This window comes from Cellvibrio sp. OA-2007, from assembly GCF_000953825.1.
In the GTDB taxonomy this organism is placed as follows: Bacteria; Pseudomonadota; Gammaproteobacteria; order Pseudomonadales; family Cellvibrionaceae; genus Cellvibrio.
The window spans coordinates 114,573-229,915 of the sequence record NZ_BBUL01000096.1 but is presented as its reverse complement, the minus strand read 5'-3'; the positions used below and the strand labels follow the sequence as shown (position 1 = coordinate 229,915).

The following is a 115,343-nucleotide window of genomic DNA, read 5'->3' as shown; positions in this document are numbered from 1 at the left end:
CAAGGAACACAAATACTGTGCCCATGCCAAATACTAATAGGTCGAGCGCTTGCTCGAACAAGGTAGGTTGCATAGTGATACTTCCTCTCATGTCGTGAAAAATGTGCCCTTATTCTGTTTAGAGGAGCAGTGACTTGGTCACCAGCAGGCACATTCTGTGGTTTGGGGTGGCCTTATTTTGACCAGATTTGTCGTCTGTTTCTGCAAAAATGAAGCCCAAATCGCAGGCACAGCCGGACACCATAGAAAAAATGAGCCAATCCGGCAAGTAAAATACGCATATTCAGCTTATTTTCAGGGAGTGTCGGGTGATCTAACTGGTCGTTTGGTGGATGGTTTTAATGATTCTGCAGGGATTGCCAGCCGCCACTACACCGGCTGGGATATCTTTAGTCACCACACTGCCTGCGCCGATCACTGTGCCTGCGCCGATGCTGACGCCCGCCAAAATGATCGCGCCGCCGCCAATCCAGCAATCATCGCCAATCGCAATCGCCGCGCAGCACTCTTTGCCGCTGGCTCGTTCAGCCGGATCGAGTGGATGGCTGGTGCTATAAATTTGCACATTCGGCCCTAACATCACCCGGTCGCCAATGTGCACCTCGGCGGCATCCAGAATCACACAATTGTGGTTTGCATAAAATTCTTCGCCCAAATAAATATTGCTGCCGTAATCGCAAAAGAAATTTGGCTCAATATAGGCGCGTGTTACTTGCGCAAAAAGTTGCTGATAAAACGGTTTGCGCGCTTTGGTTTGATCGGCGCGCAGGGCATTTAATTGCTGGCAGAGTTGTTTGGCGCGTTTGCGCGCGGCGACCAGCTCAGGCGCAAACGGATTGATTTCAGTAAACGGATGCATGGATTCACTCTCAGGCGGCGCGGGCTTTGCGGTAGAATGCCTCAATTATTTGCTTTCATCAAAGAGCCACCCTATGAGAACCAACGATATTTTTCGCAAACTGACGCAATCCTTGCAATTGGATACGGCACAAATTCAAACCTTGTTTGCCCGCGCAGATATCGACCTGAGCGATAAAGACGTCGCCAATTTGCTCAAGACAGATTATCAACCCGGTTTTGCCGCCATGCCGGACTATATCCTGATTGTTTTTCTGAATAATTTGATTGAGCAGCAACGCGGTAAAAAAGCCGATGCTGAAGTTGAGGTGATCGAAAAGCATGCCAAAATTTCTAATAACGATGTGCTGAAAAAATTGCGAGTTGCGTTTGTTCTGCATGAGCAGGATCTGCGCGATGCACTGAAATTGGTGACGATTGAACTGACCAAATCAGATTTGGCAGCGCTATTTCGCAAAGCTGGCCATGAACAGTACAAAGCCTGCGACGATGAACTAGTGCTGGATTTTATCGAGGGCATAGGTTTGTTATTGCAACAGAAAAAAGCCGGAGTCTGATTGCATGAGTGCGCAGGATCTTGATGCAAAAATCCTCGATGAAAAAATAGTGGCCGATGTCGCCCGCTGGTTAAACGAGGTGGTGATAGGGTTAAACCTCTGCCCGTTTTCCGGCAAACCAACCCGCGAAAATCGTGTGCGCTTTTTTGTTAGCCACGCCACTGACGACGAATTGCTACTACAAGACCTGCAACAAGAAATGGAATTGCTCGACGAAAAACCCGCAAACGAGATTGAAACCACTTTGGTAATTGTGCCCAATCACCTGCAGGATTTTTTTGACTACAACCAGTTTTTAAATTGGACTCAGCAGCTACTAAAGCGCAATCGCTGGGTTGGCGTTTATCAGCTCGCCACCTTTCACCCGCACTATTGTTTTGCCCACGCCGAACCGGATGATGCAGAAAATCTCACTAACCGCGCCCCTTATCCCATTCTGCACATTATTCGCGAAGCCAGTTTGGAAAAAGCGCTGGAGTATTTTGCGGATGTGGAAGAAATTCCAGAAGTGAATAAAACACGCGTGGAAGGTTTAACGGCAGAAGAAAAACAAAAATTGTTTCCCCATTTATTTAATACCAATTAGTTCAGCGGCGTGTAGTGTCAGAGCGTCATCCCCGCGTGCGGGGATCCATAGGTTTTAATGTTTAAATCTGGACTCCCGCAAACGGGAGTGACGACGATTTAATTGACCGCTATCCCCTATTTGTGCAACTAAATCTAGTGGGTTAAATAGGCTTGCTAAAACCATCAATCAATTCCATCACCGCTTTTGCTTCAGTTACGCTGCAAGGATTATCTCGCTCCCCGCGGAAATAATTATTTACCTGTTCAATCATCGGCTGCTGAATATGTTGCGGGTTGGGGATGATAATTTCTTGTTCGCCATCGGCATTGGTTAAGCGAATTACTTGCTGGCCAAAAAAGTTAATCGTTAATTTTCCGGCAGTGCCGATAATTTCGCACAGATCGCGGGTTTGCTCTGGCGCAACCGCGTAATGCCAGCGGCCTTGTAATACCACGCCCGTATCAAATTTTGCCCAGCCCAGTACACAGTCATCGGCGGTATTAAACTGACATTGGTTGTAACCGAAGCCGCTTGCTTGAACAACTGTACCAAACCAATAAATCATCAGGTCAAGTTGGTGCGGAGATAAGTCGTGAAATAGGCCGCCGCCGGATAGTGCCGGGTTTACTCGCCAATTGTCTTCGGTTTCGGTAATGATTGTGGATTTAGCCGGTTGCAGCATATCCAGCCGCACCATTAATGGCTCGCCGATGGCACCGTTGCGAATGAGTTCCGCTAGTTTCATAAAGCAGGGCACATAGCGGCGATAATGCGCAACGCTGACTTTTTTACCGCTGGCTTTTTCCGCAGCGATAATTGCATCGCATTCTGCGGCGTTAAGGGTGACGGGTTTTTCGATGTACACATTTTTCCCCGCATTTAACGCGGCGATTGCATACTCTTTATGTTGCGCGGGTGGGGTGGCGATATAAATGGCATTGATGTCTGGGTTGGCGAGCAGCGCTTCGGCATTGTCGTACCATAGATCTACATTGTGCCGTGCAGCAAAATCTTTCGCTTTTTCGCCATTGCGGCGCATTACTGCAATCAGTTGGGAGTTTTCTGCTTTATAAAAACCCGGCCCGCTTTTAAGTTCACACACATCGCCTACGCCGATAATGCCCCAACGTATGGTTTGTTCAGCTGTTGTCATTTTATTGCCCCTGCTCAACCAATGTGATTTTATCTTTTTCAATCAAAATTTTACGCTGCTTGTAGAGCAGGCTCAGCGCATTTTTGTAATTGCCTTTGCTCACATTAAATATTTTGTAAATTAATTCAGGTTCGCTTTTGTCGGTTACAAACGAGGTGCCGCCTTGGCGTTGCAAATCGGCGAGAATTTTTTCCGCCAAATCTTCTTTGCTGTCGCGCGCTTGTGCTTGCAAACTCAAATCGATTTTGCGGTCGGGGCGAATGCTTTTGATATAGCCTTTTACTTTTTCGCCGTAGAGCAAGGTGCGGAAGGCTTCGTCGCGGAAGATCAACCCTAAATGGGTGTGATTAATCACCGCTTTGTAACCCATATCGCTACGGCCACAAATGATTAAATCTACGGCTTGTTTTGCGCGCAAGCCATCTGCACGCTCTTCAAGGTGGCGGCTTAAGCGCGATGAGGCGGTAATGCGGCCCGTGTATTCATCTTGATAAATACACACCACGTAAGAGCGGCCTGCTTCCATGGGTTTGTGTTGCTCGCCAAAGGGCACCAGCAAATCTTTTGGCAAACCCCAATCGAGAAATGCGCCGACGTTGTTCACTTCTTTCACTTCGAGAAAGGCGCATTCACCAACCATAGCTTTGGGGGTGAGGGTGGTGGCGATAATACAATCGTCGGAATCCAGGTAGATAAATACATCCAGAATGCCGCCAATTTTCATATCAGCGGTCACGTAACGCTTGGGTAGTAATATGTTGCCAAACTTGCCGCCATCGAGAAAAATGCCGAAATCAGTGTGTTTGACGATGGTTAAGCGGTTTTGTCGGCCAATGTGTAACATAGGTAACTTGTTCTCGCGGTTATATGCAGATAAGACGGTTGCATCAATAGCGCACAGTTTATTAGCAAGGGTGGGTTAAGGCCAGTAAAACCCCTGCGCCCGCAGGTTTTTGTTTTTTGTATCAATGTAGAGCCGTTATTTATGCAGTTATTTTCGTTTGATTATGCCAACCGTGTGTTCAGTGTCGATGCAACTCCGGCAACTGGTGAGGAAATTGTCACTGTCGATGGTGTGGTGGTATCGCAACAGCGCAACTTTAGTATTACCAGTGAACATGGTTTTAGCGTAGAGAGTTTGGGTGAAGTAAAACTGATCTATGTGCTCAATCTGCGCGCGGCAGATGTGAATTATGAGTTGTGGGTTAATGGTGAGCGAGTGCTGGAGGCAGCATCACCAGTCGCGCTTGCCGGGCAAGAGTTTCATCGCGATGAAACAATGGCGACCGCTGACACTCTGGCTGCGCCTGCAGGCAAGCCAGCAAAAACCAATTCCTGGTTATCGCTTGGTTTGGTTGCGTTTAAATTATTGAAAGCGGTGCAGGTGGTTAAGGTTGCACTGCTTGCTGCTTCGGTGGCGGTTTACAGTGTGATGTTTACCTTGGAATTTGCGCTGGCATTAATTGGCGTATTGGTATTTCACGAGTATGGCCATTTGCGCGCGATGAAAACATTTGGTCTGCCCACCAAGGGCATGTATTTGATTCCCTTTGTCGGTGGTCTTGCGGTGGGCGATATGCCTAAAACCCGCTGGCAGGATGTGTATATCTCTATGATGGGGCCGGTGTACGGTTTGATCATGACCGTTGCGTTTTATATAGTGTATCTCATCACCGAAAGTCATTTTGCCGGTTTAGTGGCATCAACTAGCGCGCTATTAAATTTATTTAATTTAATTCCGGTGTATCCCTTAGATGGCGGGCGCGTAGTGAAATCGCTGGTATTTTCCGGGCGCAATTATTTGGCGCTGATTGCACTGCTGATTATCTCCGCTTTGTGTTTTGTGGTGGCCTGGAAATTAGGCTTGTATTTCATCACCTTTTTTATTGTGCTGGGCGTGGTGGATATTGTGGCCGGTTGGCGTGTGGGGTTGGCTGAAGATATTACGCCGCTTAAAACCTACGGCATTTGGTTTTCTGTGTTGTGGTATCTGGTGGTGGTTGCGCTGTTTTTGGGGATGATTTTATTAATCGCACAAGATGCTTTGCCCGGTTCGGAAATTGCGCTCAAGGTATTGGCTTCATAAATTATATAGCTGCATAAAAAAATCCCCGGCGCTATGTGCTGCTAAGTTCAGCTCAAAGTACTGGGGATTTTTTTGGGGCGCGGACCAGATTATTTATAAAAATGGATCGTCTTCATCCGCAGGAAAGTAACGCTCAGCGGTGATGACATCGGCCTTGATCCGGTGTGCGAGCAAGTCGTCTACATCCTGATTAACACGGTTAATCAAAGGCAGGGCTTCATTGCGATCGAGCGACTCCAATAGCGCATTGCCCCAGATAGAAACGTGACGTAAATAAATAGTGCGCGTATCCGATTTCTTTGCCCACTCACCCGATACCAAGCGCCCGATACGATTAATTTTGTGGCGAATTTCTGTTACTTGATTTGGATCTTGGACCTGCGATACCAACTCATTGGTCATTTTTATCCAGCCGCGACGATACAATTCCCAGCCGCTGTAAAAACGTACAATCCAGGTCAGGTATTCCTCCTGGGTCTGGATTTTTTTGTTGGTCTCATCGGCTTCGTACATTTTGACAAAGTACGCGCGGGAGGGCATATCGCTCGGCCAGGCATCTGCCTGACGAACTATTTTGTTACTGCTACAGGCAAACAAGCCGCTGACCAAGAGGAGAACGGCCATAAATCGGGTTAGGGGTGCGATTTTCTGCATAAACAAGAATGGACTCAGTACGGAGGTTGGTGGGTAAGTGTGGCGCAAGAATATTGCAATAGTATAAAAGCTTGTGCACTTAAAGCACAGGCTGGGATGCTGTCTGAGTAGTACCAAAAAGTTATAGCCTCAAACCAACTATTGGTTTGAGGCTATTAGAGGGAATTGCCGCAAGAGTATTTACCTTGTTTAGCGTTCGCGGCCACCACGCATTTCCGTACGGTCACCACTTTGGCGCTCGTAATTGCCACCACCCGTGCGCTCAATGCGCTGTGGTCGCTCGCTGCGTTCTACTCGTTCAGCACGTTCTACCCGTTCCGTCCGTTCTACTCGCGGTGTTTCGTAGCGCTCTTGGGGTTCAGCTTGCACGCGCTCTACCGATTGTGCGCGCTCCAAACGTTCGATGGTTGGGCGTTCAAGGCGACTTTGTTGCTGCGCCTGTTGGATGCGCGAATCTGCCCGTTGAATGCGCTCTGCCTGACGAACATCTGTGCCTTGTCGCTCGGTACGATTGCTTTGTTCCTGGTTTTGCATATTGCCCAGCTCGCGCCCATTGCGCGAGTTCATCCGCTCGCGCAATTGTTCAGCGCGCGGCTGCGGACTTTGCACTGCTCTATCATTACTGACATTGGCGCTATTAATGGTGATTTGCCCCGCTTGGCGGCGATCCAAGCGCTGTAAAGCTGGATCATCGCGCCCTTGGCGTTGATCGCGTGCACTATTGGGCGCGATACGGTTGTTGCCTCTTTCTCCAAGGTAGCCGCCGCGATTGCCATTGTTGTCACGAAGGTTGTTGTCTCGAAGGTTGGTGTTGTCACGCAGATTGGCGCGATACTGCTGGGTGTCGCGATAGCTTTCGCGTGGGCTGTGAAAGCGCTCGCGGGTGTCATTATCGTGATAGGCAACTCCGCGTCTGTGCACTGGATTGTGGTGCCAGTGTCTGGCATCGTCATGGCGCACTACGCTGCGGCTATCGTAAAAGCGGTGGCCGTGATGGTGATGGCGGTCAATCACAACGACCCGACGATCATGCCAGTGGCAGCCACTGAAATAAAATCGCGGGCCGATATAAACGCGCGGCCCCCAATAGAAGCCGGATACAAACACATAGCTGCTGGGGTAATGCCAATACACCGGTGGATAATCTGCCCACCACCAGTTGCCGTAGACCACGCGGGTATCGTAAGCGGGTACATACACAACGCGCTCGACCGAAGGCTCAATTACAATGATTTTTTCTTCGCGCACCACCCGCACATGCTCGACTTTATCGAGGTTGCCAGAGGCATAAGCGCGGTTGCGCAGTTTCTGAATACTATCCATCACCCGCTCTTCACTGGCGAGAAAGGCGTCACCCAGCTGCTGGGTCCAATCCAGGTCTTCACTCATGCGCTGCAAAATATCGGGGAAGGCCACCAGCGCTTTAACGCTCGGGTCCCAATCCTGATTGTCGACCGCATTGACCGCTTGATCGCCTTTTAAACGGCTGTTTTTGCGCGCCCAGCGATCGGCTTCAACTACTTCTAACGGGTAGGTGGAGGCGATTAGCACGTGGGATAAAACGGTGTCCGGGTAGAGTGCGATGGGTGCCAACAGTGAATCCAGCTGCGCCTCGCTAAAACTCGCTTGTGCGGCTGTGGTGCTGTCGCTGGTTTGGCTGACCGCTTGGGTTGTTGTACAGCCCACCAATAATGGCATTAGCAGACTGATCATTAACGCAAATTTTGTGGGGCGTTGCAGAAGCTGGCTAGTCATGATGGTTCTCACTTGAGTGCCGTAGTGTGCCCTTAAGAGGGCGGATAGGTAGCATTGGTTCATTTATAAGAGCTGCGCGCTTAACCCGAGCTGAACTGTAAAGAGTCTCTCGCTTGACTAATCAACTAGTGACCCGATAATGGCGCACTTTTGTAATGATGCAAGCAAGCAGAGAGCCGCGCATGATCGATGTGAATTTCCAGCTAAAAGGCAGTGCTGTTACCGTGGTGGTACTGGCGATTGTGCGCTATGAACCCAAGAGTTTGTTAGCGGAACTTAAAGAGAAAATTGTGCAGGCGCCGCAGTTCTTTACCAACTCACCGGTGTTGATCAATCTGGACCGCCTGGAAAACCCCGAAAACCTGAAAAAACCTGCTGATTTGCTGGCCATTTGCCGCGAACTGGACTTACAACCACTAGGTTTTAGCGGTGTACCTGAGGTATTGTTAGCAGCCGTTAATAAAACCGGTTTGGCGGTATTGCCAACACCCAGCGAACGCGCGCTTAAACTCCCCAAGCAAGAGGCCGCGCCGCAGGTTGAAACGGTGATCGAACGCGTCGTAGAAACGGTGGTAGAAACCGTTATTGAAGAGCGTTTGGTACAGCGCCAGAGCAAGGTGATTACCCGCCCGGTGCGCTCTGGCCAACAAATTTACGCCGAAGGTGCGGATTTGATTGTGCTGGCGCAAGTGAGTGAAGGGGCAGAAGTATTGGCTGATGGCCATATTCATATTTACGGCACACTGCGCGGCCGTGCACTCGCCGGTGTCAAAGGCGATGAAAGCGCGCGAATTTTTTGTCAGCAAATGGAAGCCGAGCTGATTTCAATTGCCGGTAATTTTGTGCTGCAAGATTCACTACCAAAAGAATTATTTAAAAAGCCGGTGCAAGCATCACTCAGTGGTGAAAAAGTTATCCTTGAGGCACTGGTTAGCAATTAACACTGTGGATTAAACATTTATCAAATAATGAATTTTTCCACGCCTTGATTTTTTAGACTTTGAATATTTTACAGGAGCCTACCTTGGCCAAGATTATCGTTGTTACATCAGGTAAGGGCGGAGTGGGAAAAACCACCTCCAGCGCAGCAATCAGTACCGGTTTGGCTATGCGCGGCCATAAAACTGTGGTGATCGATTTTGATGTGGGTCTGCGTAACCTCGATTTAATTATGGGTTGCGAGCGCCGCGTGGTATACGATTTTGTCAACGTGGTGAAAGGTGAATCCACTCTCAATCAAGCGCTGATTAAAGATAAACGTACCGAAGGTCTGTATGTATTGCCCGCCTCGCAAACCCGCGATAAAGATGCGCTGACCCGCGACGGTGTGGAAGCGGTCATCAACGAGTTAGCTAAAGATTTTGAATACATAGTCTGCGATTCGCCGGCGGGTATTGAGCAGGGCGCATTAATGGCTTTGTACTTTGCTGACATCGCCATTGTTGTAACCAACCCGGAAGTATCTTCCGTGCGCGACTCAGATCGCATTCTCGGCATATTGCAAAGCAAATCCCGTCGCGCTGAACAAAACCTCGAACCCATTAAAGAGCATCTGTTGTTGACGCGTTACAATCCTGTGCGGGTTGAAGCCGGCGAAATGCTGAGTGTGAACGATGTAGAAGAAATTTTGGCCATTCCACTGCTCGGTGTAATTCCTGAATCAGAAGCGGTATTAAAAGCCTCTAACCAAGGTACTCCGGTGATTCTGGATGAGACCACCGCTGCTGGCCAAGCCTATAACGATGCAGTTGATCGTTTGTTAGGTAAAGAAATCCCGCACCGCTTCCTGGAAGCGGAAAAGAAAAGTTTTCTGAAGCGTTTGCTGGGGGTATAAGCCGTGAGTATTTTTGACTACCTGCGCAAGAAGCGCGCGCCCTCGTCGGCATCGGTTGCCAAGGAGCGTCTGCAAATTATCGTTGCGCACGAGCGCACCAAACGCAATCTGAATCAGCCAGATTTTTTGCCGCAAATGCAGCAGGAAATCATTGCAGTGATTCGCAAATACATCAATATTGATTCGGATCAGGTGACCGTCAACCTCGACAACTCCGATAACTGTTCGGTGTTGGAGTTGAACATCACTCTGCCGGATTAACCCATGTTGCTGCCAGTTGTTAGCAGCTAAAAAGGGATGCGCTGACTGCAGTGCATCCCTTTTTTATTGTGCATAATTTTATTGTTCAAACGGTCTGTTGTTTTATGAATATTGATTATCATCGTTTGCCTGCCGATCAATTGGTGGTGTTTGATTTTGAAACCACTGGGCTATCCCCCGATCTGGGCGACCGCGCAATTGAGATTGGCGCAGTGTTGATTGAAAACGGCAGGATCACTGATCGTTTTCAGCAGTTGATGAATCCCGGTATGCGCATTCCTGTGTTTATCGAAAATCTCACTGGTATTACGAATGCGATGGTAAAAGACTCGCACAAGAATGCAGAAGTGATGGGCGACTTTTATGATTTTATCGCTGGCCGCAATCTGGTTGCGCACAATGCCAGTTTTGATGAGCGATTTTTACGTGCAGAGCTGCGGCGAATTAAAAAACAGTTTTCAGCGGGCATCGCGTGCAGTTTGTTGGCCGCACGCCGTATTTTTCAGCAGGCACCCAATCATCAATTGGCAACTTTGGCACAGTATAAAAATTTGCCGAGTGATGGGGTTTATCACCGCGCCTTGGCCGATGCCGAAGTGACCGCGCATTTGTGGTTGAGTTTATTAAACGAATTGCGCGAGCAGCATGCGGTGAATGAATTGTCGTTTGGTTTTATGCATACACTGACCAAAACCCCCAAGCACCAGCTGCGTCAGTTCTACGCTAAACACAACGCGACATCGGCGACTATGTAAGGCAGGTTTAACCTAAGCGGAAGGAGTTATTTGTTATGCCCAATCATTGGCTAAAAATAATAATCGTGTTGGTTGTCAGTGTTTTTTTGGTAAGTTGCGGCACATTGATTCAACCCAGAGTAAAAACCGGCATAGTGCAATTAGAAAAAGGTTCCTACAAACTCGATCAAACCCATGTTGCGGTGTTGTTTAAAATCAATCACATGGGTTTATCTACGTTTGTGGGGCGTTTTAATAAGGTCGATGCAACTCTCGAATTTGATCCCAAAAATATTGCCGCCGCAAAACTATCGGCAATTATCGATATTGCCAGTCTCGATGTTAATAATCCCGATCTGGAAGAAACCTTGCGTGGCAGCAGTTGGTTTGATGCAGAAAAATATCCGCAAGCTTTTTTCAAGACCACTAACGTCAACCTAATCGATCAAAATTCTGCTGTATTTTCTGGTGAGCTAAGCCTGCACGGAGTTACTGCGCCCATCGATTTAACCGTCACCTTTAACGGCGGTGCTAATAATATGCTCACCGGTTTTTATACCTTGGGTTTTTCCGCTACCAGTACATTTAATCGTTCCACCTTTGGTGTTGATTATTTAATTCCCGCAATTGGCGATACAGTTGCGCTTGAAGTGTATGCGGAGTTTCAGCAGCAATAGTGGTCAAAAATCAGCAGCAATAAAATATTTTTTTCAGGAGTTGTGATGAGCAATCAATTTCTTATCGGCGGCAATGGCACACAAGCAGTAGCATTAAATTTGCGCATGGCTAATCGCCACGGTTTGATTGCCGGTGCAACCGGTACCGGTAAAACCGTGAGTTTGCAGGTGCTCGCCGAAGGTTTTGCCAAAGCCGGTGTGCCAGTGTTTATGGCGGATATTAAAGGCGATTTGTCCGGTCTCGCCAAAGCGGGCAAACCTCACCCCAAGGTGGACGAGCGCGTACAGCTAATGAATATTAGCGATTACCAGCAACGTTTGTTTCCCTGTGTGTTTTGGGATTTGTACGCAAAAAAAGGCCATCCGGTGCGGGCTACGATTTCCGATTTTGGTCCACTACTGCTCGCGAATTTTTTTGATCTCAACGAGACCCAAACCGGTGTGCTCTATGCTGCGTTTAAAATTGCCGATGATCAAGGCATGTTAATGCTGGATCTCAAAGACCTGCAGGCCATGCTCAACTGGATGAAGGACGAACGCAAAAATCTGGAAGACGAATATGGCGGAATCAGTGAAGCCAGTATTGCCGCAATCCAGCGCCGCTTGATGATGCTGGAGCAGGAAGGCGCCGAACATTTTTTTGGTGAGCCTGCGCTGGATTTAAATCATCTGATGCAAATTACGCTAGAAGGCACAGGCGTTATCAATATTCTGGATGCCACCACGTTAATTAATCAGCCCAAACTCTACTCTATCTTTTTACTCTGGTTAATATCCGAATTATTTGAAAACTTGCCCGAGCAGGGTGATGCAGATAAACCTAAAATGGTGTTCTTTTTTGATGAGGCACATTTGTTATTCGACGGCGCGCCAAAATTACTAGTCGATAAAATCGAACAAGTCGTGCGTTTGATTCGCTCCAAAGGTGTAGGCATTTATTTTGTCTCGCAAAGCCCGGCAGATATTCCCGATACTGTGCTCGGCCAATTGGGCAATCGCATTCAGCACGCCCTGCGCGCCTATACCCCTAAAGATCAAAAAGCGGTAAAAATCGCCGCGCAAACTTTTCGCGCGAATCCGGCATTTTCAACCGAGGTAGTCATCACCGAATTGGGCATAGGTGAAGCCTTGGTATCCGTATTAGATGAAAAAGGTTCGCCTACACCCGTAGAGCGGGTAATGGTTGCGCCACCTGCATCGCGCATTGGCCCATTGAATGATGAAGAGCGCAGCGAGGTGATGGCGCGCTCACCTTATAAAGCGATTTACAACCAAATGATTGACCGTGAATCCGCCTATGAAATTTTAAAAGCCCGTGTTGCACAACAAGCGCAATCGGAACAGCAACAAAAAATTCAGGAACAGTTACGCGTTGAGCAGGAGCGGATTTTTAAACAACAGCAAAAAGCTCAAGAGCAGCAACAAAAAGAACAGGCGCGCGCGCAACAACCAGCAGGGCGCACCAGTGCCAAACGCGATTCTGCGGTGGATGCATTTGCTAAAAGCGCCGCCCGCGCCATTGGCAGCAACCTTGGGCGACAAATTGTGCGCGGTATTCTGGGCTCACTACTCGGTGGTCGGCGTTAGGGCACGTAATATAATTGTTTGATTATTCGTCTATAGTAGTGAGGTAGAAAAATCCAAGTCTGCAAGGAGAGAATCTCATTCGCCATATTATTAAGGTGGTGCTTAATCAGTGGATGATTCAGCGCTACCGTAAAATGTTGAGGATGCAGCATGAAGCAAATGATCTCCACTAGAGGTGTTTCCTCCCTCTTGCAGCAGATAGCGTACAATTTTTTCCCTGTGTTGCTGTGTGGTGCCGTCAGTCAGGCGGCAAGCGCTGATGATACGATCTATCTGGAGCAAGGCTGGGACCATCAAACCCGCCAACAATTATCCTTCACCTCATTTGGTTCCCGTTTTATTCCCTACGATTGGTTTCTCGCCTTGGAGCAGCCAGATTCGTCCATCGCCTTCCGCGATAATAATCATATGGCGGCATTGGGTTTTGTCACCACCGCGGCAGATGAATACAATCCCGATGGTTTACCGGTTGGTTTGGTGCGCGATGCGGATAAAAAAAATGGCGATTATCTCGGGTTAACCTGCGCTGCATGCCACACCGGGCAAGTACGCATTAATGGTAAACGTATTCGTATTGATGGCGGCCAAGCGCTAATTGATTACACACAGTTTGAACAAAAAGTACTGGCAGCACTAAAAGCCACGCTAGGGGATAGTGATAAGTTTTTACGTTTTTCTGCACCACTGATTGCCGCTGATAAAACGCTCACGGAAGATGCGGTGGCAACACAAATACAAACCCGTATTGAAGAGCTGGAAAAACATTATGCGGTGAATGCCAGTGAGGTTGCCTATGGGCATGGCCGGCTCGATGCGTTTGGTCAAATTTTTAATGCTATTGCAGTAGAGGCACTTAATCTTCCGCAAAATGTTCACGCACCGGATGCACCCACAAGTTATCCGGTACTCTGGGATGCCTCACATCTCGATGTTGTGCAGTGGAATGCATCGGCACCCAATAAAGAGCCCGGTCCACTGTTTCAAAATGCAATTACTGCATTGGCGGTGTACGGTACTGTTACTGTTCCTAAAAATAAACTCACTTATCAATCCTCTATCCGCATCAACAATTTAGGCGTGATTCAAAAAGATTTTTATCAATTGGTTGCGCCGCAATGGCCTGTAGCAATTGCAGGCGAATTAAATACAGAAAAAATGGCGGATGGCAAAAAGCTCTATGAACAGCACTGTGTGCAATGCCATAGCATTCCCGATCCAACAGATAAAACGCGCAAGCTGCAAGCGGTATTAGTTCCTTATCAGCAAGTTGGCACTGATCCACTCATGGTAGAAAATTTTATCAATCGCAAAGTAAAAAGCGGTGTGCTGGAAGGCGATAAAGCCATGGTATTGTTTGGCGATAAATTACCGGCGGAAACAACACCGTTAGATTTGGTCACCCATGTGGCGACCGGCGCATTGTTAAATCAACCCTGGCAAACGATTAAAGCGATTGTGACAGAATATCGCTCCAATGATGACCCGCCCACACAAACGGTATTTAACAGCTACAAGGCGCGGCCTATTAACGGTGTCTGGGCCTCTGCACCCTATTTGCATAATGGCTCGGTGCCCAGCATTTATGATCTGTTATTGCCTGCCAATGAACGCCCTGTGACATTTTATGTTGGCAATATTGACTTGGATTTAGTAAAAGTAGGGCATGTCTATAGCGAAGCACCCGACACCAGTTTTTTTGATGCTCGCCAGCGCGGCAATTCCAATGCTGGTCACGAATATGGCACAAATTTAAGCGATGAGCAGCGCTGGGCTTTGGTGGAATATGTAAAAAGTCTGTAGTCTGAGCACAGTCTGCAAAAAAATAATGTTAACCGGATGTAGAGCTGCTATGAAATATTTTTCTAAACCTATTATGCCTTGGCTGCTGCATATTCTTTTGTTAAGCATGTCAGCGCTACTAATCGCTTGTGGTGGCGGTGGCGGTGGCGGTGGCAGCGGGGGAAATAGTTCTTCTCCTGCGTCATCCACAATGGCGGTAGCATCCAGTACACCTGCATCGAGTGTTGCAACCAGCGCAATAATATCTTCTAGTCGCTCATCTGCTGTTTCAAGTGCGGCTATTGCTAAAACACCTGCACCAGATTTAACCCCGGATCCGGCCTTGCCCATCAAGGGCAGCCCCAACTACACCAGCGCAAAAGATGCGGCGCGTTTTTTAGCGCAAACTACTTTTGGTGCAACCGCTAAAAATATTGCGCGTGTAGTCAGCATGGGGAAATCAGCTTGGCTGGATGAGCAATTTGCTAAACCGCAAACCAAACATTTGGCCTTGTTGGATAAACGCTTTGAGCAAATCGGTTTTGTGGTTGAGCCAGCACAGGATGATAACGAAGAAGGTTATCTGCGTGATTTGCAACGCAGCGATATTTGGTGGGAGGTTGCACTTTGGGGTGACGATCAATTGCGCCAGCGTGTTGCCTATTCGCTCAGCCAGATTCTGGTCATCTCCAATGTGTCTGATGTGCTGTACAACGATACTCGCGGTATCGCCAATTATCAGGACATACTTGCGCAACATGCCTTTGGCAACTATCGCGATTTATTAAAAGCAGTCACGCTCAACCCGATGATGGGTGAATACCTGAGCATGGTGCGCAATGAAAAGGCTGATGCCAATCGCAATATCCGCCCAGATGAAAATTATGCGCGTGAAATTATGCAGTTATTTTCGATTGGTTTAGTGCAATTAAATTTGGATGGCAGCATTAAATTGGATGCGCAAAACAATCCGATTCCCACCTATGATCAAACTACCGTAAAAGAATTGGCCCGCGTATTCACCGGCTGGAATATGGCGACTATCAATAATTGGTGGGAGTGGACTGAGAGTGGCGCCAGCGAAATTCTGCCAATGAAATCGTTCGATAGCTATCATGATTTTGGCGCAAAAGTTTTATTTGGCGACCAACACATAACCGCAAATAAAACCCCCGAGCAAGATATAGATGCCGCGTTGGATATTTTATTTGCCCATCCCAATATTGCCCCTTTTATTAGCAAACAATTAATTCAGCGATTGGTCACCAGTAATCCATCGCCAGCGTATGTTACCCGTGTTGCCAAGGTGTTTAACAATAATGGCAATAACGTAAAAGGTGATATGAAAGCAGTGGTGCGTGCAATAGTAATGGACGATGAAGCGCAAAATGGCTATCAAACTGCACCCGCCACATTTGGTAAGTTGCGCGAACCTATTTTAAAAACAGCGCATTTATGGCGTGCTTTTAAAGGCACGGGCGTGCCCACCAAATTAGCTAACGGCGCTGTCACGCCTCCGCGTATCCGGTTTTTGAGTTCTAGCCGCTTAATGGGGCAGCGGCCTTTTGGTTCTAATTCGGTATTTAATTTTTATCGTCCAGATTATCAGCACCCTGGCGAATTAAAAAATGCCAATATGAATTCGCCAGAATTTCAGATTCTCACTGAAAGCATGATCATGTCTAAAGTCTCTACGTTAAGCAGCGCAATCTTCTGGCGTGACACACCTCACGATTGGCTGGAGCCAACAATTGAGGGTGTGTGGGATACGTTTTCTCCGCGCTTGCATCTAGACCGAGAGCGTGAGCTCAGCAAAAATCCGGCAGACTTGTTGGATCATTTAAATCTTCTGCTGATGGCCGGGCAAATGAGTCAGCCTATGTATGAGCTTATTTTGAATCATCTTAATGCGAATAAAGTGAATCCCAATTGGGATGAAACCGGACAAATGTGGGCGCGTGACATGCTGGTTTACGAAGCTATGTTTTTGGTCATGGCATCACCTGAATATGCGGTGCAGAGATAATCCTATGAAAAACACTATCCATAATCGCCGTCATTTTTTGAAACAAGCTGCCAGTATCGCGTTGGGCAGTAGCACCGCTTACGCCACCAGTGCGGGTTTGCAATTAGCCAATGCATTGGTACAACCTAACGATTCTTACAAAGCCTTGGTGTGCATTTTTTTATTTGGCGGTAACGATGCCTTTAATATGGTTGTTCCTACCGACAATGCGGTATATGCCAGTTATAAAGCATCGCGCCAAACCCTGGCGATAGAGCAAAATAGATTGTTGCCTTTATCGAACTTATCCGGTTCAGGCACTACGCTTGGCTTTCATCCCACTATGACTCATGCGCAGCAATTATTTAATTCAGGTGAGTTGGCCTTGCTGACTAATGCGGGTGCCCTAGTTGAACCAACAACAAAAACAAATTACCAAGGCAATAAATCCCTTTTGCCGCCGCAATTGTTTTCCCATAATGATCAGCAAACTTTTTTGCAGAGTTTGCAATCCACTGCGCGTCGCAACGGTTGGGCAGGGCGCGCGGCAGACGCAATGCAATCGATGAATGCCAATAAAAAATTGTCGATGAATATTTCATTGAGCGGATCAAATATTTGGCAGAGCGGCAATAGCGTCGCACCTTATTCAATAGATTCCGCGGGCATTAAAGAGTTAGAGAATTTCAATAAAAAATCCAGTGATGCACGGGAGCTGAGCCGCATTCAAATTTATCAAGCGTTGCTAGCCCAGCAACAAGAGAATATTTTTCAGCGCGAATACGCGCGCACCCAAACCCTTGCTTGGGAGCTAGCAGGCGAAGTAAAAACCGCACTGGATGCGCAAGCACCATTAAAAACGGCTTTCCCCACTGGCAATCCACTCGCTGCCAATTTAAAAATGGTGGCGCAGATGCTTTCGGCGCGCGGTAGCTTACAAGTCTCTCGTCAAACCTTTTTTATTGGCATGGGCGATTTTGATACCCACGGGGATCAGTTGCGCCGTCACGATGTATTACTCGCGCAATTAAGCGCAGCCTTGGATGCATTCTATAAAGCCACTGTTGAATTAGGCATTTCCGATCAAGTGACTACTTTTACCATGTCCGATTTTGGTCGCACGCTTACCAGCAATGGTGATGGCACGGACCACGGGTGGGGCAGTCATCAAATGATTATGGGCGGTGCAATTAAGGGTGGAAATATTTACGGCCAATTCCCTGATTTAATTGTTGGCGGTAAAGACGATATAGGCGAAGGCAGAATTATTCCCACCACCAGCATGGATCAATACGCCGCAACCCTCGCCAGTTGGTACGGTCTACCCGCCGGTAATTTTGCCGATGTGTTCCCGAATTTGGCGCGGTTTAACAGCGCAGATTTAGGTTTCTTCAAAAGCTGATTTTGGGTTGAAGCCATAATTAAATTAGGCCATGCTTGCGTCGCCTTGCGAATATACATTTGTGAGCGCGCTTAATTCCAGATTTGTCTGCGTGGTGGATTAGTATGGCTAATCATAACGAGACTAACAGCCCTAGAATTCTAATCTCTAATGTGAGTTTTCTATGAAAATAATCCACACGCTAATGCTTAGTGCATTGTGTTTTTCGAGCTGGGTGATTGCCGAGCCGGTGCAGACGATCAGTGCTGATAGTAAGCAATATTTATATGCTGGTCGCATTGATTTTAGCGATAAAAAAGCGCCAGAGCTTTCTTGGCCGGGTTCTAGCATCAAGGCGAATTTCACTGGCACGTCGCTGGCGATTACCTTGGATGATCAGCTCGGTAAAAACTTTTTCAATGTTTTTGTTGATGGTGAAACACAGCATCCCTATGTTCTAGAAGCTAAAAAGGGCGAGCAGAATTATGTGATTTCTACTGCGTTAAAACCCGGCAATCACGCTGTAGAAATTTACAAGCGTACCGAAGGTGAAGAGGGCGCAACTGCGTTTAAAGGATTGATGTTAGATAAAGGAGCAACCTTGTTGGCGCCGCCTGCGAGACCTAGTCGTGGCATTGAGATTTATGGCGACTCAATTACATCGGGTGCAGGCAATGAAGGGGCTGATAATGGTGTGGATCATCTGCTGAGCGAGAAAAATAATTACTGGGCTTATGGTGCGATTACCGCGCGCAATCTCAATGCTGAATTACACACTATTTCGCAAAGTGGTATTGGCATTATGATTAGCTGGTTCCCGTTTATTATGCCGCAGTTTTACGATCAATTAAGCGCGGTAGGTGACAACGACAGCAAATGGGATTTTAGCCAATGGACGCCGGACGTGGTGGTAATTAATTTATTGCAGAACGACAGCTGGTTGATCGACCGTGAAAAACGCTTACAACCAATACCAACGGATGCGCAGCGTGTGCAGGCCTATATCGATTTTGTACGCAGTATTCGCGCGAAATATCCCGATGTGCAAATTATCTGCGCGCTGGGTAGTATGGATGCAACTGCATCGCCAAAATGGCCGGGTTATATTACTGCGGCGGTTGAGCGGATGAAAAAAGAAAATAAAGATACCAAACTCGATACTATTTTCTTTGAATTTACCGGTTTTGGGGGGCACCCAAGGATTGCACAACACAAAGCAAACGCGGAAAAACTCACCACATTTATAAAGCAGAAAATGAATTGGTGAGGTAATGCAGAAAAGCAGGTTTGATGTTTTTGCGTAGTTGAAATTAAAAACCAAAGAGCTAGATGCCCTTTGGTTTTTTTACGATTATTAGGTTGAGCTAACGCCGAACAGATCGCGGTACACAACACCGAGTGCGATATACAGCCAAGGCAGAGTCCAAATCAAGCCGATACCTAGCGGAATGGCACTTATCATCATAATCAGAACGCTCAGAAGCCCCAGACCGAAAAAACGAAACCAGCAAGCACTTATACCCTTGCGTGAGGTTTCCAGTGCTTGCCAAATACTAAGATTTTTATCTACCAGCAAGGGTAGCGCCAGTGCGTAAGCAACAATCAGATATATACCTGGAATGACTAATAGTACTAAACCTATCACAACGAACAGCATCACTAACAAGTAGGTCAGGAATAATGGCAAGGTCTTTGGAAAATAACTAAAGATCATAAACGCATTCACTGGTAAACCCTGGGCGCGTTTAATGCTGATCATAAATAATCCCGCTGTGAGGGGGGCGGTAATAATTAATTGTACAAATTGCAGCAGTACAGCCATCACAACTGAGCTAGAGGGCGATATCGAGGCCATCACACCGGTCAATATGCCAGCGGCAATACCTAACAACATAGCAACACCCATATACAGCAAAAATGCACCCCAGAAGCTTGCTTTAAAGCCGTTGCTGAGTGCCCATGCTTCAGACAGCACAGCACCGATTTCCCAGTTGGGGTTTAATGGCCTACTACTCGCTGCAGATGGTTGGTCCAGATTGGAGGAGGGAACTTCATAAGGATTAGTTTGTGACATACATACTCCATGTATTGATATTAAAGGAGCATGCATTAATAAAGATTTGTTACAGGATGTCAATAACTAGAATAAATTCATTGTCAATACTGGGCGATTCATTGGTGCTTAGGGTAATCCTATCTCTGCGAACCATTTGTCCATGCGAATTGTTGTAAGCCTTGTGATGAGTGGCGCAAGCCTAGAGCACAAGGCTGTTTACAACAATCCGCTGCAGTTAGTTATTTCTTAAGATCAAGCAGGCGGAAATACGCGGATTTAGGTTGATGTTGGCGATCAAACAGTAAGGGGTAGTTAGTGCGCCCGGGAATTGGGAAGCCATTGAGCCAACTGGCGTCATCGCTTACACCCCAGAAGGTCACGCGGTCTACGTTGTCTTTGTGTTTAATTAAAATTTTAAACAGGGTTTCATAGGCTTTTGCCAATTTCTCATCTATGTCTTTTGGCAGGCCATTAATGTAAGGGTCGCGCTCGGGTTTGTATTCAAAACGGGTGGAGATTTCTGCAACCGGTAAATTCCACACCGATGGCAATACATCAATATCCAATTCCGTTAAATGAATGCGCAGGCCTAATTTGGAGTAGGCGAGAATACTGTCTTCGAAATTCTTCATGTCCGATTCCAGACCTACGTGCGCTTGCATGCCCAAACCGTGAATAGGGGTTTTGCGTTTTTGTAAACGCTTCAGCATATCGATAGTAGCGTTGCGCTTCCCTTCTTGTTCATTGTTGTAATCGTTGTACATCAAGTGCGCTTTGGGATCGACTTCGTGGGCGAGGTTAAATGCGTTGGCGAGGAAGTCATCGCCCATAATGTTGTACCAATGACTGGGGCGCATTTTGTTATCATCGCCCATCGCTTCATTTACCACATCCCACGCGGCGATTTTGCCTTTATAGCGGCTAACCAGAGTGGTGATGTGCTCTTGCTGTTTTTTTGCCAGCGCTTCTTTTGAGATATAACTGCCATCTTTATTTTTAAACACACTCTCGGGAATTTGGCTGTGCCAGCCGAGTGTGTGACCCACTATGTGCATATTGTGCTTGGTGCCGAAATCGACATATGCGTCGCTGTCTTGCCATTTCCAGCTGCCATCTTCGTTGCGGACTTCGCCCCATTTTTGGCAGTTCTCCGCGGTGATGGAATTAAATTCTTTAGTGATTAATGCGGTCAGCTTTGGGTCTTGTTTGCCAATAATGCTTGCACTTAAGGCTGCGCCGATTAAAAAATCATTTTTGTAAGCTTCCTTTAATCCGGTCGCGGCGGCCGCCTTTTCGGCTGCGTGCAGTTTAGCAGTGGTGAGTAGCGCCGCCGTGGCGCTACTCATAGTGAGTAGCTTTCTACGTGAGATGTTCATATGTTTTCCTCTTGTAACAGTTGATTATTCAATGTGAGTGCTTTGATTATTGGTAGTTGTTTCATCCGGAATCGATTGCGGATCAAACCAGAGTTCAGGGCGATCTACGGGTGTTTCTTTTGACAGCAGTGGGTTATCCAATTTAAATAACTTACGCTTTTTCATATTGGCCTTTTTCATTACATCCTGAATTGATTTGTCGCCGTAAAAAACTTTATCAAACTCACCATTGGCAATCGCACGTTCAAAACCTACCTCTAAATCTTTGGCAAGGCTTTGGTTATTCGGTGAAACAAATAAATAAAAAGGCATGCGGTAATAAACCATCAAATTTTCTTCCACGGCTAAATTCAGCTCAGGCCGCGCTTCCAATTCGCTGAATGGTTCATGCACGCCACGCGGAAACGCATCAAACCGCCCACCTTCTACCATATGAAATAAACCTGGGTACTTATTGGTTTTAATAATTTTAAAACCATTGGCTTCAAGAATCCTGCCATCAGCCCAGGTCCGCCCTTGGCCGAGAGTCAGCTGCTTAAGATCGGCGAGGGTCTTGATGTTGTCGAATCGATGCTGATTATTTTTATTGATAATAAAAATTCTATAACCCAATAAGCCTTTAAATAGCGGGATGCGGATTGGGCGCAATTGGGATTCAATCTCTGAATCCGATGATGCCCAACATAAATCCAATAGACCACCTGAACGCACCTCTTCATTGACTCGCGCTTGGGTAAGGTCTTCTTTCGATATGTCGATGTTGTAATGTGGGTTGTCGCTGTGGGCTATAGCTAATTTAAGCATTTTTATCGCATAAGCCGCGTTTGGGTCACTGAAGTCGTTTACCCGGATATTTTTTTCTGCTGCAAAGATCTGAACGCTGACTAGAGAGATAAAGCATAAAGAAATAATTTTTATCATTTTTTTGACCGAAATAGGTTGTTAGGATGACTTTAGTGTTTTTAGTTCGGTGCGATCCTTTACATTTATTAAATTGTTTTCTTGTATACCAGTGTTATATTTGTTGTGACTATAAGATAGCAGCTATTTAAAAATAATCCATGCGGAGATGCACGTGCCCAGACGATTCTTTACCAAACTATTCATTTTGTGGCTGTTTTTACTTACCGCAGCCGCACAGGTCAGTCGTGCCGAAGATGGGTATGAAATGTGGTTGCGCTATCAGCCAGTCGCTGATGACAGGCTGCGTAAAACTTATCAGCAGCAATTTACCCAGATTCTGGCAGAAGGTGATTCGCCAAGCTTGAGTGTAGCAACACTTGAGCTACAGCGCGGACTAAGTGGTTTGTTGGATAAGCCTATCGCTATCGCTCATAAAAAATTGTCCAAACAGGCATTGGTCTTGGGTACTCCTGCGAATTCACCGCTCATTGCATCGCTGCAGTTGGATGATCGTTTGGCTGTATTGGGTGATGAAGGTTATTTAATCGAACGGACACACATCAATAAACGTGCGGTAACAATTATCGCCGCGAATTCTGATGTGGGTGTGCTCTATGGCAGTTTTCATTTATTGCGCTTGCTACAAACACAGCAGTCAGTTGAAAAAGTGTCCATCGTCAGTGCGCCCAAATTGCAGCATCGTGTAGTTAATCATTGGGATAACGTGAATCGCTTGGTAGAGCGCGGGTATGCCGGTTTATCGCTGTGGGATTGGGGCACATTGCCGGATTATAAATCCCAGCGTTATGTCGATTATGCGCGCATCAATGCATCGCTCGGTATTAACGGTACGGTGATCAATAATGTCAATGCCGACCCGCGTTTGTTGAGCGATCAATTTCTGCAAAAAATTGCGGCTCTTGCCGATGTGTTTCGTCCTTACGGGATCAAGGTGTATTTATCGATTAATTACAATTCACCGCGCGCTTTTGGCGATTTGGATTTAGCCGATCCGCTCGATCCACGTGTGCAAAACTGGTGGAAAGAGCGCACCAAAAAAGTGTATCAATACATTCCCGATTTTGGCGGCTATCTGGTAAAAGCCAACTCAGAAGGTCAACCTGGCCCACAAGATTATGGCCGCAATCACGCCGACGGCGCTAATATGCTCGCCGCTGCATTAAAGCCTTATGGTGGCGTAGTGTTCTGGCGCGCATTTGTATACAGCCCGGATATTGGCGACCGCTTCCGTGGTTCTTACGATGAATTTAAACCACTTGATGGAAAATTTGCGGATAACGTCATCTTGCAAGTGAAAAATGGCCCCATCGATTTCCAACCGCGCGAACCCTATTCATCACTTTTTTCTGCGATGGAAAAAACCAATATGATGATGGAGTTCCAAGTCACCCAGGAATATTTTGGTTTTGCCACACACCTTGCGTATCAAGGCCCGCTGTTTGAAGAGTCACTACGCACTGAAACTTTTGCTAAAGGCGAGGGTTCAACTATCGGCAACATCCTTGAAGGCAAAATATTTAATAGCAAGCGCACCGGTATGGCCGCGGTCATTAACCCCGGCACTGACCGCAACTGGACGGGGCATCCCTTTGTGCAATCCAGCTGGTATGCGTTTGGGCGTATGGCGTGGGATCACACTATTTCGGCAGAATCGGCCGCAGAAGAATGGTTGCGCATGACTTTTTCGAACGATAAAAGATTTATCGAACCCATTAAGAATATGATGATGATATCGCGCGAAGCTGGCGTAAATTATCGTTCACCGTTAGGGTTGACTCACTTGTACTCACAAGGCGACCACTATGGCCCTGCACCCTGGACCGCTAATCTAGAGCGCCCCGATTGGACTGCAATTTATTATCATCGCGCAGCCAAAGACGGCATTGGTTTTGATCGCACCAAAACCGGCTCTAACGCAATTGCACAATATCCTGCGCCGCTGGCAAAATTATATGGTGATGTAAATGCAGTGCCAGAAGATTTATTGCTTTGGTTCCATCACGTAAGTTGGGATCACAAAATGCAATCCGGCCGCAGCCTGTGGGATGAATTAGTCCACAAATATTACGAAGGTGTAGAACAAGTTCGCAGCATGCAGAGCGACTGGGATCAGCAAGAACAATTTGTTGATGCTGAACGTTTTGCACAAGTAAAAGCGCTCTTACAAGTGCAGGAGCGCGACGCTGTAATCTGGCGCGACTCCTGTTTGCTCTATTTCCAAACCTTCTCCGGCAAACCCATCCCCGCCGGTTATGAAAAACCAAAACACGATTTGGACTACTACCAATTCCTCGCTCGTACCCGTTACGTTCCAGAACCGTGGCACCCTGCAAGTTCAAGCCGCGTATTAAAATAGTTTCCCGCTGTTTTACTATCACTCCCAGGCTTTGCTTGGGAGTGTCTATGTTCACTTTATGCGTAGATTTGTAACAAATCGTATCTGCTAGTGAACTGTCTAAAATCCATTGTGTCGATATGCATCATTCATAAGTTACTGAAAGAGGTGTCGTCATCATGAAAATTTTTATTATCTTTTTCCTGCTTTCCCTTGCAGCTTGTTCCCAGCGACAAATTTATGACTCGGTTCAAACGAGTAATCGCAACGAATGCGAAATTTTGAGTGGAGTTCAACGCAAGGAGTGTTTGGCTCGGTTAGCCCCCGACTACCAAACCTATGAACAACAACGTCAGGAGTTATTAAAAGACCGGTGATGTTTGGTATATACCCCAGATAAAAACGCCACCCACTCATTTCTGCATTGTTGATCCCGATTGCATCCCCATCCCCTAATGCAGGATAATACTGGTTAATTAACCAGTTTCTGTGCTTTTATGATTAACGCTTTTTTATTAACCCGCCAATGGCGCGATACCCGTGAGGGGGTTGTGCTCGATTTGTGGTGGGCAACGGAAGCGGGTAGTTGTTGGACGCAGGTGACCGGGCAGGAAGTGGTGTTTTTTGTGTTGCGTGAGCAAACGCCGCAGATCCAGCTATTAATTAACCGCTTGCGTCACTGGCGTATGGCGGAAGTTGAATTAAAAACCTTTCTGAATAAACCGGTGAACGCGCTCTATTTTAAAAACCACCGCACTGCGCGGGATGCGCAAGATATTTTTCGGCAGAACGACATTGCATTTTGGGAGAGCGATATCCGCCCGCCGGAACGTTATTTGATGGAGCGGTTTGTAACCGCTGGTGCGCAATTGGATCTGCCGGATCAATCGGCCTCTATTCACTTTGCCTCTACTCATTCCGCTGCAGTACCACAGCCACTGCTTAACCCTCGCATTACTCCGCTGACCGATGAGCAGTCGCTCTGGCGACCCACTTTGCGCATGCTCTCGCTTGATATTGAAACCTCTATGGATGCCAAACAGCTTTATTCCATTGGCATTTGGTGTGAGCAAGGCAAACGGGTGTTTATGGTGGGGCAGGGCGCGGATACGGAGCTGGTAATTTTTTGCTGCGATGAAAAAGCCTGCCTGCAACAATTTTTTGTATTTCTGCAACAGGTCGACCCCGATATTTTGATCGGCTGGAACCTGGTGCAGTTTGATTTGTTAGTGCTGGAAAATATTTGCCAGCGCTTAAAAATGGAACTGCAGTTAGGTCGTGCTAATCAATCGATTCACTGGCGCCATGAAGAGGGCGATGGCGGACGCAGTTTTGTGGTAATTCCCGGGCGTGTGGCGCTCGACGGTATCGAACTACTTAAAGCAGCCAATCACCAATTTCAAAGTTATTCACTGCAAAATATTGCGCAAGAGCTGTTGGGTGAAAGCAAATTAATTACGGGCAGTGATCGCGGTGACGATATTACCCAGTTGTTTAAAACCGATAAGTTGGCGCTGGCTGAATACAATTTGCATGACTGTGAATTGGTGTGGAAAATTTTTGAGCAGCAAGAGTTGCTTGCTTTTGCGCTGGAGCGCAGCCAATTAACCGGTTTGTTGTTGGACCGTATCGGCGGTTCTGTGGCGGCATTTGAATATTTGTATTTGCCGCGTTTGCATAGGCGCGGTTATGTTGCACCTAATTTAGGTGAATTGGAGTCAGACGTTATCAGCCCTGGTGGCTACGTGATGAATTCCCGCCCCGGGATTTATGACAATGTATTGGTGCTGGATTTTAAAAGTCTATACCCCAGTATTATTCGTACCTTTTTAATTGACCCCTGCGCATATTGGCTGGCGCAGCACAATCAGCTCGATGAAACCGAAACATTGGCCGGTTTTAATGAGGCTTATTTTGCCCGCGAAGGGCATATCTTACCGGCAGTGATTGAGCAGCTTTCGGCGGCGCGCGATCGCGCCAAACAACATAAAAATGCACCGCTCTCTCACGCTATCAAAATTATTATGAATTCGTTTTACGGCGTGCTGGGTTCTACGGGCTGCCGTTTTTTTGATCCCCGTGTGTGTAGTTCCATCACCCTGCGTGGCCACGACATTATTCAGCGCAGCCGCGACTGGATTGAACAGCAGGGCTATGCGGTAATTTATGGCGATACGGATTCGCTGTTTGTCTGGTTGGAAAACAACTGCGTGGGTAAAACACCTAAGGCGCCAGAGCAATGTAATACAATCGGCGCGCGTTTAGCCAAAGAATTAAATAGCTGGTGGCAACAAACGCTACGCGATGAGTTCAATATCAAAAGTGCTTTGGAAATCCAATACGAAACCCATTACCTGCGCTTTTTAATGCCGACTATTCGCGGCTCTGAATTGGGCACTAAAAAACGTTACGCGGGTTTGGTAGAGGTAAATGGCCAGCGCGAGATGGTGTTTAAAGGGCTGGAAAATGTGCGTACCGATTGGACGCAGCTGGCCAAAGAATTTCAAATGACGTTGTACCGCAAAGTATTTGACGGTGAAGATTATCTGGATTTTGTGCGCGCGATTAACGCTGAAGTATTGGCCGGTAAACGCGATGTGGAATTAATTTATCGCAAACGCCTGCGCCGCCATCTGCATGAATACCAAAAAAATGTGCCGCCCCATGTGCAGGCGGCGCGCAAATACGAGCAGCTCACTGGCGTGCGTTTGCGCCGTGGCGATTGGATTAGTTATGTGATTACCACTAATGGCCCGGAGCCAGTTGGCTCCTATGAGGTGGATATGAACTTGCGCCAGAGCCCGTTTGATTATCAGCACTATGTGACCAAACAACTCGCACCCGTGGCCGATAGTATTTTGCATTTTAAAGATGAATCACTCGGGCAATTGGTAGAGAGCCAACTGTCGCTGTTTGGTGCGCACTAATCCCATTCGTTACACAATGGTAATCACCACACAATTTTATATTGCATGCCCAACGCGAGATTGTTGACATCGGAACGGCGATATTGGTTTATGCGGTATTCAGTAACAAAATAAAGCTGTTCAATAATGTTAAATCCTAGCTGCGCTTCGGCCACTACAGGGTCGTTAGGCATATTGCTGGCAAGTTTTTCACCGAAGGTGTGATCTATAAAACCGGCGAGATACAAGCGTGGTGATAACCAGGGGAACTTCATCATAAAGCTGTGTTCTAGTTGCCAGACATTTCCTGGCTGATCGTCAAATTGAATTACATGAGCATTGATCGCATATTTTAAATTCATGCGTTCAAATAATGTTTTTAAATACGCGCTGTCGTTTAAGCGCCAGCGCACGCCTAAGCGGTGGCGATCATTGTCGACACCGGTTCTAAAATTCATTTGCAGCGTTAAATCCAATGGCGATTGCTCACTGATCCGCCAGCGCACATTTTGTTCGGTGTAATAGCTTGTGGTATCGCTCAATTCATCCGCTGTTTTTTGATTGCCAAAATTGGTCAGGCTGAAATATTCAAAGCGATTAGGCAGCTGCGCGGCGGCATTGATGGTGGCGACGCTGTCGTCATCGACATCGGATAAATAGGGGTAGACATTAAAATCCAAAAAACCGCTGCGGCTATTTTGTGCCTGTGCGCTCAGCGGAAGTTGTAGCAGTGCAATAAATAATCCGGTCACTAATGAGCAATCAACAATACGGGTGTACATAACTGGGTTCCGTGTGGCGCGCAGCGGCTGCGCTGGAGGATGGCGACTGGGTGGCACAAATCTAATAAACCTTAGTGTAGATGCGGCTTAATCGCCACCTGAGTCAGTTGGATTAATGCTAAGTTCTTGTTATCAAGAATCGCTTCGGGCTATATTCCCCTCCCTTGTCATCTCTAGGTTATGTTATGTCCGGTTCCAATTCCGATATCGATGAAGTTCTTGAGTTGCTGCGTGATCACAATGAAATGGTGCCAGTGCCGCTGGAGCTGCCCGATGAAGATCGGCTAGTCGAAATTGAAGAAGAATTGTTATTGCCCATCCCCCGTGAAATGCGCACCTTTTTACTCGAAGCGAGCGATGTGGTGTACGGTTCTATCGAACCAGTTACCGCAGCTGACCCCTATTCACATACCTATTTACCCGAAGTGACGGCAGTGGCCTGGGAGCAGGGAGTACCGCGCTATTTGATGCCGCTGTGTGAAGTGAATGGCACTTACTACTGCGTGGAGCAGGACGGTGAGGTGGTGCTTTGGTGCGATGGCGATTTGACCGATGAGACTTGGCCCTCGGTTTGGCACTGGGTGCGTGATGTATGGCTTGAATCCTGATTTGAGATGAGCTGAGAAGCTGGATTAAGTCACGAAAATGGATTTTGGTGACAAAAACAGCCCGTTTATTGGGCTACACTCTATCTCCCGGCCAGATTTATTGTGGTCTTGTCTGCCCAGTTCTTGGTGATGGTGTCTGTTGTGTATAGAGTTTGGTTGTCATCTGCTTCCCTGATTCTGGTTTTGTCCAGCGCGGGCGTATGGGCAGTAGATGCAGTTAACACCACAGCTGAGGATACTGCCCAAGAGTCCAGTCTTGCGGATTTTGAAGCCCATGTCCGGCGCATTGCAGAAAAAACTGCCGCCGAAGAAAAAGCCCGCCAAGAGCAGGAGCGGTTAGAAGCCGCCGAAGCCGCTAGCAACAAACCCACCCGACCTTTTACTTTTTTTAAGTATCGCAAAGATGGCGCCGTGGCTTACTCGGATCGCCAGCCGAAAAAAGCGGCTTACGAAGTGATTGTGTACAACTCCTGTTATGCCTGTAATCCTTTGTCTCGTGTCGATTGGCGTGGCACCAGGCTCTATCTAACAGAATTTACTTACTCGATTACCCAAGCCGCCAAAAAATACGGTGTTGATCCGTCGCTAGTGCGCGCGGTGATTCATGCTGAGTCCAATTTCAATCCACTCGCGCGTTCGCGCAAAGGTGCTATGGGGTTGATGCAGTTAATGCCCGGTACCGCCAGCGACATGGGGGTACGCGATACCACCAATGCGGCCCAGAATATTGATGGTGGGGTGAAGTACTTGGCGCGTTTACTCGATCGTTTTGATGGCAATATCACCCTTGCGACTGCCGCCTATAATGCCGGGCCGGGCGCGGTAGAAAAGTACCATGGAGTGCCGCCCTATAAAGAAACCAAAACTTACGTATTCCGCGTTAACATTCTGCATCAGCGTTATAAAAATCAGCTGGCACTGGCGCGTAATTAACCCGCTATACAATTCCAGTGGTGTGGTGATTCCCGTTCATAACCAACTTGTCTAACTTCCGTCATAAGATCCGCTCAAAAAAACAACACTTTTGCCGCTATAGAGATTAGCCCCCACTCGTTTGTAGGGGCTTTCCTTTGGTTTTACTAAAAAACGGACGGCATTATGATTATTTCTAACGCCTTGATTGGCATGGCTGCACAGCGGGATTATCGCGAACAACAGAGTGTGAGTGAGCATTTGGAGTTTTGGTTTGATCAACCGGAGCGTCTTGCTCCCACTAAGGCGGAGCTGCCGGAAACACCTGATGTTGAGGTGGACTTATCGCGCGCCGGGTCGCTGTTGGCGATGCATCGCCAAGCAGAACAGCTGGATTTAACTGCGCCCATGGATTCCCGTGATCGCTTGAATAAGATGATTATTGAGGCGATGTATAAATCCATCACCGGTAAAGCTCTAAATATGAGCACCCCTGCCGATGTTCAAGCCGGCCAAGAAGCTAAAACACAAACCTTGAGTGTAGATACAGCGCCACCCGCGCAGGCAGTTGCCGCGCGCAGTGCTGGCCCCGGACTGATTTACCAGCGGCATGAGCGTTATCAGGAGCAAGAGTCAATGCGGTTTCAGACCGTGGGTAGAGTGCGCACCGAGGATGGTCGTGAAATCGACTTTTCCGTTGTAATGACTATGAGCCGCGAATTTTTGCAGGAGTCGAATATCACCATTGAAACGGGCAGCAAAAAAGTCGACCCCTTGGTGATTAATTTTGATGGGCTGGGTGTATCGCTGAGTCAAACCCGTTTTGCATTTGATTTGGATAATGACGGCACCACCGAGCAAATTGCCAGCCTGCGCCCCGGCAGTAGTTATTTGGCGCTGGATCGCAATGGCGACGGCATTATCAATAACGGCAGTGAATTATTTGGCCCCAGCAGCGGGCGGGGTTTTGCCGAGCTGGCGGCTTACGATGAAGATGGCAATCATTTTATCGATGAGGGCGATAGTATTTATCAACAGCTGCGCATCTGGATGATTAATGAAGATGGTTCGACGCAATTAGCAGCGCTGGGTGATAAAAATATCGGCGCGATTTTTCTCGGCCATGTGTCATCACCGTTTCAATTAAAAGATACGCAGAATAATTCGCTCGGCGAAGTCGCAAACTCGGGTATTTATTTAACTGAAGATGGCAAAGCGGGTGTGGTGCAAGAAATTAATTTGACGGTGTGATTGTCGTTTTATAAAAAAGGCGACTGAATTATTCAGTCGCCTTGAGCTTGGTTTAAATTTTTTTGGTGTTGCTGTCATTAACCAGCGCTTAGTGACAGTTAAAAGGTTCCCTGAGTGCTGCTCGCACTTCCGGTATTGAGCGTATTGTTACTGCCGCTCTGCCAGACGACACCAGCAGCCGGATTATTTTCTTCGCGCTTTAAACATTTCCATTGAACTGCTGTATTGGCGGGCAATTGAATAGTGCCTGTCCAAGTTGGATAACTTGTCGGGTTTAACTTAACTGCGGCAGCGGCTGTCCAATTACCCAATGCAGTATTGTTGCCTACTACGTACACGCTTTGCCCTGAATAAGTAGTGCCATTCTTGCAAGTGAAATTCACGCTGACAGTGGCTGCTGCGGAACTGGACGCAGTGCTTGAGCTGCTGATAACAGAGCTGGCGGTGGCGCTACTGGTGCTGTTGTTTGGTGTAATCGCGTATTGCAAGCTCGCATCGTTAAAGCTGATGGTGTAAGTGCCGGGAGTGGCAACAAGAATGTCGTTACCGCTGACATCGGCAATTAAATCATTGTTGTTATTGCCCCAGTTGTTAACCCAGTTGCCGTAAGCATCAAATTTAAAGCGGCCAGTACTTGTGCCTGAAAATGTTGCAGAGCCTACCCAAGTGCCAGCGGCGCAGGTCATATCAGTGCTTGCCCAATTATTAAATGTGCCGCGCAATTTCATTGAAGAATACACACAGTTGTTGCCAACTACGCCGCCATTTTTTGCTTTCACGTGAATAGCAGCAGCACTTTTGCCTGCAACATTAAATGTAGCGGTGCCATTGGCAGCAACGGTAATACTTGCGCCGGTGCAGGCACCGTTGACAAAATCGCCACTGATTATGTTGCAATAGCTGCCTGCAGCCAAACCTGTTTGCAGGGTGACATTCATGCTGTCGTTTTGGCCATTGATGACAACAAAACCGAGGCTGCCGCGACCAAATGCAATTTGATTGCTGCCGTTATCCCACCAGTTCGATAAATAGAATGCATCTTTTGTTGCATTGCGAAAACCTACCATGTTGGCAATTTCGCGGTTGCGGTGTTCACATAACCAACCGTTATTACACGCACTTGCGCCACTGGTTGGTGGGCCTTGGTCGTGATCAGTCCAATCGTAACTGGACATTACTTTCGGGTAACCATAAGGAAAGGCGAGGGTGAAAACATGCGCGATGTTATTCACATTCATACCGTCTTTATGCGTAACAATATTGCTGGTGTTCTGCCGTTGGTTATCGTGATTGGCTACAAATACTACGGCATCGCTGCTTGCCAACCAGCCGCTCCATACGCCTATATTGCGCAAATCTTTTAACGGTGCACGGCCTTTAAAATATGTGCCAATCGTATTGCTAAAATTAAATTCGGTGACATCGCCAATGTAGGTATATTGTGCTGGCGTGATGGGTTCATTCGCCGCGCCGATTACTTCCTGAAAAATATAAGGCGAACCATTTAAGCGGCTGACAATATTAGCAACATCGGCACTCGCCATATGTTTAGCGGCATCGATGCGAAACCCCGCTACACCCATGCTCGATAAATCATTTAAGTAAGCCGCGATTTTTCCGCGCACATAATCTGATTCAGTTTTTAAATCATTTAAGCCAACTAAATCGCAGTTTTGTACTTGCCATGCATTGGTGTAATTAATATTTCCCGTGCAGGTGTGGAAATCATTTACGCCATAGGGTACTTCGGGAAAATTGCGGTTGCCTGCTGACATGTGGTTGATGACTGCATCGACATAAATATCAACACCGACTGCTTTGCAGCGTGCGACCATGCTGGCAAATTCCGCACGTGTACCTGAGCGACCTTCAATTGCGTAGCTCACTGGTTGATAGCGCGTCCACCAAAAGCTTCCGGCAACGGATTTTTGCGGCGGCGATACTTGTACTGCAGCATAACCTTTTGGACCGAGAAAGTTTTCGCATTCCGATGCAATATCATTCCATTGCCATTCAAACAAATGCACAAAGGTTGTCTGTGCGATAACAGGGGTGGATATTAACGGGTATAACAAAAAAGCAAACAACAGTTTGGGGAGTGTTTTCATAGTGATTTACCGAAGTTTTGATGATTATCTTTATTAGGTTTGTATGCATGCAGTGCACGCAACAACAACTTCCAGCGGCAGAATACGGTAAATGGTTTGGATTGATAGTTTGAATACGTATGCAGTAACAAGAATTAGTTGTTATGTAATTTAGTGCGACAGGTAGTTTAAATCCGCCCAAAAACAATAAGCCCCATTCGGGGCTCATTGCAGTGGTCAAAGCTTTTTATAGTTGATATCAGCGCTGAATTATTGATTAGCCGACAATACTTGTGCTTTGGCTTCACTGGCAATTGGAGAGGAAACTCGGTTTTTCAGCACAACAGTGTCACCTTTGCCTAATGACCCCAGTGACATAGTACGGCCTTTTTCTGTGGCTACTTTGGCGCCTTTGATTACGTTGAAAGTTTTGGTGGCACCATCTTCAGTCTTGATGGTGATAGTGCTTTCAATCGCATCAACTTTAGTGACTACGCCGGGAACTTCTTTATAAGACGCAAATGCTTCAGCGGTCGCCATATTGGACAACGTTGACATGCTGGCAAATGAAATAACGGCAACAACTTTAGTTACGAATAATTTTGACATGATAAAACCCTCAAAAAGTAAGAATAATCAGAATGTTTAACTGCACCCACGGAATGATTATAGGCATATCATTTTTTAATGTGTTACTTTTTGTTACGAATTTTAAGATTGTTTTTGCACAAAAACAGAAAAATTAATCGTTTTAATTCATATATAGAATATAAAAAATAATTTAAATCTCAATATGTTATTAAAAGCATTGTTTTGGGTCATTTTTCATAAAAAGTGTTACCTGGTGTTTTGTTTTGGTGTTTTTATCTGTTTCGCTTGGGTGCATTGATGGACAACGTTGTCTTTTTTGTGCGTTATTTTAGTGCTCAATAAAAAACCCGCTAATTCTGTCGAATTAGCGGGTTTTACTTTTTACGCCGGTTTGCGTGCGGTAGTTGGCGGTTACTGGTTAAACAGGAACTCCATCAGCGCATTTTGTGCATGCATACGGTTCTCCGCTTCTTCCCAGATTACCGCATCGGGTGCATCGAGGATTTCGGCGGTCACCTCTTTGCCGCGATAGGCGGGCAAGCAGTGCATAAAGAGCGCATCGGCTTTGGCTAGGCTCATCAGCTCTTTATTGACTTGGTAGCCGCTGAAGATTTTTTCGCGCTGTTTCTTTTCATCTTCCTGACCCATAGAGGCCCAAGTGTCGGTAACAACCAGGTCAGCACCGGCGACTGCTGCGCGCGGGTCATTGCTCAGGTTGACACGATCTTGATAAGGCGTGACGAATTCATCTTCCGGTTCAAAACCCTTGGGGGTGGCGATACGCAATTCAAAGTCACACAGTTCAGCAGCTTCAATATAGGTGTTGCACATATTGTTGCCATCACCTACCCAGGCGACGGTTTTGCCCGCAAGCGATCCGCGTTTTTCCACGTAAGTTTGGATGTCGGCCAGCAGCTGGCAGGGGTGATACTCATCGGTCAAGCCGTTGATCACTGGTACGCGTGAATATTCCGCGAAGCGCTCAACGGTGCTATGCGCATAGGTGCGGATCATCACCATATCGACCATGCTGGCAATGCAGCGCGCAGCGTCTTCGATAGGCTCGCCGCGACCGAGTTGGGAGTCTTTGGTGGACAAAAAGATCGCATGGCCACCCAGCTTCGCCATACCGGATTCGAATGAAACGCGGGTGCGAGTGGAGTTTTTCTCAAAAATCATCGCCAATACTTTGTTGTTAAACGGCTCAGGGGCGGTGCCTTGGGCCAGCATGGCTTTGAGTTCGATGGCGCGCGCAATTATCTGTTGCAGTTCGGCGCGGTTAATATCAGCGAGGGTTAGAAAATGTCTCGGTGCCTTTGGGGGAACCATAATCATTGCTCTTTTATTGCAGCGCGCGCCTTATGCGCGCGCCTATTTAAAACTCAGTAACTAAAGGTTAAAACTCGTTAACTAATTGCACGACTTTATTGACCAGCTCATCGGCTTCGGCGTCGGTGAGAATAAACGTCGGCAGTAAACGAATAGTGTTAACGGCGGTCACGTTAATCAGCACACCCAAATCGCGGCCTTTCTGAACCAGCTCCGGGCAGGGCGCATTGAGTTCGATACCAATCATCAAGCCTTTGCCGCGAATATCGGTCACCTTGGCATTGCCCGCCAAAGCAGCTTTAAAGTCGGCCAGTAATTTATCGCCCAACACTTTTACCCGTGCAATTAAATTCGTTGCTTGCAGGGTTTCGATCACTGCAATGCCCGCGCTACAGGCGAGCGGGTTGCCACCGAAGGTGGTGCCATGATTGCCTGGTTGCAGCACCTCTGCCGCTTTACCGCGCGCGAGGCAGGCGCCAATCGGCATGCCATTGCCCAAACCTTTTGCGGTGGTGACTACGTCGGGCAGCAGGTTATTGTGTTGATAGGCGAAAAAAGTACCGGTACGGCCATTGCCCGTTTGAATCTCATCGAGCATCAACAGCAGATCATGCTGATCGGCGATGGTGCGCAGTTGGTTCAAATAATCAGTGGCAGGCACCCGCACACCACCTTCACCTTGCACCGGCTCCACCAGAATAGCGACTATGTTGCTGTGCTCAGCAACAGCGGCTTTGACGGCGGCTACATCGTCATAGGGTACGCGGATAAAACCCTCTACCAATGGCTCAAAACCGATTTGCACTTTGGTATTGCCGGTAGCGGTCAGGGTCGCCATGGTTCTGCCATGGAAACTGTTGCTCATGACTATAATAGTCGGACTCTTCACGCCCTTATCATTGCCGTATTTACGGGCGATTTTGATGGCGGCTTCGTTGGCTTCGGCGCCGGAGTTGGAAAAGAAGACTTTTTCCATGCCCGATACCTGAATCAGTAGGTCTGCCAACTGCTGCTGTTGGGGAATATTGTATAAATTGGAGACGTGCAGCAGGGTTGCCGCTTGTTCGCTCAAGGCTTTGGTAACAGCGGGGTGTGAGTAGCCGAGACCACACACGGCAATGCCGCTGATCGCATCGAGATAGGATTTGCCACTGTCATCCCATACTCGGCTGCCCTCGCCCTTGGTCAGGGTCAGAGTTCTGGTGCCATAAGTATTCATGAGCGTGGACATGCTGTTCTCCAAAAAATAACGCCGCAGCGTTAATAATAAAAAGTGTCTTGTGTGAAAAAACAATTCGCCAAAGCCCATCAGTGACAGGCTTACGAGTCGTTGATCAGGGGGCGTTAATCAGAGCTGTTTTGCTGCATCAGCAGTTGCTGCCGATGGGACATTGCTGGAGTCCAGTCTGTACGCGGCAAAAAACAGGCAGTAAATATATAAGTTATTGCGATTATTGGCAAATTTGGGCTGGTTTTATGCTTATTGCGAAGAGTTAAAGCTGCTGCCCTGTACAAACTCTTTAGCAAAAATAATGTCGTTTTGTAGATGAAAGGCGCTATCTGGTGGCTGGATAAAAAAGCCTTCGAATAAGCGCACGCCCTGCATCCATAGACTGGAAAGGTTGTGCGAGTTTTCAATTTGCGTAGCGATAACTTTAATGCCGCGACCGGTGGCGGAGGTGATCAACCGCTCTAATAGTTTGGGGTTAGTGGCATCGCTGGTCAGTTTGGGTGAGAGACGCATGTAGTTAAATGCCAGATCTTCCAGTAGCGACAAAATTTGTTCATTCTCTCCGGCGCGGGTAATACAAATACCACAGTGAATATCGCGTAGCGCTTTGGCGATTTCACGGGCTTGGTGGAAGTGATTGATGATCCAGCTTTCCTCCAGCATAAATACCAGTCGCTCGTCACCGCGCAAACGCGATGAGCGCAACACGTTGGCAGCAAAAGAAAAAAAGGCGCTTTGCTGCAAGGTTTCTTCGGCCAAATGAATAAACAGTGTCGCCTGTTCGCGAGTCTCGCTATTTTCCGCAATCGCACTCACTGCCTGTTGCAGTGCCCAGCGATCTAGCTCCACCCGTTTGCCCGGTTGGGTAAGGCGGCTTAAAAATTGCCCTGCCGCTATGGGTTCGCCATCCTCACCGCGCAGGCGCGTGAGTACTGCGAAGTGTTCAATGTGCGCATCTTCCAGACTAATAATTGGCTGGAATGCGAGTGTTAGATCACGGCTGAACACAACTTGGGAAAAGTCGGGCAGGTTTTTCTCGCTGTTAGCTGTTGTGTTATTAATTGGTGTGGTGCCGTTAATGCTTTCTTCAAATGCTTGTTCGGCACGCAAGAGTGCATTGTTGGCGGTGCCCAAGGCGTGTTCTAAAGAGGCTACTCCCAGTTTAAACTCTAGGCTGAGCGATTTTCCTTTGGTGCTATAGGCTTGGCTGCTCAGGTGTTTGACAAATTGCTCGCCGCGCTGACGATGGAATTCTGTGCTGCGCTTGCTTGCCAGTACGCAAGCGACCATAGGGGATAAATCAATCCACTGTTCATCACTACCAGCTGTTTCGTTGAGGCGGCGACAAAATTGATCGTGCAAATCAAGCAGTGCAACTTGCCCTAATTGTTTACTTAGCTCTTCCAGTTTGTCGATGCTGAAATAGTAGAGCGCACTATTTTGATTCCCCAAGCTGTTGTTTTGTAATTCATCTTCCAGCGCACTAAAAAAATAACTGCGGTTAAGTTGTTGCGGCTGCTGCGCTTGACGAGTCACACGTGCGACGCGATTTTTCAACGCCGACGTATCGGCGAGCGCCTGTTCGCATACGTTGATCAATTCTGCAACTTCAAAGGGCTTGGTCAGTAGGGCGTTGACGCCAAGTGCTTTGATGCTTTTATGCAGGTTTGTATCGGTATCGGCGGTGACAAAAATAATCGGTAACAACAAAAACTCGGGGTCCTGCCGCAACAGTACCGCCAGTTCCATGCCATTAATATCGGGCATGTGCATATCCAAAATAACCAAGTCAGGTTTGAATTTGGCGGCCTGCTGCAAGCTGTGGAGTGGTTTGTTGAGGCACAGTACCTCCATTCCCGCATAGCGCAAAATTTCAGCCTGTAAACTGGTCATAGCGGGGTCGTCGTCAACAATCATTACACGCTGAACTTTGGTGTGAAGTGTGATGATGTTGATCAACTTCTCGACCAAAAAGTCAAAATCGAGTGGCTTGGTTAGATAATCGCTACTGCCGGCGCGCAGAGCGCGTAATTTGGCATTGACATCGGTGCGTCCGGACATCAGCAAGATGGGGGTGTCTCTGGTGAGCAGTGATTTGATCTGATGTAGGCTGCCCAATGCTTGCATGCCTGAACGCTCAAAATCCGGATCCATCAAAATAGCCGCAGGCGAATCCAAATAGAGCTGCTGCATACAGGTTTGCGGGTTGTCGAAATGCTCCACGGTAAATCCAGCGTTGCGTAAATATGCGCTGCAAAGTGCCGCAAGAATTCGGTCTGGATCTATTAAAAAAATGGTTTTTCCCTGCGTCTCCTCACTATTTTTGATGGCAATTGAGGGGAGGGGGGCTTGCAAAGCTTTGCCACCCGCAGTGGCGGCCATTATTTGACTCAGGTGTTCGACATGATCTTCCAGTTGTGCGTATTCCAAGCCGCCAAAACTGCGCCCTAATTCATTTAATTCGGTAATAAAATTTTCTAACTGCAGCGCAGCTTGGTGCAATTCTGGAAAACCAAAGCTGGTAGCTGCCTCGACGAGTTTGTGCGCAAATTGTTGTAGCGCGGCTATACCTTGCGCGCTCCAGTTAAGGTGACGCAAGTGGCTCCAGATTTCTTCCAGGCGATGCGCCCGCTCAGGTAAGCTTGCGGCGAACTGTTGGCGCAGCCGCTCCAGCTGGTTGCGGAATTCTTGTTGCATAAAATCTTCCTGATGTTTACTTCTGAGTATAGAAGCTGTTTGCCAAATAACAGGTTACCTATCCATTACTGTAAAAATTGGTTTTATTTGATGAGACTTTGCTGTGTTTTTAGCAGAATAGTTCGCCTTTTACCTGGCGGATCAGCACTTTTCTCCATTTTTTGGATATATATGAATTATTTGAGTACTCATCTGCATCTGTTTTTAACCAGCGCTTTGTTACTTATCCATGCCAATGTTTTACATGCGCAAACTGCGCCAGAATTGCTGGAGACTTTGGTGGTATCGGGTGAGCGGTCTTCCGATGCGCTATTAAAGCGCCACTTGGTCAAAAAAACAGCGGAGGATTTTGCCGTAGGCGCGCGTCTCGATCCCGCCGAACTGTTGCGCACTATTCCCGGCGTGCAAGTGGATTCACGCAGCAATTATGCGCAGGACACTCGCATCAGTTTGCGCGGCTTTGGCGCGCGCTCTGCTTTTGGTGTGCGCGGAATTGATCTGCAGGTCGATGGCATTCCTCTATCAACACCCGATGGCCAAGGGCAATTGGCGAGTGTGATGCTCGATAATATCGCCAGCGTACAAGTATTGCGCGGGCCAATGGCGGCACTCTATGGCAATGGTGCTGGTGGTGTGATTGCACTACAAACAGCCGCACCCGATACAAGCAATGTTGGGGTAAGTTTTGTTGGCGGTGACCCCGGGCTTGCGCGTCACCTTTTGAGTGGTGAATGGCGCAACAATAATATCGCTATGCGCGCACAAGTTGCCAAGACTAACATTGATGGCGAGCGCCCTCATTCCCGCGCTGAGCGAGAGCAAATTGCGCTGCAATTGTTTTACACCACTGACAATGATCTCGACCTTATTATCAAATACGATGCTAGTGATGATCCGCTGTTGCAAGATCCGCTCGGTTTAACTGTCGAACAATGGCGCAGTAATCCAACCCAAATAAATCCCCTCGCTGAAATTTACAACACGCGCAAAAGTGTTACCCATCAACAAAACTCGATTAGCCTGCGCGACAATACCGGCGCCACACGTTGGCAAACCGGGCTGTGGCAAGGAGAACGTGCGATTACCCAATATTTAGGTTTTGCGGGTGATGCTATTACTGGCAGCGGTGGGGTAGTGGATTTGCAGCGGGATTTTTCCGGCGCAAACGTAACACTCACCCATAGCTTGCAATTATTTAATGTGCCTACTGATATCAGTGTGGGCGCAGAGTTTGCGCAAATGCAAGATGACCGCCGTGGTTATGTTAATGAACGTGGTATTGCGGGTGAACTGCGCCGCGATGAAGCTGGCGAGGTTAACAGCCGCGATATTTATTCATTAATTCAACTGCACCCCAGCGAAAAATTTATGCTCTATAGCGGCGCTCGCCATTCGCAGTTGGATTTTGCGGTAACAGATTATTTTATTGTTCCTCCTGCGACTGGTGCCAACAATAATCTTGCGAGCAATCCCGATGATTCCGGCGCGCGACAATACAGTGAGGATTCATTTGCAATCGGTGCACATTATGCGTTCACAGCTGAGTGGGAATTGTTTGCCAGCAGCGGGCGTGGTTATGAAACACCTACACTCACGGAGATGGCTTACAAATCCGACGCGACTGGTTTGAATATTGATTTGCAGACAGCGCTTAATCGCCAACAGGAGTGGGGCATTACTTATCAAAGCGATGAATTTCTTGAGCTGAATTTGACGCAATTTATTATCGCAACTGAAAACGAAATTGTGGTGGATCAATCGGTGGGTGGTCGCACCAGTTATCGCAACGCTGCGGAAACTGAACGCAAGGGTTATGAATTATTTGGCCGCTACGCACTGAACGCAAACCTGCTGATGCAATTCAGTTTACAATCGCTCAGCGCGGTTTATTCTGCCGGTGAGTGGAATGGCAGGCAATTGCCCGGTGTAGCGCGAGAGCAATACCAGCTCAGTGTACAATGGCTGCCGTTTGCAACGGATGTGTTGCAGTTGGATTTAGGCGCGCAACAGCGCTCGCGTATTTATAGTGCCGATAATAATCAGGTTTACGCTCCGGATTTTTACACCCTGGATCTGAGTGCGCGAGGCGCTTATTCTGCAAACTCGTTGCAAGTTAATTGGTGGTTAAAATTGGCTAACTTGAGCGATGAAACCTATGTGGGTTCAGTGATCGTCAATCAGTCCAATGGCCGCGCATTTGAACCCGCCTTGGGGCGGAACCTGTCGGCCGGTATAAGTCTGGTGCATAATTTTCGCTAATTTTTTTGATTTTATTGCGTGATTTTTTTCATTTGGAATTTTTATGCAGTTGCCCGATTTACCACTGAGTGCGCTTCACGATGATTTTATCGCCGCACTGCAAAATACCCCGCTCTTATTAGAGGCTGAACCGGGCGCGGGTAAATCAACCCTCGCACCGCTATGGGTTTTGGCACAGGCGCCAGCGGGGCAGCAGGTCTGGGTGGTGCAACCGCGTGTATTAGCGGCGCAGGCCTTGGCACAGCGCTTGGCGCAGTTGCTGAATGAAAAGCCGGGGCAGCAAGTTGGTTATCAAGTGCCGTACGACTCGCGCATGGGTAGCGAGACGCGCTTGGTATTAATGACCCCGGGAGTATTGCTGCAACATTTATTGCAAAACCCCACACTCGATGGTGTTGCCTGTGTGATGCTCGATGAAATTCACGAGCGCAGTGTGAATCAGGATATGGCCTGGGCATTTTTGCAAGAAGTGCAAATCCTGCGCGATGATTTGCAACTGGTGTTGATGAGTGCAACACCTGACCCGGCATTGCAGCAGCAAATTAGCAATCGCCTATTTGCACCCGGGCGCTGTTTTCCGGTTACAACGCAATATCAACCCGCCAAACAAATTTCCACGGGCACTTATCCGGCGAATGCTGAAAAAATTGAAGCGCAATTGCTGCGCGCGCTGCTGTCCCATTCCGAGTGGCAAACGACAACCACATTGGTGTTTTTGCCTGGTTGGCGCGAAATAGAAAATTGCGCTGCGCTCATCGCACAAAAATTTCCCAGCCATAAACTGTTTCGTTTGCACAGCCGGGTGCCTTCCAATGAACAAACCGCGGCCTTAGATCCGGCGCAAGGTGCACGTTTAATTTTGGCGACCAATATTGCCGAGACATCGCTCACCATTGCCGATGTGACCTTGGTGATTGATTCAGGCTTGGCGCGCCGCGCCGATTACGAACAGCGCACGGGTATTACGCGCTTGCGCACATCGCGCATCAGCATGGCCAGCGCTGAACAGCGCCGTGGTCGCGCGGGGCGGGTGCAGGCAGGGCATTGCATTCGTCTCTGGTCGCAAGATCAACCGCTCGCCGCAGCGGATATGCCGGAAATTCGCGCGACGGATTATTTACCGCTGGCGCTGCGTATTGCGCACTGGGGCAGCCCGGCTAATTCACTGTCATGGCTGGAGGCGCCGAATCGACTCGCGCTCAATTTTGCCGAGCAGCAATTACAAAAAATGCAGTTGTTGGACGCCAGTGGGCAGATTAGTGCGCAGGGAAAAAATGTCAGCGCCCTCGGCACTCATCCACGCATCGCTGCGTTTTTATTACTGCATGAAAAAACAATTGGCGATGAAGCCTTGTTGCTTGCACTCGCGCTGCATTTTGAATTGAGCGCAGAGCAAGATTTTTCTGCATTGTTAGATGATGCCGCGCGTGAACTCGCGCGCAATCGCCAGTGGCAGCAACAGCAAAAGCGGTGGCTCGGTGTGCTCGCGCTGCAAAAAAATGCGGCACCGCTGGAACCATTGTTGCTCGCGCGCGCATTTAGTGATCGCATAGGTTTTAAGCAGGAATCGGGGCGCTACCGGCTAAATTCCGGCATGAGTGTGGATGTGCAAGGCAAGTTGGAATCGCCTTGGGCAGTATTCCCGCTGATCAATACCAAACCTAAAAGCCATTCCGGTGTTGGCATCGCTGTGCAGTTAACCGCAGAGCAACAGCGGCAATTAAGCCAAGCGCAAACGGCACTGGTATTTAAACAGCAGCGCTGGCAGGAGCACACCCGCTGGTCAATGGGTGGTGTGGTCATTGATGAGGCATGGAAAATAATTCCCGCCAATGAGATTGCGCAAAAGCTGCTGGAACATATTCGCGGATTAATTAACGAAAAAGGCATAGCGCAGTTAGGCTGGAGTGATAAAGTGCATGCATTGCTGGAGCGCGCACGTTTGGTTGCAAGGCATCAGTTATGCGACTTGCCTGCGCTGGATGATGAAACACTGATTGGTAATTTGCAGCAATGGCTGCTGCCGTTTTTAAATGAAACAACACGTTTAGATCAATTGCCGCTGCAAGAGGCTTTGGAATTTTATCTGGGTTTTGATCACTGCCAAAAAATTGCGCAATTGCTGCCGGAAAAAATTACCTTGCCGAGTGGGCGCAATGTCAGTGTTGAATTTACCAGCGATGGCAGCGCGCAAATCTCGGCTAAATTGCAGGAGTTTTTTGGCTGCGAGCAGCTGCAACTCGGTGGCGGAAAAATCCCGTTAAAAATTCATCTGCTCTCACCTAACGGCAGCCCGCTTGCCATCACCACCAATTTGCAAACGTTTTGGCAGCAAGCCTATGCCGAGGTACGCAAAGAAATGCGCGGCCGCTACCCGCGCCACCCTTGGCCAGAAAATCCCCTGGAGCATGAGGCAACGGCATTGACCAAAAGAAAGTTGGCGCAGCAGTATCCACAGACCTAATTATTTTTTGAGTCTAAGAGAGTGTTTTTAAATATCTTTCAACACTAACAACCAGTGCTAATAAAAAGGTTTTTTCACTCCCCGCCTTGGCACCTGTAATCCCTGTCTATACTGCTAGTCAGCATTGCCCTGATGCTCCTCCACTTGGTAGGGGCTGTCATCCCAATAGAGGCAGAAGGATTGTTGGCTATGAAAAAAACATTGGCGCTGTGTTTGTCTATTACGGCAAGCGTTTGCGGCTCTGCTTATGCAGAGTCTCCCTACGAATGGGGCGCTGCCCTGACGCTTGAATCGGTTACTAATTTGGACGGTGGAGTTCAGAAAGGTTCCAGTGAACTCGCCAACCTTGATCTGACCTTGGCGATAGATACCGAATCTGCAGGCTGGTGGGACAATGGTGAATGGTTTGTATATGTATTAGGTGATGCGGGCGCAAACCCATCTGATGATATTGGCGATGTGCAGGGTGTATCTAATATAGCAACTGACGAAGCTATAAAGTTATACGAGTTTTGGTATCAACACAGTTTTGCCAATGACAGTGTAAAAGTGTTGTTTGGTTTGCACGATTACAATTCCACTTTTTACTCGCTTGAAGCGGCGGGTTTATTTACCCATCCATCCTTTGGTATAGGGCCGGACACCTCACAGGTCGGCCCTTCTATTTTTTCAACCACTGCTACCGCTCTGCATTTTACCTTTTCCGGCGAACAAAATTATTTGTTGGCTGCGATTTACGATGGTATTCCTGGAGACCCTGATAATCCACGTGGTACACATGTGCAATTTAATAGTGGTGATGGTGTATTTGGTGCACTTGAATGGGGTTGGGTTAACGACAGTAGCGATAAAATTGCTTTGGGTGCTTGGCAGCACACGGCAGAAGTGGAAAACCCGGTGAGTGGTGAAATGAATGATAAAAATACCGGGGTGTATTTTATTGCCGAAAAAAATATTAATGATGTAGCAGCCATTTTTTTGCAGCTCGGGCAAGCCGATGATGAATTTAATCAGCTGGCCTATTACGGCGGCACGGGTGTTACATTCAATGGTTTTTGGCAGGAAGGTGACGGTTTAGGTTTGGCGGTAGCCTATGCCCGCAACGGCGATCCTTATCTTGTGGCTAACAGTGAATCTGGCCGTGCTGAAACCGCTTGGGAACTGACTTATTTTGCCCCGCTGGTAGAACACCTTAGTGTACAGGGTAGTTTTTACTATATTCAAAACCCGGCAATGGAAAAGCGTCTTGATGATGCCCTTGCGGTAGGTGCGCGTGCTTATATTGAATTCTAATTGTTGTCACTTTTATCAATTAGCTAAACATTTTATTTTTTGAAATATGGCGAGGGAAAGATGAATATCAAGCAGTCGATAATACTTGTAGTTGCGGTATTTATAACGCTGATCGGAATTAATACTTATGTTGGGTTTAGTTCCACCCAAAAGCTTGGAGCATTATTGGATTATATCTCTGGTCCTGCCTGGAATGCGGCTGATGGGGCGATGGAGGGGCAAATTGGTTTGGAGGCACAAATTATTGTGTTGCAAAAACTTTATTACAAAGAGAAAGAGTATGCTGAAGTAAAAACGCAGTTTGATGATGCTATCGCTATGGAGAACGATGCGCTTGGTCGGATGAAAAGCTCTGGATTAATGAGTCGCGATACAGTGGCAGAATTAGATCAAAAGCTTGCCGCGTATCGCGAAACCCGCACTGCATTATTATATAAAATGCAGTCTGCTACAGACGCAACAGTGGAATATCAAACGCTGAATAGCCAGTTAGATGAACTGCTAATGTTTATTGGTGAAATGGAAGAGGAGGCTGATGGTAAGGTTGAAAGCGAAACTGGCAATGTGGCTGCTTTGCAGAGCGCGGCAACGGTTAAGTTATTTGGTGCGCTGTTGGTCAGTATTATCATGGCGGCAGCTATTTTCATTTTTGCCAATAACAAGATAGTGCAACCTGTATTGAGGGTTACTGAAAATCTACAGGAATTGGCGTCTGGCTCTGGCGATTTAACTGCGCGACTACCGAATGAAAATACTACTACTGAGTTAGGTTTGCTCGCTTTTTCTTTCAATCGTTTTGTCGAAAAACTACAGGCGCTTATTAGTCAGGCGCAGTTGAGCAACAATACTCTTACGGCGGCCAGCGTACAGATTACGCAGTCGATAACACAGGCTGCCAAAGGGTGTGACACCCAGTTACGCGAGATCTCACAGGTGGCAGGTGCAGTAGAGCGAATTGCCAGCACGCTCAATAAAGTTGCCGAGGCGGCCATAGGTGCGAATCGTGCGTCTACCGACGCTACTGCCATTACCGATGCGGGCAATCAAATTGTGGCGTCAGCTCAGCGAGGAGTGGATGAGGTAGTGCAGGAGGTTGATAACGCATCACAGGTTATTTCTGCGCTGGTAGCGGATAGTCGCAATATAGGTGCAATGTTGGAGGTGATTCGCAGTATTGCCGAGCAAACCAATTTGTTGGCATTAAATGCGGCGATTGAAGCGGCGCGTGCCGGTGAAACCGGGCGCGGGTTTGCTGTGGTAGCTGACGAGGTGCGCAGCCTTGCCTCACGTACGCAAGAGTCTACCCAGGCGATTGAAACAATTATTACTAATTTAACCACGGGTTCCAGCAAGGCTGTTGAGGTGATGGCAGATGCACAACAAAAAGCCCTGATCATCAAAGAGCGAATTGCCAATACATCGCAAGCTTTTTCAAATATTGTGAATGCTGTCGATCAAATTCGACAAATGAATTCACAAATTGAGCGCGCTTCTGAGGAGGAAAAAAATTCTATGCGGCAGATCACCGGGAGTATGGATGTTATCTTGCAGCAAGCGAAACAGAATCATGAATCCGGTGAGCAAACTAGCCAGTCGCGCGATTATCTTGAGCGAGAACTTCGTAAACTCGATGGCTTGCTGAGTGTATTTCGTACCTGATGTGGAACTTTGGCACCGACAGAATAAAATTGTGAAAAAATTGCGTAAGAACTATGAAAAAATTGTGCAAGTGATTTTTGTGCGTGATATTTCCGTGTGGTAGCGTGCAAAAAAGCCAAAATCAGGGGCAGAGGCGAGTGGTTTTTTGTTGCGCCTTCCGTGGCTTGTAATGTGAACTGTTCAGGATATTTGCAGCCGATAGCCTACGCCATAGACTGAGTGGATGATGTCGTCATCGCAAATAGGTTGTAATTTTTTGCGCAATTTGGTGATGTGTGAATCCATGGTTCTATCGCTGACTACACGGTGATCTGTGTAAGCATTTTCCAAGAGTAAGTTGCGCGAAATAACTCGCTGTTTGTTAAGCAGTAGTGTTTCCAAAATACGAAATTCAATACTGGTTAGCTCCACACATTTATCACCAACACAAGCGTATTGACGCTCTTTGTCTAGGCGTAATCCTTCCTCTTGTTGGTCATTGGTTTTATTGCTGCGGCGCAATACGGCTTTAACCCGTGCAACCACTTCGCGCGGGCTAAAGGGCTTGCAAATATAATCATCTGCGCCCAATTCCAAGCCAATCAAACGATCAATTTCTTCTACCTTGGCAGTGGTCATGATAATGGGCACTTGCGATGTTTTGCGCACTTCCTGACAAATGCTTAGGCCATCGCGTTTGGGTAACATTAAATCCAGCAGTATCAAATCCCATTTTTCGGTCAGAATTTTTTGCAGTCCTAATTCACCGTCACTAATCAGGGTTGCGGAAAAACCTTCGCTGGTTAAATAGTCTTGCAATATCTCGCCCAGATCAATTTCATCTTCAACAATTAAAATGTTCATGCAGATTCCTGTAGTGGTAAATAGACAGAGACTTTGAGCCCGCCCAGTTCGCTTGTTTCAATGCTGACATGGCCTGCGTGTGCCGCCACAATATTGCGGCAAATACTCAGACCTAAACCTGCGCCACCAGTTTCACGGCTGCGTGAAGATTCCGCGCGATACAATCGCTCAAACAGTTTTTCATGCAGTTCTGGGGCTACACCGGGAGCGGAATCTTCAATGACAAAAATTGCCTGCTGCGTATCGGCAGATAAGGTCGCTCGGATCGTTCCAGGCGCTTCGGTGTAATTAATACTGTTGTTAAATAAGTTCAAGAATAGTTGATGTAACCGCTCAGGGTCGGCAAATAATAAGAGTGGCTCCGCGGGAAATTGCGTCTCCAAGGTAAGTCCGCTCTGGCCGAGTTTGTCGTGTAAGGAAATGCTTAATTCTTCGAGTATTTCACCAATATTACATTCTTGTTTGCGGTAGCTCATGGCGCCTATGTCGGTGAGCGATAATTGGTATAAATCATTCACCAAGTTGGCGAGCCGTGCAGCATGTTTTTGTAGGCGAGTAATTGCTTTCGCATCAAATTTTCTGATGCCATCTTCCAGTGCTTCTAGGTCTGCTTTGAGTACCGCCAAGGGTGTGCGCAACTCGTGGGATATATCGGCTACCCAGCGTTTACGCGCCTGCTCAGTTTGGTTGAGCGTATGAGCGAGATGGTTGAGGTTTTCCGCAAGCGTTGAGATTTCGTCTTGGCCTTGAGTGGATAGGCGTTGTTGATATTCACCTTTACTTAATTGTTGTACGTGTGCGGCTAATTTTTTTACGCGTTGGGTCAATAAATAAGAGAGAGGGATGGCGCAGATTAATGCGATAGCGAGGGCAACCATAGCCATTAATAAAAAATGATTTTGTTGACGCTTGGCGAATTCATTATCGCGCAGGTCGCGCAGGGCGGGATTCATCGGCGTGCCCAAGTAGCCGATTAATTTCTGTTTGCCATCGACCTTGATATTGAGATCGCTGAAAAAATAGGTTTCATTGCGCCATTTTTTTCCGCTGATTAGGGTTTCTTGGTGATCGAGCAAAATAAAACGTTTGTAGGGTTGATGACGTAAAAAATCATTTGCGTCGCGTCGCTCATCCCGGCGCGATTCCTGCGTATTCTTGCGCATGAAAAATGGATTGCGTTTATTGTCATCCTCGTCATCATCATTAATTCGCGCATTCAATTCTGGTGGAAATGGAAAGGGGATAGGTCGCTCACTGCGTTGGCGTTGATTGGCGCTGTATTGCCACACAAATATTTCCCAATAATGTGGATTGATTTCAAATGCTCCCCAATTGCCATTGAGGCTGAAGTGACGCTCCAGTGCGGCGATAAGGCGGGCATTGCGCGATGCTTCTTTTTGCTCCATGTAATGATTGAAACTGTGCTCAAAACTCAGGCGTGAATACAAAAATAAACCGCCAGTCAGCAGTACAGCAAAACAGGCAAAGACTAAAAATACTTGAATACGGAGATTGAACTTCACGGTGTTGGATCACCCTCATGCAATGGCTAGAATGCGAAATCGCTAGTGACAGACTATCTATTGAAGACAAGATAAGCAAAAACAGCGATTTGGCAATCGCATGGCGATTGGCCTGCTGGTGCTGGCTGAGGTAAAATGGCAATACTTGAGCAAAATACTCGGATATATCCGGCCTTGCCCTGTTGTGATTATCCCAATCGCCCCAATTAACAGCCCCTATTGAACCCCCATACTGAATATCGAGGTAGATAAGATGGACGTATTAGATACGATCAAACAACAAATTAGCGAAAATGCTGTAATTCTTTATATGAAAGGCTCACCGAGTGCGCCTCAATGTGGTTTTTCACTGCGCGCCTCCCAGGCATTGATGGCCTGCGGTCAACGTTTTGCCTATGTGGATATTTTAAGCAATCCGGAAATCCGCTCCGAGTTGCCCAAGTTCGCTAACTGGCCAACCTTTCCACAGTTGTGGGTCAAAGGTGAGTTGATCGGCGGTTGCGATATCATCACCGAGATGAGCGAGAATGGCGAATTGAAGCCTTTGATTGACGCCGCGGTTGCCGGCTAATGTTTTTAGCCGGTTGACAGTTGCTGTCAACCGGCTCGCATCACCTGATTATTGATTCAATGCAAAATACAGTAATACTCCCGCACCTATCACACTAAAAATGCAGAGCGATAAGCCAATAACACGCTGGCGTGCGCGGTTGTGCTCATCGTTTTGAAATTGCAGTTGATGTGCGCGCCAGGCGAGGTCTTTGGACTTAACCAGTTTCGCGCGAATTTGCTGGAGTGCGAGGATATCCTGCTCTAATTGTGGATTTGGCTCACTGCTATGTTGTTGTGCGCGCTGTGCTTCGGCTTTTTTAAGTTGTTTATCCAGCTGCGCAAGCTTTTGATCCAGCGCGGCGGATACCTGACGAATTTGCATAATAAAGGCTCATTTTGGGGCTGGGCTAACCTTAGCAGAAACCCGCCTTGTTTGTCCTTGGAAGTGTTTTTCCTCATGGTTGCTGCTTCAGCTACTCGTCTGTTTAATACGATTGCTATAATCCGCACGCCTTCAGGATTGGTAGCTGTAAGTGGGGCTGCTTTTTTTTGTGCTTTTCTGTGCGAGTAAATATTTTGGATATACATAGCTCTCCCAAATTTCACTCATCATTTTATGGCCCGCGCTATTGGCCGACTTGGATACTGCTGGCTTTTTTTCGCGTTTGCGCGCTTTTACCTATACCTATCAACATGGCCATTGGCCGGTTTATTGGGGTGTTGTTTAATCTGTTGGCTCCCGCTCGCCGCCGGATTGCTGAAACCAATATTGCATTGTGTTTTCCTGAGCTAGATGCACAAGCGCAAAAGAAGATTGTCGATGGTGTCATCCGCAACTGCGGCGTTAGTATTATGGAATCGGTGATGGCACTCTGGGGGCAGCAAGATAAGCTGCGCGATCGCCATACCTTTGAAGGCTTGGAGCATATTGAAGCGGCCAAAGCGGCAGGCCGCGGTGCGCTGTTGTTGGGCTGTCACTTCACGACTATGGACCCCGCTGGCCGTATTTTTGCCTACCATGCTCAAGCGCATATGTTGTATCGCAAAGACCCCAATCCATTGTTAGCCTATGCCTTGATTAAAGCCCGTGAAAAATACCTGACTTCAGCCATTGTGTTTAGCGATACCCGCCAGCTGATTAAAAAGTTGCGCCAGGGGGAAGCTGTTTGGTACGCGCCGGACCAGGACTATGGCAAAGACCAAAGTGTGTTTGCCCCTTTTTTTGGGGTGCCCGCAGCAACGGTATTAGGGACTGCGCGTATTGCCCAATTGGGGCGAGCAGTAGTGTTGCCCTATGCCCATTACCGTGAAGACAATGGGCACTACAAATTGATCTTTGGTGCACCGCTAGAAAACTTCCCCAGTGGTGATGATGTAGTAGACGCAACTCGTATCAACAAGATCATTGAGGACATGGTGCGTGTCAAACCCGACCAGTATCTTTGGGTGCATCGCCGCTTTAAAACCCGCCCGCCGGGGGAGCCAAGCTTCTACCAGAAAAAGAAGTAATACCCTTGTATGCGCGATTTATCGTGAAAACTTAATAAAATAGATTAAGTTTTATTGGCCTATGTTATAAAGCCGCCAAATTGCTCAGGCGCCCCGCAAACCTTGAAACTTTAGGAGATAAACACCGATGTTAAGAATGTTTAAAGTTCAAGGTAATACCCTGCGTGAAGACAAACAGTCAGAGGAAAATACCAAACTTGCGCTTAACAGCGCGCTTTGGATTGATGCTCGCGAGCCCAGCGACGAAGAGCGCGAAGAGTTAAATACCTTTCTACGCGCAGAATTGCCTGAGTCCGATGACGTAGAAGAGATTGAATTCTCCGCGCGCTACTTTCAGGACGGCGTCGGTATCCATGTGCACTCGTTGTTTTTGGCGCCCGGTGAGTCTGGTCGCCACAGTACCGCGACCGTTGCCTTTATCTTACAAGACAAGCGTTTGATCTCCGTGCGCGATGGCGATCTGGCCGATTTCCGTTTGCTGCGCATGCGCGCGCGCGCCGGACAAGTGCATGTCTCATCACCGCAGGATCTGTTGGTAACCATGTTTGAACAGAAGGTGGAAAACCTCGCCGACGCCTTGGAGGACATTCATCGCAAACTCGAAGATGTCAGTCATATGGTGTTGGAAGATGCCGATGCGGAATTAGAAGATGCAATTGACCGCCTCGCCAAATTGGAAGACAGCAACGGTAAGATTCGTTTGTGCCTGATGGATACCCAGCGGTCGATTTCTTTTTTGCAGCGCCATCTGCGTGAATCCTTTGAGCTGCAAGAGACCGCGCGTGAGATCAAGCGCGATGTGGATACGCTTATGTCGCACACCGCCTTTTTGTTCGACAAGATTAACTTTTTGATGGATTCGACCCAGGGTTTTATCAATATCGAACAAAACCAGATCATTAAAATATTCTCTATCGCGGCGATGGTATTTCTCCCGCCTACAGTGGTCGCCAGTGCCTATGGGATGAACTTTGAATTTATCCCGCACAGCCATTGGAAATATGGATTTGGTGTAGCGGTGATGCTGATGCTGCTGTCGGCCGTTTTGCCCTACTGGTATTTCAAACGCAAAGATTGGCTGTAGTTTCACTTATCCAAATCCATAAAAAACGCCAGAGTAGGCCACTACTCTGGCGTTTTTTATGGTCTAACGTTGGTAACCCAAGTTATTCTTCAACCCATTCCCAGCGCAATGGTTGGCCGAAGTCGTCCAGAATCACTTTTTTACGGGGGCGTTTCTTTTGCGGTTTGGATGCCAGCAGTGGTTTTTTGCGCGCCTCGATGGCCGCCACCACTTCCGGTAGTGGAGTGCGATCTTCCTGGCTGGAACCGTCAAAAATACTGATTAGCGGGCCGTTGGCATCCAGACGACCACTCAAGCCACGCGGAACTTCATTGACATGCCCGCCTTTATGCAAGAACTCTTGGACTTGTTGCTCCAGCTCCTGATGCAGTTGACGGCGGGTTTTGGTCGGTTTGATCATTGATTCCAATACTGACTGATAATGTTAAGGGCAATTCCGATAAAAAACGCGATCTGCCAGCATACCAGCGCCAGCGCTCACAGGGCAAATCGCCGCTGGGCATTGTCCTCGCATCGCGCGCCACCTTTAGGTAAACTGCGCGTCTTTTTAGCCAATGCGCTAGCAATGTTAACCAATGACCCAGCCAATGACTCAGGCCAGCTTAAAAATTACCGAGATTTTCTATTCGCTGCAGGGCGAATCCACTACAGTCGGGTTGCCGACGGTTTTTGTGCGCCTGACCGGTTGCCCGCTGCGCTGTGGTTATTGCGATTCCGAGTATGCCTTTTATGGCGGCGAGCGGCTGTCGCTCGATGCCATTCTCGCCAAAGTAGCCAGTTTTAACCCGCGCTATATTTGTGTGACCGGTGGTGAGCCGCTGGCGCAGCGCGAGTGCCTGACGTTGCTGAGCGCGCTCTGCGATGCGGGTTATAGTGTATCGCTTGAAACCAGCGGCGCTCTGCCGGTGGATGATGTGGATTCTCGCGTAGTCAAAGTAATGGATTTAAAAACCCCTGGCTCGGGTGAAGTAGGGCGCAATCGCTGGGAAAATATTCCGTTGCTTAGCAATCAAGACCAGATCAAATTTGTGATTTGCGATCGCGCCGATTACGAGTGGGCGCGCTTCAAATTGGATGAGCATCAATTGGTGGGCAAGGTAGCAGAGGTTTTGTTCTCCCCCAGTTTTGGCCAAGTCACGCCACTGGCGTTGGCGGAGTGGATTCTGGCGGATAATCTGCCGGTTCGTTTTCAATTGCAGTTGCACAAACTCTTGTGGAATGACGCTCCTGGTCATTGATAATCCCGCCACTTTTTACTGATCGCCAATTTAATCATTTCTCCTTTTTATACTTATTTCTTGGTAGTTCTTATGACGCAAAAAAAAGCCGTAGTACTTGTCTCGGGCGGTCTGGATTCCACCACAGTATTGGCAATTGCGCGCAGTGAAGGTTATGCCTGTTACTCCATGAGTTTTGATTATGGTCAGCGTCACAGTTCAGAGTTGCGCGCGGCGGAGCGCACGGCCAAAGCCTTGGGTGCAGTTGAACACAAGGTTATTAAATTGGATTTGCGCTCCATTGGCGGTTCAGCGCTGACCGATGATGCGATTGCAGTGCCGGAAGAGGAGACGGGCGGGATTCCAGTTACCTATGTGCCTGCGCGCAATACGGTGTTTTTGTCGATTGCATTGGGTTGGGCGGAAGTGCTGGGTTGCGACGATATTTTTATCGGCGTAAATGCGGTGGATTTTTCTGGCTATCCTGATTGTCGCCCCGAATATATTGCCGCTTATGAGGCCATGGCGAACTTGGCAACTCGTGCGGGTGCCGAGGGTAATAAGTTGCGTATCCGCACCCCGCTGATTCACTTAAGCAAAGCGGAAATTGTGCAGTTAGGTTTGGCGCTGGGGGTGGATTACAGTTTGACCGTGTCTTGTTACCAGGCCAACGATCAGGGTGAAGCTTGCGGAAAATGCGATAGCTGCCGCCTGCGCAAGCAGGGATTTGTGCAAGCGGGTATTGCAGACCCTACGCATTATCAAAGTTAATTTATTAACAGTACTTCCGCTCGATGAGCTGCTGCTCAAATTCTGCTACTGCCACTGGCCTACCAAAATAGTAACCCTGGAACATGGAGCAACCATTTTGTTCCAGGAATGTTTTTTGCGCCTCAGTTTCTACACCTTCTGCAATAACCTGCAAATTCATATTCTGTGCCATCGCAATAATGGTGCGCGCAATAATCGCATCGTTAGGGTCAATCGCAATATCGCGCACAAATGTTTGATCAATTTTTAATTGGTCAAGCGGCAGGCGTTTGAGATAGGACAGCGAGGAGTAGCCGATGCCAAAATCATCCATGGAAAAGCCGATACCGTTGTCTTGCAATTGCTGCATTTTTTCAATGCTTTGATCAACATTTTTCAGCAGTGAGCTTTCGGTGAGTTCGAGTTTTAATAGGCGCGGCTTAATATTGCTGTTTTTGACTATATCTAACACTTCCTCTACAAACTGAGCCTGATTGAATTGAATGGGGCTAACATTAACGGCAATGCTGAGTGATGCAAATTGGGGATGCTGACTCCATTGCCGCAATTGTTCGCAGGCTTGGCGAATCACATGGCGCCCGATGGCGATAATTAAACCGGTTTGTTCCGCCACGGGGATAAAGTCAGCGGGTGAAATCATGCCGTTAACTGGGTGCTTCCAACGCAATAAAAGTTCTGCGCCGAGTGCCTTGCCCTGGCTGTTGATTTGTACTTGATAATAAGGGATTAGCTGTTGCTGGGATTCGTAGGCGGTGCGCAGATCTGCTTCAATAGCTGCGCGTTTTTCCAGATGTGATTGCATATTGGGATCAAAAAAACGAATTGCGTTGCGGCCGCTGTCTTTGGCTTGGTACATGGCAACATCGGCATGGCGCAATAAATCATCAATACTGCGGGTCTGGCCTTTAAATAAATTCACCCCAATACTGATGGTGCAATGAAAAACGGATTGTTGTAGTGGATAGGGTAAATTAATTAAATCATGTAGTTCTTCTGCGCGTTTTTTGGCTTCTTGTGCCGCCATTTCAGCGTTATCGCCCAGGTTATCAAACACCACCACAAATTCATCGCCGCCCAAGCGTGCCGCCAAATCAGTTGCGCGGATAATACTGCTAATTCGCTCGCCTACTTGAACGAGCAGTTGGTCGCCAATGTGGTGTCCGCGGGTGTCGTTGAGCAATTTGAAGTGATCTATATCGATAAATAATAGTGCGCCGTGTTGATGGGTGCGTGCACTTTGTGCAGTCAGTAATTTAAGTCGATCCTGCAGCATGCGTCGGTTGAGCAAGTGAGTGAGCGGGTCAAAAAAGGCGAGGTTAAATATTTTTTCCTGATCTTGGGCGCGGCGCAATTCACCGCCAATACGATCAGCAAAAATAAGTAGTAAGGAATTGATTTGCGCTGAAATAGGCAGTGGGTGTTCGGCCATTAATACCAGAATACCAATGGCTGCGCCCTGGGCATTTTTGATGCCGACGCCTAGGTAGCTATCAATGTTGTAATCGCGCAAGATTTCGTCGTGTGGGTAGCGCTTTTGCGCCCCGGTGCTCATAAAACAAAAGTTTTCTTCCATCACATCGCTGCAAGGTGTGTTGTGCAGTGCGTAATTGATGTTGGGTTGTACCTGCCCGTTGATTAAATAGGTGTGGGTGGTTGCCATGGTGGGGTTGTCTTTATCTATTAGACTGATCACCGCGTGCTGTGCACCAATTGCATGAGTGAGGGCATTGAGAATGGTGACAAAAAAGTCGGGAGCTGAGGCTGCATCTGCAGCTGCGGCTGCCGTGAGGGCTAGGTCCAGACCTTTGCGCTCAGTAATATCCTGCATAGTGCCTTGTATGCTGGTGCCTTCTGTGTCGGCGATAGTGTCGCCTTGCAGTTGTAACCAGAATTTTTGTCCGGCAATTTCTACGCGAGCTTCCAGTGCCAGGGGTTGGTGGTAGCGTAGGCTTTCAGTGAGTGCGTGGGTAACCGCATCGCGGTCATCAACGTAGATAAATTGATTAATGAAGTCACTCATTTTTGCATTGAGAAACTCATCTGGTAGGGAAAATAGTTCTTTCATGGATGAGCTGAACTGGTAGTTGTCCGATGCGGGATTCCAGCTCCAGTGCGCAATGCGCGCCATGAGTTGCGCACTTTCCAGACGCTGCTCACTTTGTCGCAATGCAACTTCTACTTGTTTGCGTTCAACCAGCTCTTGCTCGGCTTGCAGTAGGGCTTTTCGTTGCGGGCCCAAATCTATATCGAGGCAATACATTTCTTTGTGATCGGGAGTGTCGATAAGCACATGGTTGGAATACACCCAGACCTCATTGCCGTGGGCATCTTTCAGGGCTAGCTCTCCCGAGGGAATGGCTTCGTCTTTTTCATGCCAGTCTTCAATTGCCTGATGTACCCCTTCGCGCATAAAACCGGGAATAATCAGGTCTTCCAGCTTTTTCCCCATCGCTTCGGCGGCGCTAAATTTATAGAGATCTTCGCTCGCTTTATTCCAAAAAATCACTTCGTGAAAGCGATTGTAGCCCTGTACGGCAATATTGCGTGTCGCTTCAAAAATATTGCGAAAGCGCTGTTCATTTTCAAGGTCGGTTTGATGGGTATGAACACGTTTGGTGATGTCGCGTGCAAGACAAATGAATCGATCACTTTCGCGATGTGCGCCAGCTAGTTTGGCAATGGAGAGTTCATACCAAAGTGTGGTTTCGTCTTGCGATATGCGAATACTTTTTCCTTGTGATATGCCCCAGTTATCTGCCTCGCTTAGGGCATTCATCCATACCGTTACAGATGATGACGCCAGTGTCTCTGATAGATTTCGACCCAACACATCGGGTGCGGACAAAATATGATGTTGATTGGTGTCATTAAAAGACAGCACATGCCCTTGGCGATCAATTTCAAACAACAAATCTGGGATTGCATGCAAAACAGCTTCCAGGTGCTTTTTTTGTTTTTCTTGCTCGTGGCTGGACTCTCCCAGCTGGTGGGTAGTGGTGGCAATTTCAGTGTGGGCGGCGGCAATCATCAAGCCCAGAATGGTCATACTCGCGGTGTAAATCCAAATTACCCAATAACTCAGTTGTTGCGAGGGTAGGGCGAATGGACCTAGTTGGTTGACGGTAGACCAAATTGCTAAAAAGCTGAAACCAATGGTAGTTAATCCGCTGCCTAGCAAGCCGAAGGACAGTGCTGCCCAAGCGACACAAACAAAACTGGTAAACACTATAGGCAAGTGTAAGTTGTTGTCGAAATTGTTAAGCGGAAAGCAAAAGAGTCCCACGGCCAAGCTCACCGTAAATACAATAAAAAAATCCAGTTTGCGCTGTAGCACTTTATCGATACTGGTTCGATTAATATTGGTGAGCAGCGGTGCTGCGAGAAATACACCCAGGCTGTCGCCCATCCACCAGATGAGTGCGGTGTAGAGACCTGTCTCGAATGAGCCTTGGTTGTAATAGTTGAGGGCAAAACCGCCAACACTGGCGGATACCAGCATGCCTAATGCGCCCAGAATAAGAAAATAGAAAGTGTTGGCGCGGCGTAATTGAGTGGGGTTGCAGTGCGCGCGGCGTAACAACCACAGAGCACATAACGGGGCGAGAGTATTGCTGGTCGCCAATAGCAAATTAATGGCGAGGTTGGCACCACTGTATACTTGCAACAATAGTGCGGCTAAAAAAACCGCAGGCCAAAGGCGCGGTGACCAGCGATAAAACGCTGCTAATGCAATCCCTCCTGGCAACCAGAAGAGCGTGACTCTGTCGCTTTCAAACGGTACACAAAGACCCAGCCAGCCGGTGAGGCTGTAGGCCATGAATACCAATAGTAATTGAGCGAGCCTGGGTAGCTGTGGCTGCGATATTCCTTCCCCGGGTGAGGCAAAAAGCATGCGTCGTTCTCATTATCGACTGGGATAACTAATCCGCTAATCCTTCTGAGCCTGATGCGGTACTTCAGGTCTCGGTTTATTACCTGCTAAGGATAGGTTAAATCCAGTGCCCTTGTCGCGAAAGTTTTTCTCTTCCGACAATATAAGAAGCGCTATGCACCGGGGTTTGATGAATGCGTCGATAAAATTAACAAAAAGCCGTTTTAATAACCAATTCATCTTTCCCAAATGAGTGATGTGCATTTATTCGTAAAAAAACCTTGTTTTTTCGGCCCAAAACATTATTATACGCGCCTCGCATTTAGGGTCGTTAGCTCAGTCGGTAGAGCAGTTGGCTTTTAACCAATTGGTCGCTGGTTCGAATCCAGCACGACCCACCATTTTCTTAAATGGTGCAGAAAAAGATAGTAAATGCGAACCCTGTGGGTCGTTAGCTCAGTCGGTAGAGCAGTTGGCTTTTAACCAATTGGTCGCTGGTTCGAATCCAGCACGACCCACCATATTGAGAGTAAGTTTTAAAAAGGGCGCTTAGCAAAGCGCCCTTTTTTATTGGGTAAAAATCCTGCTGCCCGGTTATTGGTGATTTGTATTACTGCTAATCCAAATGCCGCTCTGTGATAAAATTGCGCGCAAATTTACTGCCCGTTAATGCGGGTGAGCTTGAGTGAGGCGATTATATGTCTGAGTTTTTGAATTTGGCTGTGCGCGATAGTGCCGCTGAAGATCTGGTCAAGCAGCATCTTGCACGTATCTGGAGTGCCCCCCAGTACACTCCCGAGCAAGAGGCTGACTACAAGGCCCGTATTAAAGCCCTGCTCAAGCAGCACAATGCCGTCCTGGTTGCACACTACTACACAGATCCGTTAATTCAAGCGCTCGCCGAAGAAACGGGCGGCTGCGTGTCGGACTCGCTGGAAATGGCGCGTTTTGGTAAAAATCACTCAGCTGACACCTTGATCGTTGCCGGGGTGAAGTTTATGGGTGAGACCGCCAAGATTCTCACCCCAGAAAAACGCGTGCTTATGCCCACACTTGAAGCGACCTGCTCGCTGGATTTGGGTTGCCCTATCGATGAGTTCTCCGCATTCTGCGATCAACATCCGGACCGCACCGTAGTTGTCTATGCCAATACCTCGGCGGCGGTAAAAGCGCGCGCCGATTGGGTGGTTACCTCCAGTATTGCGTTGGATGTGGTGGACTATCTGGACCGCCAGGGCAAAAAAATTCTCTGGGCGCCGGATAAACATCTCGGTGGCTATGTACAGCAAAAAACCGGTGCCGATGTATTGCTCTGGGATGGCGCTTGCATTGTGCATGAAGAATTTAAAGCCAAGGGGGTGGAGGATCTTAAAATCCTGTATCCCGATGCGGCGGTATTGGTGCACCCTGAATCACCCAAGTCGGTGGTGGATTTGGCTGATGTAGTTGGCTCCACCTCGCAGCTGATTAAAGCAGCGGGCACTTTGCCTAACAAAGAGTTTATCGTTGCGACAGATCAAGGCATCTTCTACAAGATGCAGCAGGTTAATCCCGACAAGATATTCCATATCGCTCCGACTGCCGGTAGTGGTGCGACTTGTCGTTCCTGCGCTAACTGCCCCTGGATGGCGATGAATGTGCTCGACAACCTCGCCACAGTATTTGAACGGTCAGACAATGAAATTCATGTCGATCCTGCTTTGGGTAAACAGGCAATGATTCCACTGCAGCGTATGCTGGATTTTAAAAAATAAGGTTTCACGGTCTGTTGATGGTGTTTTGCTTGTTTCGTCTGGCCCCACTCAGTACCATGGCGCCTTTCGTTGTTAATCCACTTACATTTCCCCCAACTTTTTACGCTACATTATTTTGCTAGCTAACGGAGCTCCCGATGATTCACGGCAGTATGGTTGCCCTGGTAACCCCAATGAATGCAGACAATTCCCTCGATTGGGCTGGTTTGCATAAGCTGGTGGACTGGCATCTGGAGCAGGGTACTCACGCGATTGTAGCGGTCGGCACCACTGGCGAGTCGCCAACGCTGGATATTGAAGAGCATTTGGCGGTGATCAAAAAAGTGGTCGATCAGGTCAATGGTCGCATCCCGGTGATTGCTGGAACCGGCGCTAATGCTACTGCCGAGGCAGTGGAGTGGACGCAGGCGGCAAAAGATTTGGGTGCCGATGCCTGTCTGTTGGTAACGCCTTACTACAACAAACCGACGCAGGAAGGTTTGTTTTTGCATCACGCGCATATCGCCAAGGCGGTTGCTATTCCCCAGTTTCTTTACAATGTGCCGGGGCGCACCGGTGTGGATATGAAGCCGGAAACGGTTCTGCGCTTGGCGCAAATATCCAATATTGTTGGTATCAAAGAGGCTACGGGTGATCTTGAGCGCGCCAAAGTGCTTATCGAACAAGCTCCCGCTGACTTCGCAATTATCTCGGGTGATGATGCCACGGCGGTTGAATTGATTCTTTTAGGGGGCAAAGGGGATATTTCTGTCACGGCGAATGTCGTACCTGCTGCTATTGCACGTATGTGTGAATTAGCACTGGCTGGTAATGCAGAAGAAGCGCGTGCGATTAATCAGCGGTTGCTGCCTTTGCACACGGCCATGTTTGTTGAGTCCAACCCGATCCCCGTCAAATGGGCAGTTGAACAATTGGGTCTTATCCAATCGGGTATTCGCCTGCCGCTGACACGTCTGTCAGAGCAGTATCACCAACAGCTTAAAACAGCCATGCAAGCTGCCGGGGTTTAATCCAATCCCTGCGTGCAGGTTGTCGATGAGATGATTCATGAGTCCAATTAAAGCAATGACCATAACAACAACTCCTTTGCTGTCGATCAAGCGCCCATTGTTGGCGTTTCTGGTTGCCAGTTTGACGGTTTCCCTCTCTGGCTGCGGTATGTTTTTTGGCGATGAGGGTGTGTTCCGTAATCGTGAAGGCGATTACGTTAAAGCCGACAATATTCCGCCTTTGGTTTTACCTGCGGGTAAAAAATCAGAAACCATGGGCGAGCTTTATCCCATCCCGCCGATCACTGCAACTGACTTTGGTTATGACCCTACCGCAGATGATTATGAGGTTCCGCGCCCCATGCCGTTATCGGCTAATTTGGAGCAGGAAAACGTCAAAATTCAACGTGTTGGCAGCGAGAGCTGGATTCTGCTGAACGCCGCACCCGGCGAGGTTTGGCCACGTATTCGCAACTTTCTTAATGTGAACACTTTGGCGGTGAGCAAAGCGGATATCGGCAAAGGCATTATTGAAACCAGTTGGCTGCAATTCAAAACTGATTTATCGACCTATGACCGCTATCGCCTGCAGATCGATCAGGGAGTACAGCCTGAAACTACCGAAATTCATATCACCCATATGAGTGTCCCCGTCGCCGAAAAACCTGCGCCCGATATGCCTTGGCCACGCCGCTCTGTGAATGCCGAGCGCGAAAAATGGATGTTGGATGAGCTGGCGGCGACTCTGGCCAGTGAAACCGCTGAAGGTGGTACCTCACTGCTTGCGCAAGCGATTGGCGGCTCGGTAAAGGCGAGCTTAACTGTATTGCGCACTGAGCCGGTAATGACTATTAAATTGGATCGCCAGCGCGCATTTGCGACCTTGACTTATGCGGCTAAGCGCGATGGTTTTACAACGCTTGATGTGGATACTGAAGCGGGTCTTTATTATGTTCATTACATCGATCCTGAAGATGCTAAACCGGGTTGGTTCAAACGAACTTTCCACATAGGCTTGAATCCCAAACCGCCCTCATCGCCTTATTCAGTGGCGCAGCTTAAAGCCAATATGCTGACTGGCGATGCTTTTGAAAAGGCGCCGCGTTCAGATCGCGATGAAGAGAAAGTGCTACCCGATGCACCTGGCTACCTGATTGTGGTGACTGGCGATGAAGGTGATTTTGTTGTGCGTGTGCGCGACCCTTATGGCAAGCGTTTGACGCCACATGAAGCGCGTGAACTGCTCACCGTATTGCGGAGAAACCTGATTTAGATGCTCGCTCCGCTGCGTTTTGCCTCACTGGGGAGTGGTAGCCGCGGCAACTCTACTCTAGTGGAGTGGGGCGCACGCACGCTGCTGATTGACTGTGGCTTTAGCGTCAAAGAAGCTAATCAGCGGCTTGAGCGCTTGGGTAAACGCGCGGAAGATCTACTGGCGATATTGGTTACCCATGAGCACGCCGATCATATCAAGGGTGTCGCTACTATGGCGCGGCGCTATGATCTGCCGGTTTATATGACACCGGGCACTTATCACAGTCGCAATTTAGGTGAGTTACCTGATTTGCGTTTGATAGAGGCCTACACACCATTTGTGCTCAACGATTTGCAGATTACCCCGGTTGCGGTGCCACACGATGCCCGTGAGCCCACGCAATTTGTTTTTGAATACGCAGGATTGCGGTTGGGCATACTGACCGATCTCGGCAGTATTACCGCCCATGTTGAAGCGCATTACCAGGATCTTGATGCCATGGTGCTGGAGGCCAATCACGATCCGGCAATGCTTGCCTCGGGTTCCTATCCTCCTTCACTGAAGCAGCGGGTAGGAGGGCTCTGGGGGCATTTGAGTAACCAACAGGCCGCCGGTTTTTTACAGCGGCTCAATTGTGCAAGGTTGCAGCATCTAGTGGTAGCGCATATCAGTCAGCAGAATAATTCGCTGGAGTTGGCGCAGGCCGCTTTAGCACCGGTGACAGCCGAGGTAAAACAAGTCACCTTTGCATGTCAAAATCAGGGTTTTGACTGGTTGTCTGTTTGTTAAATTTTTTATTTTGTTTTTTATCTTTTTGTTTCTTAAAACATACTTTTGAATAGCAGGTCTATCAATGGAAAAGCGCGAACAACTCTACGCTGGCAAAGCCAAATCTATCTACAAAACGGATGATCCTGATCATGTGATCATGTTATTCCGCAACGATACGTCCGCTTTTGACGGCAAGCGCATTGAGCAACTTGATCGCAAAGGTATGGTGAATAACAAGTTTAATGCGTTCATCATGACCAAGCTGCAGGAAGCAGGTGTACCTACGCATTTCGTGAAACTACTGTCGGATACCGAAGTGCTGGTGAAAACCATGCAGATGATTCCGGTTGAGTGTGTGGTACGCAATCTGGCTGCTGGCTCTTTGGTGCGCCGTTTGGGCGTGCAAGAAGGTTTGGAATTGAATCCACCAACGTTTGAGCTGTTTTTGAAGAATGATGCTTTGGGTGACCCAATGGTCAATGAATCCCACGTGCAATCATTTGGCTGGGCGACCCCAGAGCAGTTGGCGCGCATGAAAGAATTAACCTTTAAAATCAACGCTGTGCTTAAAGATTTGTTTGCCTCAGGCAATATGCTGCTGGTGGATTTCAAAGTGGAATTCGGCCTGCACAAAGGCGAAGTTATTCTTGGCGACGAGTTCTCACCCGATGGCTGTCGTTTGTGGGATAAAGACACTCGCGAGAAATTGGATAAAGACCGTTTCCGCCAGAACCTTGGCAATGTTGTCGAGTCCTACGAAATGGTTGGTCAGCGTCTTGGTTTAACGTTCTAATCAAGAGTTTCGCGCCGCTAAAAGGGGCTTAGGCCCCTTTTTTATTGCAGGTGAATTTTAACGATTAGTATCTATACTCAAACAATGTAGTAAACGGCTAATAACATCATGGAGTGCCTACAGTGAACGAACGCCGCATCTTTGAGCGCACCTCAACGTCAGTACGCGTTGAAATGTCCCACCCAAGTTTTGGCACGATTGTCGGTTTTGCCAAAGATATTTCTGATGGCGGCGCGCAAGTGCAAATTGAAAATCAAGTCTGCCCGCCAGTGGGTACAGAAGTGTCAGTTAAATTTAAAAAAGCAGTAGGTGCGATTAATGCTGAGCCAGTGCGTATGCGTGTTGTGCATCAGCTGCGCAACACCCTTGGTTTGATGTTTGTGCGGGGCGCTCTGTAATCTGCCCCCGTACACCATGCTGATTAGTTTGCGCATTGGGCTGGTAGTTTTAAATCTAATTTTTGGTGATTAAGATTTTGCTGTAACTGATGTAAATCCTTGCACGTCATTTGAGGATTGTTATCCAAATGTAATTGTGCGAGGTGCAGTAAGTTCAGCAGCGGTGCGGGGTTGTTAATCTTGTTATTGGTTAGCACCAGTTTTTCCAGCCGACCCAACTGCCCAATTTGGCTAATGTCTATTATTTGATTGTCCGCAAGATTGAGTTCCTTCATTGCAAAAAACTTATCTAAGCCCGCCAGCGAAGTAATACCTGCATTACTGCAATTCAGACGCGTTAATTCTTCTGCGCTGGTGATATGCAAATCGTAAATCGTTTGCTCTACGCAGTTGTGCAGGTGTGCATCAGCCAATTGATAATCTTTAAAGATTGATGGTGGAGTGTAGACAACATTTTCATTCACGCTGACGGAATAATTTTTACACCCGCTGGTTAACAAACTGGTGACTAGCCCACAAAAAAGTAACAAAGATTTACTATGCATATGGAGTTTTCCTGGGTTGAAGCGGAAAATTGAGCGCGAATTATTTCGCCACTGTAATCAGATCTGGAGGCGGCAGCAATCATAGAATTCAGTATTTATTCAGTTCCAGTATTCAACAATCATTACATCAGTACATATAGTTAGTTCCCCCTCGTTTTTTGTTTTATTGGAGAGTCTCGTATGAAATATATCCTCGCTATCATTTTGTCGTTCACCATTATGGGTTGTACCACAACAGATCCTTATACCGGTGAACAAAAAACCAGTAAAACAGTAAAGGGGGCAGGCATAGGCGCACTGGCTGGCGCAGTACTGGGTGCTGCAACTGGCGATGATAAAAAAGATCGCCGTGAACGTGCCTTAAAAGGTGCGGTGCTGGGTGGCGCGATTGGCGGCGGTGCCGGCAATTATATGGATCGCCAGGAGAGCAAGCTGCGCGCAGAGTTGCAGGGTACAGGTGTACAGGTGCAGCGCGATGGCAATAACTTGACCTTGATTATGCCAGGCAATATTACGTTTGCTTCAAGCAGCGCCGATATTCGCTCAGACTTTTTCCCGGTATTGAATTCAGTTGCCAAGGTTGTGGCTGAGTTTAATCAGACTTCGCTTCGCATCACCGGCCATACTGACTCAACTGGTGGCGATAAGATTAATCAACCATTGAGTGAACGCCGCGCCGATAGCGTTGCTATGTATTTGCGCAGCCAAAAAGTCAGCAGTGCTCGCATCCAGTCATACGGTTATGGTTCACGTTACCCAGTTGCTAGCAACGATACTCCCTCTGGCCGTGAGCAAAACCGCCGCGTTGAGTTGGAATTAGTACCTAACGAATAATTGTCACCCGCTCCAAAAACAGCCGCTCGGGCAACCGCAGCGGCTTTTTTTATTAAAAAATCCATATAAATCAAAACATTAAGTAATTTGTGCTATTTTTTTAGCACTTATGGCTTGACTAAAATACCATGGGTGCTAATTTATTAGCATGGTGCTATAAAAATAGCATGTTAGAATGTTAACTCTCTGGGTGTTCTTATGACTGTTGATGATCTGGATAAAACTGCCGTCGCGCAGCTGAGTCGCCGTGAGCGGCAAATTATGGACGCATTGTTTGAGGCGGGTGAGTTATCCGCTCAAGATGTGCGCGCGGCGCTGCCCGATGCGCCAGGCTATTCAGCAGTTCGGGCAATGCTTGCAAAATTAGTTGAGAAAAAAATTGTCGATTTTCGTGAAGACGGCCCGCGCTATATCTATTTTCCCGTTGTAGCTCAAGAAGAGGCGCGTGCCTCCGCATTGCAAAAATTATTAAAAACATTTTTTGCCGGATCAACTGCCGCCGCTGTTAATGCATTGTTGGGGATGAATAAAGAAAAGCTTAGCGCAGAAGAGATTGAGCAGTTGCAGCAGGCAATTGATGCTGCTTCCGATAACGATAAAACCTCATCCTAACCTGTTGGGTTGCCCACCTATCGAGTAGCGAGCATGGATACTACCCTTGCGATTAGCCTGATAGTGACCGGTTTAATCAAGCCGATTATTTTGTTGCTCGTCATTATTTTACTGTGGCTATGTGTGCGCAAACAATCAGCCGCATTGCAACATTTTGTCTTGAGTCTTGGGGTGATTGCTGTGCTTTTACTGCCGCTATTAGCGAGTATCTTGCCAGCGGTTGAGGATCGGGCTGTACCACTGCTCAGCAATATTATTCGTGTACCGCAAGACTGGTTAAGTGCGTTGCTACCGATGCTAATAAGTTCGCTGGGCAAAAATGAGTTAATGATTCTTATCGGGCTGTATTTGTTGCCCGCAACCTGGTTGTTATTTTATTTAGCGCTGGGGGTGTTTGGCTTATCTCGCATTGCAGCGCGTGCGCAATCAGTGGAGTGTGATGCAATGCGCGCGCAAGTAACTGCATTGTGTGAGTTGATTGATATTGCTCGCCCGGTAAAAGTCATGACCTCCCGTGAAGTCAGTTCACCCCAAACCTGGGGTGTGTTGCGCCCGGTGATTATGTTGCCCCGCGAAGCATTGTTGTGGGATGAAGAAAAACAGCTGAGTGTATTTATTCATGAGTTGGGCCACATCGCTCGCTGGGATTGGCTCACCACGCTTTTGGTAAAAGTCACCTGTGCATGCTTTTGGTTTTTATTGCCGATTTGGTGGCTGGCGCAAAAAATTTATCAGCAAGCTGAAATTGCTTGTGATGATTACATTTATAAATTACGCGATAAACATCGCGCATACGCACAAAATTTATTGGCTATTGCCAGCGGCGATACCCATAAAAATGTTGATAATGATGCGTTAAATATGCGCGGCCAATCACCTGTCTATCAGCGCATCATACTGGTGTTGGATAAACACCGCCCGCATCAGCCGGTGCCGGTAGAGGCTGCGCAATACTGGTTAATTGTCGGTGGTTTGTTATTGGTATTGTTTGCCAGTGTGCAAATTATTCCGCTGCAAGAACAGATGCGCGAGCGAGTTGCGCATATGCTGCGCATTGATTTTCAGCAGCAAGACGCGGCTGTTGTTGAACCAAGCGCAGTCAATACCGAGCAATTTAGTTGGGTGTTATTACAGCAGCTAAAACCGCAAGTCGATTCGCTTCCCGCGTCTATAGACAATGTTGAACAAGTGCGTGTTCATGTTGCGCGTCCAACCAAACAAGAGCTGCACGACTTGCAAGGATTGCATAGTGCAGTGGAATCCCATAAGCACGCTATTGCAGTTCCAAGTATACAGATACAAGGTTTTTTACCGATTGATATGGCGAAGCCAGAGTATCCAGCGCAAGCCTTGGCGAAAGGTATTGAGGGTTGGGTGGAAGTAATATTTTCCATTGATGCGCAGGGCAATATTGTGGATCCACAGGTCCGCGCCCATTCCCCTTCCCGTATTTTTGATCGCAGTGTTTTGGCGGCGCTGAAAAAATTCCGCTATCGCCCCTTGTTATTGGACGGTCAGCCCGTTGTGGTACAGGGTGTGACCGAACTGTTTCGTTTTAATTTAGTCGCTGATAGCGAGCAGGTTAGTCACGACCAAATCTTGCTCGATAACCGCCGACGATAATTTCCCCTCTCTCTCCGTTTTTTTGTGTTGCTAGTCACTGGCAGGGCATTGTCTTGCCTGAAATAAAACCCACGAGGAAATAACCATGAACTCATCATTGATTTTCGATCAAAAAACTATGTCGTTGCCAAGTGTTCAGTTTCATCCGTTACTTAATATCTTGGGCATTATTCCGTCAGCGTTTATTGTTACGTCGATTTTGCTCTATGCAATGTATTTGTTGGTGCATAAAGATTATCCAATAGTGGTGCCGCCCACTCATCCACCTATGCCACAGATTATTGCAGATTTTCCAAAAGTAATTCCCGTGATGCAGGAGGCATTGCCTGTTAAGCCGATTGAGCAAACGCCGCCTCCCAGTGTAAATATAGTTGAGCCGATGGAGGTCGATTCAAATCCTGGTGCTGGTTTTGGTGGCCCTGTAGTAATAACCAAACCACCTATTACTGGAGTATTTGGCATCGGAGGGCAAATGGTGCCTGTTATTAAAATTGCTCCTCAATATCCACAAGCAGCAGCGGCCAAAGGTACCGAAGGTTATGTAGATATACTGTTTGATGTGACCACATTAGGAACCACAGAAAATATTCGCATCATCGCTTATGTGCCTTCTGCCGTGTTTAATAAAAGTGTGATTAAAGCTGTACAAGGTTGGAAATATAAACCCAATGTGGTTGATGGCGCCCCGGTAAAAACTTACGACGTAAAAGATCGTGTGCGCTTTGCGATGGAAAAATAACCATGTAGAACAAAAGATTGCTCGCACTGGGTAACAAATAGATAATGTCTTCACTATTATTTTTACCCAGTGTTTTTATGTCTGATTCTCTTGCTGTTTTATGTAATTGCCCGCAGCGTTTAGCACAAGCCGAGCAGCTTTCCCAAGTGTCGCGGTTGCCTTTGCTCGTCGAGCAAATGCCGGAAGCTATTATCGATTACGCTTTTGTTGTGCTGTTTTCTTCAGTCGGAATCGCTTTGCAGCAAACCGGACGCAAAGCACCTGGGCCGATAATTGCGGAGTTTACCGAAGGAGCAGTGGATCATCGGCGTAAATTCGGTGGCGGCAAAGGGCAGATGATCGCCAAAGCGGTTGGTGTTAAAGCAGGTGTTTATCCGCAGGTGTTAGATGCAACCGCGGGTATGGGCAAGGATAGTTTTGTACTGGCCACACTCGGTTGCCAGCTCACTATGATTGAACGCTCACCCATAGTGCATGTGTTATTGCAGGATGGCCTTTTGCGCGCGCAAGCGTTTGCGCGCGAACAAGACGCAGAGTTGCTGCAGGTAATCAATCGTATGCAGTTGCTTGCGCAGGACAGTCGCACTTATCTCGAATCACTCAGCGCTGAACAGTTTCCCGATGTGATTTATCTCGATCCCATGTTTCCCGAGCGACAAAAAACGGCGGATGTCAAAAAAGAAATGGCCGCATTTCATTCCGTGGTGGGTAAAGATGAAGATGCCGATGCGCTGCTGCCCTTGGCGTTAGCGCATGTGAATTATCGTGTGGTGGTCAAGCGTCCACGCAAAGCGCCGTTTCTCAATAATCAGGCGCCTTCGTATCAATTGGAAGGAAAATCCAGTCGCTACGATATTTACACTTTAAAAAAGTTACCTGATCATCTCGGGGCATAGCTGTGATTGATGCTCGCGATTTAATCTTGCTTCGGCTGGTTTGCGTAACCAGTTGTAGCAAAGTGCGATACAGAGTAAGGCGGCAAAAGCAGTTGCCATATAAAAACCATATTTCACATGACCAAATAAGTCACCTGCCAGCCCCATCAAGAGCGGCCCCAGTGCTGCTGCAAGGGCAGTAAAAAATAAAATTATGCCTGCTACAGAACCATGTTCGTGTTTATCGAAACAACTGATTCCTTTTGAGTTGAGTGTTGGATAAATCATGGACATAAAGAGCCCGGATAGCGGGAATAGAAATACTGCAAGTGCGGGTCCACCTAAAGCGCTCCCAATAAAGCATAAAAAAATTGCTGCGCTGAATACGGCCATCACCAGCGACCACTCAAACCGCAATAAAACCCATGCACCTAAAAATCTTCCTCCCGCACGTAGCACGAAAAAAATGGTCAGTGCGTAAGTGGCAAGCCATTGCCAATTTCCGTCATAGTCTTTTAAAAAAGTGGGCATCCACACGTAAATAGCGACTTCAGTAGCGACATAGAGAGCAATCATTGCTGAAAAGCCGCCCGCATATGGGTTGCGCAACATTTTTATTGTTCTTCTCAGGTCAACTTTTTCATGATCATTGCTTTGTTGCGCGCGTGGATATTGTACGCAGCTGGCGATTAGCATCAGTAACACGCAAATACCTCCCGCAACTAAATACAAATAGATCCATGACACTTGTGTTGTCAGTAAGTAGGCAACTATTGCTGGGCCGATTATTGCTCCCACTCCGAAAAACCCCTCTACTGTATTCATGGTGCGCGTGTGTTCGCGGGTATCTGTTGATATGTCTCCAATCAGTGCCAGGGCGCCGGTTTTAAAAATGCCTATTGCACAGCCTAACAATAGTAGTAATGCAACGAAAAATTCAAAATTGTGCCCTAGTGAGAATAAAAAGCATGAGAGCGCAAAGATCCCCAAGCCTATCAAGATGGTGTATTTGCGCCCGAGCTTGTCGGCGAGAAAGCCGAAAGCAATCCCGCTAAAGGCAATAGCAATCATAGGCGCATAGTGAAATGCACTTGCTTGAGTCAGGCTTAAGCCAAAGTCTTTAATAATCTCAGGAATAATGACTCCAACGGCGTCGGTAGTCATGGCAAACATGGTGAACATCAAAAATGTTAACCAGCGGATCAGTCGTAAATTGTGAGTTTCGTACGCAGTTGACATGACGCTGCCCTCGGGGAAATTGTTGTTATGAAGCCCTTTAGTACCGGTCCTTTTGGTTTCAATTTGGCACTCAAATGATTAGGATGACAAAATTGATTGACTTATTTATTCACAGTGGTTTAATTAAGTCAACAGATTCGACCATAATTCTGAAAGGAAATACGGGTAACCCAATGGTGAGGCATTTATGAGTAAGGGTAGCAATTCCAGCGGTTTGCGTCGGTACAACGAGCGAGTGTTGATTAGTGAGCTGCGTAGGCTTGGTTTGGCATCGAAGTTTGAACTGGCCAAACTTGCAAATTTAACGCCTCAAGCGGTAACGCGCATCATTGATGATCTGGAGCAGGCGGATTTAGTCGAGCAGCGAGGCAAGGTACAGCGAGGTCTCGGGCAGCCTTCCACAATGTATGCGTTAAATCCTAAAGGCGCATTTTCGATTGGTGTGAATGCAGGGCGTAACGATATACAAATCTTGTTAATGGATTTTTGTGGCAACGTATTGAGCAAAGTTGCACACGAATTTACCTTGCCCGATCCGGATTTTTTAATCGATAAAGTCGTTCAAGGTGTCAATTACTTGCGTAGCAGTTTGTCGTTGGCGCATCAGCAGCGAATTATTGGTGTCGGTCTTGCAATCCCTTGGTTTATGGGGGCTTGGAAAAGTGAACTAAATATGAGTGATGAGCTGGCTTTACGCTGGAACCAGTTCAAGCCGCGCGAAGAGTTAATGAAAAAAATTGATCTGCCTGTATTTGTCGAAAATGATTGCTCTGCCGCTGCGGTAGCTGAGTTGAAATTGGGTTGCGGTAATAAGATCAATAATTTTCTATACATCTTTATCGGCACCTTTGTGGGCGGCGGTGTGGTCTTGCATGGCGAGCTGGAAGCTGGCGTGCACGGTAATGCTGGCGCCCTGGCCTCTATGCCGGTGACTGCCTCACAACTGGATACAGTGCCACCCGTAGCGGGTTCGTTTGAAACTCTGGCGAACCGTGTTTCTATTTATGCACTGCGTCGTCATTTAAATGCGCGCGGTTTTTCGATCGATACCATCTCGCAGCTGCCATTATTATTACCGGCGGCACAGGTGGCATTGGATGAGTGGATTGAGGATGCGATCGATGCTTTTTCGTTTGTCATTTTTTCTGCAACAGGCGTATTGGATCTAGAAGCCATTGTGTTAGATGCAAATCTGCCGCGCGATTTGGTGCATGAAATTGTGGGCAAGCTAGCAGTACGTGTGAATTTATTAACACCGACAGGAGTGCTTGCACCACAAGTATTGAGTGGCAGTGTCGGGCCGGACGCGCGCGCTATAGGCGGGGCAATTCTGCCTTTTTATGCCAATTTCTCGCCCGACAAGAATGTAATGCTAACAGGTGATTAATTTTTTACGCTAATCCACATGTGGAAATAAACAGAGGTCGTTATGTTGCAATTAACTGATAAGTGGGTGTGGGATTTTTGGTTTGCGGTAGATGGTGAGGACTATCATCTCTTTTATTTACAAGCGGATAAGTCGTTAGGTAATCCTGACTTACGCCACTGGAATGTTTCGGTTGGGCATGCACTATCGCAGGATTTAAAAAGCTGGACGATTTTGCCGGACGCCCTTGCACCCACTGTTGGTGATGAAGATGCCGCTGATTCATTTACCACCTGGACGGGCAGCGTGCTTCGCCATGAAAACGAGTGGTTAATGTTCTATACCGGTACTAAGCGTGCAGAAAAAGGGTTGGTTCAGCGTGTGTGTTTGGCTCGCTCGCCAGACTTAATTCATTGGCATAAGCACGACCAAAACCCATTGGTTGAATTAGATGAGCGTTGGTATGACGGATTAAAGTTGGAATATTGGCACGATGCCTCTTGGCGAGATCCATGGATTATTGTTGATAAAAACTCAGCAGGTGATCCGCTCTACCATATGCTGGTGACCTGTCGTGTGAATCGCGGCGCTCCCGATGGTCGCGGTGCAATTGGTTATGCAAGTTCAACAAATTTATTTGATTGGCAAGTAGGGGATGCTTTTTTGGCTCCCGGTTGGTACGGCGAAATGGAAGTGCCGCAGATTCAAAAAATAGGCGAGCGATATTATTTATTTTGCTCTGTATCTACGCGTTTCCACTCTGCGGAACATAAGGCAGACGCAAATGTTATTCCGCAAACTGGCGTTAAATATTTTTCATCGGCGCAAATGCTTGGCCCTTATGAAGTAATTGGGAATGGGTTCCTTACCCGTCCTGAGCAAGATGGCCTTTATGCTGGCCGTATTATTCAGGGGCCGGATAGTAACTGGTATTTCATGGCGTTTTTGGGCAATAACGAACAGGGGGAATTTCAGGGCGTGATTATCGATCCTATTCTGGTGCAACAAGCAGAGGATGGCAGCCTTTATCTAGCAGATTGATTTAAACCCTTTGGCTCTCAAAGCCTAATGGTGGTGAATCCCTCATTTTTTACCTGCTTTTAATCCAATAAGTTCTAAATGTAATGATTAATGTGCAAAAAGAGTGTGTGATTTTTCTTGAATATATTAAATCACAGTGATTTAATTAGTATCGAAATGCAACAAATAACAAAAACGATTGATTAATAACACAGGAGAGAGCTCATGTTACGTTCTGCATCTTTTTTACCTAATAGTTTGGCTTTGGCCATCGCCACCCTTTCTTTTGCAGTGGCTGCGCAGGATGGCGCTGTTGAAGAAATGATTGTGACTGGTGTTGTCGGCAAAGAGGTTACCAAGCTGAACGCAAGTATCTCGGTTAGTGCTTTACCGGCAACCGAGGTGGAAAAAGCTTCACCACGTTCGATTGCTGAAGCGTTCCGCAGTTTGCCGGGCATCCGCGCAGAATCTTCGGGTGGTGGCGGTAATGCAAACATCACTATTCGCGGTATTCCGCTAGCTACGGGTGGATCCAAATACATGCAAATTCATGAAGACGGCCTACCCGTACTTGAGTTTGGTGACATTAATTTTGGCAATACCGATAATTTTGTACGTTTCGATTCCAGCGTGGCGCGAATTGAATCCGTGCGCGGTGGCTCTGCTTCAACACTGGCCAGTAACTCACCTGGCGGGATCATCAATATTTTAAGTAAAACCGGTGAGGAAGAGGGGGGGCAGTTTTGGCATCACCACCGGGCTGGATTACGATGAGTTTCGCACTGATTTTGAGTATGGCGGAGAGCTAACTGACACGATTTACTTTCACGTTGGTGGTTTTTATCGCAATGGTGAAGGCGTGCGCGAAACGGGCTTTAACGGCGATAACGGTGGGCAAATTAAAGTTAATCTAACCAAAGAATTAGATAATGGATTTATCCGTGTCTATGCCAAAAGTCTCAACGATAAGGTTACAACTTACTTGCCTGCCCCAGTTATGGTAAAGGGTAGTGGTTCCTACGGCGCTGTTCCCGGCTTTGACGCCAGCACTGACGCTTTGCAAAGTTCTGCATCATCACAAATTACTACATTTGATGCTTATGGTAATGCTCATGAGCGCTCGGTACGCGATGGTATTGAATCCAAAGTTAACGCATTTGGGTTTGAATTTGACAACGAAATTGGCGATGGTTTGGTCATCAATAATAAATTTCGCCGCTCATCAATTACGGGCGGATTTATCTCCCCGTTTACCGATGGTTTTGCTGGTGGCACAGATACTGTCGCAAATAAAGGTGCTGCACTTTGTGCACAAGCATCTGTTGGTGGCGTCAGTATTGACTGCTCTGGTGGAGTCGTTGCAACTGTAAACGGTAAAACTGCTAACCCAAATGATTTGGCGTTTACTAATTTAATGTTTGATACCAAATTTGAAGATTTAGGGCTGACAGTTAACGATTTGCGCTTAACCAAAAGTTTTGATGCTGTGACGGTCACGGGTGGTTATTACTTTTCTCAGCAGAATATTGATACTGCTTGGGAAAGCTGGCATACCCGCATGCAGGTCTTGGGCACGGGTGAAAATATTCACTACGTAGCAAAAGACGCTGGTATTGATGCACAGGGTAATCCGATTGACCTGGTGCTTGCTAACCAGGGTGCACTGACCCAGAGTTTTCTGGCGTGGGATTGGGATTTGGATTACACCACCACAGCGCCTTATTTAAATGTTGCGTTTGAAGTTTCCGATGACTTCTCGTTTGATATGAGTGTGCGTCGCGATGAGGTGCAAGCTCGTGGTGTGCGGCTTGATGGCTGTTGTGGAGGCAATACCTCTGTTGATTTGAATGGTAATGGCAGCATAGGTCAATTTTCTGTTGCGAATGGTGTAATTACCCGTTTGGACTCTGATGCCTTAATGGAAAATGCGAATGCAACATCGGCTGGTTTTATTGCGGGTGGTGTGCGCGTGCTCAATGAAACTAATGCGGCGGTAACCCGCGTTAATTACGATGCAAGTAATACATCTTATTCGATCGGCGGAACCTATTTGTTGAACGATAACTCCTCCGTTTTTGCTCGTTATAGTGATGGCGGCCGTGCAGTCGCTGATCGCTTAACCCAAGTAGCTGGCTCGCTCAATGCCAACGGTAGTCTCTCTGCTACAATGGATGGTTACGATAATGTGCAGCAGTTGGAAGTGGGTTACAAATTAATAGCAGATGATTGGTCATTGTTCGCCACTGTGTTTAACACTATTACTGAAGAGACCAATGCAGAAATTACCTCGGGCGTAACATTTGTTCGCGAATACGAAGCCACTGGTTTGGAGTTGGAAGGTAAGTATCAGATTAATGATTATTTTTCGCTGCGTGGTAACACTACTTGGTCAGATGCGGAAATTACCAAAGATAAAACTAATGCCGCAGTGGTAGGTAATGCACCGCGTCGTCAGGCAGATTTTATTTGGACCGTTGCGCCAGAGTTTTCAATGGAGGACTTTACTGTAGGTCTTGCGCTGCAGGGCACCACAGACTTTTACCTGCAGGACAATAATGATTTGAAACAAAATGGTTACAACTTGGTGAACCTCTATGCGAGCTGGAATATTAGCGAGCAGTTAACTACCAGTTTGAATGTAAACAATCTCACCAATGAGTTTGCGCTTACAGAAGCTGAAGAGGGGTCAGCTGCAGTTGGGAGTATTATCCGTGGTCGTCCAGTCAGTGGTCGCTCTATGTCTCTTGGTTTGCGTTACAACTTCTAGCAAGCCTTTTTTGCCGGGGAATTCTTCCCCGGCTTTTTTTACCTTTTTATCAATCGAATTAACCTTGCTCACCACAGGTTAATGGATCGTGGATTTTCTATGGCTAGTACATCTTTACCTGGTGTAATTGCGGCGCTTGAAGCGGGCGGTACTAAATTCAATTGTGCCTTGCTCGACACAGAGCTCAATATTATTGCGCAAGCGGCATTTCCTACTACAACACCTGAGCAGACGCTGGCTCTGGTTAATCATTTTTTTCAACAGACTTTAGCTGCACAACAGCTTGAGCTGATTGCGATGGGAATTGCCAGTTTTGGGCCGGTTGATCTGATTCCCTCATCGGCTACTTATGGCTACATAACTAACACACCTAAACCGAATTGGTCCAACATCGATATCTGCGGTTATTTTTCGCGCGAGTTAAACGTTCCCATCGCATTTGAAACCGATGTAAATGGCGCGGCCTGGGGCGAAAAAATTAGCGGTGCTGCGCGTGACCTGAGTGACTATATCTATGTGACCATAGGTACGGGAATAGGAGCGGGTATAGTTGTTAACAATAAACTCCTGCGCGGCTTGGGGCATCCTGAAATAGGGCACATGTTGATGCCGCGCGATTTATCAGTAGATGCCTATTCTGGCTGCTGTCCATTTCATGGCGATTGCCTTGAGGGGTTGGCCTCGGGTAAATCAATAGAGTCACGCTGGGGTGTTTCAGGTAAACATTTGAAAAACGATCATCCTGCATGGGATATCGAAGCCCAGTATCTCGCGGTGATGTGCGCAAACCTGACTCAAATAATTGCGCCGCAAAAAATTATTCTCGGTGGTGGTGTGATGGATCAGCCACATCTGTTGCCTATGATTCATCGTTATTTTCTAGAGCGGCTTAATGGTTACGCTCCTGCTGCAGTCCTGGCCAATACGGTTGACTATATTGTGCAAACGCCTTTGCAGGGTATGGCGGGTATTGTGGGTATTGCTGCTCTCGCATTATCAAAGGTTAAGTAGCCAGTGGCATAGTGAAGGCCACAAGTTGTTGTCGAAGGGCCGCCTGTGCTCATCTGCAATCGCAACAATAAAAAGTAAATATTGATATCGCCTCCATCTCGGCTGCTATCTGCTTATAATGCGTGTTTGCACTAGTGATGCAAATGTTCGTGAAGTCAGCAGGTAGCTATGTCCAACCTCAATCATCCTCTACATACACAGTATGATGCGATTGCCGATGCTCTCGCGGGCCCTGGTTTTATTATTCTCGATGGTGCGTTTTCCGCACAACTCGCGCAAGACTTGGTTGCATTGATCGGCTCAAAAGAGGTGCAATTGAAACGAGCGGGTATTGGCCGCGCGGATAACTTTCAACTCAATGACTCGGTGCGCGGTGATGTAATTGAATGGTTGGAGCCAGGTGCAGCCGCTGTCACAGAATTTTTATCTGCAATGGATAAGCTAAGGGAGGCGTTGAATCAGCGCTTGTTTTTGGGTTTGTGTGAATATGAAGCGCATTTCGCGTGTTATAAACCGGGTGCGTTTTATGCAAAGCATCGCGATGCTTTTCGCGGTAAACCGGGGCGCAAGGTTTCGAGCGTTTTTTATTTGAATCCTGACTGGGATTTTGCAGCAGGCGGTGAATTAGTGCTCTATGATGAAGCGGGGAGCACAGAGTTGTTCAGGCTTGCACCAGAATGCGGCAGATTGGTGTTGTTCCTGAGTGAGAATTTTCCCCATGAGGTCTTACCCGCGAGTCGCCAACGTCAGAGTATTGCTGGTTGGTTTCGGGTAAAACCTTAGAGCACAAGGCGAATAGTGGGTTCTCTAGCCTAAATGTGCATGATTATTAGGTGGTGAATCCTGCGGCTGCGGAATAACGGCGGCTAAAATTCCCGGATAGCGAAGTTCTGCTGTTTGTTGCAGCCCTTTGAAGGTAAATACCGCTGAGGAGGTAAGTTAGTTGGCAATGCTTTTGCAAGACTTGATCTGTGGCTCGCTGGAGTTCTTCCGGGAGAGAGGAAATGGAACTAGAGGATTAGTTTTCAGCGGGCGCTATAACAAAAAACATACCACGCTCAGAAAAGCTCCCTCTTTTATAGAGACAATAAGGCGAGGCCGCGCATGCTTAAGGAAGTCACCATGAGTGAAATGAAAATTGATTGGCAGAATTACCATTCTGGCAATTTTTACGACGAATTAATTGGCTCGCCCGGCAAGCCCAGACCTGAAACCAAACATCTCGCCCAATATCTCGCCTCACTGACCGGCGCGGAGTTGCAAGAGCGCAAGCTGTCCGCTGAGCTAGCCATTAAAACGATGGGTATTTCATTTACGGTATACAGCGACGCAGGCAACATCGACCGCGAGTGGCCGTTTGATATTATCCCGCGCATTATCCCGCAGCGTGAATGGCAAAAAACAGAACGCGGGCTGATTCAACGTTTAACGGCGCTCAACTGTTTTATCAATGACATTTACAACGACCAAAAAATCATTAAAGACAAGGTTGTACCCGCATACTTGTTTGAAAACTCGGTCAACTTCCGCAAAGAATGTATGGGCATGAAGCCGGCCTATGGTGTGTGGTCCCATATCTGCGGCAGCGATTTGATTCGCGATGACAAAGGCGAGTTTTTTGTTCTGGAAGATAATTTGCGCGTGCCCTCTGGCGTTTCCTACATGCTGGAGAATCGCAAAGTAACCAAGCGTGTTTTCCCTGAGTTATTTGAAAATCACAATATTGTTCCTGTCACCGACTATCCCAACCAGCTGTTCGATACACTCGCGTCTTTATCGCCGCGCAAGGCTGATCGCCCTGAAGTTGTAGTGCTCACCCCAGGCATTTATAACTCTGCCTATTTTGAACATTCCTACCTCGCGCAACAAATGGGGGTGGAATTAGTTGAGGGTAGTGACTTGGTTGTCGACAGCGATGACTGTGTGTATATGCGCAGCATTGATGGTTTAAAGCGTGTCGATGTTATTTATCGTCGTATCGATGATTTATTTTTAGATCCGGACATGTTTAATCCGGATTCGGTGCTCGGTGTTCGCGGTTTAATGCGCGCCTGGTTAAAGGGTAATGTTGCGCTCGCTAATGCGCCTGGTGCGGGTGTGGCGGATGACAAGGTGATCTACACCTTTGTGCCGGCGATGATTAAATATTATTTGGGTGAAGAACCCATTCTGCCCAATGTGCCGAGTTATCTGTGTGTCGATAAGAAGCAGTGCGATTACGTGCTCGCCAATCTCGATAAGCTGGTGGTTAAACCGGCAAATGAATCGGGTGGTTACGGCATGATTATCGGCCCGCAAGCGAGCAAAAAAGAACTGGAAGAATTTGCCCTGCGTATTAAAGCCGATCCGCGCAACTATATGGCGCAGCCGTTAATTTCTCTATCCACCGCACCGATTCTCACTAATGGTAATGCCGAACCGCGCCATATCGATTTGCGCCCATTTGTATTGCAGGGGCGTGAAAGTTGCGTCACTCCCGGTGGGTTAACGCGTGTTGCTATGCGCAAGGGTTCCTATGTGGTGAACTCATCACAAGGTGGTGGCAGTAAAGATACCTGGATTGTGGTGGAGGATTAATCAATGTTGTCACGTGTAGCAGAGCGAATTTATTGGTTGGGTCGTTATATGGAGCGCAGCGAAAATATTGCGCGACTTGTCAACGTCAACTCAAATCTATTATTGGATTTGCCGGCAGGTGTGCGCGTCGGTTGGGGCTCGCTGATTGATATTAGTGGCACCGGCAGCTACTTCGAGCGCGATACCCAATTGGCTGATGAAAAAACCGTAGTGAATTTTATTCTGGCGGATAAAAAAAATCCGGCTTCATTAATTAACTCGCTCAGTTTTGCCCGGGAAAATTCGCGTATTACTCGTGAAACCATGCCGATGGAGGCGTGGGAGTTAATTAATGATTTGTATCACTACATCCGCGACCGCGCTGAAAATGTAACGTCGCGTCGCGATCGCAGCATAATTTTGTTGCATGTCATCAGCAGTGTGCAGCAATTCTCTGGCTTGCTCGCGGGTTGTATGAGCCACAACAATGCTTACGATTTACTGCGCATTGGTCGCAATATTGAACGCGCCGATATGAGTACGCGTATTGTGGATGCAGGTTTGGTAAATCTGTTGCCGCACTTGTCGGCCGGCGGTGCTGAAAAGCTGGAGCCTTACGACAATATTTTGTGGATGAGTGTATTACGCTCCCTCAGTGCCTACCAAATGTATCGCCAGCATGTTCGCGACCGCGTTAACGCCAATGCAGTGGTGACTTTTTTGTTGCAAAACGAAGACTTCCCTCGTGCTGTTGCACACTGCCTTAAACAATTGGAACAGTGTTTATGGGCATTGCCCAACAGTGAAAAAGTATTGGCTGCCATTGTCAATATTCAAAACAAATTGGATGAAGCCGATGTGGATGAATTACTAAAATCCGGCTTGCACGAATATATCGATGAGTTGCAATTGGAGATTGGTAATTTGCATTTCAGAATTGCCGAAACCTGGTTTCTGCAGGGAGTAGTATCCCAAGAGCAAAAATCAGCTTAAGTCATCCATGATTTTCTTGCGTGTTGTCTCTCTGAGATCACTGACCCGCCACAGAGCGGGTCTTTTTTTATGTGCGTTTTTCTTGTTTTCTCTCTAGAAGAATTACTGATCAGTTTGGCAATATCCTGAAAACTGCATAATTTACGGTATTACATTCCCCCTGTTACCAATTTTCCCACCTTCTAGATATTATTGACAACGTTGTCCTTTTGGCGTAGTTTTCAACATGACGACAGTTGGTTTAATTGTCGCTTTGCTAGTTGGTTATCGATATTTGTTGGAAACGCTTTTGTTGGGATTGCTGTTAGTTACAACAAGGGAATAATAAAAAAATCTAACGAATGACGGGTTAATCGCTGAATAGTCCGCTGATCATTTTTTTGATTTGAGTGTACAACTCGAAACGGTGTTGTATTGCCCAAAATAATTAATGAATTATGCCTGCTACAGGATTTGTTACGCCCCCTTTCTATTAGGGCAGGGTTCCGCTGGAATAACTGCTGTGTAGTTTTTATGTGAATTTAGTTAGATAAAAAATCACCCCGGTTACAGGGGCGGGCGTTCTGTTGCCCGAAAAAAATTAAATCAATCACGAGGGATAAACAATGAGAAAAATTTCAACATTAATGCTCGTGTCGTCAGCGGGGTTGTTGCTATCGACAACAGCCTACGCATACGACTGCAGTCAGTTGACGCCATATACCAATGGTGCAACTTATGCGAACGGCGCGAAGGTTAAAAATGTCAATAAAGCGTTCAGTTGCACAGTCGGCGGTTGGTGTTCAGTCGGCGGCCCCTATGAGCCGGATGTTGGTTGGGCGGCCAGCAATGCTTGGGCTGAACTGGGTGCATGTGATGTAGCTACTACACAAGTAGCGTTGCACTTTCCAGTGTTCCCGCGTCCAGCAGCGCTGCGCCCTCAAGTGTTCCTGCGTCTAGCAGTGCCGCGCCCTCCAGTATCCCTACATCCAGCAGTGTTGCACCTGCAAGTAAATCTTCTTCCAGTACCGCATCGGTAGCGAGTGGAATTTGTGCGGCGATAAATGTGTATCCCAATTGGCCGCAAAAAGATTGGGCGGGTAATCCTTCCTATGCGACTGGCGGCGATCAAATGCAATATCAAGGTGTTGCATACAAAGCGAATTGGTGGACACAAAGTATTCCCGGTAGTGATGGCTCCTGGACCTTCGTGAAAAATTGTGACGTTACTGCAAGCAGTTCAGTTGCGCCATCCAGCGTGTCTGCAGTGAGCAGCAGCAAATCGAGCTCCTCAAGTTCATTAAGCGTGATTGTGGTGAGCAGTTCGTCAAAAAGTTCTTCAAGTTCGGTGGTGGTTGTATCGTCTTCTGCGCCGTCCGTTTCTTCCAGCAGTAGCAGCGTCAGCCTAGTGATTAGTGGTTATTATCCTACCCGTGCTAATCCGGTAAGCCTTAAAGTGAAAGGTTGGCCAAGTGATTTGGCAATGGGTTCAGTCACCGATAACAACGCAACAGCAAATGATGCGTTGGCGGCGTCTGGCGTAGATTCTATTTTTGCCAACGAGGGCAATGGCACTGGCGATCGCGGCCAAGTGATAGTTCCAAATGTTACCGCGCAAACAATTGCGCAAGCGCGCAATATTGAGAATGTCAGCGGCGCAAAAGTACTGCCGGTAATTGGTGTGGCAACGGCAGATGTATCTGGCATAGGTGCTGAAGATATTTTGGATAGCGCTAATCTGGTTAAACATTTCCAAAATTTGATTCGCGTAGCCGCTACAGTGCAAGCCAATAAAGATTCCGCTCACGTTAATCCCGGTGCATTGGTTTTGAATGCTGGCTTATTAGCGCAATGGCAGGCTAATCAAAATGGCAGCTTTAAAACCGCATTTGGCAGCGCAGGTAACTGGGTTGCGATTGATGTTAAACAAGCGGTGAAAGATGCGTTAACCAACGAAGCAAATTATGCAATTGGCAGTCAATCGCTTGCGGCGATTTACAATCTGAATAGTTTGAAAGCCGAAGTGGATAGTGCATTGCAAAACAACATCACCGGTTGGGTGCAAGCGCACAATTTATTGATTAAACGCCTAAGCCCCGATGTGTCGTTCGGTTGGGTCGCAAGTGTATCCAGCCCAGGCAATAGCAATTGGGTGCACACTGATTTTGCTGGCTTGCAAGATGTATGGGATGCAGCGGCTTATTCGGTATCAACCTTTGCCAATAGCATCGGTGCTTATACCACCAATACTTACCGTCCCGATTTCCTTGCGTTCGATAAATCAGCTGATGATGGCTTCTCGCCTTCTGCGCGCGGCAATTACGCCTTTGGTGCAAAAGAGTGGGAAAACTATTTGAACTATGTGCGTCAGGTAACTGATTCATTGTCGATCCCGGCGATGTTGTGGCAAATTCCCGGCGGCCACTTGGCAAGCGTGAGTGAGTCAACCGGCAGTTACAATCTGGCCAATGATTCAGGCACTGCAGGGACTTATTTCATGGGCGATAAAACTATCGGTACTGTGGTAAGTAATATTCGCAGTGAAGTGTTGAGCATCCCACTTAATGCATCGACTTATGCGGGTGCCAGTAACGTGAATGCATTGTTACAACAAACGCCCGGTTATGATTGGGGTGCATCGGCATTGCGCCGCGCCGCCTATAGCAACGTGTTTGCCATTATGTGGGGAAGCAAAGCGGGTACGGGTGTTGTGCCAACAGCAACCAGTGCGACGGATAATGGTTGGTTGAAAAATAAAATTGCAGCCAACAAAGCGGCGGGAGGTATGCCATTGTATGGTTCTGGCCAACTAACAACGGCTAGCGCGATTACCACCATTGCACAGTTGAATAGCGATTTGGTGAGTGTGGAAAGTGCGATGAATAACCAAGCGTTTTTGTACACCACACCATCGAATACCAAAGAACCATCCAACGTGTACAAGTGGGCTGATTTCCTCGTCGCTTTGAATGCAATGCACAACGTAGGTGTAGGGCCAACCAAATTTTGGTTGATCGATCCGACCAAAGATAATGCAACTAACGCTAAGTACGCCAAAGTAGCGATTGCTGCATTCCTTGCGCAAAGTATGAAAGAAACCATTCAATACGATGCGTGTGATGAAAATAACTGGTCAATTAATACCGGTGATCCGGTGAACTATCCAATCTCTGCGTCGTGTGGTCAGCTGCAACAGGATTATGCCTCTTACGGCCAAGACCCAATCACCGGTCGCGATAATCCATACTCTTGCCCGCGCAATCCTAAAATGGAAATCACCGCCAACACCAACGCCAAATGGTACGGTGCACCGGGGCCTTTGTTTACTGCACCAGACAGAGTGCTGGCGAAAAAAGGTTTGTTAGTAAATGGCAGTGTTGGCTATTGGGATTACAGCGCCTGGTTCCCGGCAGTCACTACCGTTGATAAATCAGCGCAAGCTTATCTGCGCGAAGAGGGCAAAGTGTACGATGGCCAAAAAGCGGGTAAATTTGTATGGAATGGCAGTGCGGGCAAAAGTATCGAAGGTTGTGGTTGGTGGGGGCGTGGTGTTATCCAAACAACGGGTCGTTTGAACTTTGGTAAGTTGAATCACTTCCTCGGTCGCAGCCATGTTGATCCAGCCTATGCCGGTAAGGTAGTCGATGGCATTGCGGTAACACCCGCACCAGCTGATCCTTTGTATGCGGATATGGATCTCTGTTCCAATCCACAACTGGTTTGTTCATCTACCGAACATGGTGAAATTAAATGGATCGCCGGTTTGTTTTTCTGGATGAATGAAGTGCAGGGCTACCACGACCCTGCGTACAACTGGGATTACTATGCGCAATTAAAAGCTTATGTTGATGGCGGTATGAAAGGCGATGCATTCATCAACGCGGTATCGGGAATTGTTAACCGTGGCTGCCCGGATTCCACTTGCCCAATCAGTGGCGCAGTAGATGGTTTGGCAGACAGAAAAGCGCACTTTATAAAAGTGTTACAGATTATGGGTTTGAATCCGCAATAAAACCTTGGCAGTAAAATAAAGCACTCGTTATTGCGAGTGCTGTTAAAAAACCCGGCCAAAAGCCGGGTTTTTTTGTTGAATAATCATAATTTTTTACACGATTTTTTTATTCTGAATAACCACTCGACGTTGTAAATGCTTCACCCGTCATATAAAACTCGCCACCTGCCATATAGTGAATGCTGCGTTTTTGCGGATTATCAGAAAAATGCCAGCGGCCATCAATAAATTGTTCTGCGTCTGCATAAGCTGCAACAACTTCACCGATGATGACATCCATCGACTCTGCACCTTGTTTTATCACCTTGCATTCCAGCCAGCCGATGCAATCTTCAATTAATGGTGCGCCGATGATGGAGGAGGGGAAAGTTTTTATCCCATAGCGAGAAAATTTATCCTCATCTCGGCCGGAGGAATCGCCAACATCCAACGTCAGCTTGGCAATTTTTCGCATAGGAAATTGCAAAGCAAATTCACCACTGGCATCAACCAGTTCACGCGTAAATGTATTTTTGTCGATTACTACAGCGACTTTAGCCGGTGAAAAATCCACCGGCATAGTCCAGGAGGCCGCCATAATATTTCGCTGGTTTCCATAAGCGCTGGTCACTATGCTGACAGGGCCGTGGTTAAAAAGTTTGTAGCTGTCTTTGAGTGGAATAGCTGTGTGTTTTGTCATGTTAAAAGGTTAAACCTGTGCCTATATATAAATTCCATAAATGTGCTTTGCTTTCGCCTGGCTCACCAAAGTGTTGATAATCCACTCCTACACCCAACAGCAAATGCTCTTGAAGACGCAGGCCAATTTCTGCATTACCTTCAATCATCGCCTCCCAGTCATTCAATTCGGGTTGCTTGAATTTGAATCTACCGGCACCGACCCCCAAGCCACCCATGAGATAGAAACCTGAGTCACTGGCGAATTGGTCATAACCAATACCGCCCAAACCGATGGACAATGTTTCAACTATGGCATCGGGAGTCGGGGTGTTGATGTCGGTCACGTTGCGAGTAGCCGCAACGTAAATCGGGCCAACAAATAACCTGCCACCCCAACTGCGTTCAAAATCCATTTCGTATTTTTCATAACTCCCATCGTCATGATCAAACTTATCTTCATCGGCATCAATAATACCCAGTGGGGAATATTTCAGTTGCAGCACAATTGGCCAATCCACTTGGGCATGCGCCGCACTTGCTGCGAAGCCTAGCAGTAAAATAGATAAAAAGCGTTTCATGGTGAATTCCTTGAAAATAAAACGCGGTTGCTTAGTTGTAATATTTTAACGCGTTCTTTGACTTAGTTGTTGGGCGTCTTCGCCAAAGGTATGGGTTGATGCTTGAGGTAGATTGGGCATAACTGCTCAATCTACGTACTACATTTTGTCAATATTTAAAGGTGAGAACACAGGTTTGGTTTCGATTGTGGCGGTAAAATCAGTAGAAAAATAAATATAGCGTAATTCACTTCCTTCTTTCTGAAATAATAGAAGCGATCCTTCAGCGCTCGCAATTACTGTGGCTCTACCGGAAAATTCTTTTGTCATTACGAAGTGAGGTTCTTGTTCTCGCAACAAATTCGCTCGCATACCTCCTAAGAGAAACGAAATAATAATTAGTGCACCCGTAACTGTCACAAATGCTCCAGATACGGCACGACCTGATCGTGCTGGACGGCTCTTTATTTTTCTGATGAAGGTGTGCAATTTGGGCTGAAGAAAAAATCCAGATCGCACAAGGCCAGATAAAATAATGAATGCCAAGGACGCGAAGAGAGCGACGCCGTTGGCCAAGTTAATAGAAAACTTCACATAAATTCCAAGCATTAGTAGTAGAAAAAACAATGCTTGAATAATTAGCCAAATATAGCCTTCCCATTTTATGGTTCGACTGTGCGAACGGACAAAGCGACGCTGATCAGCCCGATTCATTCTCCGACGAAATCCAGGCTCTAGTCTATCGAGTACTGCGAAAAAGGGTAATAGAATGAGCTGTAACATAGAGGTAATTACGCGTGCGGAAACAGCAGAAAAAAACAAATAGAATAGAAATGTTGCAGTGACGCTTTTAGCAAGCGGCATACCGGCCACGGCTACAATATGTAGTGGTACCTTCATTAAAAAGCCGGCGTAATGCGCTAGAGATAAGGATACAATTGCAAGAAATCCGCCAATTATAGATGTTTTATAATTCCAAACTTGATGAAGCCAGCTTCGATTGGGTAGTGAATTAACTTGCATTCGAGAATTTTCCTTTCAGTGATTGTGATAACCGATATTTTTTAAATCGAATTTTTCCCGTAAAGTGGAACGAAGTGTAAAGAAAAAGTTGTTACTTTAAGGTAACCCATTTTATTGTTTGTCAGGTGCCATGTAATGCCAATTCAATTTCGAATGCTAGCTTGTCGTATATGGCTTCTCTTTCTTCTAATGACATAACTGATAAAGGCTCATTGGGAAGATTGGCTGCTTGGAATCTGCTGAGGGAAGGTTCTCTTGAAAATCTACAATGGGAAAGTATCACTGGTATTATTTTAGTTCCGTTTACTTCGGCATTTGACAATATAGGGGGCAGTTCATTCTCAACAATAAAATCTGATGCCATGAAGTCGGCGCTTAATAAAAGTATAGCTATACTTGCATTATTTAGAGCAGTATCAATTTTATGCTGCCACTGCTCCCCCGTTTTTATTTTTGTATCTTGCCAAACGTCTAACAATCCTTTCCGTTCTAATGGTTTCAGATGAGTAAGAAGTCGATCTAAATAAATTCTATCTTTGTGGCTATAACTAATAAAAGCCTTTGTTTTATGTTTATGCGTGTTTTTTTCAGAATAGAATGCTGACGGATCCTGAATAAACTTATTTATTATGGCGATTAACTTTTCTTTGAATTCATATTCCAGTGATGCGCTTGAGTAGACCAATATGTTTTTACTGCTAAGCATATAGATTGGAGGGTGATCGCTGGTGCAGAAATAGATTACTGGTTTGCCAAGTCCTTCAGATAAGCCTGCAAGGTATGTGTAGTTTCCGTTATGTGCAGTTACATCGCAGAGACATAAGTCAAATTTTCTAATTTGTTCGGAAAAATCAGCATCAGCTTTAATTATTTCGTTTGCGAATATCACTTCAGTTTCTGGAATATGTTGCAATATAGCTTCTTTTATGAAAGAGCCTATGTATTCAAGATCATACTCAGTTTTTGAATTGGAATATGGATTATTGGTTTTTGAATTTTGTGTCAAATACAAAATTTTCATTGACTCTCCTTGATATTCTGAAATTAATGCACGGATTAATCTAACATTTCATCGATAGCGTCAGTCATGTGTAACACAACCGCCTATCTTTTTCAAAAGCATGTAGCGATCTAAAAAGCTTCTTGTTAATCCATCATGATTGAACAAGGCGAATATATCAGACTGTCCGCTTTGGGGAGAAGTAATGAGCTTCAATCTGTTGCGGTTAGTAAATTCAGTCTGCGCGACCCGCAACAACCTGCTTGCTTATGCCTTCAATAAATAATTTATTGTTGAACACTAGCGGGCTTGCCCGGACGGGTCAATAACACAGTATAACTAAGCGAGCTTTTGTTTGGCGGGAATCTACAGTTCAAGAATGGATGACTGTAGATTCCGAAGGAGGTTTGGGGGGGAGTTTAGCGTTGAATTTGGCTTTGGCTCTGACTCTGGGTTTGAGTCTGAGTTTGAACGAAATCTTCTGCTATGCGTCGCACATCGACTGATACAAATAATTGTGGTGAGTGACCGCCGCCGAAGATAACGCCTTTGAGTGGTGTTACATCGGAGTAGTCGCGGCCCCAGGCGGTGGTGATGTGTTGTTCGCCGGTGATTTTATTATTGGTGGGGTCAAATTCGTACCAGCCTTCACCGGGGGAATAGACTGCAAACCATGCGTGGGTAGCATCGGCGCCAACTAATTTTTTTTGCCCGGGTGGCGGCAACGTTTCTAAATAGCCGCTGACATAACGCGCGGGAAAACCCAGTGAGCGCAAACAGCCAATCGCAAAATGCGCAAAGTCTTGGCACACACCGCGTTTGTGTTTTAGCACTTCAGCCAGCGGCGTGGCGACATCTGAAAACGTTGGATCGTAAGTGAAGTCAGCAAAAATTCGTTGGGTTAATTCCATTACTGCCGATAAAAAAGGGCGGTCGTCGCTAAACGATGGCGCGGCGTATTCGGCTAAATCGCTATGTGCTTGCACCATGGGCGAGTCGAGCATAAATTCACGCGCACACAGCGTTTCCCAATCTTTACTGTGTTGCAATAAATACTTCACGTAAGTGCAGGGATTGCCGAAATCGAGATTGGGGTCGGTGGTTGCGTCTTTAATATAAATCTCGCTGGTGATACTTACATCCAATACGGTGTGATCTTTTTCAATCGAAAATTGTAAAAACTGATTGCCAAAATAATCAGTGCGTATGGTGCGGGTTGTCGCCATTGGCGAGACTTTAATATCCAATTTATCGATGCGCTGCCGCTCGGTTGCGCGCGGCAATACATAGGCGAGGTTGTAGCAGTTACTTACGGATAATGCGTACTGATAGCGCGTGCTGTGGAGGATGCGGTATTTCATAGTTGATCCTCCCACTCGGTATTTTTCACCAACAGCTGCGGCCCGTCGGTGTGATCAAAATAATGTTGGCCAATTGCTTTGGTTGCGGTGGTAATTAAATATTGCAAGCGCGACAGCAGTTGATCCAAATCCGAGCGAATACCATTGGTGGTTTTGGCCAGCAGTTTGATGTCGCTGAGCCTTAGCGCGGTGGTGGCTTCCAATAATAACTTTTGCTCGGCGCTGAATTCATCCTGATTGTTAGTCAGGTTGCTAAAGTGTTCTTCTAATTGGGTTAACTGATAAATCAGCGAGCGTGGATTTTTTGCGTTGAGCATGATCATTTCCAAACCTTGCTCGATACGCATGCCATTTTGGTAGCGGCGGCGATAGGTAATCAAGGCTTCGCCGCAGAGCAAATTAGATTCAATCAGCGTTTCTTGTTCAATTTCTTCAAAACCGGTCACCAATAGTGAGCGCAAGGTGTTCACAATTTGCAGCGCGCGCTCCAGGCGACGTCCCATTTCCATAAAGTGCCAACCATTGCCGCGGGTCATGCTTTCGTGAATCAAACCAGCAAATGCGAGCAGAGTCGTAATTAGCGGTGCCAAGGCTTCTTCCGGTGCGGAAAGAGTGTTGGGTTCCAGTGTTTGTTTTAATTGCTCAAGCTGATCGCCAATATCGTTAATCACCCGCTGGGTATCGCTGGAAAATTGTTCTTTCACTTGTTCTGCGGCATTGATCATGGCGATTAAATTATTGGCCACACTACCGAGCCGCTGGTGATCTAAAATAATCGAAATCATTTCCGGTTCAGGATTTTTAAACAGCGTATTTTGCAAGCTGGTAAAACCGGGATAGGTTGCGGTGACATGGGTGATGGCACTCAATAAAGTGCGACAGACCGGATCGGGCAATTTTTCGGTTTTGTTAAGTTGAATAAACACAGTGCGCAGTAAACGCAGTGCGGATTCCGCGCGCTCGGCATAGCGCCCCATCCAAAATAAATTTTCTACCACGCGGCTGGGCAGCGCATTGGTACTTTCGTTGGAGGATTGGGCATCTATATTGAGTAAGCTAATTTGTTTTTCAGGTTCCGATGCCAGCACCCAGGTGTCTTTTGAGATGGAACCGCGTTGGTTGGAAATAATTTTTTTGTCTGCGTCAAGATTAACGCGGGTTAAACCGCCCGGCATCACTGAATAAGAACTTTCACTGGCCACGGCAAAGGTGCGTAAAACTGACGCGCGCGGTTGAATTTGCCCTTGGTGCCAGGTGGGCGTTTGCGCGCCGGCAACATATTCCTGCGCAACAAATTGCAGCGGATTTTTGCGAATACGATTTTGCCAGGCCTGTAATTTTTTATCGTCCAGATCAGCGCCATAGACTTCATACAAGCCGGGGCGGCGATAGGTAGGTTTGATCAACAGGTCTTTTAAATTGGCGCATACATACTCCAAATCATCGCTATTGCCGCACCACCAGGTTTTGACTGATGGCATTTGCAAGTCGCGCCCTAACAGCGCTTGTGAGATGGCAGGCAAATAGCGCAGCAGCGCTGGATTTTCTAACACACTGGAGCCGAGTGGGTTGGCGATAGCCACGTGCCCCATACGCGCAACTTCTAATAAACCGGGCACACCCAAACGTGAGTCGCCGCGCAACTCTACTGGGTCGCAATAGACATCATCCACGCGGCGCAAAATCACATCGACACGTTTTAAACCGTCGAGTGCTTTCATCCATACATAACCATTGCGCACACTCAAATCGCTGCCTTGTACTAATTGGAAACCCAAATAGTTGGCGAGATAGGCGTGTTCAAAATACGCTTCGTTATAAATACCGGGGGTGAGCACTACAATGCGCGCAATGCCGCCATTAGGATTTAATTCGTGCAAACGCTGGCGCAGGCGCGAAAAAAATAATGACAGGCGATGCACATGGCTATCGCGAAACAAACTGGGAAATACGCGGTTCATCACTGTGCGATTTTCTAAGGCGTAACCGGCACCGGAAGGCGCTTGGGTGCGGTCGGCCATCACGCGCATAGTGCCATCGGGGGCGCGCGCCAAATCGGCAGCGTGCAAAATCAGTTGGTGATCGCCGGGCAATTTAATTTGATGACAGGGGCGCAAAAATCCGTGATGGGAAAATAATAATTCCGGCGGAATCACACCTTGGCGAACCAGTGTGCGCTCACCGTAAATATCTTGCAGCAATAAGTTAAATAATTCCGCGCGTTCAACCAGCGAGGTTTCAATTTGGTTCCACTCTTCGCTGTCAATGAGCAGTGGGATGGGGTTGAGTTGCCAGCTTTGATTTGCATCTGGCTCATCGTAAATTTTATAGGTTGCACCATCATCGCGCAGAATGCGGCGAGTTTTGCGCTGCCGCTCTTCAATCGCGTCTTGCCCCAGCGTTTGCAAACTGTGCAGTAGGTAGCGCCAGTGGGGGCGAATACCGCCTTCGCTGTCATAGGCTTCATCTATCCCAGCGAGGGGCGAGGGGTACATAAACGCCTTAATATCGCTGGTAGTGACCGGATTTTCCATAAGCGTGGAATAAGGTTTCATGATATTGGGTTGTTTTTATGGATATGGATTTCATTGTAACCCGCTGAGCCTATTTGGTGAGAAAATTCATTCTGAGTATACGGGGGAGTCGTCATCCTCGCGCAGCGGGGATCCATAAGCCATAAAAGCAAAAGCTGGATTCCCGCTGCGCGAGAATGACGATGTGCCATCAACTTAAGTCAGTCTTTTCATCTATTTACGCAAATCCAGCGTGTGTGGATATTCATCTGCCGGTTCTTCTGGCGGCGGTGCCATAGGTCTGGGTGGATGTTTGTTTTCAAAAAATTCACGCAGAATTTCCCCGGCCGGTGTGATCGGTAAGGCTCCCGGTGTGTGGTTGATATCAAAGAAACGATTACCACGGCGCGATTCGGCTTCATTGGCGTTAACCGGGAAGCGATCATAGCTGCGGCCACCGGGATGGCTGACGTGATAGGTGCAGCCGCCGATACTTTTACCGTTCCAGGTATCAATTAAGTCAAACACTAGCGGTGAATGAATACCGATGGTCGGGTGCAAGGCTGAGGGCGGCTGCCAAGCGCGGTAGCGCACGCCGCCGACATATTCACCGTGTTTTCCCGTTGCATTCAAACACACGCGGCGGCCATTACAGGCGAGCACATAACGGCCCGGTGTTAAGCCGCTGACTTTAACTTGCAAGCGTTCGAGGGACGAATCCACATAACGCGACGTGCCGAAGCTGCTGACTTCTTCACCTAGCACATGCCAGGGTTCAATCGCCCAGCGCAATTCGATTTCAATATCGTCCAACTGCACACGGCCATAATGCGGGAAACGAAATTCTTCAAACGCCGCCAACCATTCGAGTTGGAATGGATAACCTTGTTCATTCAAATCTTTAACCACATCGCGCAAATCTTCCCACACATAGTGCGGCAACATAAATTTGTCGTGCAGCAAAGTGCCCCAGCGCACTAGCGGTTTTTTGTAGGGTTCTTTCCAGAAGCGGCTAATCAAACAGCGCAACAATAAAATTTGCACTAGCGACATGCGCGCATGGGGCGGCATTTCAAAACCGCGGAACTCCAAAATACCCTGGCGACCACTGGCGGTGCCGGGGGCGTAGAGTTTATCGATACAAAACTCAGCGCGATGGGTATTGCCGGTGATGTCGATTAATAAATTGCGCATCAGGCGATCAACTAACCAAGGTTGATCGACAATGCCTTCGGGCATTTCTTTAAAGGCGATTTCCAATTCGTACAGCATTTCTGCGCGGCCTTCATCGACGCGCGGCGATTGGCTAGTCGGTCCAATAAATAAACCGGAAAATAAATAGGAAAGGCCGGGGTGATGCTGCCAATAAGTAACCAGGCTGCGCAACAAATCCGGACGGCGCAAAAATGGACTGTTCGCCGGTGTTGAGCCGCCGAAGGTGACATGGTTGCCGCCGCCGGTGCCTGAGTGGCGGCCGTCGAGCATAAATTTCTCGGTGCCCAAGCGGCACTGGCGGGCATCTTCATAAAGTGCTTCGGTGTTGTTAACCAAATCCGCCCAGGTTTCTACCGGATGAATATTCACTTCAATCACACCCGGGTCAGGGGTAATTAAAAATTTCTTCAAGCGATAATCTTTTGGCGGCTCATAACCTTCCAGCACAACCGGCATATTTAATTCGGCCGCGGTTGCTTCAATCGCTTCGATCAATGCAACGTAGTGTTCGAGATAAGTGAGGGGCGGTAAAAATAAATGCAAACGACCATCGCGCGCTTCAAAACACATCGCCGTGCGAATGACATAACCCGCTTCGAGATAATTGGGTTTGTGTGCTTCAGGGCTAGTGGCATTTGCCAATGCAGCTTTTTGCTCGGCAACTTTTTGCGCAATAGTCATTTTGCGTGCGCCGTTTTTTTCTGCCGCAAGTGCCGTGGCTTGTTGGCCGCTTGGCGCTAATGGCTCACGTGTAGTGAGCGGATCGTTTTCCGGCTGATAGCGCTCGTAATCGTGTTTGGGGAATTCGAGTGAGTTGAGCGGTAAACGCAGGCCTAACGGTGAATCGCCGGGCACTAAAAATAATTGATCGTTACGCAACTTCCAGCGGCCAGTTAACCAACTTTGGTTGGGGTAATTCCATTCAATCGGTAAAACGTAACCGCTTTCGGTATTTAATCCGCGCGTTAATAATTTTGCAATCCGGCGCCGTTCTAGATCATCTTTTAAATCGGCTTTTAACGGATCTATATCATGCGGCAGCGTTTGCTCTGCCCAGAGGTAATAGAGCACATCTTCGTAAGCCGGAATTAAATGTTCGCCATTGACGCGAATTTTTTCACACAATCGTTGCGCGAATTTTTTTGCATCCACGTGCGAGAGGCCGTAATTTTTATCGGCGCGCGCTAATAAATCTGGATTGTTCCACAGCGCTTGGCCATCGGTGCGCCAGAAACAGCCCAGCGCCCAGCGCGGCACTTCTTCACCTGGGTACCACTTACCTTGTCCGTAATGCAACAGGCCATTAGGTGCAAAGGTTTTGCGCATGCGCAGCAATAAATCTTTAGCGAGACGCAACTTATCGGCACCGAGTGCACCGGTATTCCACTGCTCGGATTCCATATCGTCAATAGACACAAACGTCGGTTCACCACCGGTGGTCAAGCGTACATCTTGTTCGATTAATTCTTTGTCTACTGCCGCACCGAGCGCGTTAATGGTTTGCCACTGCTCCTCGGTATAGGGTTTGGTGACGCGCGGGTCTTCGAGGATACGGAACACTTCGTTGCTGTAAGAAAATTCCACTTCGCACTTGCTGGTGGCGCCGGTAATCGGCGCGGCAGAAATTGGGTCGGGTGTGCAGGCGAGCGGGATATGCCCTTCAGTAGCGAGCAGGCCGGAAGTGGGGTCAAGGCCGATCCAGCCGGCACCGGGAATATAAATTTCGGTCCAGGCATGTAGATCGGTGAAATCTTTTTCCGGACCACTGGGGCCATCGAGCGCTTTGACGTCCGCGGTGAGTTGCACCAAATAACCGGAGGCAAAACGCGCGGCGTAACCCAGGTGGCGGAAAATCTGCACCAGTAACCAAGCGCTGTCGCGGCAGGAACCTTTAGCGAGTGTCAGGGTTTCTTCACAGGTTTGAATACCCGGTTCAAGGCGCACACCATAACCAATCGCCTGCTGTACCAGCTGGTTGATGCTCACCATAAAATCGTTCACCGCCCAAGGTTTTTCACTGACTTGGCGATGCTGAATATCGGCCTTGATTTTGTTGACTATCTCCATCAATTGCGGGCCGCTTTCGCTGATTTCGAGATAGGGAACCAACTCGCGCTTTAATTGCTCGTCGTACTCAAAGGGGATGTTCTCTGCATACTCTTCCACAAAAAAGTCGAAGGGATTGATCGAGGTCATATCGGCGACCAGTTCGACCTCGAACGAGAGCATTTTGGTCTGTTCGGGAAATACCAAGCGCGCTTGAAAGTTGCCAAACGGATCTTGTTGCCAATTGATGAAATGATCGGCGGGCTCAATTTTTAGCGAATAGCTGTGAATTTTGGTGCGGCTATGGGGCGCTGGGCGCAAACGCAGCACATGGGGAAAGAGTGAGGTCAGACGATCAAATGCATATTGGGTCTTGTGGTGAATGGCAACGCGAATAGCCATAAGTTAATTCCTTCCTGCATCGTGCGGTTTATGGATCATGCTGGTGCACTCAAGTGTGTACCAGACTGGGAAAAGGGCAAGTTCTTATCATCCTCAATGGTTGTTACGCTAAGTAGGTCGCGCTGAGTGTGACCTAGCTTACCTGTTTTATTGATTGAGGGGCTGTTGTTATTACTAAGGCAATAACTGCACCACAAGCGCAGGGGCTAAGCAAATGCGTTGGCTTGAAACAAAAAAGCGCCAGTATCGAGTGGATGCTGGCGCTTTTACATTCTTCAGTGCTGGCAAATCAGACCTGCGGTGGCGGTGGTGGCAATTGTAGGAATGCCGCCACAATCAGCTGATCCCAGGATTTGGTGAGTTCGTGCAGATATTGGTTATCGGCAGCAAACACTGTGTGTTGCATAAAACCGCTGTTGGTGGCGTAACTCATGAGTTCGATTGGTGGGCCAACGGTGAGGTTGGACTTCATAGTTGAATCCATAGAGACCAATGCGCAGAGAGCGGCGGTATCCAAGCCGGTTTCCGGTTTGAGCACGCGGTCCAGGATCGGTTTGCCGTACTTGCTCTCGCCAATCTGCAGGTAGGGGGTTTGATCCGAGGTGGTGATGTGATTGCCCTGCGGATAAATCAACATGACTGCTGGTGATTCCAGGCCAATTTGCCCGCCGAGCAGGAAGCTGGCTTCAAAGCTCACATTGTTGTTATGTTGAGCATGTTTCTCTTGAATAGCGATACTGATCTCGCCGACGTAATCGGCGGCATCGTGAATGCTCTCAACCGTAGCGAGGCTGACATCGGCACCATCTTTGATGTCTTTGCGGATTTTGGCGATCACAGATTGGGTAGTGGCAAGGTTACCGGCAGAGTTAATGACGATTTGACGGTCGCCCTCAATGCCGAACTGGTACATCTTGCTGTAGGTGCTCACCTGATCAACACCCGCATTGGTGCGCGAGTCTGAGCAAAAAATCAGGCCGGCATCAACTTTGATCGCAACGCAGTAGGTCATAACAGCAACCAGAACTCAGGAAAAAAAGGGCGCTTAGGTTAAGAGCAGGGGGGGGATGCGTCAAGGCGAATTTGGCCTGTTAAACAAACAGTTCTAACTTGAACCAAGGTTGGATGGTGTTAGCGAGCGGCGGCGAGGGCAATTACCCTCGCCAATAGTGCGTTTATCACTCAGCTGGTTTGTTCCAGTGAATATCCATTTGCGGAAAGGGAATGCTAATGCCGTTGTCATCAAACGCTTGTTTGATTTTTTCGGTTACATCGAACTTCACTGCCCAATAATTCTCGGTCAACACCCAGGGGCGCACGTAGAAATTCACGCTGCTGGCACCCAGCTCACCCACTGCAATAACCGGCTCCGGGTCTTTGAGGACTCGTTCGTCTTGAGCGAGGATGCTGCTGATTACATCGCGCGCTTTGCGCATATCATCGCCATAACCGATACCAAAAATCATATCGATACGGCGGGTGCTGCGCGCCGAATAGTTCACTATATTGCTGCTGTAGATGGTGCCGTTGGGAATGATGACTTGTTTGTTGTCGCCAGTGTGCAGGATGGTGGAGAAGATGCCAATTTTATCGACACTGCCTGCAACACCCGCCACCTCGACAAAATCACCTGCTTTAAAAGGGCGGAAGATCAGCAGCATAAAACCAGCGGCAAAATTTTGCAGTGAGCCCTGTAATGCCAAACCAACGGCCAAACCGGCAGCACCCAAAATAGCGATGACGGAATTGGTATTCACGCCTAATTGATCGAGTGCGGCGATGATAACAATCACCATCAATAGCGCACGAGCGAGAGACTTAATAAAGTCGATCAGAATAGTGTCGAGTTTGGTGTGTGATAGCACTTTACCCAGTGCACTGCTCACCAGTTTTACAATCAACTGACCGACAAAAAAGATCAGGAAGGCGAGCAAAATTTTGATGCTCCAAGGCACCACGTACTGATTAAAAAGTTGAATCAGATTGTCTTGTTCAAACATTCTATTTTCCTCGTTAGGTTAGGCTACCGAGCCGGTGGTGCGCACACGTTTGCTGCCTTTAGCTGTTTGAATTTTGCGTGCATCGGCACGCTTTTTCAGTTGGCCATCGATTGCATTTTTGCCCGCAATTAAAAACCCTACCACAATAAATGCGCCGGGTGGTAACAGGGCAAAAATCACATTGGGGTAGCTAGCGCCAAAAATATTCAATTGCCAGCTGCGTGCAGACTCACCAAAAATCAGCTGCATATCGGCAAATAAATGCCCTGTGCCCAGCAGTTCGCGCACCGCGCCCACCGCAATTAACACCAGCATAAAACCCATGCCCATCATAAAACCGTCAACCAGTGAGGGCAGTAATTTGTTTTTGCTGGCAAAGGCATCGGCGCGGCCAAGGACTGCGCAGTTAGTCACAATCAGCGGAATAAAAATACCGAGAATTAAATACAACTCGTAGGTAAAGGCTTTCATTAATAATTCGGTGCAAGTCACCGCAGAGGCGATAATCATCACAAACGCAGGCAGGCGCACTGCATCGCTCACCTGGTGGCGAATAAGGGAGACAACACAGTTGGAGATAATCAATACCAGCAGGGTTGCCAGCCCTAAGCCCAGTGCATTTACAACGGTTGAGCTGACCGCAAGCAGCGGGCAGAGTCCGAGCAATTGCACTAGCGCGGCGTTATTGCTCCACAGACCTTTCTGGGTAATCTCTTGATAATCTACGCCATTACTCATGGTGTTCACCTGTGTGTGGCTGGGTGTTGTTGGCAGCGGTATCGCTAAATAATTGCGCTTGATTGGCGGCGACAAATTCCAGTACGCGTTTTACTTGCCCGACCACTGCGCGCGGTGTAATTGTCGCACCGGCAAATTGATCAAACTCGCCGCCGTCTTTTTTAACTTTCCACGCATCGCTAAATGGCAGTTGTAAACTTTTGCCATTGAAACTCAAAATCCACGGATTTTTTTTCAAATCGATTTTGTCGCCCAAGCCGGGTGTTTCTTTGTGTTTGATCACGCGCACACCGGCAACACTGCCATCGCGATTGACGCCGACAATCAGTTCGATATCACCGGAGTAACCATCACGCGCCACAGTCGGAACGATCAAGGCAGTGATCTCGCCGTTCAAGCGCGCCCGATGAATAGTGGCAGCGCTACCTACGTGCAAGGTTTCCTGCGCTGCGAGCGGTACCGGGGTGATATCGGTAAGCAAATCATTGTCGTGAGTTTGCAGTGGAATTATTTCAAACAGTGCACGCTGTTGTGCGGCGCGCTCGGCGGCGGCGATACGGTCTTTGGTGCCGAGATTGGTCAGCGCAAGGGTACCGGCGGTGGCCAGTGCAAAGGCGGCGAGCAGTAAACTGTTTTTACTTATGGATTGGCCGAGCATTAGTGACCTCCATCCTGTTTGCTGCTATCGGTCGCGCGGCGTGGCTTTTTGTGGCCATAGGTGCGCGGAGTGGTGTAGTAATCGATAAAGGGTGCAGCGAAGTTCAATAACAATACCGCAAAACCCACACCGTCCGGGTAGCTGGTACCCCAGGTGCGGATTACATAAACCAATACGCCGATCAGCGCGCCGTACACCATGCGGCCACGCACACTCACGGCGGAACTCACCGGATCGGTCACAATAAAAAATGCACCGAGCATAGTCGCGCCGGAGAGCAGGTGGAAAATGGGTGAACCGCCTGAGTTGGAACTGCCGGAGTCGTAAAATACACCCGCCATCAGCGCGAGCGCGAGCAGCATGCAAACCGGTGCGTGCCAGGTAAATACTTTTTTGTAGAGCAGGTAAATCCCGCCCAGCAAAAACGCAATATTCACCCACTCCCAACCGGCACCTGCCCAGCGGCCATCGGTAAACACTGCTTCTTGTTTATAAAGATCATCCAGCGTTAAACCGGCATTTTGTTTCATCACATCCAGCACGGTGGCAGAGCTGTAACCATCGATAGCTGTGCCAAAAAAGATCTTATCGAGCGCAGCTACCAAACTGGGTAAAGTTTGCCCATCAGCGAGGGAGGGCAGGGGTGTAGCCCAAGCGGTCATCTGCACCGGAAAGGAAATCAGCAGCAGCACATAGGCGACCATCGCCGGGTTAAAGGGGTTAAACCCCATGCCGCCGTAGAGTTGTTTGGCCAGCACTATGGCGATAAACGCAGCGCTGATAACCAGCCACCAAGGGCAATAGGGCGGCAGTGATACACCGATCAATACGCCAGTCACCAAGGCACTGCAGTCGCGCAGATAAAACTGGATCGGGCGGTTGCGCAGTTTCAGCACCAAGGCTTCAAAGGCGATGCAGCTCAAACTCGCCAGCAGCACATTGATTAATACCCCAATGCCAAAAAAGTGGGTCAGCGCCACTATGCCGGGAAATGTGGCATAGACCACCAGTCGCATAAGGCGCCCGGTGCGATTGGCCCCGTGGGTGTGGGGGGAGGTGATATTTAATAACGCCATTCGTTTATCTCATTGAAAATCGTTGCGGCGGATCATGATTGTTTACGCCAACTCTTGTAGCTTTTCTTCCAGCTTGCTAACACCTGCGCGGAAGGCGTCCACATTGGCATCGTTCTCTGCTTCAGCTTTGGCTAAACGCTCGCGCGCTTTGCTCAAGCGGGTTTGCAGGGATTGAATCTGTTCCGCGCGTTTTTCTTCATCGCTCATGCTCGCCATAGCCGCTGCTTTGGCTTTGGCCTTTTCGATGGCCGCTTGCGCCGCGCTTTGTTCGGCGGTTGCCGGTGCTGTTTCTGGCGTTGCTGCTGGTGTTGTTTGGGGTGCCGGTTCGTCGTTAATGCCCAAAGCGGCTAACTCGGCCAGCGCTTCGCTAATTTTTTGCTGCAGTTTGTCGGCGCCTTGCTGTAACGCATCCAAGTTAGCGCTGCCTTCGGTTTTGGCGGCGGCAACTTTTTCTTCCGCTTTGGCCAAACGGGTGCGCAGGGATTCGAGGTTGGCTTTAGCCTTCTCTTCCGGCGACATGGTCAATTTGGCCTGCGCGCGGGCGATGGCGGCGGCGACCGGATCGTTCATATCCACTGCGGCTGCGACAGATGGCGCTGTGTTTGCCGGTGCGGTATTGGTCTGGGCGGCACTTGTCTGTGCCAAGAAATCAGCGAGTTTCTTCTCGGCTTCGGCGAGTTTTAACTCCGCCTGTTTGATGCGCACTTGCTGTTTAACCAGCTGCTCATCGCTAATTACCGGGTTGGTTTTGTTGGGCACCAGCGGTTTTTGCTGGAATTCCAGCGCGGTTTTGGCGGTAGTGACCAAACGCTCCAGTTTGGCTTTTTGCTCGTCGGGCGCGGCTTGTACGGCATTTGCGCTAGCGACGGCGGCGCTCAGTACATCCGTTGGTGCAGCGGGCGCGGCACTGGCGTTCGCGGCTTTTTCGGCCAGTTTTTTCTTGGCTTCTTCCGCCGCTTTTTGGCGTGCTAACCGCTTGGCTTCTTTTTCTGCCTCTTCTTTGGCGATGCGCTGCTGGCGGAATTCAAAACGCTGGCGCGAGCGGTCAGACTTTTCTTTTTCAATCTCGTGCAGGCGAATCGTGCCTTTGGCGGCGCGATAGTACTGCACCAGTGGGATGGTACTGGGGCAGACATAAGAGCAGGCGCCACACTCGATACAATCGAACAGGTTGTGCGATTCAAGCCGCTCAAAATCTTCCGCCTGTGCATACCAAAACAGCTGTTGCGGCAGCAGGTTGGCAGGGCAAACTTCCGCGCATATGCCGCAGCGAATACAGGCTTGCGCCGGTTGCGGTTCGGGCAACTCTTGTTTGCTGGGCGCGAGGATGCAGTTAGTCGTTTTAATGATGGGCGAGTGCAAATCGAGCAGGGTAAAACCCATCATCGGCCCACCCATTACCACGCGCGAGGCGCGGTTGGCAGCAAAACCGTGTTGTTCTAACACGTAGCTGATTGGGGTGCCGAACAGCACTTCTATGTTGCGCTGGGTGCCGAGCGCATCGCCTACCACAGTGGTGATACGGGAGACCAATGGCTCGCCGTAGCGCACTGCGCGCCACGCGGCTACTGCGGTGCCCACATTGACGCAGATCACCCCGACATCGGCTGAGTGATGGCCGCTGGGAATCTCCCGCCCGGTCAAAATTTGGGTGAGTTGTTTGGCTCCGCCCGAGGGGTACTTGGTCGGGAACACCGCGACTTGGATCTTGGCTGCTTCGGGGTTATTGACCGCCGCACCGGCCACGGCGGCTCTGACCGCTGCTATGGCTTTGGGTTTATTGTCTTCAATGCCGATCAGCAGGTTTTTGGGGTGATGCAATATGTGGCTCAGCAGCAAGGTGCCGGCGACCAGTTCATCGGCGCGCACTTGCATCAGCATGTCATCGGCGGTGATGTAGGGCTCACATTCGGCGCCGTTGAGGATCAGGGTGTCGATCACCTGAGTGGATTTGGGCGCAAGTTTGATTGCAGTGGGAAAACCCGCACCGCCCAGACCGGCAACACCGGCGGCGCGGATTTTATCCAGCAGCGCCAAGCGATCCAGACTGAGGTAATTTTCGCAGGGGGTTAATTCAACCCATTCATCTTTGCCGTCCGACTCAATCACTACCGATTCACTGTTCATGCCCGATGGGTGGGGAATTGCCCGCTCTTCAATGGCGATGACGGTGCCAGAGGTGGATGCATGAGTATTGGCACTAAACGTACCGTCGGCTGCGCCGATCAGTTGCCCGGCCAGCACGCGCTCGCCCACTTGCACCACCGGTTGTGCAGGGGTGCCCATGTGCTGGTTGAGCGGAATTACCAATACCGGCGGCAGGGGCAATGAACCCAGCGGTAATTGCAGGGATTGGCTTTTGTGTTCGGGTGGATGGATACCGCCGGGCAGTTCCCACACTTTGATCAGGCTTGTCATCTAGGCAACTTTCTCGTCATTTAGGCGGCTTTGTCGCCGTCATGTGTGCCGCCAAAGGCTTGGCCGCGCCCTAAATCAGAGGCGATCAAATTCACCTCTTGGGCGACAACATGAAATACGGGTTTTTGGTTGGTCGCCGGCAAATCCCATTTCCAGGTTTTGAGGTCGGTTTCCACCGGAATCATATCGATACAGTCCACCGGGCAGGGTTCAACACACAGGTCGCAGCCGGTGCATTCATCGACAATCACTGTGTGCATATGCTTAGCCGCGCCGAGAATTGCATCCATCGGGCAGGCCTGAATGCACTTGGTGCAGCCGATACATTCGTCTTCGCGGATATAGGCAACGCGTTTGATATCCAGGTGTTCGCCGTGCTCAGAGTCGAGTGAGGGCGCTTCGACATCGAGCAGGTCAGCCAAGGCATTGATGGTCGCCTGACCGCCGGGTGGGCATTTGTTGATGGCTTCGCCCGCCGCGATGGCTTGTGCATAGGGGCGGCAGCCCGGGTGACCGCATTGACCACATTGGGTTTGCGGGAGCAGGGCGTCGATCTGTTCAACAATCGGATCGCCTTCTACTTTGAATTTCACTGCCGCAAAACCCAGCACGGCGCCAAACGCAGCCGAGAGTCCGCCGAGCGCAAGCAGCGCGCTGAGGATGGGGTTTTGGAAAATAAAATCGATCATGTGTCTCTCTTTTTTAGCAAGGCTTGTGCTTTGTTAGTAAGACTTGCGCTTTGTTAGTAAGGCTTGTTTGTTATTGCAGGCTAACCAGCCCGCCAAAGCCCATAAAAGCGAGTGCCATTAAACCGGCGGTGATCATGCCAATCGCCGCTCCTTTAAAGGGTGCGGGTACATCGGCTACGGCCAAGCGTTCGCGCATTGCGGAAAACAGTACCAATACCATCGCAAAACCCAAGGCGCCGCCAAAACCGAACAGGGTCGATTCAAAAAAGCTATGGGCTTTTTGGGTGTTGAGCAGCGCGACACCCAATACTGCACAGTTCACCGTAATCAGCGGTAAAAACACCCCGAGTACGCGGTACAGCAGCGGGCTGGTTTTTTCCATAAACATCTTTACGAATTGCACCACGGCTGCGATGACCAGAATAAAGGCGATGGTGCGTAAATATTGCAGGTCCAGTGGAGTTAGCACCCATTTGTCGACCAGATAGGTGCAAATCGATGCCAATGTCATCACAAAGGTGGTTGCACCGGCCATGCCGATGGCGCTTTCAAGCTTGTTGGACACACCCATAAATGGGCAGAGGCCAAGAAATTGTGCCAGCACAAAGTTATTCACCAGAACAGTACTGAGCAGAATGATCGCTAATTCGCTGAAACTCATGGTGGTTGTCCAATAAAGGAAAGTCGCTGGGGGTGGATTTGGCTTGTGGCTGCGTATTATCGGCAAGCAGAGAAGGATTCTCAATCAAAATGACATAAAGCCTTATGGGGTTTATGAATATCTGTAATCGATTCTTCTGATTTGCCCATCTGCCTTTCCCCCTTAAAACAAGGGGGAGAAGGGCGATGGCAAGGGGAGTTACATCACTCGTTGACCGGGCTGGGCGCCATTGTGTGGTTCCAATAAGTAGATTTCTTTATCGCCTGGGCCAGCCGCCAGCACCATGCCTTCACTCATACCAAACTTCATTTTGCGCGGTTTGAGATTGGCGACCACCACGGTCAGTTTGCCGACCAAGTCTTTTGGGTCGTAAGCGCTCTTGATGCCAGAAAACACATTGCGCGTTTCGCCGCCTAAATCCAGCGTCAGGCGCAGCAATTTATCTGAGCCTTCTACATGTTCGGCGTTGGCGATCAGGGCGATGCGCAAATCCACTTTAGCGAAATCGTTAAAGTCGATTTCGGCGGCGATGGGTTCATCGGCCAAGGGGCCAGAGGCCTGTTCATTCGTTGCGCTAGCTTGGGGTGCAGCCGCAGTTGCCAAGGCGTCTTTACTGGCGTCGATCATGGCATCTACCTTGTCTTTTTCGATACGGGTTAACAGTGGTTTGAACTCGTTGATTTGTTCACCGGCGCGGAAGCTCACCGGCGCATTCCAGCTCAGGGTTTCACCCAAAAAGGCTTCGGCGTCGGCAGTCAGGGCAGGCAATACCGGCTTTAAATAAGTCAGCAAGGCGCGGAACATATTGATGCCCAGGGTGCAAACCGCTTGAGTTTGCGCTTCGGCACCGGCCTCTTTCGCCAGCTTCCACGGCGCTTGGGTGGCGATATATTCGTTGGCGGCATCGGCCAGCGCCATAATTTCGCGCATGGCTTTGCTGTAATCGCGGTTTTCGTAGTGGCTGGCGATGCTGTCACCGGCATCGACAAACTGCTGCCACAAGGCCGCATCGGCTATTTCGGTCGCCAACACACCACCAGCGTTATTGATGAACTTAGCGGTACGGCTGGCGATATTCACCACTTTACCGACCAAATCCGAATTCACCCGTTGGATAAAATCTTCCAGATTCAGGTCGATGTCGTCCACGTTGCAAGTCAGTTTGGCGGCAAAGTAGTAGCGCAGGTATTCCGGATTCAAATGGTCGAGATAAGTGCGGGCATTAATAAAGGTGCCGCGCGATTTACTCATCTTGGTGCCGTTGACGGTCAAGAATCCGTGTACACAGACCTTAGTTGGTGTGCGCAAATTGGCCGAGTGCAGCATCGCTGGCCAAAACAGGGCGTGGAAGTTGACTATGTCTTTACCGATAAAGTGATACACCTCGGCAGTCGAATCCGGCTTCCAATACTCTTCCCAGTCGCCGCCGGTTTTATCCAATAAATTCTTCAAGCTGGCGATATAACCGATCGGTGCATCCAGCCAGACGTAAAAATACTTGCCCGGCTCGCCGGGAATTTCAAAACCGAAGTAGGGCGCATCGCGGGAGATATCCCAGGACTGCAAACCGGCATCGAGCCATTCGGCCATTTTGTTGGCTACTTCATCTTGCAAGTGACCGGCGCGGGTCCAGTTTTTGAGAAAGTCGCCGAACTCGGGCAGGGTAAAAAAGAAATGTTCGGAATCCTTCGCCACCGGAGTTGCGCCAGAAATCGCCGATTTGGGGTTAATCAAATCCATTGGCGAATAGGTTGCACCGCATTTTTCGCAATTATCACCGTATTGATCTTCCGTCTTACATTTCGGGCAGGTGCCCTTGATGTAGCGGTCGGCCAAAAACAGTTGTTTTTCTGGGTCGTAAGCCTGGGTAATACTTTTGCTGGCGATATGGCCATTGGCTTTCAAACGGCCATAAATCATGCTCGACAACTCGCGGTTTTCCTCCGAGTGGGTCGAGTGATAGTTGTCAAAGGCAATATTAAAGGCGGCAAAGTCGGCTTCATGCTCGGCTTTTACATTGGCGATTTGTTGTTCAGGCGAATGCCCCAACTGCTCAGCTTTGAGCATAATCGCGGTGCCGTGGGCATCGTCGGCGCACACATAGGTACAATCCACGCCGCGCATTTTCTGGAAACGCACCCAAATATCGGTCTGGATATATTCCACCAAATGGCCAAGGTGAATCGAACCATTGGCATAGGGCAGGGCGCTGGTAACCAAAATCTTGCGAGCTGATTGAGTCATGAATAAAAACCTGTCAAAGCGGGAGTCTATGGCGGGGCGATGCGATGCGAATCGGCCAGCCGAAAAAATGGGGCGCACTATAGCATTTTTCGCTGGCGCAATCAGGCCGGAGCTATTGCGATTATTTGGCTGCTATTGCTCTGCAGCTTCTAGCGTTTTGCGGCGCTCTTCTTCTGTTTTCTTTAGGGTTTCTTCTAGCGCTTTGCTTTGTTCAAGCGCTTTGGTTTGTGTTTCGGTTAATATTCCTTCTGGTTTTGCAGCTTTTTCATCAGTACTACAGGCTGTTAGAGCGAAAATTACGAGTGCTAAGAACGATAAAGTTTTCATAATTTATTCCTGATCATAGGGTTTGTATTCAATGCGAGTGATGTAAAAAAACTCCTCGCCTTCCGGTTTTTTTAACACGAGTTCGTCGTCTACGCGTTTGCCCATCATTGCCCGCGCTAAGGGCGCATCCATACTGAGTTTTTGTTTTGCTACATCGAACTCATCCGGGCCGACAATTTGGTAGGTTTTTTCATTGCCGTCTTCATCTTCTAATGTTACCCAGGCGCCAAAAAAAACTTTGCTTTGGTCTTCGGGCAGGCGGTCAACAACGGTAGCGGCTTCCATGCGTTTGGATAAAAAGCGCACGCGTGAATCAATTTCACGTAGGCGGCGTTTGCCGTAAATATAATCCCCGTTCTCGCTGCGGTCGCCGTTTTTGGCGGCTTCGTGCACCACTTGCGTCACTTGTGGGCGTTCAACTTTCCACAGTTGGGTGACTTCATCTTTCATGCGTTTAAACCCGGCAGCGGTAATATACGCAGAACCTTTTTCACTCGGTGGGCGCCAACGTCCCATTATTTATCTCCAAAAACAGTGAGGTAAAAATTCAATTCTTCAGTGAGTGCGCGCTGGATATTCTGCGCTTGGCGAAAGCCGTGCGCTTCTTCTTCAAAGGTCACATATTGGGTCATTATGCCTTTTTGTTGCAGCGCAGCGACCATGGCTTCTGCCTGCGCAGGCGGTACAACCTTATCTTGCAGACCCTGTAAAAAAATCACCGGGCAGTTGAGTTGCTCTATGTGATGAATGGGTGAGCGGGCGCGATAGGTTTCTTGCTGCGCAGGATATTCGCCCACCAGCGAATCCAAATAATGCGCTTCAAATTTATGGGTGTCGCGCGCGAGGGCTTCCAAATCGCCAATGCCATACAAACTGGCACCGGCTTTAAAAACATCGCTAAAGGTGAGCGCGGCAAGCACTGTGTAACCACCCGCGCTGGAGCCGCGGATAGCAACTTTGTTTTTGTCGATAAGATTTTGCGCGGCCAAATAATCCACGCCGCTGCACACATCGATTACATCGGTAATGCCCCAATTATTTTTTAAACGGTCGCGATAGCGTCGGCCGTAGCCGGTGCTGCCGCGATAATTTACATCCAGTACCGCAAAACCACGGCTGGTCCAGAATTGGATTTTTAAGTTGAGCGAGCTTTCGCTTGCGCCGGTTGGTCCACCGTGACACATGACTAAGAGCGGCGGCAGTTGGTTGGCAGTTGTTTTGATATCAGGGTTAGTCGGCGGATAAAAAAATCCGCGTGCGCTTTCTCCATCGCGAGTGGGGAATTCGATTGGTTGCGGTGTGGCAAAAAAATCTGCTGCAATCAGTTGCGCTGTTGTGGTGAGCGGCGCAATTTTTTCTTGGCTGCCATCGGCATCATAAAACCACAGCTGGGCACTTTGTTTTGCACTGGCGGCGATGAAATAACCTTTGCCATTGTGGCAATGAATGTTGGCAATATCGCGCAACTCGCTGGGGATGATGTTCAGCTTGCCTGTGGTTAAATCGATGTTGCCCAGTTGCCAATATCCCTCTTGGCTAAAGCAGCAGAAAATTTCGTGCGCCGATAAAAATCCGTAGCAGCTCATACCAAACACCCATTGCGGTGTAGCGAACTCGGCCTCCATTACACAAACGGCTTCAGCTTCTGTGCCAGTCCAGCGGTAAATATTCCACCAGTTGCTGCGATCCGACACAAAAAATAATTCGCCTGTTGGCGACCACTGCGGTTGAAAAATAGATTCACTGGCGCCGCCCGCAATCACCGCGCGGTTAATAATGTCGCCGCGTTGATTGAGTTGCGCGAGCACACACTCGGTGCCATCCCAAGGCATATTGGGGTGATTCCAATACAGGTAACTGAACTGATTTCCGTCCGGCGACAGGCGTGGGTTGGAATAAAAATCATCGCCCTGTGCGAGGGTATGTATCTCGCCACTGGTGAGATCCAGCGCAATAATACTGCTGCTGCTGGGTTGATGTGCATCTTGTGTGCAATCTTCACGCACCGCTATTAATCGCGTGCGTGCTGCGTCGTAACAAAAATCCGCGTAACGATAAGCGCCCTCGGGCGTAAGCGCTTGGGTTTTATTACTGGCCAGATCGTAGCGATAAATTCGCTGGTCGCTATCCAGCACATAAAAAATGGCGCTGGCGGTAGCGAGATAGGGCGCGCCGCCATATTCGTGGGCGCGGGTGCGAATACTGTGCGGTGCAGGCAGCAAGTCTTCACGTATGCCACCTGATTCGCGCACCAGTGCACTGCGGCCTTTTTCCTGTGGGCGCGATTCCAGCCAGTAAACATAATCACCAACGGCTTGTGGCTCGCTGATGCGCACACCTTGGGCGGTGAGCAATTCGGCGCTAATGGGCGATGGCCAGTGGCCGTAGGGAATGCTGGTCATAAGGAGTGTCGCCTGACGCAATAACAAAGAAGGGCGGTATTTTGCCTCTCAATGCGAAGCAGGAGCAAGGCAGGGTTTTTATTTGAGTGGCTTTGGGCTTTAATGCCGGCTCTAACTGGATTTTCTTATGGATTTTACCGCTGAACAATTACGCACTTATCTGCCTCCCATTACTTCGCCATCCGCTATCTGGTGGATCGGTTTTAGCGGAGGCTTGGATTCTACTGTGCTGCTCCATGCGTTAACGCAATTGGCTTTGCCGGTACAGCTGCGCGCTCTGCATATCAATCACCAAATTTCACCCAATGCCAATGCATGGCAAGCTCAGTGCGCTGATTTTTGCGCGCAGCATGCGGTGCCGTTTCATGCTGAAAAAGTGCGGGTAGAAAATTCCGGTAAAGGCATTGAAGACGCGGCGCGCGAAATTCGCTATGCCGTGTTCGAAAAAAATCTTGCCCCTAATGATGTTTTATTCACGGCGCATCACGCTAATGATCAAGCTGAGACACTGCTGCTGCGTTTACTGCGTGGCACCGGCCCCCGTGGTTTAGCGGCGATGACCTCTGTGCGTGCGCTGGGTGCGGGTTTGTTAGTGCGGCCGCTGCTGCATTTTTCCCGTGCTGATTTGGAGGCCTATGCACGTGTGCATCAACTGCAGTGGGTGGATGATGAAAGCAATCTGGATGATGATTACGATCGCAATTTTTTGCGCAATCAGGTGATGCCACTGTTGCAAGATCGCTGGCCGGAATTTAAACGCAAATGGCAGCAGACCGCAGAATTGTGCGCACAACAAGAGGCAATTGTGGAAGAGCTTGCGCGCGAGGATTTATGGCGCGCCGCACCGCAGGCGGCACGAGTAGGGCAGAGTATTGAGCTTGATGCATTGCGGCAATTGTCGCCAGCACGCCAACAAAACCTGCTGCGCTTTTGGTTGCGTTCACTGCATTACACCACACCTGAACAATTGCACTGGCAGCAAATCGAGCGGCAAATTATTCATGGCCGCGATGATGCACAAACCCGCGTCAGCTGGGGTAATGTCGCGCTGCAAACCTATCGCCAGCGTTTGTATCTGCTACCCGTACAGTTACCGGAAATGCAACTGCAGTTTGAATTAACAAACCATGATTCATCACCGCGGTTGAAGGCTGATTTACCTGCATTACAGATTCGTTATCGCACTGGCGGTGAGCGCTGTAAGCCCGCAGGCCGTGCGCACTCACAAACATTAAAAAAACTGCTGCAGGATTACGCTTTGGAGCCTTGGCTGCGTGATAAGGTGCCACTGGTATTTAGCGGCGATGAGTTAGTCGCCGTGGGGGATTTGTGGGTCTGTACGGGGTTTGTTGCGGCAGAAGATGAAGCGGGTTTTGCGCTGTATTGGCGATAAAAACCAAAAAAAACGGGATGCGATGGCATCCCGTTTTTGTTTTACCGCTACTGATATTTAGTAGACGTACACGGCACCGGCTGCATCAGCTGAGTTGTCGCTTTGATCTAAGCTGTTGCTGCTTGTTGCCGAGCTGGTGCTGGCACCACTGGATGCGGCAGCATAACCGCGGCCGGCTTCGCGGTGCGCGCTAACTGCCATAGTTTTGCCATCCGCCGACAAATCTACGTTCACGCCAAAGCGGTCGTCGCTGTCGGTATTGCTAGCTTTAACATAGCTTTGTTGTGTCCACACTGTGTTATTGCGTTTGAACACAAATACGGCGCCAGAGCGCGCGGCGCTGGTATCACCTTGATCGCCGTTAATGCCTTTGGCATTACTTGACTCACGGAATGAACCAACCGCCAAGGTCTTGCCGTCTTGGGAGAGGCTCACATTGCCGCCGAATTGGCCTCCGTCGCTAATTTGAATATCGTAAGTGCCATTGCCGTTACTGGCTAATGCAACGCCTGAATGCTTGGTTAAGGTTGAGGGTTTTATCATCGCCTCTTGCGCCCAACCGCTGCCGGATTTACTGAAAATATAGGTTGCCCCGGTATTGGCGTAGTCAATCTGCTGTGTGGTATCACCATTAATGCCGCTGGCATTACTTGCATCACCAGTAGCGCCAACCGCCAAGAGTGTGCCGTCACCGGATAAATCCACGCTGGTACCAAACGCAGTTTTTATAAAGGTGCTACTGGGTTTGAAATAAGCTTCTTGCCCCCATAGATTACCAGTCCGTTTGAATACATAGGCGGCACCGTTGTTAATTAAACCGCGCACAGCATACTTACCTGCTTTCTCACATTCTGGATCTATGGTGTAGGTAGATTCATTGAAGTAATAGCATGCGTTGTTGGCTTGGTCGCCATTGACGCCTGTTGCATTGCTATCTTCTCCTATAGCGCCTACAGCCATAGTGTTGCCGTCAGTGGAGAGGGCAATACTGGTGCCGAAAGCGTCGGATGGTTCAGCGTTTGAGGCTTTTAGATAAGACTCTTCCTTCCATCCCTTATCGGCTGTTTTTACATAAATATAAACTGCACCAGATGCAGTGCCGCCAGGAAAGTCAGAGCTTGAACTTGAACTAACACTGCTTTTTGAAGAGCTGCTAGAGGAGGTGCTGGAACTGCTGACACTGGAGGCGCTGGACGATGGGTAGTACTCATAACATTCGATTTCACTTGGGTTGCTGCTGAAGCTGCTGTTATGAAAATTCACTACATCGGATAAGCCAACGCCATCACTGGTCGCACCGACGGCCAAGGTTTTTCCATCGCCCGAAAGAGAAATGCTCTCGCCAAAACGTAAGCCGCCGTTTAAATCTTTATGAATCAGTGAGTAGAGCGGTTTTACATAAGCTTCTTGCAACCACTCACTACTATTTCTGGTGAAAACATAAACTGCGCCCATGTCGTAATTAACGGCGGCAATGAGGTCGTCGGATGGGTCTGATGATGTGCCGTAGTTGGTTACTTCATAGTTATTCTGATTACAGTTAACACCATAGGATGGGCTGTCTTCCAATAGCGCCGATACCGCCAGGGTATTTCCGTCATCGGACAGTGCAACTTTGTAGCCGAAGCGATCGTTGGGTAGAACACGCAGTGAATTTACATTGGGTTGCTCGGTGTTGGATGCTTTCAGGTAGGCCTGTTGAATCCAAACGCCGTTTTCTTTAACGAATACATAGACCGCGCCAGAGTTGGTGCTGTCATTGTTGGTCTGGTCGCCATTTGCGCCTATGGCTTTACTGTCTTCGGTGGGCGCGCCCACCGCTAGGGTGGTGCCATCGGCGGACAGTGCAATGCTCCAGCCAAAAAAATCATTGGCTTCAGCATTAGATGCTTTGAAATAGCCAATGGCTTTGATCATTTCGGTCGCGGTAAAAGTCAGGTCGGATCTTTGGCAGCCGCCGGCATTACAGGCGTCTACGTAATAGTAATTGTTGACCCAATCATGCACATGTACGCCGATTTCATCTGTAGCCTTAGTCGCAGTCAAATCGCCGCCTACTTGCACTACGCCGCCGGTCGCTGCATCGTGTTTATAGAGCTTATAAAAAGTAGCACCATCAACCGCGCTCCATTGGAAGGTCAGCACTTTTGGTGTTTGCGCTTCTACCTTAACGCTGGGCCAAATGCCTGAGCCATTTGGCGGCACAGAGGCTGCACTGAAGCTGCTGCGCAAGGATGAGCTGCTAATAGATGAAGAGCTTGCCGAGGATTTTTTATCGCTGCCACCGCCGCAGCCAGCCAGTAAAAATGAGCCTGCCATCAACGAGAGAAGCAGGGTGGTACGCTTTAGTAGCGGTGAAAAACGGTCAATATTCATTCAGCATGTTCCTGATGTTTAGAACTGAGGTTTAAAACTGGTCGGTGATTCTGTGTGTCGCGGCGCTTGGTGTCAATCAAATCGCCAGCAATATTCGGGCACAGATAAGACTCTGGGTTTGGTTCTGGCTTTTATCGAGCTGGCCTAAAGACCTTTAAAGCAGAGGATTGGTTCAGTGATTTTTGTTGGAAAGGTAATTTAGCGAAAATGGCGGCGGCACGTTGTGAGTAATTGTGAAGCTAAAACATCGTCATACCCGCTTGCGGGTATCCATAGGTTTTAAACCCTTAAAAAGCTGGACTCCCGCGAGCGGGAGTGACGATGGGACTATTCAAATGGTTGCCGAGTGCTTGAGCTAAGTTAGAGTGTTTTTAAGTATTCCACCAAGGCTAAGCGCTGGTGGTGGTCGATGGGCTTTAATGTCTGCATTTTCGGTTTGCCCTGTGCATCTTTTACCGGGCGACCTCTGGCATCCAGTACAAATACCGGGGTGACACCAGCGGCGTATTCATGGCCTTTATTGGAATTGCTCGGCAGGCTGGTGTCAAACACAAACAGGCCGGGGAAGGCTTGTGGGTCACGCTGTACAACGCCTACATTGACTGCATCCAGCTCGCGGGTGCCGACCGTAAAACGATTGGGGCGGCAGGTTTTACCGCTGGCGATTTCAGCGTCGCTGCAGCTCGGCATAAACAATTCATACAGGCTTGGCACTGATCCGTTGTGTAGATAAGGTGCAGTGGCCCAAACACCATTGAGTGGGCGCGCTTTGTAGGCGGCGAGAGTCGCTGGGTTATCTTTATTCACAATCTCAAAGTCCAGGTGGCGCTCGGTCTTTTTGATCGGGTTGTCAGAAATGGATCCAATTAGGTCGTAGAGCTTTTCTGCCCAGCGGCGGATTAACCACTTATCGTGATCCGGCTCCACTAAAACTCCTTCAACTGCCGCGCTTAATGCCGGTAATACCGGGCTGGTCGCTTGAAAACGCGGTGAATTGGGTTTGAGCGGATTAATGCGATCACCCTCAAAATAGCCGGTTTTACCGGCATATTTGAGTGCGTTCATCGCCATATAAGGATCGGTGCCAATGGTCTGCAAGCTGGCGAATTGGGAGGTGATGCGGCGCTTGGGGTCGGTACGGTCGATGGCTTCATGGCAGGTGTGGCATTGGTATTCAATAAATACCTGTTTGCCCTGTGCGGCCAAGGCTTGGTTAATGGCGGGCAGTACCTTTTGCTGCGCCAACTGTTCCCAGCTTGGCGACCATAAACTCTCCAAGTGGCGCTCCATACGGGTCAGATTGCGCACCGCTACAGATGAGCGATAGCCCACGTCATGCTTCTGTTTGTTCAGATCAAATTGCGCAAATACACCCAGCGCTTCGCCGGTATTGCGCCCCAGAGGGCCTGCAAGTTCGTTATCACCCACACCGTTCCACTGCACAAAATCGTGCTGCGGGGTATCCCACAAATAGGGGTAGCTCACTGGAGCGCTGGCGGGGTTGAAATTGGGTTCGTTGGGGGTGAGGTGAGCGAGCACCCGATTGTAAATGCGCCCAAATGCATCCAACCGGCCGTAACCATAGGCGACGGATTGTTCGCCGTGGCGCGGATCATTAATTTGGTTGTAGTTGGCAATTTGCTGGGCGGTATCGGCGAGTTGCGCGCGGAAGGCGGCTTTATCTTCGGGGTATTTCCCTTGCAGGACTTTTTCGGCGAGACGCTCAAACTTGTCGGGCTGTTCCAGGCTTGCTTGTAATGCCAGCGACAGGCTTTTTAGCATCTGCTCCATATCGGCCAGAGTTGCGCCACCGTCGATGCGAATAGCAGCACCTTGATAGTTGATCTGACTGGTGTGGCATGCCGCGCAGGTGAAACCAATAAATTCCCTGCCATTGTGTTGATCTTTGACCCAGCCAACGGGCAGTCCATCAGGATTGGCAAAACTGGCTTCTTGTGGCAAGTAACGCAGCCGATTCATATTTTCATCGCTGCGAAACAGCGCTTCACTGTCGGCTGTTTCGAGGTGTAAAAAAATCTCGTAGGGGATCAGGTTAGAACCTTGAGTAACATTGTAAAACCAGAGGCTATCGGCACCGCTCCAATTTTGCTCAGGATAAACGACTCGGTCAGCGCTATCGCCAAAGCTATCTTGCTGGGTGGTTTTTGCATAGCGATCACCATCAACCAGCACGCCCTGTGACACATAAGTACATGCAGAAATTGTGCAAAGCGTTATAAGAGACAACAAAAAAGCGGAAGTGCGCAGTGTGCTGCGCAGACACAGTGGTGACATGATTATTCCTTTCTACTTGGTATGAGGGTGATACAAGCCTGATTGCGGCGATAAATACTGGCATCGCAAAACGGCGATTAAATAATAAACAAAAAATACGCTGCAATTTGAATAAATTAAGGAACTATTCAGATCCGCTGCAGCCTTAAGAGGTGACTTTACCAGATTGTCTTTATGCAGACACAGAACAGCGGGAGGATTTGTCACTGCTGTTCCCTGCAGTTGGCAATAAAGTAACAAAGTTATTCCTGAATCTACTGCTAGAGAATTGTTCATCGCTTTTGCTTGAACTGTCACAAATTGTGCGTAGACTGCCGCCTCGTCGCAGCAGAGGGACTTTTTCGGAACCGGGTGGCGAATAATCAACCAAGTGAGTGATGTGGCGATTTAACATCAACTCAACAATAAAAAGCGCAGCGGAACCTTTTATGTTGATGAATCCTTTATTTGTCGATACCTCATTACACAATCGTCTTGGGCAGGAAGTTCAACTCGGCGTCTGTCACTGTCAATATCAAGGTCGCGATTACGTGTTTGTAATGGCACCCACTCAGCAAGCTTCCAGTTTTGTCGGTAAAAATGCTGAACCCTTTGCTTTCCAATTGCGGGAAAAGTTTGCGCTGGATGCGCGTCGTCTTGAATTAATTGAAGTGCGAGATGCAAGTGATGCGACCCATTTATATCGCTGGCGCTTTGAGTGGGTAGGTAACTCACCGCTTTCGGCGCGCAGCGAAGAAATTAATTCGCCTGGCTTACGTGCGACCCTATTGCAGCTAATTGATCCAGCTCAGGCTGTTGCAGCTACAGCCTGATTTATTCTACGTTATTTTCGGCTCCATCTTTAGTTGCTGACTTTTTTGAATTGCGCCAGAACCAGTGGCGCGGCGGCTGAGTGAATTTTTCCAGCTGTTCCTGCTTGTGATTATTATCGGTAAACCAATAATAATCATGGGTGCTTTTGGGTTTAAACCAGCCGCGCACTTCTGCAATATGCTCAAGCTTTAGTTTGGGCATGCCCAATTTCCGATCCAAATTAAAACTCTGGTTCCACTGTACGAGCAAATCTCGCTTGGCGGTTGCAATAGCCAAATCTTCAGTGTCAGTTTGTATTAATTTGCAAGCAATAAAACCAATAACCG

95 protein-coding genes and 2 tRNA genes (2 of these 97 cut by a window edge) are annotated in these 115,343 nt (G+C 48.2%); 52 read left to right on the top strand and 45 right to left on the bottom strand.

Going from position 1 to position 115,343, the window contains the following annotated elements; genetic code table 11:
• A protein-coding gene (locus AWU77_RS17825) for an OadG family protein (RefSeq protein ID WP_062066572.1) crosses the window boundary here: on the bottom strand, positions 1-73 show its 5' end (the start). The gene continues 185 nt to the left of window position 1, outside the view; the window shows 73 of its 258 coding nt (coding positions 1-73); it begins with the start codon at positions 71-73; its stop codon lies beyond the left edge, outside the window.
• Positions 74-313: 240 nt separating this feature from the next.
• Positions 314-859: a sugar O-acetyltransferase gene (locus AWU77_RS17820; protein ID WP_062066569.1), complete on the bottom strand. Its 546-nt coding sequence runs from the start codon at positions 857-859 to the stop codon at positions 314-316.
• Between the two features lie 73 nt (positions 860-932).
• Here AWU77_RS17820 and AWU77_RS17815 point away from each other — a divergent pair, with 73 nt between their 5' ends.
• Together AWU77_RS17815 and AWU77_RS17810 are read left to right on the top strand one after the other, a co-directional pair.
• A complete protein-coding gene (locus AWU77_RS17815; protein ID WP_062066938.1) occupies positions 933-1,415 on the top strand; it encodes a DUF1456 family protein in 483 nt (160 codons plus the stop codon).
• 4 nt (positions 1,416-1,419) lie between these two features.
• Positions 1,420-2,001 (top strand): DUF1415 domain-containing protein, encoded by a 582-nt coding sequence (locus tag AWU77_RS17810; RefSeq protein WP_062066566.1) that lies wholly within the window; start codon positions 1,420-1,422, stop codon positions 1,999-2,001.
• Between the two features lie 142 nt (positions 2,002-2,143).
• Here AWU77_RS17810 and AWU77_RS17805 read toward each other — a convergent pair whose 3' ends face one another.
• Entirely contained in the window at positions 2,144-3,136 is a 993-nt protein-coding gene (locus AWU77_RS17805; RefSeq protein WP_062066564.1) for a Gfo/Idh/MocA family protein, read from the bottom strand.
• Between the two features lies 1 nt (position 3,137).
• Positions 3,138-3,980: a S1 RNA-binding domain-containing protein gene (locus tag AWU77_RS17800; RefSeq protein WP_062066561.1), complete on the bottom strand. Its 843-nt coding sequence runs from the start codon at positions 3,978-3,980 to the stop codon at positions 3,138-3,140.
• A 141-nt stretch (positions 3,981-4,121) separates the two neighbouring features.
• Here AWU77_RS17800 and AWU77_RS17795 point away from each other — a divergent pair, with 141 nt between their 5' ends.
• Positions 4,122-5,222: a site-2 protease family protein gene (locus AWU77_RS17795; protein ID WP_062066558.1), complete on the top strand. Its 1,101-nt coding sequence runs from the start codon at positions 4,122-4,124 to the stop codon at positions 5,220-5,222.
• Positions 5,223-5,315: 93 nt separating this feature from the next.
• Here the strand turns inward: AWU77_RS17795 and AWU77_RS17790 are convergent, their stop codons facing one another.
• Both AWU77_RS17790 and AWU77_RS17785 read right to left on the bottom strand, forming a co-directional pair.
• The gene (locus AWU77_RS17790; protein ID WP_238582520.1) at positions 5,316-5,846 is read right to left on the bottom strand and encodes a hypothetical protein; all 531 of its coding nucleotides are present in this window, start codon (positions 5,844-5,846) and stop codon (positions 5,316-5,318) included.
• Between the two features lie 219 nt (positions 5,847-6,065).
• On the bottom strand, positions 6,066-7,631 hold the full coding sequence (locus tag AWU77_RS17785; RefSeq protein WP_062066552.1) for a DUF3300 domain-containing protein: 1,566 nt from the start codon (positions 7,629-7,631) through the stop codon (positions 6,066-6,068).
• A 155-nt stretch (positions 7,632-7,786) separates the two neighbouring features.
• Here AWU77_RS17785 and minC point away from each other — a divergent pair, with 155 nt between their 5' ends.
• The 10 genes from minC to AWU77_RS17735 all read left to right on the top strand — a co-directional run bounded on the left by minC (position 7,787) and on the right by AWU77_RS17735 (position 19,156).
• Positions 7,787-8,572, top strand: a complete 786-nt coding sequence (gene minC / locus AWU77_RS17780) for a septum site-determining protein MinC (protein WP_238582519.1) — start codon at positions 7,787-7,789, stop codon at positions 8,570-8,572.
• A gap of 83 nt (positions 8,573-8,655) precedes the next feature.
• A complete protein-coding gene (minD, locus tag AWU77_RS17775) occupies positions 8,656-9,465 on the top strand; it encodes a septum site-determining protein MinD (RefSeq protein ID WP_062066549.1) in 810 nt (269 codons plus the stop codon).
• Between the two features lie 3 nt (positions 9,466-9,468).
• The gene (minE, locus tag AWU77_RS17770; RefSeq protein WP_062066546.1) at positions 9,469-9,726 is read left to right on the top strand and encodes a cell division topological specificity factor MinE; all 258 of its coding nucleotides are present in this window, start codon (positions 9,469-9,471) and stop codon (positions 9,724-9,726) included.
• A gap of 104 nt (positions 9,727-9,830) precedes the next feature.
• On the top strand, positions 9,831-10,481 hold the full coding sequence (locus tag AWU77_RS17765; protein WP_062066932.1) for a PolC-type DNA polymerase III: 651 nt from the start codon (positions 9,831-9,833) through the stop codon (positions 10,479-10,481).
• 35 nt (positions 10,482-10,516) lie between these two features.
• Positions 10,517-11,137 carry a YceI family protein gene (locus tag AWU77_RS17760; RefSeq protein ID WP_062066542.1) on the top strand — a complete coding sequence of 207 codons (621 nt, stop codon included), beginning with the start codon at positions 10,517-10,519 and terminating at the stop codon, positions 11,135-11,137.
• A 45-nt stretch (positions 11,138-11,182) separates the two neighbouring features.
• Positions 11,183-12,724, top strand: a complete 1,542-nt coding sequence (locus AWU77_RS17755) for a helicase HerA-like domain-containing protein (protein ID WP_062066539.1) — start codon at positions 11,183-11,185, stop codon at positions 12,722-12,724.
• 150 nt (positions 12,725-12,874) lie between these two features.
• On the top strand, positions 12,875-14,524 hold the full coding sequence (locus AWU77_RS17750) for a di-heme-cytochrome C peroxidase (RefSeq protein WP_062066537.1): 1,650 nt from the start codon (positions 12,875-12,877) through the stop codon (positions 14,522-14,524).
• Between the two features lie 49 nt (positions 14,525-14,573).
• Positions 14,574-16,529, top strand: a complete 1,956-nt coding sequence (locus AWU77_RS17745) for a DUF1800 family protein (RefSeq protein WP_238582518.1) — start codon at positions 14,574-14,576, stop codon at positions 16,527-16,529.
• Positions 16,530-16,533: 4 nt separating this feature from the next.
• Positions 16,534-17,910 (top strand): DUF1501 domain-containing protein, encoded by a 1,377-nt coding sequence (locus AWU77_RS17740; RefSeq protein WP_062066535.1) that lies wholly within the window; start codon positions 16,534-16,536, stop codon positions 17,908-17,910.
• Positions 17,911-18,073: 163 nt separating this feature from the next.
• Positions 18,074-19,156 (top strand): SGNH/GDSL hydrolase family protein, encoded by a 1,083-nt coding sequence (locus tag AWU77_RS17735; RefSeq protein WP_084618537.1) that lies wholly within the window; start codon positions 18,074-18,076, stop codon positions 19,154-19,156.
• 87 nt (positions 19,157-19,243) lie between these two features.
• Here AWU77_RS17735 and AWU77_RS17730 read toward each other — a convergent pair whose 3' ends face one another.
• The 3 genes from AWU77_RS17730 to AWU77_RS17720 all read right to left on the bottom strand — a co-directional run bounded on the left by AWU77_RS17730 (position 19,244) and on the right by AWU77_RS17720 (position 22,242).
• On the bottom strand, positions 19,244-19,963 hold the full coding sequence (locus AWU77_RS17730; protein WP_062066532.1) for a hypothetical protein: 720 nt from the start codon (positions 19,961-19,963) through the stop codon (positions 19,244-19,246).
• A 221-nt stretch (positions 19,964-20,184) separates the two neighbouring features.
• Positions 20,185-21,321: an endo-1,4-beta-xylanase gene (locus tag AWU77_RS17725; RefSeq protein ID WP_062066529.1), complete on the bottom strand. Its 1,137-nt coding sequence runs from the start codon at positions 21,319-21,321 to the stop codon at positions 20,185-20,187.
• 24 nt (positions 21,322-21,345) lie between these two features.
• Positions 21,346-22,242, bottom strand: a complete 897-nt coding sequence (locus AWU77_RS17720) for a transporter substrate-binding domain-containing protein (protein WP_152625396.1) — start codon at positions 22,240-22,242, stop codon at positions 21,346-21,348.
• A 148-nt stretch (positions 22,243-22,390) separates the two neighbouring features.
• Between AWU77_RS17720 and AWU77_RS17715 the strand changes: the two genes are divergently transcribed.
• The 3 genes from AWU77_RS17715 (at position 22,391) to AWU77_RS17710 (ending at position 27,507) form a co-directional block, all read left to right on the top strand.
• The gene (locus AWU77_RS17715) at positions 22,391-24,601 is read left to right on the top strand and encodes an alpha-glucuronidase family glycosyl hydrolase (protein ID WP_062066526.1); all 2,211 of its coding nucleotides are present in this window, start codon (positions 22,391-22,393) and stop codon (positions 24,599-24,601) included.
• Between the two features lie 158 nt (positions 24,602-24,759).
• Complete coding sequence (locus AWU77_RS20385) at positions 24,760-24,957, top strand: hypothetical protein (RefSeq protein ID WP_152625395.1); 198 nt, start codon at positions 24,760-24,762, stop codon at positions 24,955-24,957.
• Positions 24,958-25,077: 120 nt separating this feature from the next.
• A complete protein-coding gene (locus AWU77_RS17710) occupies positions 25,078-27,507 on the top strand; it encodes a DNA polymerase II (protein WP_062066523.1) in 2,430 nt (809 codons plus the stop codon).
• A 23-nt stretch (positions 27,508-27,530) separates the two neighbouring features.
• Here AWU77_RS17710 and AWU77_RS17705 read toward each other — a convergent pair whose 3' ends face one another.
• Positions 27,531-28,268, bottom strand: a complete 738-nt coding sequence (locus AWU77_RS17705; RefSeq protein ID WP_062066520.1) for a hypothetical protein — start codon at positions 28,266-28,268, stop codon at positions 27,531-27,533.
• A gap of 206 nt (positions 28,269-28,474) precedes the next feature.
• Between AWU77_RS17705 and AWU77_RS17700 the strand changes: the two genes are divergently transcribed.
• The 3 genes from AWU77_RS17700 to AWU77_RS17690 all read left to right on the top strand — a co-directional run bounded on the left by AWU77_RS17700 (position 28,475) and on the right by AWU77_RS17690 (position 31,039).
• Entirely contained in the window at positions 28,475-28,876 is a 402-nt protein-coding gene (locus tag AWU77_RS17700; protein ID WP_062066919.1) for an SMI1/KNR4 family protein, read from the top strand.
• Positions 28,877-29,017: 141 nt separating this feature from the next.
• Positions 29,018-29,809: a lytic transglycosylase domain-containing protein gene (locus AWU77_RS20205; protein ID WP_238582515.1), complete on the top strand. Its 792-nt coding sequence runs from the start codon at positions 29,018-29,020 to the stop codon at positions 29,807-29,809.
• Positions 29,810-29,974: 165 nt separating this feature from the next.
• Positions 29,975-31,039, top strand: a complete 1,065-nt coding sequence (locus tag AWU77_RS17690; RefSeq protein ID WP_062066517.1) for a hypothetical protein — start codon at positions 29,975-29,977, stop codon at positions 31,037-31,039.
• A gap of 98 nt (positions 31,040-31,137) precedes the next feature.
• Here AWU77_RS17690 and AWU77_RS20820 read toward each other — a convergent pair whose 3' ends face one another.
• From AWU77_RS20820 to AWU77_RS17665, 5 genes are all read right to left on the bottom strand, one after another.
• Positions 31,138-33,147 (bottom strand): carbohydrate-binding module family 20 domain-containing protein, encoded by a 2,010-nt coding sequence (locus AWU77_RS20820; RefSeq protein WP_084618535.1) that lies wholly within the window; start codon positions 33,145-33,147, stop codon positions 31,138-31,140.
• Positions 33,148-33,396: 249 nt separating this feature from the next.
• Positions 33,397-33,735, bottom strand: a complete 339-nt coding sequence (locus AWU77_RS17680) for a hypothetical protein (RefSeq protein ID WP_062066514.1) — start codon at positions 33,733-33,735, stop codon at positions 33,397-33,399.
• A 393-nt stretch (positions 33,736-34,128) separates the two neighbouring features.
• The gene (gene argF, locus AWU77_RS17675; RefSeq protein ID WP_062066911.1) at positions 34,129-35,046 is read right to left on the bottom strand and encodes an ornithine carbamoyltransferase; all 918 of its coding nucleotides are present in this window, start codon (positions 35,044-35,046) and stop codon (positions 34,129-34,131) included.
• A gap of 67 nt (positions 35,047-35,113) precedes the next feature.
• Positions 35,114-36,277, bottom strand: a complete 1,164-nt coding sequence (locus tag AWU77_RS17670) for an aspartate aminotransferase family protein (RefSeq protein ID WP_062066908.1) — start codon at positions 36,275-36,277, stop codon at positions 35,114-35,116.
• A 249-nt stretch (positions 36,278-36,526) separates the two neighbouring features.
• Positions 36,527-38,974, bottom strand: coding sequence for a response regulator (locus tag AWU77_RS17665; RefSeq protein WP_062066511.1), 2,448 nt, complete (start codon positions 38,972-38,974; stop codon positions 36,527-36,529).
• 171 nt (positions 38,975-39,145) lie between these two features.
• On the opposite strand from AWU77_RS17665, the gene AWU77_RS17660 reads away from it, so the two are divergent.
• From AWU77_RS17660 to AWU77_RS17645, 4 genes are all read left to right on the top strand, one after another.
• Entirely contained in the window at positions 39,146-41,233 is a 2,088-nt protein-coding gene (locus tag AWU77_RS17660) for a TonB-dependent receptor domain-containing protein (protein ID WP_062066508.1), read from the top strand.
• A 43-nt stretch (positions 41,234-41,276) separates the two neighbouring features.
• Positions 41,277-43,697, top strand: a complete 2,421-nt coding sequence (gene hrpB / locus AWU77_RS17655) for an ATP-dependent helicase HrpB (RefSeq protein ID WP_062066505.1) — start codon at positions 41,277-41,279, stop codon at positions 43,695-43,697.
• Between the two features lie 189 nt (positions 43,698-43,886).
• A complete protein-coding gene (locus AWU77_RS17650; protein WP_062066502.1) occupies positions 43,887-44,990 on the top strand; it encodes a carbohydrate porin in 1,104 nt (367 codons plus the stop codon).
• A 60-nt stretch (positions 44,991-45,050) separates the two neighbouring features.
• Positions 45,051-46,649 (top strand): methyl-accepting chemotaxis protein, encoded by a 1,599-nt coding sequence (locus AWU77_RS17645; protein WP_062066499.1) that lies wholly within the window; start codon positions 45,051-45,053, stop codon positions 46,647-46,649.
• Between the two features lie 180 nt (positions 46,650-46,829).
• Here the strand turns inward: AWU77_RS17645 and AWU77_RS17640 are convergent, their stop codons facing one another.
• Together AWU77_RS17640 and AWU77_RS17635 are read right to left on the bottom strand one after the other, a co-directional pair.
• Positions 46,830-47,492, bottom strand: a complete 663-nt coding sequence (locus AWU77_RS17640) for a response regulator (protein ID WP_062066496.1) — start codon at positions 47,490-47,492, stop codon at positions 46,830-46,832.
• Positions 47,489-49,015: an ATP-binding protein gene (locus AWU77_RS17635; protein ID WP_062066493.1), complete on the bottom strand. Its 1,527-nt coding sequence runs from the start codon at positions 49,013-49,015 to the stop codon at positions 47,489-47,491. Before AWU77_RS17635 ends, AWU77_RS17640 begins: the two co-directional genes overlap by 4 nt.
• Before the next feature lie 253 nt (positions 49,016-49,268).
• Here AWU77_RS17635 and grxD point away from each other — a divergent pair, with 253 nt between their 5' ends.
• The gene (gene grxD, locus AWU77_RS17630; protein WP_062066490.1) at positions 49,269-49,586 is read left to right on the top strand and encodes a Grx4 family monothiol glutaredoxin; all 318 of its coding nucleotides are present in this window, start codon (positions 49,269-49,271) and stop codon (positions 49,584-49,586) included.
• A gap of 48 nt (positions 49,587-49,634) precedes the next feature.
• Here the strand turns inward: grxD and AWU77_RS17625 are convergent, their stop codons facing one another.
• Positions 49,635-49,949, bottom strand: a complete 315-nt coding sequence (locus AWU77_RS17625) for a hypothetical protein (RefSeq protein ID WP_062066487.1) — start codon at positions 49,947-49,949, stop codon at positions 49,635-49,637.
• 191 nt (positions 49,950-50,140) lie between these two features.
• Between AWU77_RS17625 and lpxL the strand changes: the two genes are divergently transcribed.
• Together lpxL and corA are read left to right on the top strand one after the other, a co-directional pair.
• Positions 50,141-51,076: an LpxL/LpxP family Kdo(2)-lipid IV(A) lauroyl/palmitoleoyl acyltransferase gene (gene lpxL, locus AWU77_RS17620; RefSeq protein ID WP_062066905.1), complete on the top strand. Its 936-nt coding sequence runs from the start codon at positions 50,141-50,143 to the stop codon at positions 51,074-51,076.
• A gap of 127 nt (positions 51,077-51,203) precedes the next feature.
• On the top strand, positions 51,204-52,160 hold the full coding sequence (corA, locus tag AWU77_RS17615) for a magnesium/cobalt transporter CorA (RefSeq protein WP_062066484.1): 957 nt from the start codon (positions 51,204-51,206) through the stop codon (positions 52,158-52,160).
• 82 nt (positions 52,161-52,242) lie between these two features.
• Here corA and AWU77_RS17610 read toward each other — a convergent pair whose 3' ends face one another.
• A complete protein-coding gene (locus tag AWU77_RS17610; protein ID WP_062066481.1) occupies positions 52,243-52,560 on the bottom strand; it encodes a hypothetical protein in 318 nt (105 codons plus the stop codon).
• A gap of 175 nt (positions 52,561-52,735) precedes the next feature.
• On the opposite strand from AWU77_RS17610, the gene queE reads away from it, so the two are divergent.
• Entirely contained in the window at positions 52,736-53,398 is a 663-nt protein-coding gene (gene queE, locus AWU77_RS17605; protein WP_084618533.1) for a 7-carboxy-7-deazaguanine synthase QueE, read from the top strand.
• Between the two features lie 72 nt (positions 53,399-53,470).
• Positions 53,471-54,148: a 7-cyano-7-deazaguanine synthase QueC gene (gene queC, locus AWU77_RS17600; RefSeq protein WP_062066477.1), complete on the top strand. Its 678-nt coding sequence runs from the start codon at positions 53,471-53,473 to the stop codon at positions 54,146-54,148.
• A gap of 4 nt (positions 54,149-54,152) precedes the next feature.
• Here the strand turns inward: queC and AWU77_RS20200 are convergent, their stop codons facing one another.
• Positions 54,153-58,040, bottom strand: a complete 3,888-nt coding sequence (locus AWU77_RS20200; RefSeq protein WP_193747557.1) for an EAL domain-containing protein — start codon at positions 58,038-58,040, stop codon at positions 54,153-54,155.
• A gap of 304 nt (positions 58,041-58,344) precedes the next feature.
• On the opposite strand from AWU77_RS20200, the gene AWU77_RS17585 reads away from it, so the two are divergent.
• From AWU77_RS17585 to AWU77_RS17550, 8 genes are all read left to right on the top strand, one after another.
• Positions 58,345-58,420 (top strand) — tRNA-Lys (locus tag AWU77_RS17585).
• 44 nt (positions 58,421-58,464) lie between these two features.
• Positions 58,465-58,540, top strand: a tRNA-Lys gene (locus AWU77_RS17580).
• A gap of 177 nt (positions 58,541-58,717) precedes the next feature.
• Positions 58,718-59,773 carry a quinolinate synthase NadA gene (nadA, locus tag AWU77_RS17575; protein WP_062066472.1) on the top strand — a complete coding sequence of 352 codons (1,056 nt, stop codon included), beginning with the start codon at positions 58,718-58,720 and terminating at the stop codon, positions 59,771-59,773.
• 137 nt (positions 59,774-59,910) lie between these two features.
• Positions 59,911-60,783, top strand: coding sequence for a 4-hydroxy-tetrahydrodipicolinate synthase (gene dapA, locus AWU77_RS17570; protein ID WP_062066469.1), 873 nt, complete (start codon positions 59,911-59,913; stop codon positions 60,781-60,783).
• Positions 60,784-60,820: 37 nt separating this feature from the next.
• A complete protein-coding gene (gene bamC, locus AWU77_RS17565) occupies positions 60,821-62,035 on the top strand; it encodes an outer membrane protein assembly factor BamC (protein ID WP_238582513.1) in 1,215 nt (404 codons plus the stop codon).
• The gene (locus AWU77_RS17560; RefSeq protein ID WP_062066466.1) at positions 62,036-62,806 is read left to right on the top strand and encodes an MBL fold metallo-hydrolase; all 771 of its coding nucleotides are present in this window, start codon (positions 62,036-62,038) and stop codon (positions 62,804-62,806) included.
• A gap of 64 nt (positions 62,807-62,870) precedes the next feature.
• On the top strand, positions 62,871-63,581 hold the full coding sequence (gene purC / locus AWU77_RS17555) for a phosphoribosylaminoimidazolesuccinocarboxamide synthase (RefSeq protein ID WP_062066463.1): 711 nt from the start codon (positions 62,871-62,873) through the stop codon (positions 63,579-63,581).
• Between the two features lie 122 nt (positions 63,582-63,703).
• Entirely contained in the window at positions 63,704-63,979 is a 276-nt protein-coding gene (locus AWU77_RS17550) for a PilZ domain-containing protein (RefSeq protein WP_062066461.1), read from the top strand.
• Between the two features lie 23 nt (positions 63,980-64,002).
• On the opposite strand, the gene AWU77_RS17545 is transcribed toward AWU77_RS17550, so the two are convergent.
• Complete coding sequence (locus tag AWU77_RS17545) at positions 64,003-64,524, bottom strand: internalin (RefSeq protein ID WP_062066458.1); 522 nt, start codon at positions 64,522-64,524, stop codon at positions 64,003-64,005.
• A 180-nt stretch (positions 64,525-64,704) separates the two neighbouring features.
• Between AWU77_RS17545 and AWU77_RS17540 the strand changes: the two genes are divergently transcribed.
• The 5 genes from AWU77_RS17540 (at position 64,705) to AWU77_RS17520 (ending at position 69,228) form a co-directional block, all read left to right on the top strand.
• A complete protein-coding gene (locus AWU77_RS17540) occupies positions 64,705-65,358 on the top strand; it encodes an OmpA family protein (protein WP_062066455.1) in 654 nt (217 codons plus the stop codon).
• Positions 65,359-65,556: 198 nt separating this feature from the next.
• Positions 65,557-65,970 (top strand): BlaI/MecI/CopY family transcriptional regulator, encoded by a 414-nt coding sequence (locus AWU77_RS17535; RefSeq protein WP_084618532.1) that lies wholly within the window; start codon positions 65,557-65,559, stop codon positions 65,968-65,970.
• Between the two features lie 33 nt (positions 65,971-66,003).
• Positions 66,004-67,593 carry a M56 family metallopeptidase gene (locus tag AWU77_RS17530; protein WP_062066452.1) on the top strand — a complete coding sequence of 530 codons (1,590 nt, stop codon included), beginning with the start codon at positions 66,004-66,006 and terminating at the stop codon, positions 67,591-67,593.
• Positions 67,594-67,678: 85 nt separating this feature from the next.
• Complete coding sequence (locus AWU77_RS17525) at positions 67,679-68,332, top strand: energy transducer TonB (protein WP_062066449.1); 654 nt, start codon at positions 67,679-67,681, stop codon at positions 68,330-68,332.
• A 77-nt stretch (positions 68,333-68,409) separates the two neighbouring features.
• Complete coding sequence (locus tag AWU77_RS17520; RefSeq protein ID WP_062066894.1) at positions 68,410-69,228, top strand: class I SAM-dependent methyltransferase; 819 nt, start codon at positions 68,410-68,412, stop codon at positions 69,226-69,228.
• Here the strand turns inward: AWU77_RS17520 and AWU77_RS17515 are convergent.
• Entirely contained in the window at positions 69,205-70,446 is a 1,242-nt protein-coding gene (locus tag AWU77_RS17515) for a sugar MFS transporter (protein WP_062066446.1), read from the bottom strand. The two genes, AWU77_RS17520 and AWU77_RS17515, sit on opposite strands and share 24 nt — an antisense overlap.
• Positions 70,447-70,633: 187 nt before the next feature.
• Between AWU77_RS17515 and AWU77_RS17510 the strand changes: the two genes are divergently transcribed.
• The 8 genes from AWU77_RS17510 (at position 70,634) to AWU77_RS17480 (ending at position 80,159) form a co-directional block, all read left to right on the top strand.
• Positions 70,634-71,833 carry an ROK family transcriptional regulator gene (locus AWU77_RS17510; RefSeq protein ID WP_062066442.1) on the top strand — a complete coding sequence of 400 codons (1,200 nt, stop codon included), beginning with the start codon at positions 70,634-70,636 and terminating at the stop codon, positions 71,831-71,833.
• Between the two features lie 42 nt (positions 71,834-71,875).
• Entirely contained in the window at positions 71,876-72,853 is a 978-nt protein-coding gene (locus AWU77_RS17505) for a family 43 glycosylhydrolase (RefSeq protein ID WP_062066439.1), read from the top strand.
• Between the two features lie 204 nt (positions 72,854-73,057).
• The gene (locus tag AWU77_RS20815; RefSeq protein WP_238582512.1) at positions 73,058-73,606 is read left to right on the top strand and encodes a TonB-dependent siderophore receptor; all 549 of its coding nucleotides are present in this window, start codon (positions 73,058-73,060) and stop codon (positions 73,604-73,606) included.
• Positions 73,554-75,599, top strand: coding sequence for a TonB-dependent receptor domain-containing protein (locus AWU77_RS17500; RefSeq protein ID WP_238582511.1), 2,046 nt, complete (start codon positions 73,554-73,556; stop codon positions 75,597-75,599). Before AWU77_RS20815 ends, AWU77_RS17500 begins: the two co-directional genes overlap by 53 nt.
• 99 nt (positions 75,600-75,698) lie before the next feature.
• Positions 75,699-76,610 carry an ROK family protein gene (locus AWU77_RS17495; protein WP_062066436.1) on the top strand — a complete coding sequence of 304 codons (912 nt, stop codon included), beginning with the start codon at positions 75,699-75,701 and terminating at the stop codon, positions 76,608-76,610.
• A 168-nt stretch (positions 76,611-76,778) separates the two neighbouring features.
• Complete coding sequence (locus AWU77_RS17490) at positions 76,779-77,393, top strand: 2OG-Fe(II) oxygenase (RefSeq protein ID WP_062066433.1); 615 nt, start codon at positions 76,779-76,781, stop codon at positions 77,391-77,393.
• Between the two features lie 348 nt (positions 77,394-77,741).
• Positions 77,742-79,187: a circularly permuted type 2 ATP-grasp protein gene (locus AWU77_RS17485; protein ID WP_062066891.1), complete on the top strand. Its 1,446-nt coding sequence runs from the start codon at positions 77,742-77,744 to the stop codon at positions 79,185-79,187.
• 3 nt (positions 79,188-79,190) lie between these two features.
• Entirely contained in the window at positions 79,191-80,159 is a 969-nt protein-coding gene (locus AWU77_RS17480; RefSeq protein WP_062066430.1) for an alpha-E domain-containing protein, read from the top strand.
• An 864-nt stretch (positions 80,160-81,023) separates the two neighbouring features.
• On the opposite strand, the gene AWU77_RS20380 is transcribed toward AWU77_RS17480, so the two are convergent.
• The gene (locus tag AWU77_RS20380; protein WP_152625394.1) at positions 81,024-81,215 is read right to left on the bottom strand and encodes a hypothetical protein; all 192 of its coding nucleotides are present in this window, start codon (positions 81,213-81,215) and stop codon (positions 81,024-81,026) included.
• On the opposite strand from AWU77_RS20380, the gene AWU77_RS20810 reads away from it, so the two are divergent.
• On the top strand, positions 81,205-84,150 hold the full coding sequence (locus AWU77_RS20810; protein ID WP_062066424.1) for a cellulose-binding domain-containing protein: 2,946 nt from the start codon (positions 81,205-81,207) through the stop codon (positions 84,148-84,150). The two genes, AWU77_RS20380 and AWU77_RS20810, sit on opposite strands and share 11 nt — an antisense overlap.
• A gap of 106 nt (positions 84,151-84,256) precedes the next feature.
• On the opposite strand, the gene AWU77_RS17465 is transcribed toward AWU77_RS20810, so the two are convergent.
• The 19 genes from AWU77_RS17465 to AWU77_RS17375 all read right to left on the bottom strand — a co-directional run bounded on the left by AWU77_RS17465 (position 84,257) and on the right by AWU77_RS17375 (position 108,140).
• Positions 84,257-84,829 (bottom strand): flavin reductase family protein, encoded by a 573-nt coding sequence (locus AWU77_RS17465; protein WP_062066421.1) that lies wholly within the window; start codon positions 84,827-84,829, stop codon positions 84,257-84,259.
• A 1-nt stretch (position 84,830) separates the two neighbouring features.
• Positions 84,831-85,388 carry a hypothetical protein gene (locus tag AWU77_RS17460; protein ID WP_062066418.1) on the bottom strand — a complete coding sequence of 186 codons (558 nt, stop codon included), beginning with the start codon at positions 85,386-85,388 and terminating at the stop codon, positions 84,831-84,833.
• A 138-nt stretch (positions 85,389-85,526) separates the two neighbouring features.
• Positions 85,527-86,390, bottom strand: coding sequence for a hypothetical protein (locus tag AWU77_RS17455; protein WP_062066415.1), 864 nt, complete (start codon positions 86,388-86,390; stop codon positions 85,527-85,529).
• 121 nt (positions 86,391-86,511) lie between these two features.
• Positions 86,512-87,411, bottom strand: coding sequence for a toll/interleukin-1 receptor domain-containing protein (locus AWU77_RS17450; RefSeq protein ID WP_062066412.1), 900 nt, complete (start codon positions 87,409-87,411; stop codon positions 86,512-86,514).
• 398 nt (positions 87,412-87,809) lie between these two features.
• Positions 87,810-88,751, bottom strand: coding sequence for a transglutaminase family protein (locus AWU77_RS17445; protein ID WP_062066409.1), 942 nt, complete (start codon positions 88,749-88,751; stop codon positions 87,810-87,812).
• Positions 88,748-91,306, bottom strand: a complete 2,559-nt coding sequence (locus AWU77_RS17440) for a circularly permuted type 2 ATP-grasp protein (RefSeq protein WP_084618529.1) — start codon at positions 91,304-91,306, stop codon at positions 88,748-88,750. The genes AWU77_RS17445 and AWU77_RS17440 overlap by 4 nt, the downstream gene beginning before the upstream one ends.
• A 192-nt stretch (positions 91,307-91,498) precedes the next feature.
• Entirely contained in the window at positions 91,499-94,927 is a 3,429-nt protein-coding gene (locus AWU77_RS17435; RefSeq protein WP_062066406.1) for a DUF2126 domain-containing protein, read from the bottom strand.
• A 289-nt stretch (positions 94,928-95,216) separates the two neighbouring features.
• Complete coding sequence (locus AWU77_RS17430; RefSeq protein ID WP_062066403.1) at positions 95,217-95,939, bottom strand: hypothetical protein; 723 nt, start codon at positions 95,937-95,939, stop codon at positions 95,217-95,219.
• Between the two features lie 166 nt (positions 95,940-96,105).
• Complete coding sequence (locus AWU77_RS17425) at positions 96,106-96,927, bottom strand: mechanosensitive ion channel family protein (protein WP_062066400.1); 822 nt, start codon at positions 96,925-96,927, stop codon at positions 96,106-96,108.
• A gap of 18 nt (positions 96,928-96,945) precedes the next feature.
• Positions 96,946-97,665 (bottom strand): electron transport complex subunit E, encoded by a 720-nt coding sequence (locus AWU77_RS17420; RefSeq protein ID WP_062066397.1) that lies wholly within the window; start codon positions 97,663-97,665, stop codon positions 96,946-96,948.
• Complete coding sequence (gene rsxG / locus AWU77_RS17415; RefSeq protein WP_062066394.1) at positions 97,658-98,323, bottom strand: electron transport complex subunit RsxG; 666 nt, start codon at positions 98,321-98,323, stop codon at positions 97,658-97,660. Before rsxG ends, AWU77_RS17420 begins: the two co-directional genes overlap by 8 nt.
• Positions 98,323-99,399, bottom strand: a complete 1,077-nt coding sequence (gene rsxD / locus AWU77_RS17410) for an electron transport complex subunit RsxD (protein WP_062066391.1) — start codon at positions 99,397-99,399, stop codon at positions 98,323-98,325. The genes rsxG and rsxD overlap by 1 nt, the downstream gene beginning before the upstream one ends.
• A gap of 42 nt (positions 99,400-99,441) precedes the next feature.
• The gene (rsxC, locus tag AWU77_RS17405; RefSeq protein WP_062066388.1) at positions 99,442-101,817 is read right to left on the bottom strand and encodes an electron transport complex subunit RsxC; all 2,376 of its coding nucleotides are present in this window, start codon (positions 101,815-101,817) and stop codon (positions 99,442-99,444) included.
• 20 nt (positions 101,818-101,837) lie between these two features.
• On the bottom strand, positions 101,838-102,506 hold the full coding sequence (gene rsxB, locus AWU77_RS17400) for an electron transport complex subunit RsxB (RefSeq protein ID WP_062066385.1): 669 nt from the start codon (positions 102,504-102,506) through the stop codon (positions 101,838-101,840).
• Between the two features lie 70 nt (positions 102,507-102,576).
• A complete protein-coding gene (gene rsxA, locus AWU77_RS17395; protein ID WP_062066383.1) occupies positions 102,577-103,167 on the bottom strand; it encodes an electron transport complex subunit RsxA in 591 nt (196 codons plus the stop codon).
• A 198-nt stretch (positions 103,168-103,365) separates the two neighbouring features.
• The gene (gene metG / locus AWU77_RS17390; protein WP_062066380.1) at positions 103,366-105,411 is read right to left on the bottom strand and encodes a methionine--tRNA ligase; all 2,046 of its coding nucleotides are present in this window, start codon (positions 105,409-105,411) and stop codon (positions 103,366-103,368) included.
• A 132-nt stretch (positions 105,412-105,543) separates the two neighbouring features.
• A complete protein-coding gene (locus tag AWU77_RS17385; RefSeq protein ID WP_062066377.1) occupies positions 105,544-105,738 on the bottom strand; it encodes a hypothetical protein in 195 nt (64 codons plus the stop codon).
• A 3-nt stretch (positions 105,739-105,741) separates the two neighbouring features.
• A complete protein-coding gene (greB, locus tag AWU77_RS17380; RefSeq protein WP_062066374.1) occupies positions 105,742-106,254 on the bottom strand; it encodes a transcription elongation factor GreB in 513 nt (170 codons plus the stop codon).
• Entirely contained in the window at positions 106,254-108,140 is a 1,887-nt protein-coding gene (locus AWU77_RS17375) for a S9 family peptidase (protein WP_062066371.1), read from the bottom strand. Before AWU77_RS17375 ends, greB begins: the two co-directional genes overlap by 1 nt.
• A gap of 127 nt (positions 108,141-108,267) precedes the next feature.
• On the opposite strand from AWU77_RS17375, the gene tilS reads away from it, so the two are divergent.
• Positions 108,268-109,533, top strand: a complete 1,266-nt coding sequence (tilS, locus tag AWU77_RS17370; RefSeq protein WP_062066367.1) for a tRNA lysidine(34) synthetase TilS — start codon at positions 108,268-108,270, stop codon at positions 109,531-109,533.
• 57 nt (positions 109,534-109,590) lie between these two features.
• Here the strand turns inward: tilS and AWU77_RS17365 are convergent, their stop codons facing one another.
• Positions 109,591-111,909 carry an FG-GAP repeat protein gene (locus AWU77_RS17365; RefSeq protein WP_062066364.1) on the bottom strand — a complete coding sequence of 773 codons (2,319 nt, stop codon included), beginning with the start codon at positions 111,907-111,909 and terminating at the stop codon, positions 109,591-109,593.
• 360 nt (positions 111,910-112,269) lie between these two features.
• On the bottom strand, positions 112,270-114,204 hold the full coding sequence (locus AWU77_RS17360) for a di-heme-cytochrome C peroxidase (RefSeq protein WP_238582510.1): 1,935 nt from the start codon (positions 114,202-114,204) through the stop codon (positions 112,270-112,272).
• 428 nt (positions 114,205-114,632) lie between these two features.
• Here AWU77_RS17360 and AWU77_RS17355 point away from each other — a divergent pair, with 428 nt between their 5' ends.
• A complete protein-coding gene (locus AWU77_RS17355; RefSeq protein ID WP_062066361.1) occupies positions 114,633-115,016 on the top strand; it encodes a hypothetical protein in 384 nt (127 codons plus the stop codon).
• A 1-nt stretch (position 115,017) separates the two neighbouring features.
• Here the strand turns inward: AWU77_RS17355 and AWU77_RS17350 are convergent, their stop codons facing one another.
• Positions 115,018-115,343, bottom strand: partial view of a hypothetical protein gene (locus AWU77_RS17350; RefSeq protein WP_062066359.1) — the 3' portion only. It continues 82 nt past the right edge of the window; only the last 326 of its 408 coding nucleotides appear in the window; its start codon lies beyond the right edge, outside the window; its stop codon occupies positions 115,018-115,020.

Bases quoted from the DNA above. Each gene is read 5' to 3' on its own strand.
- AWU77_RS17820 (WP_062066569.1), bottom strand. From the start codon at position 859: ATGCATCCGTTTACTGAAATCAATCCGTTTGCGCCTGAGCTGGTCGCC.
- AWU77_RS17815 (WP_062066938.1), top strand. From the start codon at position 933: ATGAGAACCAACGATATTTTTCGCAAACTGACGCAATCCTTGCAATTG.
- AWU77_RS17810 (WP_062066566.1), top strand. From the start codon at position 1,420: ATGAGTGCGCAGGATCTTGATGCAAAAATCCTCGATGAAAAAATAGTG.
- AWU77_RS17805 (WP_062066564.1), bottom strand. From the start codon at position 3,136: ATGACAACAGCTGAACAAACCATACGTTGGGGCATTATCGGCGTAGGC.
- AWU77_RS17800 (WP_062066561.1), bottom strand. From the start codon at position 3,980: ATGTTACACATTGGCCGACAAAACCGCTTAACCATCGTCAAACACACT.
- AWU77_RS17795 (WP_062066558.1), top strand. From the start codon at position 4,122: ATGCAGTTATTTTCGTTTGATTATGCCAACCGTGTGTTCAGTGTCGAT.
- AWU77_RS17790 (WP_238582520.1), bottom strand. From the start codon at position 5,846: ATGGCCGTTCTCCTCTTGGTCAGCGGCTTGTTTGCCTGTAGCAGTAAC.
- AWU77_RS17785 (WP_062066552.1), bottom strand. From the start codon at position 7,631: ATGACTAGCCAGCTTCTGCAACGCCCCACAAAATTTGCGTTAATGATC.
- minC (WP_238582519.1), top strand. From the start codon at position 7,787: ATGATGCAAGCAAGCAGAGAGCCGCGCATGATCGATGTGAATTTCCAG.
- AWU77_RS17765 (WP_062066932.1), top strand. From the start codon at position 9,831: ATGAATATTGATTATCATCGTTTGCCTGCCGATCAATTGGTGGTGTTT.
- AWU77_RS17760 (WP_062066542.1), top strand. From the start codon at position 10,517: ATGCCCAATCATTGGCTAAAAATAATAATCGTGTTGGTTGTCAGTGTT.
- AWU77_RS17755 (WP_062066539.1), top strand. From the start codon at position 11,183: ATGAGCAATCAATTTCTTATCGGCGGCAATGGCACACAAGCAGTAGCA.
- AWU77_RS17750 (WP_062066537.1), top strand. From the start codon at position 12,875: ATGAAGCAAATGATCTCCACTAGAGGTGTTTCCTCCCTCTTGCAGCAG.
- AWU77_RS17745 (WP_238582518.1), top strand. From the start codon at position 14,574: ATGAAATATTTTTCTAAACCTATTATGCCTTGGCTGCTGCATATTCTT.
- AWU77_RS17740 (WP_062066535.1), top strand. From the start codon at position 16,534: ATGAAAAACACTATCCATAATCGCCGTCATTTTTTGAAACAAGCTGCC.
- AWU77_RS17735 (WP_084618537.1), top strand. From the start codon at position 18,074: ATGAAAATAATCCACACGCTAATGCTTAGTGCATTGTGTTTTTCGAGC.
- AWU77_RS17730 (WP_062066532.1), bottom strand. From the start codon at position 19,963: ATGTCACAAACTAATCCTTATGAAGTTCCCTCCTCCAATCTGGACCAA.
- AWU77_RS17725 (WP_062066529.1), bottom strand. From the start codon at position 21,321: ATGAACATCTCACGTAGAAAGCTACTCACTATGAGTAGCGCCACGGCG.
- AWU77_RS17720 (WP_152625396.1), bottom strand. From the start codon at position 22,242: ATGATAAAAATTATTTCTTTATGCTTTATCTCTCTAGTCAGCGTTCAG.
- AWU77_RS17715 (WP_062066526.1), top strand. From the start codon at position 22,391: ATGCACGTGCCCAGACGATTCTTTACCAAACTATTCATTTTGTGGCTG.
- AWU77_RS20385 (WP_152625395.1), top strand. From the start codon at position 24,760: ATGAAAATTTTTATTATCTTTTTCCTGCTTTCCCTTGCAGCTTGTTCC.
- AWU77_RS17710 (WP_062066523.1), top strand. From the start codon at position 25,078: ATGATTAACGCTTTTTTATTAACCCGCCAATGGCGCGATACCCGTGAG.
- AWU77_RS17705 (WP_062066520.1), bottom strand. From the start codon at position 28,268: ATGTACACCCGTATTGTTGATTGCTCATTAGTGACCGGATTATTTATT.
- AWU77_RS17690 (WP_062066517.1), top strand. From the start codon at position 29,975: ATGATTATTTCTAACGCCTTGATTGGCATGGCTGCACAGCGGGATTAT.
- AWU77_RS20820 (WP_084618535.1), bottom strand. From the start codon at position 33,147: ATGAAAACACTCCCCAAACTGTTGTTTGCTTTTTTGTTATACCCGTTA.
- AWU77_RS17680 (WP_062066514.1), bottom strand. From the start codon at position 33,735: ATGTCAAAATTATTCGTAACTAAAGTTGTTGCCGTTATTTCATTTGCC.
- argF (WP_062066911.1), bottom strand. From the start codon at position 35,046: ATGGTTCCCCCAAAGGCACCGAGACATTTTCTAACCCTCGCTGATATT.
- AWU77_RS17670 (WP_062066908.1), bottom strand. From the start codon at position 36,277: ATGTCCACGCTCATGAATACTTATGGCACCAGAACTCTGACCCTGACC.
- AWU77_RS17665 (WP_062066511.1), bottom strand. From the start codon at position 38,974: ATGCAACAAGAATTCCGCAACCAGCTGGAGCGGCTGCGCCAACAGTTC.
- AWU77_RS17660 (WP_062066508.1), top strand. From the start codon at position 39,146: ATGAATTATTTGAGTACTCATCTGCATCTGTTTTTAACCAGCGCTTTG.
- hrpB (WP_062066505.1), top strand. From the start codon at position 41,277: ATGCAGTTGCCCGATTTACCACTGAGTGCGCTTCACGATGATTTTATC.
- AWU77_RS17650 (WP_062066502.1), top strand. From the start codon at position 43,887: ATGAAAAAAACATTGGCGCTGTGTTTGTCTATTACGGCAAGCGTTTGC.
- AWU77_RS17645 (WP_062066499.1), top strand. From the start codon at position 45,051: ATGAATATCAAGCAGTCGATAATACTTGTAGTTGCGGTATTTATAACG.
- AWU77_RS17640 (WP_062066496.1), bottom strand. From the start codon at position 47,492: ATGAACATTTTAATTGTTGAAGATGAAATTGATCTGGGCGAGATATTG.
- grxD (WP_062066490.1), top strand. From the start codon at position 49,269: ATGGACGTATTAGATACGATCAAACAACAAATTAGCGAAAATGCTGTA.
- AWU77_RS17625 (WP_062066487.1), bottom strand. From the start codon at position 49,949: ATGCAAATTCGTCAGGTATCCGCCGCGCTGGATCAAAAGCTTGCGCAG.
- corA (WP_062066484.1), top strand. From the start codon at position 51,204: ATGTTAAGAATGTTTAAAGTTCAAGGTAATACCCTGCGTGAAGACAAA.
- AWU77_RS17610 (WP_062066481.1), bottom strand. From the start codon at position 52,560: ATGATCAAACCGACCAAAACCCGCCGTCAACTGCATCAGGAGCTGGAG.
- queE (WP_084618533.1), top strand. From the start codon at position 52,736: ATGACCCAGCCAATGACTCAGGCCAGCTTAAAAATTACCGAGATTTTC.
- queC (WP_062066477.1), top strand. From the start codon at position 53,471: ATGACGCAAAAAAAAGCCGTAGTACTTGTCTCGGGCGGTCTGGATTCC.
- AWU77_RS20200 (WP_193747557.1), bottom strand. From the start codon at position 58,040: ATGCTTTTTGCCTCACCCGGGGAAGGAATATCGCAGCCACAGCTACCC.
- nadA (WP_062066472.1), top strand. From the start codon at position 58,718: ATGTCTGAGTTTTTGAATTTGGCTGTGCGCGATAGTGCCGCTGAAGAT.
- dapA (WP_062066469.1), top strand. From the start codon at position 59,911: ATGATTCACGGCAGTATGGTTGCCCTGGTAACCCCAATGAATGCAGAC.
- bamC (WP_238582513.1), top strand. From the start codon at position 60,821: ATGAGTCCAATTAAAGCAATGACCATAACAACAACTCCTTTGCTGTCG.
- AWU77_RS17560 (WP_062066466.1), top strand. From the start codon at position 62,036: ATGCTCGCTCCGCTGCGTTTTGCCTCACTGGGGAGTGGTAGCCGCGGC.
- purC (WP_062066463.1), top strand. From the start codon at position 62,871: ATGGAAAAGCGCGAACAACTCTACGCTGGCAAAGCCAAATCTATCTAC.
- AWU77_RS17545 (WP_062066458.1), bottom strand. From the start codon at position 64,524: ATGCATAGTAAATCTTTGTTACTTTTTTGTGGGCTAGTCACCAGTTTG.
- AWU77_RS17540 (WP_062066455.1), top strand. From the start codon at position 64,705: ATGAAATATATCCTCGCTATCATTTTGTCGTTCACCATTATGGGTTGT.
- AWU77_RS17535 (WP_084618532.1), top strand. From the start codon at position 65,557: ATGACTGTTGATGATCTGGATAAAACTGCCGTCGCGCAGCTGAGTCGC.
- AWU77_RS17530 (WP_062066452.1), top strand. From the start codon at position 66,004: ATGGATACTACCCTTGCGATTAGCCTGATAGTGACCGGTTTAATCAAG.
- AWU77_RS17525 (WP_062066449.1), top strand. From the start codon at position 67,679: ATGAACTCATCATTGATTTTCGATCAAAAAACTATGTCGTTGCCAAGT.
- AWU77_RS17520 (WP_062066894.1), top strand. From the start codon at position 68,410: ATGTCTGATTCTCTTGCTGTTTTATGTAATTGCCCGCAGCGTTTAGCA.
- AWU77_RS17515 (WP_062066446.1), bottom strand. From the start codon at position 70,446: ATGTCAACTGCGTACGAAACTCACAATTTACGACTGATCCGCTGGTTA.
- AWU77_RS17510 (WP_062066442.1), top strand. From the start codon at position 70,634: ATGAGTAAGGGTAGCAATTCCAGCGGTTTGCGTCGGTACAACGAGCGA.
- AWU77_RS17505 (WP_062066439.1), top strand. From the start codon at position 71,876: ATGTTGCAATTAACTGATAAGTGGGTGTGGGATTTTTGGTTTGCGGTA.
- AWU77_RS20815 (WP_238582512.1), top strand. From the start codon at position 73,058: ATGTTACGTTCTGCATCTTTTTTACCTAATAGTTTGGCTTTGGCCATC.
- AWU77_RS17495 (WP_062066436.1), top strand. From the start codon at position 75,699: ATGGCTAGTACATCTTTACCTGGTGTAATTGCGGCGCTTGAAGCGGGC.
- AWU77_RS17490 (WP_062066433.1), top strand. From the start codon at position 76,779: ATGTCCAACCTCAATCATCCTCTACATACACAGTATGATGCGATTGCC.
- AWU77_RS17485 (WP_062066891.1), top strand. From the start codon at position 77,742: ATGAAAATTGATTGGCAGAATTACCATTCTGGCAATTTTTACGACGAA.
- AWU77_RS17480 (WP_062066430.1), top strand. From the start codon at position 79,191: ATGTTGTCACGTGTAGCAGAGCGAATTTATTGGTTGGGTCGTTATATG.
- AWU77_RS17465 (WP_062066421.1), bottom strand. From the start codon at position 84,829: ATGACAAAACACACAGCTATTCCACTCAAAGACAGCTACAAACTTTTT.
- AWU77_RS17460 (WP_062066418.1), bottom strand. From the start codon at position 85,388: ATGAAACGCTTTTTATCTATTTTACTGCTAGGCTTCGCAGCAAGTGCG.
- AWU77_RS17455 (WP_062066415.1), bottom strand. From the start codon at position 86,390: ATGCAAGTTAATTCACTACCCAATCGAAGCTGGCTTCATCAAGTTTGG.
- AWU77_RS17450 (WP_062066412.1), bottom strand. From the start codon at position 87,411: ATGAAAATTTTGTATTTGACACAAAATTCAAAAACCAATAATCCATAT.
- AWU77_RS17445 (WP_062066409.1), bottom strand. From the start codon at position 88,751: ATGAAATACCGCATCCTCCACAGCACGCGCTATCAGTACGCATTATCC.
- AWU77_RS17440 (WP_084618529.1), bottom strand. From the start codon at position 91,306: ATGAAACCTTATTCCACGCTTATGGAAAATCCGGTCACTACCAGCGAT.
- AWU77_RS17435 (WP_062066406.1), bottom strand. From the start codon at position 94,927: ATGGCTATTCGCGTTGCCATTCACCACAAGACCCAATATGCATTTGAT.
- AWU77_RS17430 (WP_062066403.1), bottom strand. From the start codon at position 95,939: ATGACCTACTGCGTTGCGATCAAAGTTGATGCCGGCCTGATTTTTTGC.
- AWU77_RS17425 (WP_062066400.1), bottom strand. From the start codon at position 96,927: ATGTTTGAACAAGACAATCTGATTCAACTTTTTAATCAGTACGTGGTG.
- AWU77_RS17420 (WP_062066397.1), bottom strand. From the start codon at position 97,665: ATGAGTAATGGCGTAGATTATCAAGAGATTACCCAGAAAGGTCTGTGG.
- rsxG (WP_062066394.1), bottom strand. From the start codon at position 98,323: ATGCTCGGCCAATCCATAAGTAAAAACAGTTTACTGCTCGCCGCCTTT.
- rsxD (WP_062066391.1), bottom strand. From the start codon at position 99,399: ATGGCGTTATTAAATATCACCTCCCCCCACACCCACGGGGCCAATCGC.
- rsxC (WP_062066388.1), bottom strand. From the start codon at position 101,817: ATGACAAGCCTGATCAAAGTGTGGGAACTGCCCGGCGGTATCCATCCA.
- rsxB (WP_062066385.1), bottom strand. From the start codon at position 102,506: ATGATCGATTTTATTTTCCAAAACCCCATCCTCAGCGCGCTGCTTGCG.
- rsxA (WP_062066383.1), bottom strand. From the start codon at position 103,167: ATGAGTTTCAGCGAATTAGCGATCATTCTGCTCAGTACTGTTCTGGTG.
- metG (WP_062066380.1), bottom strand. From the start codon at position 105,411: ATGACTCAATCAGCTCGCAAGATTTTGGTTACCAGCGCCCTGCCCTAT.
- AWU77_RS17385 (WP_062066377.1), bottom strand. From the start codon at position 105,738: ATGAAAACTTTATCGTTCTTAGCACTCGTAATTTTCGCTCTAACAGCC.
- greB (WP_062066374.1), bottom strand. From the start codon at position 106,254: ATGGGACGTTGGCGCCCACCGAGTGAAAAAGGTTCTGCGTATATTACC.
- AWU77_RS17375 (WP_062066371.1), bottom strand. From the start codon at position 108,140: ATGACCAGCATTCCCTACGGCCACTGGCCATCGCCCATTAGCGCCGAA.
- tilS (WP_062066367.1), top strand. From the start codon at position 108,268: ATGGATTTTACCGCTGAACAATTACGCACTTATCTGCCTCCCATTACT.
- AWU77_RS17365 (WP_062066364.1), bottom strand. From the start codon at position 111,909: ATGAATATTGACCGTTTTTCACCGCTACTAAAGCGTACCACCCTGCTT.
- AWU77_RS17360 (WP_238582510.1), bottom strand. From the start codon at position 114,204: ATGTCACCACTGTGTCTGCGCAGCACACTGCGCACTTCCGCTTTTTTG.
- AWU77_RS17355 (WP_062066361.1), top strand. From the start codon at position 114,633: ATGTTGATGAATCCTTTATTTGTCGATACCTCATTACACAATCGTCTT.